We start from the raw sequence: 115,343 nt of genomic DNA on the forward strand, positions 1-115,343 counted from the left end.
CAAGCACGCCAAGAAGCGCAAAGAGCAGAGGCAGAACGATTAGCTGCTGAACGTGCAGAGCAGACTCGTTTAGCCGAAGAAGAAGCCCAACGTCAAGCACAGCAAGAAGCTGAACAAGCACGCCAAGAAGCTGAAGCTGAAGAAAAAGCGCGTATTGCACAAGCACAAGCCGAAGCGGAAGATATTGTCGCGTTACGCGAAGAGGTATTAGTCGATAAACCCGTAGAGCAAGAGAGACCGAAAAAAGAAGGCTTTTTCTCTCGCTTGAAAAAGGGATTATTAAAAACACGACAAAATTTAGGCTCCGGTTTTATGGGGCTATTCCGCGGTAAGAAAATTGATGACGAGCTTTTCGAAGAGTTAGAAGAGCAGTTGTTAATTGCCGATGTGGGAATGGATACCACTAGCAAGATCATTAACAGTTTGACTCAGCATGCTAGTCGTAAAGATCTCAAAGATGCTGAATCTCTTTATGGTAAGTTGCGTGAAGAGATGGGCGATATTTTAAATAAAGTGGATAAACCATTAAATATTGAAGGTAAAAAACCTTTTGTCATTTTAATGGTCGGAGTTAATGGGGTCGGTAAAACGACCACTATCGGTAAGTTAGCCCGCCAATACCAAGCTGAAGGTAAATCGGTGATGTTAGCTGCAGGAGATACCTTCCGTGCAGCGGCGGTTGAGCAACTACAAGTTTGGGGTGAGCGTAATCATATCCCTGTTATTGCTCAGCATACGGGGGCTGATCCAGCATCGGTTATTTTTGATGCTATTCAATCGGCGCAAGCAAAAGGTGTCGATGTTCTGATTGCGGATACCGCGGGACGATTGCAAAATAAATCTCATTTAATGGAAGAGCTGAAAAAAATCGTCCGTGTAATGAAAAAATTAGACGAGGAAGCACCACATGAAGTGATGCTGACACTCGATGCCAGTACAGGGCAAAATGCTGTTAGCCAAGCAAAACTGTTTAATGAAACGGTTGGGCTGACAGGATTAACCTTGACGAAACTGGATGGTACTGCAAAAGGGGGCGTTATCTTCTCTATCGCTGATCAGTTTGGTATTCCTATTCGCTATATCGGCGTCGGTGAAGGTATTGAGGATTTACGTCCGTTTAAGGCCGACGATTTTATTGAGGCTCTGTTTGCCCGCGAGGAGTAGTTGTAATGATCCGCTTCGAACACGTCAGCAAGGCTTATTTAGGTGGAAGACAAGCATTACAGGGGGTTGATTTTCATCTTCGCCCTGGTGAGATGGCTTTTTTAACCGGACATTCTGGTGCTGGTAAAAGTACATTGCTTAAATTAATTTGTGGCATAGAACGTCCAAGTGATGGCGCTATTTGGTTTGCTGGTCATGATATCAGTAGGCTAAAAAATAGTGAGATCCCTTTTCTACGTCGTCAAATAGGGATGATCTTCCAAGATCACCATTTGCTGATGGACAGAACGGTTTATGACAATGTCTCTCTACCTTTGATTATTGCAGGCGCAAGTGAAGAGGATATTCGACGCCGAGTTTCAGCCGCCTTGGATAAAGTCGGACTACTTGATAAAGCGAAAAATTACCCTATCCAGCTTTCAGGGGGGGAACAGCAACGAGTGGGAATAGCTCGTGCTGTTGTGAATAAACCCACGGTGTTATTGGCTGATGAGCCAACAGGGAATCTTGATGGTGAACTTTCAGAAGGCATTATGCGTCTGTTTGAAGAGTTTAATCGCGTGGGGGTTACCGTGTTAATGGCAACGCATGATATGACACTTGTAGAGCGCAGGAATTACCGTATTCTAACCTTAGGTCAAGGGCGTATGGTGGGAGGACAAAATGGCTAAAGGAAAACACTCCCGTAAGGCAATGCCAACACCAAAAGCGAAAACAAAAGCATTACGTGGTGGACGCCGTGAGCAGTGGCGTTATGCATGGCGTAATACCATGGCAGACTTTTTACGCCAACCCCTCTCTTCTTTCTTAACGGTGATGGTAGTAGCGATTTCATTAACACTACCTAGTATCTGTTACATTGTCTGGAAAAATGTATCAACAGCCGCAGAGCAGTGGTATCCCACTCCGCAACTGACGGTCTATCTTGATAAATCTCTAGATGACAGCTTAGCGCAGGCAACGATAAAAAATATCGAGGCATTAGATAAAGTTGAAGAGGTTAATTATCTTTCTCGTCAAGATTCATTAGTGGAGTTTCGCTCATGGTCTGGATTTAGTAGCGCATTAGATATGCTAGAAGAAAATCCATTACCCGCTGTCGCGATTGTGACTCCTGTTATGGTTCCTAATGACGAGCAATTAATGGTTAATTTGCGTGATGCAGTGGCAAATATTGCCGGTGTTGACGAAGTGAGAATGGACGATAGCTGGTTTACTCGGTTATCTACTTTAACCTCATTAGTTGGACAAATCGCAATGGTGATCGGTAGCTTAATGATTGTGGCACTGCTATTGGTTATTGGTAATAGTGTTCGTCTTAATATTTTCAGTCGTCGTGATACCATTAATGTGATGAAATTAATTGGTGCTACTGATGGCTTTATCATGCGTCCCTTTTTAAATTGGGGTTTAGTACTCGGCTTTATCGGGGCTATTTTTGCGATTATTTTCTCTGCATTATTGGTATGGAAGTTATCTGATGTCGTTACGCAAGCGGCGACCGTATTTGGAACGACTTTCTCAATATCTGGATTAGGTTTTGATGAATCGGTTATTTTGATCCTCGTTTCGATGACCATTGGCTGGTTTGCTGCTTGGTTGACCACCATGCAACATTTACGTCAATTCACACCAGAATAGCCATATTAGTCCCTTTTTTCCTTTTTATTATGGCGGGTTGCATTATTATGGCAACCTTGCCATTTTATCAAACCCCTATCTTTGGCATAATAATGTTCTACACTTAACCTAGATGAATTGAGTACTATTTTTAATAGATGAATTTGCGGTTTGCTTGGTAAAGTACAAAGATATGTAAACATAGATGCGATATGAACCTTTAGTCTTTATGCTGGTCAATAATGTTGTAAAAACATAATATCTACCACCAACGATGACCTGTTAAGTACTATTAGAAGGTTCTTCCTGCTCACCATACAGTATTAATATTAATTATCTATTTGATTTTCATGAGGATTTGAATGACAAAAGAAATGCAATCCTTAGCATTGGTTCCGCAAGGCAGCATTGAAGCGTATATCCGTGCAGCCAATTCCTATCCGATGTTAACGGCAGAGGAAGAAAAGGAACTGGCTGAACGGCTGCATTACGAGGGCGATTTGGAAGCAGCGAAAACGCTGATCCTTTCTCATTTACGCTTCGTTATTCATGTTGCTCGCAGTTATTCAGGATATGGTTTACCTCAGGCGGATCTTATCCAAGAAGGTAATATTGGTTTGATGAAAGCGGTGCGCCGCTTTAACCCTGAAGTTGGGGTTAGACTGGTTTCTTTCGCCGTGCATTGGATCAAAGCCGAAATTCATGAATATGTGTTACGTAATTGGCGTATCGTGAAAGTCGCGACAACGAAATCACAGCGTAAACTGTTCTTTAATTTAAGAAAAAACAAAAAACGCTTAGGGTGGTTTAACCAAGATGAAGTCGAGCTAGTCGCGAAAGAGCTTGGGGTCTCTGAGAGCGATGTGCGTGAAATGGAATCTCGCATGTCGGCACAAGATATGGCATTTGACATGAGTGCTGATGATAGTGATGACTCACATCCTGTAGCTCCGGTGCTGTTCTTAGAAGATAAATCTTCTGACTTTGCTGATGGTATTGAAGAAGATAACTGGGATAACCATGCGGCTGACCGACTGACTTTAGCGATAAAAACACTGGATGAACGTAGCCAAGACATTATCCGCGCTCGCTGGTTAGAAGATGATAATAAATCAACTTTACAGGAGCTTGCAGATAAATATGGTGTTTCTGCTGAGCGAGTTCGCCAGTTAGAAAAAAATGCGATGAAAAAATTGCGTTTAGCGATTGAAGATTAATCACATTTTAAAGCCAATCCAACCTCTCTGATTGTAGAGTATGATATAAAAGCGATATTGATATATCGCTTTTTTTATACGCGGAGAACATGACGTGAAAGAGATAAAAATAGTTATCGCCCCAGATCCTTTTAAAGAGAGCTTAAGTGCCAAAGAGGTGGCAGAGGCGATTAAACAAGGCTTTTCACGTTATTTACCTGATGCTGATTATTGTTGTATTCCTATGGCCGACGGCGGTGAAGGTACAGTAACGTCATTAGTTGATGCTACCCATGGTCGTTTTATCACAACGCCAGTTTGTGATCCATTAGGTAAACAGGTAACAGCCACTTGGGGAGTGTTAGGCGATAATACTACTGCCGTGATTGAAATGGCACAGGCATCAGGTCTTCATCTTATCCCTTCATCTCAACGCAATCCCAATTTAACGACGAGTTATGGTACCGGTGAGTTAATTTGTGCCGCACTAGATTTGGGGGTTAAAAAGATCATTTTAGGCTTAGGAGGAAGTGCCACAAATGACGGCGGTGCAGGTATGATGCAAGCGCTCGGTCTTGGTCTTAAAGATAAGTCTGGAACATCTCTGCCTTTTGGTGGACATGCATTAAGTCAACTTCATTCTATAGATATCAATCAACTACATCCAAAACTTGCCTCTGTTGATATAGAGATCGCCTGTGATGTAACTAATCCATTATGTGGCGAATTGGGGGCTTCAAAAGTCTTTGGCCCACAAAAAGGGGCGACAGAACAAGATATTGCGCAACTGGATAGCGCACTACACCATTTTGGTACTTATCTTGAGAAAATGACACAACGCACTCTTATCAATATTGCAGGAAGTGGTGCGGCAGGAGGATTGGCTCTGCCTTTGCTGGCATTTACGCAAGCAACACTTTCACCAGGTATTGATTTGGTTGCTAACGCTGTTGAATTAGAAAAACAGTTAATCGATGCAGATTTGGTCATAACTGGCGAAGGGCGAATGGACAGCCAATCGGCGCAAGGTAAAACCCCGATAGGTGTTGCTAAATTAGCTAAAAAATACCATCGCCCAGTGATTGCGTTAGTTGGTGGTTATTTACCGGATTATGATGTGGTTCATCAGCAGGGGATTGATGCGGTTTTCTCTATCCTGCCCGGTGTTGCCACTTTACAACAAGCCTTTGATAATGCTGAGCAAAACTTACAGGAAACCGCTTATAATGTAGCGAGGCTTTATGCTTTATCATTGCAGAAATAATCATAAGTATCAGCCTGTAATGAAGTAGTAAAATGATGATGCGCTAAAAAAGCCTGTGCTACAGGATCGTTGATTTGCCCTGTTTTCAATAAAGCTTGCCAATGTGTAATGGTTGGATTTTTTTTAAGGCATTGTGTTAGTAAGTAATGCCCAACACCACGGCGACGAGTCACTTCTCTTACCATAAAATCACTGATAAGCGCTGTTTTTGCTCGGTATTTTATACGACAAGCCGCTAGTAATCGCCCGTTAAAACGGGCGACAAAAAGAGCATGCTCTGTGGTGATTGGTGCAGTGAGTGCCATTTGGTACTCACTATCTTGCCAAATTTTCCCTAAATCTATTTTATCTTGTGCTGAAAGCTGCGGCAGATTTTCAATGGTTAGTTTCATCAAATGTCCTGTTAGTCGATGGTTTGTTGTTGTTGTTTTAATGTGGAAAGTAGCGTTTTGATGGCAAAACACAATGCCAAACTTGTTAAGATCACACAAGAATAAAAGACATATTGATAATGATTATCGGTGACAAAATAGCTTGCGACCATAGGCCCTGCTGCCATACCACAGTAGCGGATAAAATTATAAATACCCATTGCCGTTGCTCTTACTGAACTAAAGTGGCTGGTTAATAAGGTCGTGTGTGTAGGCATAGTTAATCCTAAAGAGAGACCATATAACACCGTTAATATTAACATTATTGGTAATGAGATTTGCCAAAATAGGGCAAATAACGACAACATGGCAAGGTTTATACATGAAGTTATGATCACACCATATTCAGCGCTAAATAAATGACAAACCTTACGGTAAAGATAACTGCCTAACACCAGTGCAATGGACATAGGAACATAAAGCCCACCAATTTCGCTGCTATTTAAGTGATAAAGATGAAAAGCAATTAAAGGTAAAAATACTAATAGACAGAAGTAGTTATAAAACACCATAAAACTTATCACAAAAACAGATTTACCCTCTGGGGCGGCGAGCACTTGTCGCATAGCAGATAAGCTTTTAACGGACTGTTTTTGTTCTGGGCGAGTTTCAGGTAAATAAAACAGATGGGCAATCAGCAAAACAAGTCCCACTATACTTAAGAAAACAAAAATACTCTGGTAGTGATAATGTTGTGCTAAATAGCCGCCCAATAAAGGACCACTCGCTGGAGCTAATGCTAGCAACATTTGATAACTTCCCATTGCTTTAGCACGCTCATTCCCTTGATAGAGATCACCTAAAATAGTTGCTGCAACAACAGGGATGGCAGCGATACCTATGGCTTGGATCACTCGTCCAAAAATTAATAGATTAATAGAATTAGCCCATATACAAATAAGTGCGCCGATAATTGAAATCGTTAACCCACTGAGCAAAATAGGTTTTCTGCCCCATTTATCAATCAATGAACCATAACATAACTGCATAACAGCCATAGCAAAAGTGAAAGCTGATACCGTAAGGTTAACCAGTGATAATGTGGTATTAAATTGCTGCTGGATCAATGGCAGTACAGGAGTATAAATATTTTGTGCTAGAGAGCCTAATAAAGCGCTAAAGCAAACAAGGTAAAACAGACTACGGATTGATAATTTCATTATATTGCCTCTTAATTTTGTTTCCATGGAAACAAAATAGATAATAGCGATATTTTGATTGTTGTAAATAGTTTTGGTATTATTTTTTAAAATATTTTTTCCAAGGAAACAAAATGACAAAACAGCAAGTAACCACACAGGAATTGCTTAATGGTTTAAGTGAATTGTTGCATTTAAAAGAAGCGAATAATGATGAAGGCCATAAGAAAGTATTAGCAGAGAAGGGGTTAGAAAATTATTCACTCACAGAGCTTCATGTGATCCATTGCATTGGTGAAGAGAGTATGCGCAACCTCACAACGATCAGTGATTATATGGCAATGACACGTGGGGCAGTCTCAAAAATTTGTCGTCGCTTACAGAGTAAAGGCGCTATTGAGAAAATAAAATTAGCGGATAACCAAAAAGAGATATTTTTTATTTTAACCACTGAAGGGGAAAAGCTGTTTCACGCTCATGAATTGTTACATCAACAATCTCAGGCAAAATGGATAACCTTATTTGAACAGTATGATCAAAATGAAAGGCTGGCAATTAAACGCTTTTTAGCTGATGTTGCAAATCGTTTTCGCCACAAGGAAAAAGCATAAAGAAAACCCCCATATGGTTAAATATAGGGGCGATAAAGTTTATTTTTTATCTTCGGCAATGCGGTTACGAATATTGTCAGCACGCTCTTTTGATGGTGGGTGAGAATCAAACATGCTTGAATCACTACCACCTAATTTAGCTAATTTTTCAAAGCCAGTCACTAAGCCTGAAGTATTGACACCGCGTTTTTTCAGCAGATCGTAAGAGAAGTTATCAGCTTGTGTTTCTTGGTGTTGAGAGAACTGGGCATTAACCAGTTTTTCCCCCATTTCTGCTAACTGGGAACGACTTAATTGTGCTGCTACTCCCCCCGCTGAAGAGGCCGCGGTACGTGCCGCAACGGTGGCATGTGCTACTTGGATTGCTTTACGTGTATGGCCTAATGCTACGTGTCCCATTTCATGACCCAATACACCTTCCACTTCGTTGTCAGTCATGATGTCCATTAAACCGCTATAAACACGCACACAGCCGTTAGCCATCGCCCATGCATTGACATCTTTAGTGAGATAAACTTTATAGTTTACTGGAGTACCATTAACTTCATTACCTAACGCTTTCGCGATATTATTTAAGCGTTTAGTGTAGTTACTATTTGCAGGTGCAATTTTGTTTTTAGCATCCATTTCTTTACATGCATCATTAGTTAGCGCTTTGACATCGTCATCACTTAATGTTGCCGCTTGGAAAAGTTGTGTACCTGATTGCGCTAACATAGAAGTATCAAGATTTTTACAGCCAGAGAGTAATGCCGTGGATACCATCACTGTCGCAAGTAGTTTTATTTTCATTATCAATTAAGTCCTTTTCTGCTTAGCAGTTTAATATTATTAGTTGCACATTAAATGCGAGCAAAAGAATAGCAGTGCTTATCTAGTGGTGCAATATGCGGATATTCCAATTATATTATTCTACTGCTATAAAAAATTATTTTTATTATTTTAAATGCGTATTTTTCTATTTTTAAACTTATTATATAAAATATTAAAATCCTTAATAAGTGTACTTTTATTAATGTAAGTAATCATAGTTTTTAAAATGGATTTGAAGGTGTTTATTGTAAAATTTTTATTAAATTTTAATATGTTGTAAATTTTTTATCATTTCTCTTTTAGCAAAGATTAATCGCAATGGATAGCATCAAAATAATCTACTTTATACATTTTCAGTGTTAAGTATATTGATGTTATGTGTGTTTTCTCATCAATGAAAAAATAATAGCAATGCTAAAAACATTGCTATTAAGATTAAACTGAAAATGAATCACAGTGAGAATAAATTAAGAGACTAATCGTTCACTTAACAACATGGTAGGACGTTCAATCCGTTTTTGGGTTTGTCGATCAAAAAAATGTAGATTTTCTGGATAAATAGCAACACCTATTCTATTACCCACATTAACACCATGATCGTTTGTGGCTCGAATAACAATAGATTGTTGGTCACAAGTGGTGGCGTAAATTAAAACATCAGCCCCTAAAGCTTCAATAAAATCGACATTAGCATGAAACAGTGGATTTTGTTGATTTATGAGCAAATGTTCAGGACGTAATCCTAGTTGGATCTCACCATTAGGTAATGAGTGGGCAGAAATAGCAAGATGACCATCCGCAATTTCAATAATACCGCGATTGATATGAGTGGTTAAAATATTCATCGCCGGTGATCCCATAAATGTTGCCACAAATACAGAAGCAGGGCTTTCATAAATCTCTAAGGGGGAGCCAACTTGTTCTATATGACCTTGGTTTAGTACCACTAATTTATCCGCCAAGGTCATGGCTTCCACTTGATCATGAGTGACATAAACAGAAGTAGTGGCTAATTTTTGCTGCAGCTTTTTGATTTCAAGACGCATTTGTACGCGTAGTTTGGCATCAAGGTTAGAGAGCGGTTCATCAAATAAGAAGACTTTGGGATCACGGACAATCGCTCTGCCCATGGCAACGCGTTGGCGTTGTCCACCAGAAAGCTCTTTAGGTTTTCTATCCAGTAAATGGCTTATTTCTAGCATGTGAGCAGCGCGATCGACTCGGGCTATGATTTCAGCTTTGGGGACTTTTCGATTACGCAAACCATACGCCATATTGTCATAGACAGACATATGCGGGTAGAGGGCATAATTTTGAAAAACCATCGCAATATCTCGCTCACTAGGCTCATGTTCATTTACGCGTCGATTATCAATCAGTAAATCGCCATCTGTGATGGTTTCTAATCCCGCTATCATGCGCAGTAGTGTTGATTTTCCACAACCACTAGGCCCTACTAAAACCACCATTTCGCCTTGCTCAATAGAGAGATTGAGCGTGGAAATTGCTTGATAACCATTAGGATAACGTTTTTCTAAATTAGTCAGTGTTACGGTAGTCATATTATTTCTCCGTATCAACAAAGCCTTTAACAAAGGCTCTTTGCATCAAAATGACGATAAAGACAGGTGGCAACATTGCAATTAAAGTGGTTGCCATAATTTTGTTCCACTCAATCACGCCATCAGATACGGCCACCATCTGTTTGATGCCCATGACAATGGTGTAGTACTGAGTATCTGTGGTGATAAGCATTGGCCAAAGATATTGATTCCAGCCATAGATAAAGGTGATAACAAAAAGTGCGGCAATATTGGTACGAGATAAAGGCAATAAAATAGTAAAGAAAAATTTTATTGGCCCTGCACCATCAATTTTGGCCGCTTCAATCAGCTCTGGGGTGATGGTAAGAAAAAATTGGCGAAATAAAAATGTAGCCGTTGCACTCGCAATCAGTGGAATGGTCAGTCCTGCATAGGAGTTCAACATATTAAGATTTGTCACTACCTCAAAGGTCGGCATGATCCGCACTTCGACGGGGAGCATCAAGGTAAAGAAGATTGTCCAAAAAGCCAGCATTCTGCCAGGAAAACGAAAGAACACCACGGCGTAAGCGGAGGCAATAGAGATAACCAATTTACCAATAGTGATCACTAACGCCATAACTAAAGAGTTCAATAGCATACCATTAATGGTAATTGCACTATTTTGAGTCGTTCCCGCTGATGAAAAGAGCGTTTTAAAAACCTCGATACCCTCCTGACCAAACCAAAGAGGCGAGCCTGTGGCAAATTCGGTATTTTGGTGGGTAGTCGCAACAACAGCGATCCATACCGGAAATGCTACAGAAAGAATGCCAACAATCAGAATAAGATGGCAAAAAGCGTGGAAGAGAGGTCTACGTTCAACCATTAGTAAGCCACCTTTTTCTCAACATAACGAAATTGAATAATGGTCAATATGGCAACAATCAACATTAAAATAACCGATTGTGCCGCTGATGAGCCTAAATCTAATCCAACAAATCCATCGTTATACACTTTATAAACTAATGTTGAGGTGCTATTACCGGGGCCACCTTGGGTCATAGCATGAATGATGGGAAAGGTGTCAAAAAAGGCGTAGGCAAAATTAACCACCAATAAGAAAAAAGTTGTCGGCGAAATTAATGGCAAACTAATGGTAATAAAACGTTTAATTGGACCACTGCCATCAATGGCTGCTGCTTCTAGCAACGATTTAGGCACAGATTGTAACGCGGCAAGAAAAAACAGAAAGTTATAGCTTATCTGTTTCCATGTGGCGGTTAAAATGACCATCCACATTGCATGAGATGTATTTAAGACCGGATCCCAATTGATACCGATTTTGTTTAATACTCGGCTTAATACACCAATGGTAGGATCGAGCATAAACAACCAGAGAAAACCTGCGATAACAGGAGCAATAGCATAAGGAGCGATAAGTATTGTGCGGTAAAACAATTTACCCCGTAATATTTGCTCAGCAATACCCGCTAAAATAACCGCAGATAACATTGAAAGTAATACAACACTGGTACTAAAAATAAGCGTGGTGATTAAGCTGTCAAAATAATAATTATCATTAAATAAGCGCTGAAAATTTTCTAAACCAACAAATTCACGACTAAGGCCAAAAGCATCTTCTAACTGAAAAGATTGCAACAATGCTTGTCCAGCCGGCCAAATAAAGAAAATTAAAGTAATGGCTAATTGAGGGAAGATCAGCGCGATAGGTAACCATTTTTGTTTAAAGTAAACGGATTGGGAAGCCATACTGTATCCAGAGATCTGACAAAATAACAGGCGAACACTTATTGATGTTCGCCGAATACCAAATACCTTACTGAGTGCGTTCAAATCGGCGTAGTTGTTCATTTCCCCGTTTAACCGCATTATCCAAGGCGGTTTGTGCGCTCTGTTTGCCTGACCACACTTTTTCTAATTCTTCATCGACGATTTCTCGCGTTTGTAAAAAGTTACCAAAGCGCAAGCCTTTTGAGTTTGCTGTAGAGTCAGAGGTGGTCATTTGTAAAATAGCCGTATCAGCACCAGGATTTTGCTGATAGAACCCCTGTTGTTGTGTTAATGCATAAGCGGCTTTCGTCACAGGTAAATAACCGGTTGCTTGATGCCAATCTGCTTGTACTTCAGGACTAGAAAGATAGGTAAAGAATTTAGCGACACCGTTATATTCAGCATCAGGACGACCTGCCATTACCCATAATGAGGCACCTCCGATAATGCTATTAGCTGGTTTATCAACTAAAGTATCGTCATAAGGCAATTGGCTAACACCAATATCAATGCCTTTCATATTCTCTTTAATACCCGCAAAGCCTGCAGATGACTCCATCACCATGGCGCATTCTTGAGTATAAAATAGCGGCATAGCATCAGATTGGCGGCCACCATATTTAAAAATACCGGATTTAGACCAATCCGCCATGCGTTGGATATGAGCAACAAACGGTGCCTGATTAAATAAAAATGAGGTATCAGCTCCATCAAAGCCGTTATTTTTGGTGGCGATAGGTAAGTTATTACGAGCGCCAAAATTCTCTATTTGGGTCCATGATTGCCAAGTGGTGGTAAAACCACATTTCACGCCAGCATCAAGTAGTTTCTGAGAGACTGCCCCCATCTCTTTCCATGTTTTAGGAGGTTGCTCTATGCCTGCTTGTTTAAAGAGTGCTTTGTTGTAATAAAGTACGGGCGTTGAGCTATTAAAAGGCAGAGATATCATCTTACCATCGCTGGTGGTGTAATAAGCGGTAACTGTCGAGAGGTAGCTATTAGGATCAAATGGCTCGTTGGTTTTTTCCATTAATTGGTAAACAGGAAAAACGGCTTTTTTAGCTCCCATCATACTTGCGGTTCCCACCTCAAACACTTGAACAATCGCAGGTTGGTTTTTGGCTCGAAACGCAGCAACAGCACTGGTCATCGTTTCTGGATAAGTTCCTTTATAGACAGGTTTTATCACATATTCTGATTGGCTGGCATTAAAGTCTGAGGCGATTTGATTGACTTTTTGGCCTAAGGCGCCCCCCATGGCATGCCACCACTCTATTTCGGTTTTTGCGTAGGTTGGTGAAGTAAATAATGCTATTGCTATGGCAAGCGTACTGAAGGATTTAATCGACATGTAAAATTTCCTTTTTATTTAAATACGAAAGGCGCAATCTAATTTAAGAAATACCCTAAGCGTTCTTTATGACAAATGGGTGACAATTAAATGAAGATATGTTGATGGTGTGACTGTCAAATTGCTGTCATAAATGGTTGTCATGATGGCGATATCAACGAATAAGGAGAGAAAAATGAAAATAGCCGCTCATAGAGGATTTTCTGGAAAGGCACCTGAAAACACATTAGCTGCATTTAAAATGGCAATTGATTTTGGGTGTGAATGGATTGAAACCGATGTGCAATTAACGGCAGATCATGTACCTGTACTGATCCATGACAAGACGGTTAATCGTTGCACGAATGGACAAGGTGCGGTGCGCTTTCATAGTTTGGATGATTTACACCGCCTTGATGCAGGCAGTTGGTTTAGTTCACTTTATCAAGGGGAAAAAATTCCCACACTAAGACAAGGTTTGCAGTTGATAAAGCGCTCAGGCACTAAGCTCAATATCGAACTTAAAACATGGCCTGATGATGATGTAGAGCGCTTATGTTTAGCGGTATCTGAAATGATAAAAAGCGCAGATATCCCTAACGAACAAATCCTGTTTTCCTCTTTCGATACTCACGCATTAATGGTGATGAAACGTTATCTGCCCGCCATTCGTCGAGGACAGCTATGGGATGATATTCCTGATAATGCACTAGAAACTTTACAAGCTATAGAGGGGTTTAGCGTGCATTGTAATTATCAATATTTAACGCAGCAACAAGCGGCTATGTTGAAACAAGCTGGCTATGAAATTTATTGTTACACCCCCAATGATCCTAAAGAAGTGAAAGATTTTGAAGCATGGGGAGTCGATATGTTGATCACTGATGTCCCAGATATTTATCAACAGAATTAATGTGCTTTTTATAAGGTATCTGAGTGAATGACACAGATGCCTTATAATGCTTATTTTTATCACTAATCTGTCAATATATGGCTAGTAGGATAGGCCTTATTATAATTATGAGGATTTAACCGTGCAAATAATCCCATAGTTAATATCACTAAGACAGCATGAAAAGCCCAAGCATAGGTAAAACTACCATCATCTTGTTGTAGCCATACTGCGATCAGCGGCCCAAAAGAGGCAATAATAAATCCGCCACCTTGCATCAAGGCTGATAGTGCTCCTGCGTGTAATGGATGAGGAACATGATCTAATGCGGCAATCATCATCATTGAGAAACAACCACCCAACCCACAGCCTAAAAAGATACTCCATAGATAAGGGGCACTCATTGGCATTGTCATCAGCGCTAAAAATCCAATAAGTTGGCTTGTCAGTGTTAAAAGTAGCCAAAAACGGCGATCATGATTTTTGGCAGCAAGAAATGGAATAATTAATGCTGCTGATGCTTGAAAAAGTGACAAAATAGCAACTAATGAGCCACTTTGTGCACTTGGCATACCTAATGATTGATAGAAGGGAGCTAACCATGCCACCATCGAAGCGTAGCCGGCATTAACAAATCCAAATCCAACAATTAATAAGGCTGTTCTTGGTCGCCAAATCAATGTATTAAGTGGCAGTTTATTGGTTTCGGAAATATTCTTTTTAATTGATAGCGTAATAGCAACTAATGCGACGCTCGCGGGTAACGCAAACCAAGCAAGAGCCTGTTGCCAATTGCCATCAGATGCCGTAAGAACAGGGGATAACTGAGCACCTAATGCACCTCCTCCCATTAGCATAGCTGAGTAGAGACCCATCATAATGGGAGTTTTCTGTCCAAACCACGCTTTGATGATGCCAGGGAAAACCGCTTGGATATAAGCGACACTTAAACCACAAAATAGAGCAGTAATAAGTAATTGATCACCATCAGAAACATAGGCACGAGAAAACGATGCTAATAATAAGATAAGCATCGCAACTTGTAGCCCTCTACGAGCTTGAATATAAGGTTGTAAAAAGGGCACAACCAAAGCACCGACTCCCATTAAAATCATGGGTAATAACGTGAGTAATGAGACTTGGCTATAGCTCATGCCTGTTGAAGCAATAATATTGTCAATAACAGGGCCAGGCCCGGTTAAAAAAGGGCGTAAATTTATTCCTACTAAAATGATAGTAAGGACAATCTGCCACATATTTTTTCGTGGTAAGGCTGTCATAGTAATTCCCTGATAAACATCAAATTTGTCTATTGTATAGACAAAGTTTGTCTAAAAAAATGCTAATAGTAAAGATAAAGTATCATTGTTTTCAGTTGAGGTTAGCATTATTGACAGAATATAGAACTCTAATCTGAAGATGATATTTTCCCGAATTTGCTCTATCAGTTGTTTCCTAAGTAAATTTATCTAAATGATATTTGGTTTCTTTTATATTAATATTAGCAGGAAGGTGTAAACTGGTTTATTATTTTATACCGAAAAATATAAATAACTAAGGTAAGTTAATGTTGAGTATGGAAAAAATTAAGCAACCCTATTGGCCAGCATTAAAATTGATATTAAGTTCACTTATTGTTTTTAGTTTCTATTTGAAACAAAGCCATACCCCTGACTTTTCATTACTGATTAATATATTTGATTTAACATTAATTCCTATGTTTGTTTTTATTATCGGGTTTATTACTAAAAATGGGACATGGAAAAGTTGGCGTGATAATTTATTGGCTGCCTTAGTGATTTATGCGACTTTCCAAACTATTGATATGATCCCTCTTTATTATTCAGGGCAATTTGACCTTAATACTTACCTTCTTTTTCCTCAAAATGGTGTTTGGTTTTTTCTTGCTACACCTATTTGGCAAGCTTTTTTCCTATTGTTACCTTCATACATCAGACATCATAAACCAATATTATTCTCTCTTCTGCTTGTCAGTATTTTGCTATCGTTGTTAACTAAAGGCTATGAATCTAAACTATCTACTTTCTTGGCTATAATACAATATTTTCCATTTTTTATTATCGCTTATTTAGTAGACCAACAAACAATTGCTAAATTGAGAAGTCAATCTTTTGTGGTTATTGCTTTAATAAGTTTATTATCAATATTTATACTTTATTATCAATCTAATATAAATTATATTATTCTAACAAAATTAGAAGGTAGTCTATTTTTTGCAAAATTAATTATATATATTATCTCTTTATTGATAAGTTTTATTTTAAGCGCAGGGATTATTTACCTTGCACCAACCACTCAAAAATACGCTTCTCTTGCCAATAATGCGTTAGGTGTTTATTTAATTCATCCAATCATTTGCTTTATCCTTTTACAAGGCATAATCTTTTTTCATTTATCCCTTACGTTACCGATGGTTTTTGCACTCACTGTTATCACCATTAGCCTAGCACTATTATTGGCATCAATTAAGCTTATTCATTGGTTTATTAGCCCAACTTTTAATATCCGATAGCTTAGTCAACATGAGTGGAGAAAAATGTCATTAATTTTTCTCCACTAAGAATAAAATCGTATGTTCACTATTAATTTGTTTTATTTGTATAAATAAATTGTCTTTACGCCAGGATTCATTTCCATCTGTATTCCAATATGCATTTATATCTTTTACATAACCTAGATTTTCAATATAATTTATCAATTCTATTTTACGGTTTGGATTTACATTTGAAAATAGAATTGAATTAGTCATTGGTGCTACACCATCAGGTGAGTCGTAAAATATAATGTAATTGCTTGAAATAATAGGAGCGTTTTTGATTTCATCAAAGGTAAATAAATTATACCTAATGAAATCATGTTTTGTGTATGAAAAATGATTATCTACAAATAAAATGGGTATATTTAGAATAGACCCTACAAGTAATAGAACAATAAAAATAAATTTAATAACTTTATTCAAATTTGATCTCCATATCTCTACGAAATTGATATTATATCTTGTTTTATCTTCAATGTGATGGCATTGTCAAGGGTGCTAAATTCTGTCTAATTTTTTCATTTGCTTATAAAGGATTGGAATAGGCATTTAAGGATCAATATCATTTAGCCGATTTTTTGGGAAATGTAACGGTTGATATGGCAAAAACAGCTTTGGCTGCTGCTGGAGCTTGGGCTGTAGGCACAGTATTATTATCAAGCGCTGTGGTAGGAGGCAGTGTAGTAGCTGTTGGGTTAATTGTCTTTCTTGTAGGGGTTGGTATCACGATGACTTTAGATTATATAGATAAGCAATATGGCTTAAGTGAAAAAGTCATTTAATACTTGAGAGAGGAGTCAAAAAGAAAACCAAGAACACCTGAGGTTGATGTTAATAAAATATTTCACTCATGGCCAAGGTTTGATTATGCCAAGATGGGATAAAATAATAGTTTCCATATTCTTTCTTATTTTATTTATCGTAATTGGAATACTTGTTTATGGTTACACTATTTCGTTATTTCTGATGGAAGATATTATTATATTTTCAGAGCCTATTGTTATGTTAACACTGGGGGTACCACTTGTCATATCTACTTGTTTCGCAATGACAATTTAGTTTTTTCTTGGTGTAAAATCAATTGTTTTTATGTCTTTAATAACATTTAATAAATTAATAATGCGATATTTAGTCTATTTAGGACTTGCCGGTGTATTGCTCAGTTTTCCTATCTCATTTGTAGTAAATATCTTTCTTCTTGATGAAGGATATAAAACGTGTGATAAAATTTCGTGGCTATCACCCACTACATATGTAAAAGAATTATCGTTTTGCAATAACAAAAAAGCCCTTAACAAATAATGAAAAGGGCTTTTTAATTCAATGTATTATACGACTTCTATTAATTCATGCCGTATTTTCATTTTTTTAGTTTTGATGCTATCTGATGTTATTTTAATATTCAATAAAATCAAATAGATAATTAAAACAAATACTGTATATTGTTCCAGTGTTTATTGACGTTTTCGTATTTGTGCATCAAACTGTGGGGTACACGGTGGGGTACTCAAAATGATGACTGGTGTATGAACTAACTTTTTTAATTATCTTATAACCAATTGATATTATTTAATTAAGTACTCAAAATGATATGAACTAACTTTTTGGTGCGTTATGGTGGCTTTAAACAAATTAACAGATAGAAAACTCAAAGCTCTTTACGGACAGGAACAGGATAAGCCTATTAAGTTGGCGGACGGTGCAGGGTTGATGATCCGTGTTACCAAAAAAGGCGCTATTAGTTGGATTTTTAAATATAGGATTGGTGGTAGAGAGACGGAGGCTAAAGTAATTACTTTGGGTCGATACCCTGATATGAGTTTAAAAGAAGCTAGAGAACTCCGTGATAAGTGTCGTAACTGGCTGGCATTAGGCAAAGATCCAAAGCTACAACTAAATATAGAAGTTCAATCCTCATTAAAGCCTGTCACTGTGAGAGATGCTTTGGAGTATTGGGTTGAAAATTACGGGAAAGATAACCGAGTTAATATAGTTAGGCATGTGGCTCAATTAGAAAAGCATATTTACCCTTATATTGGTGAAATGGCTTTAAGTGATTGTGAAACCCGCTATTGGTTAAATTGCTTTGATAGAGCACGACAAGAATCACCCGTTGCGACTGGCTATGTATTTCAGATGTGCAAACAAGCTTTAAAATTTTGTAGAGTTAGGCGATATGCTGTTAGTAGTGCTCTTGATGATTTAACTATTCCTGATGTTGGTAAGAAACAAAATAAAAAGGATCGGGTACTTACTGATAAAGAATTAGGGGAATTATGGCAATCACTTAATGAGAATAAACATATTCCTTATTATAAGCATTTAATTAAAATTCTTATTATTTTTGGGTGTCGTTCACATGAAGCTAGATTATCAGAGTGGAAAGAATGGGACTTTGATAATTGGATTTGGACTGTACCTAAAGAACATACAAAAACAAATGAGAAAATTATTCGTCCAATACCTATTTATATAAGAGATTTCATTAAAGAATTATATTCAATAAATAAAAAGACAGGTTATTTATTGGGTGAATTAAAAAAATCTGAGGCAGTTTCTCAATACGGTCGTAAATTATGGGAAAGATTTAATCATTCTGAGCCTTGGACATTACATGATTTAAGGAGGACATTTGCGACAAAGTTAAATGACATGGGAATTCTCCCTCATATTGTAGAGCAATTACTAGGTCATGCTTTGCCAGGAGTAATGGCTATTTATAATCGTAGCCAATACTTACCTGAGAAATTAGATACATTTAATAAATGGTATGAACGATTAGATTTATTGGCAGAGAATAATAGAAATGTGGTTATTTTAAAGGCAAGGTTAAAATGAAAATTAGTAATAAAAAAGACCTCCCTAAGTGGTTTAATTTATCTGATTATGATTGTTATAACATAATGCCAGATGATGAAATTATATATCAATTATCTTGTAGGTATAATGCATTGATTACAGAGGAATATAAAGAAAATGATGTTTTCTTTGCTAAAAAAATTAATAAAGGTGTATATATTTATAATGATAATGTAACTCCATTATGGAAAAAAAATGATTTTGATAGGAAACTATATCTTAGCAAAGGTAAATCTATTTCTCCAATGACTATAAGAGATGCCAAATTTATGTTTGGAGACATAAAAGAAAAAATAGGAATAAGTATATCAGATAAAGTAGATGAAGATTTTAATGATATGTATATAAGCATATCTGCAATTAATAAATTATCAGTTATTTTTGATGGAGTTTTTTGTAAAATTGATTTAATGAAATCAGACGAGGTTATTTTATATGAAATGAGTCATTTACTAAAAACATGGAGGAATGAATTAGATATACCTGATGACGATGATACCATAAAAAATGGCTGGTATGTTGTTAAAGATAAGATATTATCTTATCGTATGTTTCCATTGATTGACTTAATTTTATGGGAAAAGGCAATGTCAAATAAAATTACAAATGGCGTATTGGCTGTATCTTTATTTCCTAATGGAGAATACGACTCTATAAATATAGCACAAACTATTAGACCATTTGCTATGTCTCTTCTTAACTATAAAACTTTAGAAAAATTTGAGCACGAAATATCTAATAAATAACTTTGATGTAAATTCCTTAGAAATAATTTATTTTTTGCTTATAGTGCTAATGATTTTTTAAATCGACAGAATACCCTCACGAAAACACAAATACAGTGAGGGTTTCATGAAAAATCAATTTTCAACACCAACACCAGAATTGCGCCGTTCTATCCTTGCCGAGTATGGCGAACAGTATGATCGCCTCGTTCGCGAGAAAGAACGCCGACGCATCACATCAATTTCACGCACAACAGCTTACACACTCGAAAAAGAAGGGCGTTTCCCTACGCGTAAAGCATTAGGGCGTAATTCTTGCGCGTGGCTATTAAGTGATTTATTGCTATGGGTTCGTAACCCGCCAGCCGTGGAAAACATTAATAATCCATATAGCCGTAAAGTGAACTAATAGAAGTAAATCGCAATTGCAAGCAATTAACCAAAATACGAATTTGCGAGCTTTTGCAACTTATTTCATTCAAGCTAAATGTGTTGTCGCGACAACTCTTATTAATTAAATAAAAAGAGTAGAAATATATGAAATTGGAAAAAAACAGCTTAATTGCTGATGGATTCGCTCACCCTGAAAAACATGAGACTAATACTTTTGATAATTTAATTCCTGTTATTAATGGCAATATTAACGGTAAAGAAATTCAAACAGTCAGTAGTCGTAAATTACATTCATTCTTGAAAGTTGGTCGTGATTATACAAGTTGGATTAAAGGACGAATTAAACAATATGACTTTGAGGAGAATGTCGATTATATCATTGTTGAAAATTTGAGCACCCCAAAACGGGGGAGCGCAAAATTTAGACAGCAAATTGAACACGATTACATTGTCAGCCTCAACATGGGTAAAGAACTATCTATGGTTGAGCGTAATGAACAAGGAAAATTAGCCCGTCAGTATTTCATTGAGTGTGAAGAACGATTACGCAAAATTGCGCCAGAAGAACACAAGGCAGCTATACAGAATTGGCGTAAAAACCGTGTTACGGCATGTGAAGACCATAAAAGCATGGCAGAAGCGATGAAAGGTTATATTGAGCGCACTGGCGATAACCAGAAAGGTTTTGCATATAGCAATGAATCGCGCTTTATCAACAAGCTAGTGCTAGGAATTGACCCGATTAAATGGGCTAAGAATAAAGGTATTAAATCTAAAGAAGTCAGGGATAACATGAGTACAGAGCAATTAAAATTACTGGCTTACTTAGAGGCTCGTAATTGTACTTTTCTTGACCTTGATACACCCACAGTACAGAGAAAGGCTCAATTAACTGAGTTAGCTCAACGTTGGTTAGTTCAGCGTTTGGAGGCTAACTAATGAACACTACTCAAACAACAAATCCGTCCAGTTTGCGATCATCATTTAGTGAAATGCAAAAGAAAAAAGACAGCGTGCAGGCTGTCTTAATTCAACTTCATTCACTGGAGCAAGCTACTAACTACCCTAATTATATCGGGTTGGTTAAATATTGCCAATCCTCCATTGGAGGGTGGGATTTGAACCTAGTGAATGATGTTCACTCAGTTGATTGTTTGGCTTTACGTTGTCTACGTTTAATTTCTGCTTTTACAGCAGTGACTATAAATTGCGCCTTACTTTCACCATCTTCTAGATTCCTCTCCAAATCTGCTACTACATCATGCGGGAAACGAGCATTTAGTTGTTGTGATTTGTTATTGATTGAACTTGTTGCCATTTCTGAATCTCCATATAGTTGGTGCGATTCAGTATACGCAAAAATAAATGTAATAAAAGGGTTGAAGTGCGATTCACTTAGAGGTAACTTTATAAGTGTTGGTGCGATTCACCAAATAGCAACGCCCCGAAGTGCTAGGAACACTATCGAGGCGTTTAACCACAATGTTATACGAGGTAACACTATGGCTATGTATAAGTCTACCCAAACTCACCCTAAATTCCTATGGCGTTTCTTCTCATGCCAGCAATCTAAATATTTTTCCGTTGAAGCCAGTAACGAGAAAGAAGCTCGTTCTTTACTTCCCGACTCACCTTGTCTCTTTTCTGCTCGTATTCGTCAGGAGGGAGATCATGCTTAATACCATTTGTATTGATACAGCAAAATATAAAGCAGGTTTAGCCAGCTCTCTATATAGCGTCATTCTTGAAAAAGCATCGGATGAATGCTCTCAAGAGTTATTAGACTTGATTTCAATTGCTTGTGATTTAAACCAACAAATTAGCCAATCATTACGTGATAACAACGGGGTATCAGCATGAAAAACAATGAATTAGCATTATTACTCGATAGCCCGATTATGGATATTTGCAAGTTAGAGTCTCTCTTAACGATATGGCTCGAAGCTGAGGACAATCAAGAGGTTGCTAACATGATTAGCATCTCACTCGACTATACAAAAAATGTTCGTGATGCTTTAAGTCATGCAGTGGGGAGTGAAAACAATGTCTGATATCTATGACTACCTTGTAAAGGCTGATTTGGACTCCATGAGCACAGCAGAACTACGAAAATTTAGAAGTGTTTCCTCTGACACTTGTGACGGGTTGCTATCGACATTACGAGTCATGGGAGAGTGTGCTTTTTGGGCTTGTGCAAATAAAGATTACCATGAAAGCCAAGCTAAAAATGATTTACGGCGTATCGGTGAGTCATTGATGTATTTACCTCGTTTGATTGATGCGATGCGTTTTAATGAGCATGAAGCGGAATTTAAAATCTATCAACGTGAGGGGTTTCCTTATACGGAGGTAGGCAATGACTAATATTGAGTTGATCCGTGAAGTAAAGCGTAATGCAGTAAATCACTGGAGCGGTATCCTGCCTGCCTGTGGTGTTGATGTACCGGAACGGGGAAAACATGGTGCCTGTCCTGTCTGTGGGGGAACTGACCGTTTTCACTTTATTGATGATCACCATAACGGCAATTGGTTTTGTCGCCAATGTGATGAGCCTAATCACGGTGATGGATTAGATTTAATTGCCAAAGTAAAAGGTATCTCTATTTATGAGGCAGCTAAAGAAGTCTCACGAGCTTTGTCATTACCTTTACCTGAACCTGCCAGAAAGGAGGCTCCAAAATCAGAGTCTCAACCTATTGCAGAAAAGGTACAAAAGCTAGTGGCTCAAACGACGGTAGGTAAATCAGCGTACCTGACTCAAAAGGGGCACGATTGCCCCGTAAAATTACTTGCTGATGGTTCGATGTTATTAATTATTCAGCGCGGTAATGAGGTCACAGGGGCGCAAATTATCAAGCCTAACGGTGAAAAGCGTCTGATATCAGGGACAAAGAAAAAGGGCAGTTTTATGCCCTTATCTGAATTAATAGAAACGACTGAGACAGTATTGATTGCCGAGGGATACGCAACCGCCTTAACAGTGAGTCAACTGCATAGTGGTTTGGTGTTGGCTGCGATTGATGAGGGGAATTTATTACCTGTTGCTGAATGGGCTAGAAAGCATTATCCCGAAGCAAAGATAATTATAGTTGCGGATAATGATATTAAGATCGGTCAGCCGAATGTGGGTAAAATTTCAGCAGAAAAAGCCGCTAAAATGGTTAATGGTTGGGTAACTTTACCGCCGACAGAAGATAAAGCCGATTGGGATGATTACCGTCAGCAATTTGGGATTAAGAAAGCTAAACAGGCATTTAATGAGGGAATGTACCAAATGGATAATTTAGCCACAGTAACCGTTATTCATGCGGATAAAAAAGGGGCGAACACCAATCTCTCACAAATGGCGGCTAGTCAACGAGGCGCATTACTCGCAGAACGTTACGGAAAACTCGCTATTATTCCAGATAGCGAGATGGTTTATCACTATGTCGATGGGGTATGGAATAAAGTATCTGATAGTGATTTACAACGGGCAATGGTAGCGATCTTTGATGAATATGAAACACCTTATAGCCCAACGGGGGTTAAAAATGCGATTGGTGCGTTGAAATTACAAATTCCAGTTTTAGGCGAGCAAAAGCGAGAGTTAATTGGTTTTAGTAATGGCGTGTATGATTTATCAACTCAACAATTTAAGCCTCATGCACCCGAAAACTGGTTACTTAATCATAATGGGATCGTATTCACTGCGCCTGAACCTAATGAGAATTTAAAACAACATGCCCCTAGTTTTTATAAGTGGTTATCTCATTCGGCGGGCAACGATGAAGAAAAGATGGACCGTATTAATGCGGGCTTATTTATGATTTTAGCTAATCGGTATGATTGGCAATTATTTATCGAGGTGACGGGTGAGGGAGGGAGTGGTAAAAGTGTTTTTACCTCTATCGCGACTTTACTTGCAGGGGCACACAATACCGCCAGTGGCAATATGAAAGCGTTAGACGAGGCGAGAGGGCGTTATCAATTTGTGGGTAAAAGTCTCATTACCTTACCTGACCAAGTAAAATACGTTGGAGAAGGGGCGGGTATTAAAGCCATTACAGGCGGTGATTTAATCGAGGTTGACGGTAAGTATGAGAAACAATTCTCAACTATTATTAAAGCGGTTGTTTTGGCGACGAATAACGAACCAATGAGCTTTACTGAACGTAACGGAGGGATAGCACGTAGACGGGTTATTTTCTCTTTTAATACTCCCGTTAAAGAGAGTGATAAAGATCCCTTGTTACCTGAGAAGATAAGCAAAGAGTTACCCGTTATTATTCGCCATTTATTGAAATTATTTACCTGCCAAGATAAGGCTAAATTATTACTGCAAGAACAGAGAGATTCAGGCGAAGCTTTAGCCGTCAAAAGTAACTCAGATCCATTGTATAGCTTTTGTGCTTATTTGGTTTCATTGGGCGAAGAGTTAGGGATGAAGATGGGGAATAAGAATATTTATCCTCGTGCGCCGAGGATCTATCTCTACCATGCTTATTTATCATTTATGGAAGCCTACGGGTTTGATAGACCGTTAACATTAACCAAGTTTGGGGACTCATTACCTAAGGTGATGCAAGAGTATAAAAAGGATTATCGAAAGTTTAAAACGAAACGGGGTTATTACTATAACGTTGATTTAACTGATGAAGCTAATGAGTGGCTTCCTGCAGTACCTGAATTAAGAAAAAGTTAGCCCCCTAGTTATAAAGTTTTATGTTCAACTGTGCACCCTGTTCACCAATCTTTATATTTGATTGATTTATAATATAAAAATAGGGTGCATAGTTATTTCTCAACTGTGCACCAACTGTTCACCCTGTGCACCTTTTATATTGCTGTTAAAATAAGCATATAGATTTTAAAAAGGCTTCTTTTGGCAGGTAATATTGTATTAAATTAGGAGGAGATATGCCGATCACGCGAGAAGATATACAGGCACATTATGATTATCACAACATTACACAACTCGATGATTTACATACAACTGATTATCGTGAGTTGGTTAGCGGACATTCTTTTTTCTTTCAAGATACTGGCGGAAATTTAAGACACACATTATCAGAGGAAATTTTAGCAACGAATAAAGAACAATTAGATGTATTAATTGAACAACTGCAAGCGTTTAGAAAAATAATGAATGATGTACCCGAATGGTTGAGTGATAAATAAATCTGATAAGGAGCCGAGAGAATAAATATGCTCGGCTTCAGGTAAGATATTATAATAAACTTATTAGCCCGGAAATACCTGCCCCTATTACACTTGCAACGGTACTATTTTCTAGTAATTTAATGAGAGATCTTTTTGCCTCAACATCATTAGATTTTGCAATCTTTTCAACTAATTCCTGAATAGTTACATTTGTAATTTGAGTGTTATTATTCCCAACTTGTATTTGATCTCCAGAAATATTACCTATATTAACGACAGAATTAATATCTTTCGTTTTATGCTCACTGGCAGTCATATTTTCAACTTGTAGAGTTAACATGTGTGGGTGGTGAGTACCTATATTCAATGATCCTCCAGCAAGGAATGAAGCATCTAATACTTTTAATTCAATAAGTCTTTTTCCTGATTTTTGTGTAATAACATCACCAATTCCAATATCGGGTTCATCGGTGTAGGGGATTCGTACAGTACTGCTTTCTCGGCTACCTTTGTACTCATCTCCATTAATAATAATTAATTCTGGATATGCAAGCTGATTGAAATTCATACTACCTCCATTGTTAAAATGAACGCCCTCAGACCACAACATCAAAATATTAGCATAAAGAATTGTAAATTAATTGTTCTGATGCTTTCTTATGTTTATTGTATGATTTTTAAGGCTTTTTATTGGCTTTTTGAGGTATATATTAATAAGTGGCACTCAGACGTGAGCCGCCACTTGACCGTTTAATCCTTGCTTTTTCTGACAGGCATCTCCAGTTAAACGGTCTTCTTCTTTTTGTGTTGGTTTCACGTCTTAACATTTTATTGATTACGGAAACCACTTCATGAAAAGACTTCTCGAATTACGCCAACAAAAGGCAACTCTCACCGAGCAAATGCGTTCACTGCTCACTAAAGCTGAAACTGAAAAACGCTCACTCACCGACGATGAAGCGAAAAACTTTGATGAATTGCGTAGTCAGTCGGAGTCTCTGAATACTGAAATTACCCGCTATGAAGCGATGGCAGAAGAAGAACGCAGTCAAGCAGGCAAACAGGTATTAGGTGATAAAGCCGTCAGTAATGATGAATTACGTCATTATATCCTGACAGGGGAAACTCGCACTTTATCGACAGGGGTTCCGGCTGATGGTGGCTATACCGTTATTCCTGAACTGAATAAGCAAATTATGCAGCAATTAACCGATGATTCGGTGATGCGTAAAATTTGTACCATCAAAACGACTCACAGCAACGAATATAAACAACTGGTTTCTGTGGGTGGGGCAAAGGTCAATCACGGTGAAGAAGGTCAAGCCCGCACAGAAACTGGCACACCGAAGTTAGAAGAAGTCAGCATCAAATTATTCCCTATCTACGCCTATCCCAAAACCACGCAAGAAATTATTGACTTTAGTGATGTGGATATTCTTAGCTGGTTAACCACTGAAATTGGCGACACGTTTGTTGATACCGAAGAAACCGATCTTGTGACGGGTGATGGTACGAAAAAAGCAAAAGGATTCTTAGCTTATCCTCGTGAAGCCAAAGCCGATAAAGCGCGCGCGTTCGGTACATTGGAAAAACTTGACGTTGCCAGCATTGAAGCCGATAGCCTGATTGACCTGAAATTTAAATTGCGTGCGAAATATCGCAAAAATGCCGTTTGGGTGATGAATTCCAATACTGCAGCTAAAGTACAGAAGCTGAAAAATGGCAATGGGGATTATATCTGGCGTGACCGTTTACAGTCTGGCGATCCTGATACCTTATTAGGCTTACCGGTTCATTATCTCGAAAACATGGATGATGATGTGATTGCATTAGGTGACTTTAAACGCGGTTACTTCATTGTGGATCATGAAACGGGTACACGTACTCGCCCTGACAACATTACTGAACCCAGCTTTATCAAAGTTCACACCGATAAATATTTAGGCGGTGGGCTGGTGGATTCTAACGCCATTAAAGTGTTGGAAGTTAAAGTCGCGGGTAAATAACTCAAGGGGCGTTCCTGTGATCTCAGGAGCGCTCTTTTTTGTCAGGGGGTAGACAGTGAAATTAATTACAAAAAGGTATCTTAATGAATGCCTTAATTACGATGAGAAAAGTGGTGAGCTACGATGGAAGGTGAGACCTCAGAGTCATTTTTCTTCATTGAAAGGTTGGCGGATATTCAATAAAAAATTTTCAGGTCAAAAAGTAAGTTTAGCCAAAAATATTAGTGGCTACTTAGAAATAACTCTTGATGGGAAAAAATATAAACAACATAGAATCGTTTGGATGCTTCATTTCGGAGTAATAGATGTAGGTTTGCAGGTTGATCATATCAATCATGATAGAACCGACAATCGAATAAATAACCTACGATTAGTTACTCATCAAGAAAATATTAAAAACCTGAAATTGAAAAATACAAATACTTCTGGTTACACAGGTGTAACTCGTCACGGGAAACGGTGGAAAGCGCAAATCCAATCACCGCAAGGAAGAAAACATATCGGTTGTTATGACACTCCTCATGATGCACACAAAGCCTATGAAATTGAGAAAAGAAAGTATGGTTTTCATGAGAATCATGGGGTAATGCAATGAATGATATTGAATTAAGAACGGCTGATTTCTCAATCAATGAGAAAAAAATTACTGGCTACGCTGTTCGTTGGATGGATAACTCACAACTGTTATTTGGTGAGTTTGTCGAACGCTTTGATAAATCAGCTTTTTCAGAATGTTTAAAAAGTAGTCCTGATATTCGCTTCTTGTGGGAGCATGATCATGCCTCCCTATTAGGGCGTACATCATCTAATACGTTAATAGTTAGTGATGATGGTATTGGCTTACGGTTTGAATTGTTATTACCTGATACCCAGCTAGGGCGTGATGCTTTGACTATGATTGACCGTGGTGATATCGAGGGGGTTAGTTTTGGATTCAGAGCGATTAAAGATCAATGGGATATCGGTCAAGAACCGTATGTTCGCACCGTCTTAGAAGCTGAATTAAGAGAAATTAGTCTTACGAGTATTCCAGCCTATCCAACAAGTAGCGTAGAAATTGCCAAACGCTCCTTAACACTCAGTAAACCGCAAGCGGTAAAAGATTTTGACCGCTGGTTACAATTGGTTGAGGTGGAATAATGTGGCCATTCAAACGTAAAGCCTCCGAATCCCGCAGTCTAAGTATTGATGAGTTTCTTTCTCTGGCGGGGATATCTAACACAAACTCAGGGGAACACGTTAGCTCATCAACGGCGGAGGGCTTACCTGCCGTGATGAATGCGGTGACGGTCATTAGTGAAGCTATTGCCTCCATGCCCTGTTTTCTGTATCGGGTACACAATGATAAGGGGCGAGAATCAAGAGAGTGGTTAAGTGATCATCCTGTTGATTATCTTCTCAATGAAAACCCGAATGACTGTCAGACCGCTTTTCAATTTAAGCGCACGTTAATGCGTCATTGTTTACTCAATGGTAACGCCTATGCGGTGATTGCGTGGGGCAAAGATGGACAGCCTAAATCAATACATCCTTATCCTCCTAGTGCGGTGGTAATTAATCGACTAGGGGATCACCGATACAGTTATACCGTGACGGAACCGTATAGCGGTAAAGTGAAAACCTATCTACAAGAAGAAATCTTGCATTTACGTTATGCGACTGATGACGGTTTTTTAGGTCGCTCACCCGTCACGATTTGCCGTGAAACATTGGGCTTAGGATTAGCTCAACAACGACACGGCGCGAGTATCATGAAAGACGGCATGATGGCATCTGGCATTATTAAATCGGGTGAATGGCTCGATAGCCTCAAAGGAACTAAGGCATTAGAAGCCCTAGAACGCTACAAAGGGGCTCGTAATGCAGGGAAAACCCCCATTCTTGAGGGGGGCATGGAATATGAACAATTAGGCATGAGTAACCAAGATGCGGAGTGGTTAGCCTCAAGGCGTTTTACCATTGAAGATATTGCCCGTATGTTCAACATTAGCCCCATCTTTTTACAAGAATATTCCAACAGTACCTACAGTAACTTTAGTGAGGCAAGTCGTGCCTTACTGACCATCACTATGCGCCCATGGTTAGCCAACTTTGAGCAACAAATTAAATCAGCGCTGTTATTGACTTCACCCACACCGAATATTCGTTATCAAGTGGAATTTGATACGGCAGATTTACTCCGCGCTAATCCTACCGAACGTTTTCGCAGTTATGAAACCGCGATTAAGTCGGGAGTCATGTGTCCGAATGAAGCCCGTGAGCGTGAGGGATTGCCACCGCGTGAGGGTGGGGATGAATTTAGTCAGGCATGGAAACAGACCGTTGAAGTTAAAAAAGAGTCTGACAAGGTGGATGAATGAAAGCAGGGAGGCTCAGACATCAAATAACCATACAGAAATCGGAAATTATTCGTGATGATTTTGGCTCAGTAACCACTCGATGGGTTGATATTGCGACTGTTGCTGCAGAGGTAAAAGCTATTAGTGGTCGTGAGTTAATGGCTTCGGGGATGATTATGAGTGAAGCAACTATACGTATTTGGTTACGGTATCGCACAGATATCACTACTTCTCACCGTATCGTTTATCACAAGTTAAATACGGTTGGCGATAAATTCGGCATTGTGGCGGTTATTCCTGATGCAAAACACACCCTGTTAGAACTGCTTTGTAAGGGAGGCGTATTTAATGACTAAGCCCGAAATCACGTTAGATGAAGTGAAGTTGCATTGCCGTATTGATGATGATTATGACGATGCCATATTAGCTATTTATATTGATGCCGCATTAGAAGTGTGCCAACAACATATCGGTAAACGATTTGATGATGGATTGTCGTTCACTCCGGCGATCAAGGTGGGCTGTTTAATGTATATCAGTTTGCTTTATGAGAACCGAGAGATGGTAGGCAGTGATGGATTAAAAGAAGTTCCGCTGACTATTCATTCTCTGTGGTCAACCTATCGAGATGTGGGAGTGTACTAGATGCCATGGCAACCCCTAAAGCGTTGTAGTTATCAAGGCTGTAATAAGCGGGTGAAGTCTGGACGGTGTGATGAACATAAACGAGAAGCCAGACGACAACAGGATAGCCAGCGAGGAACACGGACCGAACGAGGTTATAGCAATCAGTGGGGCAAGTACCGTTTACAGTATCTCAAGTTAAATCCGTTATGTGTGCATTGCCTCAATAAAGGGATATACACCCCTGCAACCATTGTTGACCACATTATTCCTATTAACGGCGATAGTGATGTGTTGTTTTGGGTGGATTTTAACCATCAAGCGTTATGTCACAGTTGTCATAACACCAAAACCTTTAAGCATGATCCACTCACTAAGCAAAAGCGTAAAAATGGGGAGTATCGAGAGTTAGAGGCAAAAGCAGCACGACATAATGATTGGCGAGATGAGTATAACCGCAATGCGTGAAAATGAAATAAATCAGTTGGTTAAAGGACTCTTAAAGCACAGTGAATCGTATAGACAACGACAATTAAAAGCGCCTACAAAGCCCATTGCAGGACGCAATATTCAACGTGATAGGGAGCTAATGGAATGTTTCCGAAATCGTTAGAGAAGCATATAGAGGGGGGTAGGGGGATCAAAAATGACAAACACCCTCGTCTCAGGAACCGCCCCCCTCCTCGAATTTTTACGCACGGTAATTTTTTTGAAAATAATTTACTAGGAAATAGAAATAGTTATGGCAAGAGCACCTAAACCCCCCGTTTATATTAATGAGATAGCGACGAAAGAGTGGAAAACAAAAGCCAAAATATTGGCAGAACGTGACGATCTGACGTTAGCCGATTGGAACAATTTAGAATTGTATTGCGTCAATTATGCGATGTACCGTAAAGCGGTTGAAGACTTAGATAATCGAGGGTTTAGCATTATCAATAGTCAAGGCAGTGAGAGCCGTAATCCCTCATTGAGTGCCAAGGCTGATGCTGAAAAAATCATGATTAAAATGTCTTCCTTACTGGGGTTCGATCCCGTTTCTCGTCGTAAAAATCCAATTGAAACCGAGGAAGAGGACGAATTAGATCGCCTATGAACGCATGGGAGCAGTACGCAAGCGACATCAAAACAGGTAAAATCCCCGCCTGTCAGCGGTTAAAGCAAGCGGTTGAACGTTACTATAATGACTTAAATAATCCGCTTTATACCTTTGATAATGAGGTCGTAGAGCGTTTTATCGGGTTCTCCCGTGTTTGCCCACATGTTAAAGGGCACTTGCGAGGTAAGCCGATAGAGCTTGAGCCGTGGCAACAATTTGCCTTTGCGAATCTCCTTGGTTTCAAGGTGATCTCAACGGGGCGAAGAAAATACCGCAGTGCTTATATTCAGGTTCCCCGCAAAAATGCAAAATCCACCGTTGCAGCAATACTGGCTAATTGGTTCTTGGTGATGGAAAACGGGCAGCAAGATATTTATACCGCTGCAGTAAGCCGAGATCAGGCGCGTATTGTTTTTGATGATGCCCGTCAAATGTGTGTGCTATCTAAACCGCTTAAAAAACGGGTGGCCATACAGCAACATAAAGTCATTAATCCGAAACGTAATAGCTTATTGAAACCTCTTGCCGCTAAAGCCGCCACGATTGAGGGAACCAACCCCAGTTTAGCCATTGTTGATGAATATCACTTACACCCTGATAATGCGGTTTATTCTGCTCTTGAGTTAGGGATGGGGGCACGTCCTGAGGGCATTTTATTTGCGATCACAACGTCAGGCAGCAATGTCATTTCAGCATGTAAACAACATTATGATTATTGTTGTCAAATCCTCGCCGGTGAAGAACAAAATGAATCGTTATTTGCTTTGATTTATGAACTTGATGACGAAAAAGAAATTGACGATGAACGCCTGTGGATAAAGGCGAACCCCAATCTTAATGTGTCGGTTGATGGTGATGCTTTGTATGACACGATACAAAAGGCGCGAGGCATTCCCTCACAATGGACAGAAATGTTAACTAAGCGTTTTAATATCTGGTGTCAGGGGGAAACGCCTTGGATGGGTGAGGGCGCATGGTTAGCGTGTGAAATGGACTATACCGAGACTGACCTTAAAGGCTTAGCGTGTTATGCAGGAATGGATTTATCTTCTACGGGGGATATTACCAGTGTCTGCTATACCTTTCCCGTTGATAATGAATTGTTGTTATTGACTCGCCACTATATCCCCGAAGCGCAGTTACAGAACCCCGCCAATAAGAACAGGGCGATTTACCGTCAATGGGTTAAATCAGGTTGGCTCCGAACCACTCCTGGTGATTGTATTGATTATGATCGCATTCGTGATGATGTGCTTAGAGACAGCCAACAATTTAATATCAAATTGACAGGATTTGATACATGGAACGCTACCCATTTAAGGACACAGCTACAAGGTGCGGGGTTAGATGTTGAGCCATTCCCTCAAACTTACATGAAGTTTAGCCCTGTGGCGAAATCAGCCGAGGTATTTGTTAATCGTAAAATCATTCGTCACAATGGCGATCCGGTGCTTGCGTGGGCGATGGCTAATGTCGTCATGGAAACGGACGCAAACGCGAATATCAAGCCCAATAAAAAGAAATCAGCCAACAAAATTGACCCTGCTATTGCTTTCCTTATGAGCTTTGGTACATGGCAAATTGAGCATGAAGACTTTGCTTTCAACTTAACGGGGGAGCAAAAAGAACGTTTAGCCTCATTTGATGGGGTGTAGCTGACTTTGTTAGTTGCAAATTTTCGTCATCAACCATGGTGGAAATCACCACAGTATAGGTATGGTGAAAATCGCCATGCCTTTACAGTCACACCACAGCTTAAACCTGAGCCAAAGCATTTATTGTTGCTTTGATATTCCAGAGGACAAATATGTCCCCAAGGCATTAAGAAAAAACATATTTGTGAAATTATCAATAGGTTGGAACGTTAAACGTACTTACCTCGATTAGGACGCCTTAATATCAAGGAGTTGTCTCACCTAGTGTAATTGCCAAATGAGTAAATTATCAGCAAAAAGGTGCACAGTATGCACAGTTGGTGCACACCGTGCTCACCCTAATTTATTATTTAATATCAATGGATTAAGTTGATGGTGCATAGGGTGCACAGTTGAGGGCTTCAAAAAGATTTATAGGGGGGGTAGGGAACAAATCTCAGGATAATAAAGTTTATTTGTACATAATTTAAACTACGAAAATTTTGTAGTTTACCTATCTTTCCCTCTTCACATTAATAAATCAGTCTGGCAAAACAGGTATCACCATTTTGATCATGCCTTTTATAACTAAATACTTATATGTATGTACTGGAGCTAATTATTGTTAATAGATGCTGTGAGCTTTAATGTGGGGTACACGGTGGGGTAATAATAACAAAAAAGCCCTTAACAAATAATGGAAAGGGCTTTTTAATTCAATGTGTTATTCGACTTCTATTAATTCATGCCGTATTTTTTCAGTTTCTTACGCAGTGTGCCACGGTTAATGCCCATCATTTGCGCAGCACGTGTTTGGTTACCACGGGTGTATTGCATCACCATGTCCAACAATGGCTGTTCAACTTCAGCCAATACCAGCTCATATAAGTCATTAACATCTTGACCGTTTAATTGAGCAAAATAGTTCTTCAGTGCTTGTTTAACTGAGTCACGTAAAGGTTTTTGGGTTACCTGATCTTGTGAATTTACAGTGGCAACGGTTAGTACGTCTGAATTTACGCGTTGTTCGAACATAGTTCTGTCAGCTCTTTTATTTATTTACGCAAAAAATTTTCGAAATATGCTTCCAACGCCTCCAGCTGTTCGCTGGCATCCTCTATGGCGTTGAAGGAGCGCCGAAACTGGTCATCAGGGGCATGTTCCTTGAGATACCAAGAGACATGCTTGCGTGCAATGCGAGTTCCTTTGCCTTGACCGTAAAAGTCGTGCAATTCACGCACATGCTTTTGCATTATTTGTTGCACCTTTGCAATCGGCAAAGGAGGCAACAGTTCACCTGTGTCCAGATAGTGCTGGATTTCCCGAAAGATCCAGGGTCTTCCCTGAGCAGCGCGACCGATCATTAAAGCATCGGCTCCAGTGTAGTCAAGCACTGCTCTGGCTTTTAGCGGGTCAGTTATGTCTCCATTCGCAATAATGGGAATAGAGACACTCTGCTTAACTGTCCGAATACTGTCGTATTCAGCTTCACCTTTGAACAAACACTCGCGCGTACGTCCATGAATGGTGAGAGCCGCAATACCACAATCTTCAGCCAATTTGGCAATCTCTACACAGTTTCGTTCATCAGGTGACCATCCTGTACGGATCTTGAGTGTAACAGGTACATCAACCGCATTGACTACCGCAGAAAGGATCTCTGCGACTAAATCCGGATAACGCAGCAATGCCGAGCCTGCTAACTTTTTATTCACCTTTTTTGCCGGACAACCCATATTAATGTCGATAATCTGAGCGCCACTTTCTACGTTTATTTTCGCAGCTGTAGCCATATCAACAGGGTCACTTCCCGCAATTTGTACGGAGCGGATCCCCAATTCATCGCTATGTACCATCCGTAACCGAGACTTGTCTGTCTTCCAAACCTGAGGATTAGAAGAAAGCATTTCAGAAACTGTCATCCCCGCACCCATGTCATAGCAAAGTGACCGAAAAGGTCGGTCTGTAACGCCAGCCATTGGAGCTGCAATGAGGCAATTTTTTAACTGATACTGTCCGATTCGCATAGATGAAAAGAGGGCCAAACTGTGACTGCAAGGGCGCGTATATTACGCATTTTTTACCAGATATGAAAGGACAAAGTTTAACCAAATCGCGAAAAAAAGTTACTTTTTTATACTTGATTTTTTATAAATAGATTATTTAGTCAATAAAAACAACATCTTACTGTTTTTCTAAAATTTTAAATTTAAATATAGAGAAGTAACAAACTCAAGCAACAAGGTGATATTTATCAGGCAAAATTGTGATTAATGCCTGATAAATAATCATTAAGTGAAACTTTAACTGTTTAATATTATCGCAAATTGTTTAATATTTAACCTGTGTTATTTTTTCACTCCGGTAATACGACACCATTCTTCTTTTTCAGCCACAGGATCTAAAGTAAATTGTTCTTGATAAGCTTGTGCAACACTGTCAGCTTGTGTGGCAAGAACACCGGAAAGACCTAAATGACCCCCTTGACGTGGCAGTGTGCTGATAATAGGAGCTAATTCACGTAATGGACCAGCTAAGATATTTGCTACCACTACATCGGCACTGAGATTGTCTGGTTGGTCTTTAGCAAGGTATAGCGTCAGTGCATTAGCGACACCGTTACGTTGTGCATTGTCGCGACTTGCTTGGATAGCTTGTGGGTCGATATCGATACCTATCGCTTTCGCAGCCCCCAGTTTTAATGCTGCAATGGCTAAAATACCAGAGCCACAACCAAAGTCGATAACGGTTTTACCTGCGAGATCTAAACCATCGAGCCATTGTAGACATAAAGAGGTGGTTGGGTGAGTACCAGTACCAAATGCCAGACCTGGATCGAGCATGACATTTACCGCGTTAGGATCAGGAACTTCACGCCAGCTTGGGCAAATCCATAAACGTTCGCCAAAGCGAATAGGGTGGAAGTTATCCATCCATTCGCGCTCCCAATCTTTATCTTCTAACTGTTCGATTTTATGTACAAATCCTTTACCCAGCACCGCCGTGTTTTCTAACATAGCCACGATGATACTCATATCGGTTTCTGCATCATATAAGCCAATAACATCGGTATCACCCCAGAGGCGAGTTTCTCCCGGTAATGGCTCAAAAATAGGGGTATCGTGGCTATCTTGAAAGGTTACTGATACCGCGCCACTTTCAACCAACTCATCACCAATGGCTTCGGCGTTTTCTGAGGTGGCATTTAGTCTTAATTGTATCCAAGGCATAATTAATCTCTTTTAAAAACAAGTTCACTGTAATGGAGCAGATTGAGGCAAGGTTTGTTCTCCAAACTTATTTGCGACAAGAAAGGCCACTAAGCTCAATAACAGCGCAGGAATAATAGGATGAAATCCAGCAATCTGGATATTAAATGTTGCCAGTGTAGCATAGAGTGTGGCACCGGTTATCATGCCCGCAATCGCGCCATAACGGTTTGCTTTGTTCCAGTAAAGGCCAAGTACTAGAGGCCATAAGAAAACCGCTTGTAGTCCACCAAAGGCAAGTAAATTGAGCCAAATTATCATTGATGGCGGGTTCCATGCAGCAAATAGCAATAAGATCCCTAAAATCAAAGTAGATAGGCTAGATAAACGCGCAATGCGTTTTTCATTGTTTATGGCATGAGGCGCGAGATTGAGATAGAGATCTTTGACCAATGTCGCTGATGATTGTAGCAGTTGTGCGTTAATCGTTGACATGATGGCTGCCATCGGTGCCGCTAAAAATATACCGGCAGCAAAAGGCGGTAATACATCAACCATTAAGGTTGGAATAACTTGATCTGGCACGGTGAGATCAGGAATGATTGCCCGACCTAATGCGCCCGCAAAGTGCATACCAAACATTAATAACGCCATCACGATGGTGCCGATGATGATCCCTCTGTGCATGGCTTTGCTGTCTTTATAAGAGATACAGCGCACTGCAGTATGGGGAAGGCCGATAACCCCAAAACAGACCAATACCCAAAATGACGCCATAAAGGGGCCAGTTAAAATGCCGTCAGCACCATGAGGAGAGGTAAGGGCAGGATCGATAGCATTTAGTTTTTGTATTGCAATATCTAAGCCACCCGCCTTGTAGATAATGGCAAAAAGCAAAATAAAGGTGCCCAATAACATCACAAGGCCTTGTAAGGCATCATTTAATACACTAGCTCTAAATCCACCTATCGCTGTATATAATGCGATTGAGATACCAAATATCAGCAAACCAAATTCATAGGGAATACCCGCCGCGGTTTCTAATAAGCGAGCACCACCAATAAATTGTACGGTCATGGCACCGACAAAAGCTACCAGTAGACTTAAGCTGGCAAACCAGACTAAAAAGCGACTTTGGTAGCGAGCATAGAGCATATCATTTAGGGTGACGGCGTTATAACGACGCGCCAAAATAGCAAATTTTTTACCTAGTACCCCGAGGGAGAGCCAAATCGCGGGGAGCTGGATCATCGAAAGAAGTACCCAACCAATGCCGTATTTGTAAGCCGCGCCTGGTCCCCCAATAAAAGAGCTAGCACTGACATAGGTTGCCGTGATGGTCATTGCAAGGACAAATCCACCCATAGAGCGGTTACCAAGAAAATACTCGTTAAGAAATTGCCCTTTTTCACGTTTACGATATGCGTATGCGGATAATAGGAAGACCAATAAGAGATAGCCAACCAGTGGCACGATAACCTCAGTTTGCATTGTCATGCTCATCTCCTAACGGCATATCTTTGAAAAAATAGCGTACCATCAGATAACACAGTAAAAAAAATAGCACAGGCAAAAATAGGCATGAAAGCTCAAACCAAACCGGTAGGCCAGTTAGTCCCACACTATTATCGGGTAAATAGGCAGTAAGTAACCAACCCAATAAGTAGATAAAAGTAAGCACTAAGGCCAAGAGGGCTTCTTTGTGGGCCTGAACAAAACGCTTGTCCATCTGTTCTCCCAATCTTTATAGGATTAAAACGAATGGGAAGGATTGTACGGGAAAGTGAGAGGTGATTCAGTGAAAATTGATCATAAACTTATTGGTGGCATCAAATGATGAGGAATTGATTGGCGGTTAAGTGTGCTGCAGGAACTTATTTGGGTTATTTAATAGACTATTTAGTCGAATAAAAAAGGCATAGTCGATAAACTATGCCTTTTACTGATAAGCTAAAAAGATTAATTTTCAGTTAAACCTAGGCGTTTTTCTAGGTAGTGAATATTAGTACCACCTTTTTGGAATTGCTCATCATTCATAATGAATTGGTGTAGCTCAATATTGGTTTTAATGCCGTCAATAATAAGTTCTGCCAACGCATTTTTCATACGAGAAATCGCAATTTCACGTGTTTCACCGTAAGTGATCAATTTACCAATCATTGAATCATAGTGTGGTGGAACGGTGTAACCTGCGTAAATATGTGATTCCCAACGTACACCAAATCCGCCTGGTGAGTGGAAACGAGTGATGGTTCCCGGGCTTGGCAAGAAGGTTTTTGGATCTTCTGCGTTGATACGGCACTCAATAGCATGTCCATGAACGTGAATTTGATCTTGCGTGACCGATAATGGTAAGCCTGATGCAATACGCAGTTGCTCTTTGATAAGGTCAACACCGGTGATCATCTCAGTAACAGGGTGCTCAACCTGAATACGGGTATTCATTTCGATAAAGTAGAATTCGCCATTTTCATAGAGGAATTCAAACGTACCCGCACCGCGGTAGCCAATTTCAATACAGGCATTTGCACAGCGTTCACCGATATTTTTACGGATCTCAGGGGTAATACCCGGTGCTGGTGCTTCTTCAACCACTTTTTGGTGGCGACGTTGCATTGAGCAGTCACGTTCAGCTAAATAGATAGCATTACCTTGTCCATCGGCCATCACCTGAATTTCGACGTGGCGTGGATTTTCAAGGTATTTTTCCATATAGACCATATCGTTGCTAAATGCCGCTTTGGCTTCCGCACGGGTCATGGAGATTGCTTGCGCTAAGTCTTTTTCTGAGCGAACAACACGCATACCGCGACCACCGCCACCACCTGATGCTTTGATGATAACAGGGTAACCAATGCGTTTGGCGATTTCGATATTTTTGGCTGTATCGTTACCTAATGGGCCATCTGAGCCTGGTACACAAGGAACACCGGCTTTTTTCATCGCTTCAATAGCGGAAACTTTATCACCCATTAGGCGAATGGTTTCCGCTTTAGGGCCAATAAAAATAAAGCCTGAGCGTTCAACTTGTTCGGCAAAATCGGCATTTTCAGACAGGAAGCCATATCCTGGGTGAATGGCTTGCGCGCCACTTATCTCTGCCGCGGCAATAATTGCCGGAATATTTAAGTAACTTTTTGCTGAAGCAGCGGGACCAATACAGATAGTCTCGTCTGCCAGCAGAACGTGTTTTAAATCACGGTCTGCCGTGGAGTGAACGGCGACTGCTTTGATCCCAAGTTCCTTACAAGCTCTTAGGATACGCAGTGCAATTTCACCACGGTTGGCAATGAGGATTTTTTCTAGCATGGGCCTGCCTCGTTATTCGATGACAAAGAGTGGATCGTCAAACTCAATAGTATCGCCATCTTGGCAAAGGATAGATTTAACAACGCCCGCTTTATCAGATTCGATTTGGTTCATCATTTTCATTGCTTCAACGATACACAGTGTATCGCCAACATTGACTTGCTGACCCACTTCAACAAAGACTTTTGCTTCTGGGCTTGGTGAACGATAGAAGGTACCTACCATTGGTGAGCGAACAACATGGCCGCTAATTTCTTGCGTTGCTGTAGCCGCTGGTGTTTCTGGTGCTACAGGTGCAACAGCAGCTGCTAATGCAGGTTGAGGTGCTGCTGGTGCCGCAAAATATTGCTGAGGAGCCATTTGACCCTGAACGCCAGAGTTGCGACTGATGCGTACTGACTCTTCACCTTCAGAAATTTCCAGTTCAGAAATGCCAGACTCTTCGACTAGCTCGATCAGTTTTTTAATTTTACGAATATCCATGAGTTGATTCCGTACTCTTTTGATGTTTTTTATTAAGACAAGCGGTTGACCGCTGCCTGTAAAGCAAATCGATACCCTTCAGCACCTAATCCACAGATTACGCCAGTTGCGATATCAGAAAGATAAGAGTGGTGACGGAAAGGTTCCCGACTGTAGACATTGGATAGGTGAATTTCAATAAATGGAATATTCACCCCTAATAATGCATCACGCAGTGCAACACTGGTGTGCGTAAATGCTGCAGGGTTGATAAGAATATAATCAACATTTCCCCGCGCCGCATGAATTTTATTTATTAGCTCATGTTCAGCATTTGATTGAAAATGAGTCAGTTTCACATTTAATGCTTGAGCATCCGCTGACAAACTTTGAACAATATCATTCAGAGTTAGGTGTCCGTAAGTTTCCGGCTCTCTAGTGCCAAGCAGGTTTAAGTTCGGACCATTCAGGAGCAAAATATGAAAATTTTCCGACATTATGCTTCTATCTCCGTCAATTCGTCAACGAAATGACAAAATAACCTGTGCTTTTCGTTTTGTCATCTTTTATTGTATCGAATGTTACGATACAAATCACAAAGTCCGACATTATAGACATTTCACAGAAGATAACAGCAAAATACTGGTCTAATCAGGGAAAGATGGGATTATTTTGATGAAAAGTTAAAAGTTTTTACAAGATTGTAAAACCAAGAAAGTAAAATAAACAGAAGTTTAAAAAATAATCATAACATGACGTTATTTATTGATGTGACAGGAAATCTACGCTTCTTTGAGCTAGATCGATAATATATGTTATAAATGTGATCTAGATCACATTACTAACCAGACTTAATATTAAAAACGCAATAATCTGGCATTAAATTAATCTGTTTAATGCCAGAAATTAGCTCAAAATTATGATAAATAATTACAACTTAACTAAGGTTCTACCTGTTACTTGATTATCCATTATCATCTGAGCATAGCGTGGCACCTCATCGAGTGTAATTTCGGTTACTGTTTGCTGATAAAATGTATCAGGCAATAGCTGTAGTAAACGTTGCCATACTTGAGCGCGTTTTTCTGCTGGATAATAGACGGAATCGATACCTTGCAGACGAACATTGCGTAAAATAAATGGCATGACTGTAGTAGGTAACGTATATCCTCCTGCTAATCCACAGGCGGCAACGGTGCCATTGTAATGTGTTTGTGACAAGATATTGGCAAGGATTTGTCCACCTACGGTATCAATAGCGCCTGCCCAACGCTGTTTATCTAACGCTTTACCCGCAGCCTCAAATGCTTCACGGGTGATAATATGCTCGGCACCTAGTTTACGTAAATAATCGTGATTGCTGGCTCTGCCACTGAGAGCGGTAACCTGATAGCCAAGTGCGGTTAATAAACTAATTGCGGTGCTACCGACACCACCGCTGGCACCTGTAACCAAAATCTCACCACTATCGGGTGTTATGCCACCTTGTTCTAACGCCATCACACAAAGCATGGCAGTAAAACCAGCTGTACCAATGATCATGGCATTTTTTAACGACAGTCCTTCAGGCAGCGCCGTTAACCAATCACCTTTAACGCCCGCTTTTTGTGCTAAACCGCCCCAGTGGTTTTCACCTACACCCCAACCGGTTAGTAACACATGTTGTCCAATATGAAAACGGGGATCTTCTGTATGGTGAACCACCCCTGAAAAATCGATACCGGGGACCATCGGAAATTGGCGTAGAATTTTTCCTTTACCTGTTATGGCTAAGCCATCTTTGTAGTTTAGTGTCGAGTAGTGGACATCAACAATGACCTCATGAATAGGAAGTTGTGATTCATCGATATGTTGGACGCCGGCGCTAAGTTTATCGCTGTGTTGTTCGACTAATAATGCTTTCATGATGACCTCTTATTGCTATCCGTTTCTGTCATGATAGGTGATTTTTTAGCAAGCGTTGTGATTGTGCACAATATCTCGTGTAATAATGAGACAAATTAACGCTTTTTAGTGTATAAACGATGGGTTCTATGTTCATTTAAGCAGAGATTATTCTGAGTTTTACATTTTTGTTGTGAGTTGATACTTAAAATATTTTACGATTGGGCCAAAAATAACATTTATCTTCGTTTATTGAAATTAAGCTAATAGGTTGTTTTGGCCACCATCAAGATGAGTATGATGATCGCTATCTTCATCAAATGATGGGGTAAATGCTATCGAAAATAGATATTGCTGATGTGAATAATTAAATGAATAAATTTTATTTGAACTTGAACCCTTACTTTTGTGTCACAGTGTGGCAACCAAGTAAGATTTTTCTTTGTCGATATCTATGTGATTTGTATTGTGATTAAGTCAAATAAATCTTACGTAGGATCGAATTTATGCGTTAATCGTTTTAATTAGCCCATTTTTATGCAGTTTTTTTCTGCTCCAATTGGGAAAAGTAACGTAGAATATTGTGCCTTTATGATTATTCACGTGTCCACTTTTAACTAAGTAGCGGATCGCGCCTTGTCGCTGCTTATTGTGGTTGGTAGAGTAGACGGATTTTTCCGTCCCGGCTTGCAGGATTATCCTTTCGTATGTTTAAAAAATTTCGTGGCATGTTTTCCAACGATCTGTCTATTGACTTGGGTACCGCCAATACCCTGATTTATGTCAAAGGACAAGGTATTGTTCTCGATGAACCTTCTGTAGTTGCGATCCGCCAAGATCGCGCAGGTACATCAAAAAGTGTTGCAGCCGTCGGGCATGAAGCCAAACAGATGCTAGGGCGTACACCTGGAAATATCGCAGCTATTCGTCCAATGAAAGACGGTGTTATCGCTGATTTTTATGTAACCGAAAAAATGCTTCAACACTTCATAAAACAGGTTCATAACAACAGCTTTATGCGTCCAAGCCCTCGTGTATTAGTGTGTGTACCTGTTGGTGCGACACAAGTTGAGCGTAGGGCTATCCGCGAGTCGGCACTTAGTGCGGGTGCTCGTGAGGTCTTTTTAATTGAAGAACCTATGTCTGCTGCAATTGGTGCAGGTTTACCAGTATCTGAAGCGACGGGTTCAATGGTCGTTGATATTGGTGGTGGGACTACAGAAGTTGCGGTTATTTCATTAAATGGTGTGGTTTATTCCTCTTCTGTACGTATTGGGGGAGACCGTTTTGATGAAGCTATCATTAACTATGTACGTCGTAACTACGGTTCGTTGATCGGTGAAGCAACCGCTGAGCGTATTAAGCATGATATTGGCTCGGCTTATCCTTCAGATGAATTAAATGAGATTGAAGTACGTGGACGTAATTTAGCGGAAGGGGTACCACGTAGCTTTACTTTAAATTCCAATGAGATCCTCGAAGCCTTACAAGAGCCATTAACAGGAATTGTAAGTGCTGTGATGGTTGCCTTAGAACAGTGTCCGCCAGAGCTTGCTTCTGATATTTCAGAACGAGGTATGGTCTTAACGGGTGGTGGGGCACTGTTACGTAACCTAGACCGTTTATTAATGGAAGAAACAGGTATTCCTGTTATTGTGGCTGAAGATCCGCTTACCTGTGTGGCTCGTGGTGGTGGTAAAGCATTAGAAATGATCGATATGCACGGTGGCGATCTATTTAGCGAAGATTAATATTATTGTGCGAGTAAGGGAGAAAGGATTCCCCCTTAATCACAATATAACAATATTAACACCTGTTCTTTTACTTCTCCGTGTGAGTGATCTTAGAGTTTATGAAGCCTATTTTTAGTCGGGGGCCTTCCCTGCAACTAAGATTAATAATCGCTGTGATTATCGCGATATCGTTGTTAATTGCTGATAATCGCATAGGTGCTTTTTCAAAAGTCCGTCAGTATTTGGATACTGCTGTGAGTCCTTTCTATTTTCTTGCAAATGGGCCTCGTCGTTTCCTTGATCAACTCTCTGAAACCTTTGCAACTCGCGAACGTTTACAATTTGAAAATCAAGCGCTAAGAAAAGAGCTTCTTGTTCGCAGTGGTGAAAGTCAGCTACTGGAACAATTTAAACAAGAAAATGCCCGCTTACGAGAATTACTTGGTTCACCTTTACGTCAAAATGAGCAAATGACGGTAACACAAGTGTTGTCTGGTAATAGTACGCCTTATCGAGATCAAGTGGTGATAGACAAAGGCACTAATGATGGGGTGTATGAAGGTCAGCCTGTTATTAGTGATAAAGGCGTTGTTGGACAAGTTATTGCCGTAAGTGAGTTAACCAGCCGAGTACTGTTAATTTGTGATACCTCTCATGCATTACCGGTACAAGTATTACGTAATGATATTCGCGTTATTGCCTCAGGGGCTGGGTGTGCGGATGATCTACTGTTAGAAGCACTACCTGCGAATATCGATATTCGTGTAGGGGATGTGTTAGTCACCTCAGGATTAGGGGGACGCTTTCCTGAAGGTTATCCTGTTGGGGTTGTTTCTTCGGTAAAAGTCGATAATCAACGTGCTTATTCGGTGATTAATGTGCGACCTTCTGCTGAATTACAACGTTTACGTTATCTGTTGCTATTATGGAACGCCTCAGAGAAGAAACAAGCGCCACCGTTACCTTCAGAGGTTTACCGTGCTGCCAATGAACGTTTGATGCAATTAATGCCACAGGTACTGCCTAACTATGAACAAGCAGGGCCACCACTGCCTCGTTCTATGTCACAAGAGCCAACGGAAAATAGCGCCACCCCAAGTGATATAGCACCAGTACCACCAACGGAAAACAATAAACCTCAACCTAATACGAATCGAGGTAGATAGTGACAATCAATCCTTATCGTAGCCGTGGGCGTTGGATTATTTGGCTCTCGTTTCTAATAGCTTTGGTGTTACAAATTATGCCTTGGCCTGAGCAACTAGAAGTTTATCGCCCTATTTGGCCGGTGTTGTTTCTGATTTATTGGATAACGTCATTACCTCATCGTATTAGCGTTGGAACAGCATTTGTTCTTGGGATGAGCATGGATTTAGTGCAAGGGACAACATTAGGCGTAAATGCGTTGGCTTATACCCTAGTAAGTTATGTTATTGCCTTTAAATATCAATTATTTTGTAACTTAGCGTTATGGCAACAGGCATTAGTGGTAATGTTAGCGATTGGTGTGGTTGATCTTACTGTATTTTGGGCAGAATTTTTGCTTTCTCCCGTGACTTTTCACCCACAAGTATTCTGGAATAGTCCAGTCAGTGGTATTCTTTGGCCATGGCTTTATTTTTTGCTTCGCAAAGTCCGTCACCAGTTTTCAGTTCATTAACCTCTCTGGATCATGACGGTATTTTTGTGTCACCGTCATGAGGATATTATTGTGATCACTCTTTACCTTGCATCGAGTTCCCCCAGAAGGCGAGAGCTTCTGTCACTGTTGGATGTTCAATTTAGCACCATTACACCGGCAATTGATGAAATTTGGCAACAAGGTGAAGCACCAGAAGATTATGTTATCCGTTTGGCGAGAGAGAAATCTCAAGAGGGGGTACGTCAAGCGACAAATGACTATCCGGTATTAGGCTCTGATACTATCGTAGTTCAAGCAGGTCGTATTCTGGAAAAACCTCGAGATAAAGCACATGCAGCACAAATGCTAAGTAATCTTTCAGGTGCAACCCACCAAGTGATGACGGCGATTGCTATTTCAGATAAAACCCGAACAATAAGCCAATTAGTTGTCACGGATGTGACTTTTAGAAAGATGACAGAAAGTGAAATTAGTGCGTATATTGAAACGGGAGAGCCAATGGATAAAGCTGGCGCTTACGGTATTCAGGGAAAAGGAGGCCGTTTTGTACAACGGATTGAGGGTAGCTATCATGCTGTTGTCGGCTTACCGCTTGTTGAAACCGAAGCATTGATAGCTCAATTTTTGTCTCTAGCGAATGATAAGGAGATTTCATGACAGCAGAGCTATTAGTGAATGTGACTCCCTCTGAAACCCGAGTGGCCTATATCAGCGGGGGCATACTACAAGAGATCCACGTTGAAAGAGAAGCCAAACGAGGTCTTGTCGGAAACATCTACAAAGGTCGGGTAAGTCGTGTATTACCTGGGATGCAAGCTGCATTTATTGACATTGGGCTTGAGAAAGCCGCTTTTTTACATGCTTCTGATATTATGCCTCACACGGAATGTATCGCGGGTGAAGAGCAGAAAAAATTTAATGTTCGTGATATTGCGCAACTTGTACATCAAGGTCAGGACTTGATTGTACAAGTGGTGAAAGATCCTCTAGGTACAAAAGGGGCACGTCTTACAACAGATATCACATTACCATCACGTTACTTGGTGTTTATGCCGGGGGCTTCTCATGTGGGTGTTTCACAACGTATTGAAAGTGAAGAAGAACGTGAGCGCTTAAAACACTTGGTAGAAGAGTATTGTGATGAAAATGGCGGGTTTATTATTCGCACCGCCGCTGAAGGTGTCGGCGAACATGAAATAAAACAAGATGCTGCTTTTTTAAAGCGCCTATGGAATAAAATCATTGAGCGTAAAAAAAGAAATAAAACGCGCATTCAAATTTATGGTGAGCTCGCTTTAGCACAACGTATTCTACGTGATTTTGCAGGGGCTGAATTAGATAGCATTCGGGTTGACTCTAAATTAACTTATCATCAATTACAGGAGTTTATTGGTGAATATATTCCTGAATTAACCGCTAAACTTGAATTACACCAAGGTAATCAACCTATTTTCGATCTTTACGGGGTTGAAAGTGAAATTCAGCGCGCGTTAGAGCGAAAGGTCGAGTTAAAATCAGGAGGCTATCTGATTATCGACCAAACCGAAGCAATGACAACGATTGATATCAATACGGGCGCTTTTGTTGGTCATCGTAATTTAGAAGAGACGATTTTTAATACCAATGTTGAGGCGAGTCAAGCGATAGCGCGACAACTGAGATTACGTAATTTAGGCGGCATTATCATTATTGATTTTATTGATATGAGTAATGAAGATCATCGCCGTAGAGTATTAGCTTCCTTAGAACAAGCATTGAGCAAAGATCGCGTGAAAACGACCATCAATGGTTTTTCACAATTAGGTTTGGTTGAGATGACACGTAAACGAACCCGTGAAAGTCTCGAGCATGTACTTTGTGATGACTGTCCTACTTGCCAAGGCCGTGGTACAGTAAAATCAGTTGAAACGGTATGTTATGAAATATTACGAGAAATTGTTCGTGTTCATAAAACCATAGACGCAGATCGCTTTTTGGTTTATGCCGCCCCCGCTGTTGTGGAAGCACTAAAAGGTGATGAATCACATGCTTTAGCCGAAGTGGAAATTTTTGTTGGGAAGCAAGTCAAAGTGCAAACTGAGCTACTCTATAGTCAGGAGCAGTTTGATGTGGTGATGATGTAATGGATTCGCCTTGCTAATAAATATGATGGCAGAAAGGAGACTAAATGAAGCGGCTGTCTAAATCTTTATTGTTGATAACCCTTTTTTGCCTGATTATTTTCGCCGTAGTATTAAGTGGATTTCGTTATTTTCTGCCTCGTTTAGATAATTATCGCCCTGAAATTGAAACCTATTTATCTAAACAGTTCAATAGCCCAGTCACCATGACACAGGTGAAAGGGGAATGGCAAAACTTTGGCCCTGATATCCAAATTACCGGGCTGTATATTGATAATAACAGTGTTGAAGTGAGTGCTGAACAGATCACTTTCTCTTTTGATGTTTGGCGTTCACTGCTTCATTTTCAACTCTATTTTCGTGAATTAACCTTTGAACAGTTAGCTGTAAATTATAAAAAGCCTATTTTTACTGGGCAAAATGGTGATATTACCTTCACTGAACCCGATGATATCTCTTCCATTTTCTTACAACAATTTGACCGCTTTAAATTGGTTGATAGCCGTTTCGTGTTTTTATCACCTTCTGGAGATACTAGCACGCTCCATATTCCCGAATTAATGTGGCTTAATCAGAAAAACCGCCATCGTGCGCAAGGGGAAGTTACTTTAGATACTCCAATAAATCACTATGGTGGACTAAAAGTACGTCTTGATCTCTATACGAAAAAGCAGGGGGCACTCGATAAAGGACAGGTGTTTGTCACCGCTGATGAGGTTGATATTTCCCCTTGGTTAAGCCAATGGGTTAAAAGTAACAGTGGCCTTGGTGAAGCGAAAGCCAGCCTATCTAATTGGATAGAGATCAGCAATGGGCGGATCACGGGTAGCCAGTTACAAATCCATCAAGGTGAAATGGATTGGCGTAATGAAGGGCGCACACATGTATTAAAGGTAGAAGATTTAATTCTACGTATGAGACGCCAAGAAAATGGCTGGCTTGCTGATATCCCTTATACCCGAAAAATAACGATGGATGGTGATGAATGGCCAGATGGTTATTTAGCGGTACTTTATCAACCTAAAGAAAAACAACAAGATGAAGCTTGGCGTATCCGTGCTAAAAATATTGAATTAGAACGGTTATCTGCGTTATTGCCTTTGTTCTCTTTTTTAACGCCTGATGTCGTGCGCCAATGGCAGTATCGTAAATTTTCTGGCATGGTCGACTCATTTGCTCTTGATTTAACTCCCGATGATTTTAAACGTAGTGCCATTGATATCAGTTGGCAAAATGTTGCTTGGAAACGCTGGCAAGAAATCCCTTCTGTGGCACATTTTAATGGTCATTTAAAAGGCACATTACAGCAAGGCGCGCTTAACTTTGCACTTAATAACAGTGAAATTGATACTGCTGGGCTTTTTAAAGTGCCACTTAATATAGAAAAAGGCACTGGTACGGTTTACTGGCAGCATCAGGGAGATTCTCTGTCGTTATGGAGTCAAGGGATTGATATAAAAGCCACCTCCGCTTGGGTTGCTGGTGATTTTCGTTATCAAAAACAAGGAGAGCATCAACAACTGTCTATTCTTTCGGGAGTGAATGTGACCGATGCCGGTGAGACATGGCGCTATTTACCTGAAAAATATGTCGGTAAAGATTTAACACAATATCTCTCTGATGCGATTATTGCCGGAAACGTTAAAAACGGTACGTTTATTTTTCATGGTGATCCGCGGGATTTCCCTTTTGAACAACATAATGGTTGGTTTCAAGTCTATGCACCAGTAAAACAGGCGACCTTCAAATATGATAGTGAATGGCCGGCACTGTTTGATCTTAATGTTAATCTTAATTTTAAGAATAACGGCTTATGGATGTCCTCTGATAATGTTCAGGTTGGTAAAGCCACCGCTAAAAATTTGACGGCGATTATTGAGGACTATAACAAAGAAAAAATTGTTATTGATGCAGATATTGAAGCCACGGGCGATGATTTAAAAGAGTATTTTCTAGCTTCGCAAATGGCAACGATTGGCCATACACTTGAAATACTAAAAGTGGCTGGAAAAATTAACGGGAGTTTGCATCTTGATATTCCTTTTGATGGTGAGCAGGTGGTCGCTTCTGGTCAGGTAAACTTAAACAATAATGATGTCACATTAGCCTTTATGGATACCACCCTAGAAGGTGTTACGGGACAATTTCGTTACCATAATGATAAATTAGAGAGCGATACTTTAACCGCGAATTGGTTTGGTCAACCTCTGACATTTTCTTTTGCTGGTGGTGATCAACGGGATGCTTATCAAGTTGGTGTTGATCTAAAAGGACAATGGGATATCGCGAAAATTAAGGGATTACCTAATGATATACAACATAAATTAAGCGGTTTTTTACCTTGGCATGGCGCGGTAAGTGTTAATATTCCAGAAACAGCGGATGTCAATTATCAAGTGGATCTGACCGGACAAGTGAATGCGCTACAAAGTCAGTTAGCTGCGCCAAGTACCGATGATTTTAAAAACGCTTCCCCCATTGTGATTTCAGCAAAAGGGAATAGTGAAAAACTTAGCGTTAGTGCTGATGCACAAGATCAGTGGTCATTAAATAGTGAATGGGCGTTAGGTGAACCATTACGTCTATTACAAGGTAATTTAGTCTCTTCTTCGCTCACACTACCTCAATTAAATGATCAATCACGATTGACTATTGCTTTGCAGGGATTGCAAGGCGATAAATGGCTACCTACGTTAATGGCTTTTTCATCATTAGCCCCTTCTGAAAACGCGATACGTTTCCCTACCAATATTCATATTAGTCTGCCTGAACTTAATTTTGCTGGTCAGCAATGGATTGCGCCACAAACAGAAATTATGCGTGCTGATGATGGTGTAAAATTATCCTTCTCAGGGAGTGATTTACGAGGTGACTTATTTGTACCCAATACGGCACAACCTTGGCAGGTGAATATTACCTATCTCTATTTTAATGGCACTAGCCCAACGGAAGAAAATAAATCCTTAAAAATGGCAAATGTGCCTGACGCCAAAAAAGCAGTTCAATTTTCACTTAAAGATATTCCTGCTATCAATTTCGCCTGCCAAGAGTGTTGGGTGAATGGATTATTACTAGGGAATATTGAAGGTGCAATACAGCCTCGTGACGGAGCATTATTGTTAACTGCAGGTAAGCTTAAAAATAGCAGTGGCGAGCTATCTGTGAGTGGTGTGTGGTCAGAAGATAGTTTAGGCAACAGTATCACTAAGTTGGCAGGTAAACTAACGGCACCGGAAGTCGATGAAATGGCGGCTTACTTTGGTTATATCATTCCGATTGTTCAGTCACCACTTACGGCAGATTTCTCACTGCAGTGGCACAATACCCCTTGGAATTTTGATCTAAAAACACTCAATGGTGAAGTGAATGCTTCTCTTGGAAAAGGGCGTATTGAAAAGGTGGATGTTGGGCAAGCGGGAAAATTATTACGTCTAGTCAGTTTTGATGCCCTGTTACGTAAGTTGCAATTCGACTTTAGAGATACTTTTAGTGATAATTTTGAGTATGATTCCATTAAAGGTGATTTGACGGTTAAACAAGGTGTTTTAAACGCGAAAAGCGTTGCTGTAGATGGTGTTATTGCCGATATTGCTATAAAAGGTCAAGTGGATCTGTTGGCGCGTAAAATGGATTTACAAGTAGTGGTAACTCCTGAAATATCAGCTACAGTAGGCGTTGCTACCGCATTTGCTATTAACCCCATCGCTGGTGCTGCTGTATTTGCAGCTTCAAAAGTACTGGGGCCACTTTGGAGTAAGATTTCAGTTATACGTTATCATGTTACCGGAACGGTAGAACAACCCAAGATTGACGAAGTACTGCGTCAACTTAAGGAGGATCAGGCGTTATGAAAAAAGTTAATGTCGCACTTTTGCAGCTTTGTAGCGGAAAAAATATAAAAAATAATCTGGCGCAAATAGAGCAACAGATTAAGCAACTCCCCGATTCAGTCAAGCTTGTATTAACGCCTGAAAATGCATTACTTTTCTCCAGCGCAAAAGATTATCATAAACATGCTGAAATTCAGGGGAAAGGGCCATTACAAGATGCGATTGCTAATATGGCGCAGCGCTATAAGGTGTGGATCTTAGTGGGTTCAATGCCATTGATTAGCCGAGATTCTCCTGAGCAGATCACCAGTAGTAGTTTAGTTTTTGATGATGAAGGGGTGATCCGCGCTCGTTATGACAAAATTCATATGTTTGATGTGAATATTGATGATGAACAAGGCGAATATAATGAATCAGCCATTTATCAACGTGGTGAACGCTTGACTGTAGTGGATACACCTGTGGGTAAATTAGGTTTAACGATTTGTTATGATTTACGTTTTCCCGGTCTTTTCCAAGCATTAAGAGAAAAAGGTGCTGAAATTATTTCTGTACCAGCAGCCTTTACTCGTTTAACGGGTAAAGCGCACTGGGAGCCATTGTTACGCGCGCGGGCTATTGAAAATCAGTGTATTATTTTGGCACCGGCTCAAGTCGGTACCCATGATGCTCGTCGCACATGGGGTCATACAATGGCAGTGGATGGTTGGGGGAAAGTATTGAAAAAGAACCCTGATGCGGTCAGTGCCCTAACGCTCAATATTCGAGTCGATAGTTTAGAAGGTATGCGTGAACAGATACGGGTTGTGAAACATAATCGCTTTCGCCCGAAACTGACACACTTAATAAAAAAAGTTAAGGATAAAAAAGAATTATGAGTTTAGCTGTTGTCAGCGAAAGTCTGTTGGAAGCGAACAACCTGAGTTTAGATGATTTAGCATCGACACTAGAGCAGCTTGCACAGCGTCAAATTGATTATGGTGATCTTTATTTTCAATCAAGCTACCACGAAGCATGGATATTAGATGATCAGATAATTAAAGATGGCTCTTACAATATTGACCAAGGGGTTGGCGTTAGAGCGATTTATGGTGAAAAAACAGGTTTTGCTTATGCAGACCAATTAACACTCAACGCACTTAACCAAAGTGCTCATGCTGCGCGTAGTATTGTGCAAGCACAAGGCAATGGGCAGATCCATACACTGGGTGCTATTCAACATACTCCGTTATACAACCTAAATGATCCATTACAAAGTTTGTCTCGTGAAGAAAAAATAGCACTATTACATGACGTTGATCGTGTGGCACGGGCTGAAGATAAACGTGTTAAACAAGTCAATGCCTCATTAACGGGAGTGTATGAGCATGTGCTAGTTGCTGCAACGGATGGTACTTTAGCGGCGGATGTGCGTCCTCTTGTACGTCTTTCAGTAAGCGTACTGGTCGAAGATGACGGTAAACGTGAACGTGGTTCAAGTGGTGGCGGTGGTCGTTTTGGTTATGATTATTTTCTGACTAAAGAAAATGGCGAAACCCATGCAGCGACTTATGCCCGTGAAGCGGTACGCATGGCATTAGTTAATTTATCGGCTATTGCTGCACCGGCAGGTACAATGCCTGTGGTTTTAGGCGCCGGATGGCCCGGTGTTTTATTACATGAAGCTGTTGGACATGGTTTAGAAGGTGATTTTAATCGTCGTCAAACATCGGTATTCTCTGGGCGTATTGGCGATAAGGTCACTTCTGAGTTATGTACTATCGTGGATGATGGTTCAATTGAAGGCCGACGAGGCTCCGTGGCGATTGATGATGAAGGCGTACCAGGTCAATACAACGTATTAATCGAAAATGGCATCTTAAAAGGCTATATGCAAGATAAGATGAATGCGCGTTTAATGGGGGTAAAACCGACGGGCAATGGGCGTCGTGAATCCTATGCTCATTTGCCAATGCCACGTATGACCAACACCTATATGCTTGCGGGTAAATCTTCTCCTGAAGAGATCATCGCCAGTGTCGATCGCGGTATTTATGCGCCAAACTTTGGCGGTGGGCAAGTTGATATTACCTCGGGTAAATTTGTTTTCTCAACTTCAGAAGCCTATTTAATTGAAAAGGGTAAAATTACTAAACCAATTAAAGGCGCAACCTTGATTGGTTCAGGTATTGAAGCGATGCAACAAGTTTCTATGGTGGGTAATGATCTCGCATTAGATAAAGGTGTCGGGGTGTGCGGCAAAGAGGGGCAAAGCTTGCCGGTAGGGGTTGGGCAACCGACACTGAAATTGGATAAGTTAACCGTTGGTGGTACTGCTTAACAGTTGTTATTGTTATCTATTTATACAAATTACCCCAATAAAACTCCATCGCTATGATGGAGTTTCTATTTAAGTGAGTAAATGGAGCTATTTATGGGCAAACGTCTATTCCCTGTTCTTATTGTTGTGGCTGTTTTATTTTTTGTTCTTTATAAAGGATTAGTACCTGAAACGCAGATACCAGCAACAGCACCTCCTACATCGACAACATCTACATCGTCAAAGAGTTCAATCAGTCAGCCTGAGTCTCAACGTCCTTTAGCAATTGATGAAAAGACACAAGCCAATAAAGTGGCTGATTATTTGCAACAACACGCTCGCTTACCTGATTTTTATATCAGCAAAAAAGAGGCTCGAGCTAAAGGTTGGAATGCGAAAGCGGGCAATTTATGTGAAGTTTTACCAGGACGGGCGATTGGTGGTGATCGCTTTATGAACCGTGAAAAACAGTTACCTGAAGAAGCGGGGCGCCAATGGTTTGAAGCAGATGTCAATTATCAATGTGGACATCGTGGTAGCGATCGCCTGCTATATTCTAATGACGGATTAATTTATTTAACCACCGATCATTACCGTACCATGCAAAGAGTTGCACCTTAATGAAACAGATTATTTTTGATTTCAGCACATTGGCGGATCGAGATGCTTTTTATCATCAGTTTGCTCAGCAATTTCAATTAGATGAAGCATTCGGTAATAATCTTGATGCGTTATGGGATGTATTAACAGGAGAAATTGAATTGCCTGTTAATATTGTTTTCAGACATGCACCGCATCATTCCCGCACCTTCCAGCCCATTATTGAGATAATGCAAGAAGCGCAAGAGACGCTGGGTAAAGAGCTATTTCGCTTTCATTGTGAACATAAAAAAGCCAAGTAGAGCTAGCTGAAAGCCCATAAGTATTACAAGGTATCCTGAAAACCGCAGTGGTATCATGATTTAGCACTGCGTTTTCAGGAGCATCAGTCGTTAAGCTGACTCTGAGAGATCTTTTAGATATTGAAACAATAAGCGGAATGATTTTGGCGGTTTATTGGCTTCTTTCTCTTTTTTAGCATTACGAATAAGTGTGCGTAATTGCTGGCGATCGGCCATAGGATAAAGCGCTACCACTTCCTCAATCACTTCATTACCACCGTCAATCAGACGTGTACGCAGATCTTCTAGTTTATGTAACACTAAAATTTGCTGATTATGGCGATTTTTTAGTTTATCTAGTGCTTGGCGGATCGGCTCTTCATCAACATTACGGAGTAACTTACCGATATATTGAATTTGGCGACGACGCGCTTCGCGTTGTACCTTTTGCGCCAATTTAATTGAAGCGAGTAGTTTTTCATCAAGAGGAACACGTTCAAGCTCTTGAGCACTTAACTCAACAAGTTCGGTGCCTAATTTCTTTAACGCTTCAGCATCACGTTTAATTTCACTTTTGCTGACCCAAATGATCTCTTCCTCTTCTTCCTCTTCTAACGGTGTATTGTCAAATTCAGGATTGAGGTAGTGCCACTCTTCTGGCTGCTTTGCCATAATAAAAATTCCTGTTGCAGAGTAAGCCGGGAGTGTGATTTGGTGAATGACCAAAAGCCCGACGGGTGATAACATTCATATATCTTCTATTGTAACTGGGAAAATCGCTTGTTGACCACCTGTCAATTGATTTACTTTAGCAAAAATAAGTAAAAAGTGATGTTCTCCTTAGGAAAATGGTTCTCAATGAATAATACAGATCAGGTAAAACAGCTGGAAGAGGCAGTTTCTCTTGCACTGGAGATCGCCGCAAAACAGTGTGACGGTGCAGAAGTTGCAATTAATAAATCAACAGGCATAAGCGTTAGTACACGCTATGGTGAAGTAGAAAATGTTGAATTTAATAGTGATGGTGCATTAGGGATCACCGTCTATCAGCAACAACGTAAAGGGAGTGCATCTTCTACAGATTTAAGTCCTGATGCGATTAAACGTGCAGTACAAGCGGCTGTAGATATTGCGCGCTACACTTCTGTTGATCCTTATGCAGGGCCTGCTGATAAAGCCCTGTTAGCCTTCGATGCCCCTTTTCTTGATCTCTACCACCCAACCGACATAACAGCAGATAAAGCGATTGAGCTGGCGTCTCGAGCGGAGCAAGCTGCATTAGACAGTGATAGCCGTATCGTCAATACCGAAGGGGGAAGCTTTAATAGTCATAGTGGAACTCGCGTCTTTGGTAACAGCCTTGGTTTATTAAAAAGCTACTCTTCATCTCGTTATTCAATGTCGAGTTGCGTTATCGCTCGTGAGGGTGAGGATATGGAGCGCGATTATGCCTATACCATTAGTCGCCGTTTTGAGGCGTTACAATCTCCTGAATGGGTAGGACAAGAGTGTGCACGCCGTACCTTATCTCGTCTAGCTCCCCGTAAATTATCCACCATGAAAGCGCCTGTTCTTTTCTCAGCGGAAGTAGCCACGGGGATCTTCGGGCATTTAGTGGCAGCCATCAGTGGTAGCATGATATACCGTGAGTCATCTTGTTTGTTAGATAGTTTAGGAAAACAGATTTTCCCTCAATGGTTAAATATTCAAGAGCGTCCACATATTGTGGGGGGATTAGCATCAACGCCTTTTGATAGTGAAGGGGTACGCACATCAGATGCAGATATTATTAAAGATGGGGTACTGCAAGAGTGGCTCCTTACTAGCTATTCTGCAAGAAAATTAGGGTTAAAAAGCAATGGACATGCGGGGGGCATTCATAACTGGCGTATCCCAGGGCAAGGCCTCTCCTTTGATGAATTGTTAAAAGAGATGGGCACAGGGCTTGTGGTCACTGAATTAATGGGACAAGGGGTTAGCACGGTGACAGGGGATTATTCCCGTGGTGCGAGCGGTTTCTGGGTCGAAAATGGTGAAATTCAGTATCCAGTGAGTGAAGTGACTATTGCCGGTAACTTGAAAGAGATGTGGGCGAATATTGCCACAATAGGTGATGATATTGAAACACGCAGTAATATTCAGTGTGGATCACTACTATTACCAGAAATGAGTATCGCAGGTCAGTAGCACCTTACCTTTAATCTCAGCCCATGAGTGGGCTGAGATATCGCGCTTACTTGTATTTTATTGCGTTAATAAGATAAAAAATAACACGCGAACCTTCAGCATTGCTTAACGGTGTAATTCACCAGCAGCTTCAGGTTGGTAGAGAATTTCTAATACTTTGACCTTAGTTTCAAGGCCATTAGGAAGCTGCCAACTGATCTCATCATTGATAGCTAAACCTAATAGTGCAGCCCCCATTGGCGCCATGACTGATAATTCAGTCGCACTATCTTTTAATGAAGCAGGGTAAACTAAAGTACGAATACGCTCTTCATTATTTTTTAAGTCCATAAAACGGACTTTGCTGTTCATGGTGACGATGTTAGCAGGGATATCAGCTGGTGTAACAATGTCAGCACGATCTAACTCTTCATTTAAAGCTTCTGCAATTGGGCTGTCTGCAAAGGCAGGTTGCTCTAGTAATGAATCTAAACGTTCTGCATCAAGTTCATTGATGATAATTGTTGGCTTTGTCATACCACACTCCAATTTGTTCCAATGCAAAACAACACCCCCACGGATTAGGTGGGGGTGTTGTTAAACTCTATGTAAGATAATAGGCGGTTCTGTAGCAAAAAGAAAGAGGCAGTGATCACAGTCTCTTTCTGGGATTTTTGTTAAGAAATGCTAATCTATTGTTTTTAATTAGAATTAATCTTCATCAAACCCTGATTCAAATAATGCAATAATCGCATCAATCGCTTCTTTTTCATCACAGCCACTGGCTTCTATATCGATGTGACTGCCTTGTTCGGAATCTAACATCAACATCGCAATCACACTATCTGCTTGCGCCTCAACGCCCTCATGGTTACGTAACGTCACCGTTGATTGAAATGTATTGACCAAATCAAACAATTTCATGGCAGGCCTTGCATGCATGCCTAAACGGTTTTTTATCGCTACGCGTCGATATTGGGTCATTTGCGCTTTTCAAGTGTTCTATGGCGTGATTGTACGTTTTTCCCTCTAGAGCGGAAATAGTCAGCCAGTTGTTCAGCCACATAAACAGAACGATGTTTGCCGCCAGTACAACCAATAGCAACAGTTAGGTAACTACGATTATTCGTCTCTAACATCGGTAGCCAAAGTTCTAGATAACTTCTTGTTTGATAAATAAAGTTATGCACTTCGGTATGGCGATCGAGGAAGGCTGCGACTGGACGATCTAACCCCGTCATTGGGCGTAATTTGGGATCCCAGTGGGGATTAGGTAAAAATCGTACATCAAAGACATAATCAGCATCGATAGGAATACCATGTTTAAAACCGAAAGACTCAAATACCATGGTCAATTCGCGTTCACGTTTACCGAGTAAGCGAGTACGTAGCATTTCGGCTAATTCATGCACTGACATCTCTGAGGTATCAATAATCAGATCAGCCCGTGATCGTAAAGGTTCGAGCAGATCACTCTCTGTATCAATCGCCATTTCTAGCGAGAGGTTTTTTGTTGAAAGAGGGTGTAGGCGTCGAGTATCACTATAACGGCGGATCAGCGTATTTCTATCAGCATCTAAAAATAACAGTTGTGGAGAATATTCCGCGGGTAAACTTTCCAGCGCCTTTTCGAAAATCTCCGGTGATTCTGGCATATTACGTACGTCAATACTGACTGCGGCAGCGGCAGCATCACGCTCAGCCAGTGTTTTCGCAAGCTCCGGTAACAGATCGACAGGTAAGTTATCAACACAATAAAATCCCATGTCCTCAAGCGCACGCAAAGCGACTGACTTACCTGAACCAGAGCGTCCGCTGACTATCATCAGCACCATGAGGTAGCTCCCCTTAATTTCCCAGTGATGAATATCATTCCACTGTATGCTATTCGCGTCCTGATAAACCCAAACCCATTAGGTTTATTCTGTGATAATCTGATAAAGCTCTTCATCACTTTGTGCGGAGCGTAGTCGGCGACATAAATTTTTGTCAGCCAACTGTTTTGCAATCAAAGACAGTGTGTGTAAATGTTCCTTACATTGTGTTGCAGGAACGAGTAATGCAAACAACAAATCGACAGGTTGATTATCAATAGCGTCGAAGGCAATAGGCTCGCTTAGGTGAAGAAACACACCAACAACTTTTTCAGTTTCATCACTTTCAATACGCCCATGAGGGATAGCCAATCCACCCCCAATCCCTGTTGTACCGACTTTTTCACGCGTTAATAAAGCCTCAAAAATCAGTGTTTCTGGTAAATTCAGTGCTTGAGCTGCATTCTCACTGATAATTTCTAACGCGCGTTTTTTACTTGTGCAATGCACATTGTTATGTGTACATGCCAGAGTAAGTACGTCGCTAATATTCATCTTTGTATCGTTGTTCATTGTCTTATTCACTTAGACCAGCAAACCAGATGCCACAGAGTGACATCTGGTTTTTGTTAGCGGATTATTTAGGCGCTGTTTTTAATTGAACAAACGCGACATCAATAACACTCTAACATCGCCGATTGTATTCCCATTTTACAATGGGAAATGAATTAATGTTGTCTCAGTTTATCTTTGTGTTTGGTTAATTGACGAGCCAGTTTATCCATTAATCCATCAATTGCTGCGTACATATCTTCTGCTTCCGCAGAGGCATGTAATTCACCGCCATTTACTTGAATCGTCGCTTCCGCAATTTTAGTCACTTTTTCGACTTTGAGGATAACTTGGACGTTATTAATTTTGTCAAAGAACTGAGGTAATTTAGCGCTTTTTGCTTTGACGGTATCACGCAGAGCATCAGTTAATTCAATATTATGACCAGTGATTTGAAGTTCCATAGTGTCTTCCTTCTCAATTATGCTCAAACCAACTCTTTACGTTGATTTGAAGGCGGGATGGATAATGACTCTCTATATTTCGCAACAGTTCGTCGAGCAACCTGTATACCAAGCTCGGCGAGCATATTTGCCAGTTTACTATCACTTAGTGGTTTCGCTGGGTTTTCTGCTGCGATTAGTTTCTTCACTAAAGCCCGAATTGCTGTTGAAGAGGCTTCACCTCCGTTATCAGTATTTACGTGGCTTGAGAAAAAATACTTCAATTCGAAAATTCCCCGAGGACAATGCAAATATTTTTGCGTTGTAACGCGAGAAATGGTGGACTCGTGCATCTCAACCTGTTCTGCAATATCGGCCAAAACAAGGGGTTTCATATGCTCTTCACCGAATTCGAAAAACGCCTGCTGTGTGTCAACAATGCAATGAGCGACTTTTAATAATGTCTCATTACGGCTTTCTAAGCTTTTTATCAGCCATTTAGCCTCTTGTAAATTGTCACGAATAAATTTCCCATCGCTTTCGTTTTGAGCTGATTGCCCAAGCGCTGCATAAGTCTCATTTATGCGTAGGCGGGGAATGCTATCCGTATTTAACTCAACTTGCCAGTGTTCTCCTGATTTTTTTACCAGTACATCAGGAATAACATACTGTGATTCCTCTGTATCAATACTTAAACCCGGTTTTGGATCAAGAGATTGAATGGTCTCAATCACTACTTTTAATGTCTCTTCACGTAGCTTAGTGTGACGCATTAATTGGCGAAAATCACGATTACCTAATAACGCTAAATAGTGCTCAATAACAAGTTGAGTCTCTTTCAAATAAGGTGTATTAGTTGGAAATGTCGACAATTGAATTAACAGACACTCTTTTAAGTCTCTGGCAGCGACACCTACGGGATCAAAGCGTTGAATACGCTTTAATACCGCTTCAATCTCATCAAGCTCTAACTCATCATTACCCATTCCGGCAAGAATGTCATCTGTTGAAACTGTTAAATATCCTGTTTCATCGACAGCATCAATAATGCTTGTCGCGATAGCACGATCAGTATCAGTAAAAGGTGTTAGGTCAGCTTGCCAAGTTAGGTAATCTTGCAGTGAAGCCGTGGTTTCACCTTGATAGAGTGGTAATTCATCAGCCGCATAATCATTACTGGTGCCTGAAGGGGTGCCTGCGGTGTAAATTTCTTCCCATTGGGTATCGAGAGGAAGATCGTCAGGCATCTCCTTTTGCTCTAGTGCATCTAGGGTATCTAATACCTCATTATCACGCTCATTGTCTGGTGTACTATCATCACTCTCTTGTGTTGATGAGCTATCAGGATGCGTTACATCAGCTTGATCGTCTTCTTGTTCAAGCAATGGGTTAGATTCAAGGGCTTGTTGAATTTCTTGTTGTAATTCAAGCGTAGAAAGTTGCAACAAACGAATAGCCTGTTGGAGCTGTGGCGTCATGGCCAATTGCTGACTAAGACGAAGTTGCAGACTTTGTTTCATAGTGATGCGATGGATCCTCTTATGTTGTCATCCGTGACGAAATAAAAGTGTCACTCAGATCACAGGCGGAAGCCTTCACCTAAGTAAACACGTTTAACTTGCTCATTTGCCAAAATTTCTTCTGGTGAACCATGGGCAATAAGGTGTCCTTGACTGACGATATAAGCACGTTCACACACATCTAAGGTTTCGCGTACATTATGGTCGGTAATTAATACGCCCAAGCCATAATCGCGTAGATGTTGGATAATTTTCTTAATATCTAAAACGGAAATAGGGTCAACACCGGCAAAAGGCTCATCCAATAAAATAAATTTAGGATTTGCCGCTAGCGCCCGTGCTATCTCTACACGACGGCGTTCACCCCCTGATAAAGATTGCCCTAAACTATTACGTAAGTGACTGACATTAAACTCTTCAAGTAGCTCTTCTGCACGATCTTTTCGTTGTTCGGCCGTTAAATCATGGCGTATTTCTAAAATTCCCATGATATTGTCATAAACGCTTAAGCGTCTAAAAATAGAGGCTTCTTGTGGCAAATAACCAATACCCTTACGCGCACGTTCATGTAACGGGAGTAAGGTAATATCTTCATCGTCGATAGTAATGCTACCCGCATCACGGGCGACAATACCTACCACCATATAAAAGGTGGTGGTTTTTCCCGCACCGTTAGGGCCAAGTAAGCCAACAATCTCACCGGAGTTAACATTGAGGCTCACATCACCGACAACGGTGCGCCCTTTGTATGCTTTTGCTAAATTTTCAGCTTTTAACAGCGCCATAAAGTGTTACTTACCTTTGTTGTTAACACCGGGACCTTTCTCTTGTAACTGAGAAGGGAGTAAAACGGTGGTGACTTGTTTTCCCTTACCGCTAAATGCTTCCATTTGTTGTGTCGGTACGAGATAAGTGATTTTATCACCGGTGATATTACTGTCTAATTGTTCAAGATAAGCTTTACCTGTTAAGGTCACCAGCTCTTTGTCCATCTCATAGGTCATTTTATCACCACGACCTTTGATTGGTTTACCATCATCTTGTAACTGATAGAATGTCACAGGGTTACCAAAAGCTTCAATCACGATTTTTTTAGAATCGCCACCAGGACGTGTAACCACTACTTTATCAGCTCTTATATCAATAGAGCCTTGTTTTACCACAACATTTTGTGTGAAAGTGGTAATATTTTTTTCTAAATTAAGTGACTGTTTCTCGGAATTAACAACAATAGGTTGTTGTGTATCATCTTTAAGTGCCATAACTGGGACACTTATTGAGAATAACGTACTGATAATTAGTGTATTACGGATTTTTCGATTCATTAGGGATCTCATAATAGGTGTTCACCTGTTCAATCAGCTCTGCACGTTTTTCACGCAGATTGCCTCGCATTTTTAAGCCGACTGATTTCAGTCCGACGCCGATAATAGTCACTTCATCATCAGAGGAAACATCTTGTGTATCCAGATCTGCGATAGCATTTTCTGTGCTGATCCGCTGAAGTTGGGAGTCATCAGTTAAACTATCAATTTGAACGTCGCCATAAAGATAGAGCATTTTACTGTTTGTCAGTTTGGCTTTATTTGCACGCACGGTCCATGTTGCATCTCCTGTCGGCGAATAAGTCGTTAAGACAGGATTAGTAAACCATGTAAACTTTTGCTGAGCATAGTTTTTGACATCATCAGCAACTAGTTTATATCCCAGTATACCTGTTGGTTCATAAACAAAGGATATTGATGATTTAGATTGGTAGGTGGGTTGACCATCTTCAACAATCTTTCCATCATCAAGCTCAGTATTGTTAGTATAGTTCCAGCCAATCAGCCCAAGAGCAATAATGGCTAAAATCAGGGTAAACCAGGATTTTAATTTATTCATTCTGTGTCGTTATACGTTTAAATCGATAAACCTTTAGCTTCTTCAAGTCGACCTTGGGCTAATAGGATCAAATCACATAATTCTCGTACTGCACCGCGTCCACCTAAAATATGGGTAACATAGTCGGCACGAGGTGTGAGTAATGGATGGGCATCAGCAACGGCAACTGACAGTCCTACTTTTTCCATTACCGGTAAATCAATCAGATCATCGCCAATATAGGCTGTCTGTTCTGGTTTAAGGTTTAGTGTATCTAACAGTTGTTGATACGCCAAAAGCTTATTATGCTGTCCTTGGTAAAGATATGTAATGCCAAGTGTTTTGGCTCTATCTTCTAAAAGCTTAGATTGACGACCCGTAATGATAGCGACCTCAATACCCGATGTAAGTAAACAACGGATGCCATAGCCATCACGGACATTAAACGCTTTCAACTCTTCACCGTTATTGCCCATATAAATAAGTCCGTCAGACATCACACCATCAACATCGCAAATCAGCAATTGGACTTTTTCTGCTTTTTGCATTATTTGCTTGCTTACTGCACCGTAGCAGGTCTCTATCATTGTATTCATCTTTATCCTTATGAACGCATAACAAGCTTAAACAACCCCAGCTTGCAATAAATCGTGCATATGTAAAACACCTAATAAAATATCACTATCTGGTTCAGTGACTAACAGTGAAGTGATATGTTTTGCTTGCATTAAATTAAGCGCTTCTACCGCTAAGCTATCTGGGGAAATGCGAATTCCGCCTTTCGTCATTACATCTGATATTTTGGCATTATTAAGGTCAATACCTAAATCAAAGATACGACGCAAATCACCATCAGTAAAAATACCGTTAATCAACATATTATCATCACAGATAACGGTCATACCTAATTTTTTACGGGTGATCTCTACCAGTGCTTCGCGTAATGTCGCTTCTTTGCTGACGCGTGGAATATCATCATCTTTATTCATTAAATCACTGACATGAAGCAATAATTTGCGCCCCAATGCACCACCGGGATGCGATAGTGCAAAGTCTTCCGCCGTAAAACCTCGAGCGCGCAATAAAGCGATAGCTAAGGCATCTCCCATCACCAGTGTTGCCGTCGTGCTGGTGGTAGGGGCTAAGCCTAACGGACAAGCTTCTTTAGGGACTTTTATACAAAGATGAATATCAGCAGCTTTCCCCATTGTACTTTGAGGTGAGCGTGTCATACAAATTAAAAGGATCTGTTTACGCTTGAGGACAGGGATAAGGGCGAGAATTTCACTGGCTTCACCTGAATTTGAAATTGCCAGCACAATGTCTTTTTCTGTCACCATACCTAAATCGCCATGACTGGCTTCACCGGGGTGAACAAAAAAAGAGGGGGTGCCGGTACTGGCAAAGGTGGCGGCAATTTTATGCCCAATATGACCTGATTTTCCCATGCCCATAACAATCACTCTTCCCTGACAGTGAAAGATTTTTTCACAGGCAAGAGAAAAATCGTCATTGATATATTGTGCTAACTCAGCTAATCCTTCTTGTTCAATTTGAAGAACCTTTTTACCTGCTTGCTGAAAATCAAATCCGGTCATTTTTTGTACCATTTATTTTAGGTTAAGAGAGAATGTGCAACGCACAACACCGTAATATAAACAATAAAACAAACTAATAAGAAAATCCCCTTTCCACGGTTTAGCCGCTGTTTGCGCCCCAATGAAAAGAGTGAGAAAAGTAGGCCCGCGACCACCAGTACAGTAAAACTAAAATAGAATGCTTGCATATTAAATGTGCTAGGAGAGAGTAATGCGGGCATGCCTAGCACAAAGGTGAGATTAAAAATATTAGCGCCAATAATATTGCCTAGAGCCAGTTCATTTTCACGTCTTAAGGCTGCCACAACGGTCGTTGCTAATTCAGGTAAACTGGTGCCAATAGATAGCAAGGTTAGTCCAACTAAAAAACCGCTGAGATGATACTGTTGCATGATGATAAAAACATTATCAATGATCATTCTTGTTGCAACAGGGATTATCAGTAATGCAATAACCACCCAAAATAGGGCAACAGAATTACGTGGATTAGTTTGTAATTCAAAACGTGAAAGTGTCTCTAGCGGTAACACATGGCGCACTTGTGTTAAGGTTTTATGGAGCATTTTTATCATTAGAAAAAGAGAGGCGAAGCCGATGAAAAAAAGTAAACAGCCTTCTCTCAACCCTAGATGACCATTAGAAACCACCAGTCCTGCTAATAAGATGACTATAATCATCAAAGGAAGTTCTTTTTTTAGTACCGCAGATTGGATATTCATGGGATAAATCATCGCTCCAATCCCAGCAATCAGTAGCAGATTCGTTAATGAAGATCCTATTGCTGTACCTATCGCTATCTCGGGTAAATTGTGGATGGCCGCGTCGGTTGCAACAAAAAGTTCCGGCAATGAAGTACCCATTCCCACAATAACAATACCGATAACGGCAGGAGGGAGCTTTAATGATTGAGCAAACACACTTGCACCATACACCAGTCGGTCTGATGCATAGACTAATAACATCAACCCAACAATGAGAAGAGACAAAGTAATCAACATGCCATCAGTTTTCCAACAATGAGTGAAAAATAAAGAAAAAACCAATAAGACAGGGCTGATAAAAAACATTATTGTCAAAAGGTTTTGCTAATTCACCATATTTTGACTAGCCAAGCACGAAAAGTAAAATCAACCGTGCAATAAATTGCTAAATAGTGGTGATTTCTTTGTAACATTGACAATGACCTGCCAAAATAGCGTATAAATTTTGTTTATGCAGACAGGCTTAAGGACGTTTTATTCATGAACGCACAACCAGACAATTTAATTGAAGTGCGCAATATGAACTTTACTCGCGGTAGCAGAAAGATTTTTTCGCAAATCAATCTGGATGTGCCTAGAGGAAAAGTGACTGCAATAATGGGGCCTTCAGGGATAGGTAAAACCACCTTATTACGCTTGATGGGGGGACAAATTCTGCCTGATAGTGGTGATATTTGGTTTGATGGTGACAATATTCCTAAGTTATCACGCTCTGCTTTATATCAGTCAAGAAAAAAAATGAGTATGCTTTTTCAATCAGGCGCCCTTTTTACTGATATGAATGTATTTGAAAATGTCGCCTTCCCATTAAGAGAGCATACTAATTTACCCGAGGCGTTAATTCACACTACCGTGATGATGAAGTTAGAAGCGGTAGGGTTAAGAGGGGCAGCTAATTTAATGCCATCTGAATTATCGGGGGGAATGGCGCGCAGAGCCGCTTTAGCAAGAGCGATAGCCCTTGATCCAGATTTAATCATGTTTGACGAGCCATTCGTTGGACAAGATCCCATTACCATGGGGGTATTAGTAAAACTGATTGATGAATTAAACCATGCATTAGGGGTCACTTGTGTGGTGGTGTCTCATGATGTCCCTGAAGTACTGAGTATTGCCGATTATGCATATATTATTGCAGAACAGAAAATCATTGCTCAGGGAAGTGCAAAAGAGCTACAGGAAAATCCAGACAGACAAGTAAGACAGTTTTTAGATGGTATTGCTGATGGACCTGTACCTTTCCGTTTTCCTGCGGGGAACTATCAGGATGATCTATTAGGACGAGGTAATTAGTACGTGGTTAATTTACTAGCGCGGATAGGCGCGCGATCACTGTCGATTTTTGCGACTTTTGGTAGAGCCGGCATTATGCTATTTCGAGCATTGATCGGTAAGCCTGAGTTTCGTAAGCAGTGGCCATTATTAATGAAGCAACTGTACAGTGTTGGTGTTCAGTCGCTACTGATCATTATGGTTTCTGGACTTTTTATTGGCATGGTTCTTGGTTTACAGGGCTATCTAGTACTGACGACATTTAGTGCGGAAGCGAGCCTAGGTATGATGGTGGCGCTTTCTTTGTTACGAGAGTTAGGCCCTGTAGTGACGGCACTATTATTTGCTGGACGTGCAGGCTCAGCACTGACCGCAGAAATAGGTTTAATGAAAGCAACAGAGCAGATATCCAGTTTAGAAATGATGGCTGTCGACCCTCTTAGAAGAGTGGTTGCGCCACGTTTTTGGGCCGGGTTTATTAGTATGCCATTGCTTTCACTGATCTTTGTTGCGGTGGGGATCTGGGGTGGTGCTATTGTCGGCGTGGATTGGAAAGGCATTGATGAAGGCTTTTTCTGGGCATCAATGCAAGGTGCGGTTGAGTGGCAAAAAGACTTAGTGAATTGTTTTATTAAGAGTGTCGTGTTTGCCATTACCGTGACTTGGATAGCGCTGTTTAACGGATATGACGCAATCCCAACATCGGAAGGGATTAGCAGAGCAACAACGCGTACCGTTGTTCATTCATCGTTAGCCGTATTAGGTTTAGATTTTGTGCTAACTGCACTGATGTTTGGGAATTAAGTCATGCAAAGTAAAAAAATTGAAGTTTGGGTTGGTTTATTTGTTGTTATTGCACTGATAGCGGTTGTCTTTTTAAGCTTAAAAGTGGCTGATATTAAAGAAGTGGGTAATCAACCTACTTATCGTGTCTACGCAAGTTTTGGTAATATTGGTGGTTTAAAAGAGCGTTCACCGGTTAAAATCGGTGGGGTGGTTATTGGTCGCGTTGCCTCTATTACCTTAAAAGAAGAGATGGAAGGTAACTATCGTCCTGAAGTTGCTCTCGATATTTTAAACATTTATGACCATATTCCTGACAGCAGTTCTCTTTCTATTCGCACATCAGGTTTATTAGGTGAACAATTTTTGGCCTTAAATCTCGGCTTTTATGATGAAGATTTAGGTTCTGATTTTCTAAAGGATGGTGGCAGAATTACCAATACCCATTCAGCCATGGTGCTTGAAGATTTGATTGGTCAGTTCCTTTATAAAACCGGTGACGGAGATGGAAAAACAACCTCTGACTCAAAAACGCAAACCGAACAACCAGCATTACCTTAATGATCATTCGCTTACGGTGTGGCTTATTTAGTGCACCGTATTTACTGAAATATAATCCCAAGAGGAAGCGAGTATGTTTAAACGCTTATTAATGGTCGCATTATTGGTGATAACACCTTTTGCGATGGCGGTCGATAAAACCAATCCTTATGCTTTGATGGAAGATGCCGCGCAAAAAACCTTTGATAAATTAAAAACTGAGCAACCAGAAATCCGTAAAAATCCAGAACTGTTACGTGAGATTGTTCAACAAGAGTTGTTACCTTATGTACATATCAAATATGCTGGAGCATTAGTGTTAGGGCCTTATTATCGTAATGCAACGCCGGCTCAGCGTGATGCTTACTTTGCCGCTTTTAAAGATTATCTTGCACAAGTATATGGTCAAGCATTAGCAATGTATGAAGGGCAAGAATATCGCATAGAACCTGCCAAACCTTTTGCGGATAAATCAAACCTGACTATTCGTGTCACTATTATTGATAAAAATGGTCGACCACCAGTACGCCTTGATTTTCAATGGCGCAAGAACAGTAAAACGGGTGAATGGCAAGCCTATGATATGATTGCCGAAGGCGTTAGCATGATCACCACCAAACAAAATGAGTGGTCTGATATTTTAAGTGCGAAAGGGGTTGATGGTTTAACTAAGCAATTAGAAATTAGTGCCAAAACACCGATTACATTAGATGAGAAAAAATAGTATGTCAGCTTCGTTAAATTGGCAAAAAGAGGGTGAAATACTCTCTTTCCAAGGAACGCTAGATAGAGAAACGTTATTGCCTGTTTGGCAACAACGTAAAGCGTTATTAGCTGATATTAATATTATCGATATTTCTCAACTTGATCATATTGACTCAACCGGATTAGCACTTTTTGTCCATCTAAAGGCCGAAATGGAAGCACTTAATCGTCAATGTGTTATTCAAGGTGTTAGTGAGCGCTTTCAAACGCTAATCACACTCTATGATCTTGATGAAATTATGAATATTGCTTAATGCTTTTCCCAATAAAGCAATAAAAAAATCCCCCTTATTGATACTTTTATCATTAAGGGGGTTTTTCATGGTTTAAGAGTAGGCCGGATTCTATTAGGATAGGCAACTGATTATTATTTTAACGTTGAGATTGAGCAATTATGGATACAAATGAAATCAAACAAGTATTAATGGATACCCTATCTTTAGATGAAGTCATTGTTAATGGTGATGGCAGTCATTTTCAGGTTGTGGTTGTTGGCGCGATGTTTGAAGGAATGAGCAGAGTGAAACAACAACAAACCATTTATGCCCCTTTGATGGAATATATCGCAGATAATCGTATTCACGCTTTATCTATTAAAGCCTACACACCTGAAGAGTGGAAAAGGGATCGTAAACTCAGCGGGCTTTAATTCAGTAGGTATACAGCGTACAGCAAAATAAAAAAGAGAGTTCTACAGATGGATAAATTTAGAGTACAAGGGCCTACCTGCTTATCCGGTGAGGTCACTATTTCAGGCGCAAAAAATGCTGCACTACCAATTCTGTTCGCTGCTATCCTTGCCGAAGAGCCAGTAGAATTAACCAATGTTCCTAAGCTAAAAGATATTGATACCACCATTAAGTTACTTAATCGTTTAGGTACTAAAGTCGAACGCAACGGCTCTGTTTTTGTTGATGCTCGTCATATCAACGAATTTTGTGCCCCCTATGAATTAGTTAAAACGATGCGTGCCTCTATTTGGGCATTAGGACCATTAGTTGCCCGTTTCGGACGTGGTCAGGTTTCTTTGCCGGGTGGTTGTGCGATTGGTGCGCGTCCAGTTGATCTGCATATTACAGGTTTAGAGCAGCTTGGTGCGGAAATTACGCTGGATGAAGGTTATGTGAAAGCGCGTGTTGATGGTCGCTTAAAAGGGGCACATATTGTAATGGATAAAGTGAGCGTAGGTGCCACTATTACCATTATGACTGCCGCTGTTTTAGCGGAAGGTAAAACCATTATTGAAAACGCGGCGAGAGAGCCAGAAATTGAAGATACCGCGAATTTTCTTAATACCTTAGGCGCAAAAATCAGTGGTGCAGGCACCGATAGCATTACTATTGAAGGGGTCGAACGCCTTGGTGGGGGAACCTATCAAATTTTACCAGACCGTATTGAAACGGGGACATTCTTAGTCGCGGCGGCGGTTTCTCGTGGTCGTGTTGTTTGTCGCAATGCTAAACCAGATACGCTTGATGCAGTATTAGCTAAATTACGTGAAGCGGGTGCTGATATTGAAACGGGCGAAGACTGGATAAGCCTTGATATGCATGGTAAACGTCCTAAAGCGGTCACTCTGCGTACGGCACCACATCCTGGTTTTCCAACCGATATGCAAGCTCAGTTTAGTCTTTTAAATCTTGTGGCTGATGGGGCAGGAATGATCACTGAAACGATTTTTGAAAATCGTTTTATGCATATTCCTGAACTTATCCGTATGGGAGCTCATGCTGAAATCGAAAGCAATACTGTACTTTGTCATGGTGTTGATAAGCTTTCTGGCGCTCAAGTGATGGCTACCGATTTACGTGCTTCTGCCAGCTTAGTATTAGCCGGTTGCATTGCGGAAGGTACGACGATTGTTGATCGTATCTATCATATCGACCGTGGCTATGAAAATATCGAAGCCAAATTACAGGGTTTAGGGGCTAAAATCGAACGTCTACATTCTAATGACTAATTAAGTTTAGTTACCCTGTTATCGTGATTAAAAACCATAGCACTTTATTGGTGCTATGGTTTTTTTGTATTTCTTCTGTTTAATAATGCAACAGAATAAGATAATTCATAAGGTAATTCTTTGATAGCAGGATACAGTAAAGAAAATCAGCCTGTGTTAGATAACTCTTTATTAACCTCTTATCAATAAAAAAGGAAAAAATGCTATGCAGGTCACAAGGAAACAAGAGCGTGTTATTCGTCAAGCACTTGATCATTGGCAACAATCTGGTGAGCTATCAGCACAACAGCATCAACAACTAGAAAGTACATTACAACGCCTTCCCTTTGATTGGAAAAGATTGAGTCGCTATGCTTTTTGGATAGCTATTGCCTGCTTAATTATTGCTGCCGTTAACCTTTTTAGTGATACTGCGTTAATTCATTATTTTATCGAATTATTTAGTGTCTCTGAGATTATGCGTGTGGTATTTCCTGCACTTATTGCTGGTATGTTTTATTTTTGGGGATTTAAACGCCAACGCAAAGAAATACTATGGCATTACAGTACTGAGTTTATTCTCTTTTTAGGGATATTATTTACGGCGGTTTTTCTTTGGCAACTCGGTGAGTTGTTAGATGATGGTAGTGGTAATATTGCGCCACTTCTTTTAATGGGTTGCATTATTTATGCGGTGATTGGCTTTATCAGTCGCTCTTCATTAGTGTGGTTATTTTTCTTATTAATGTTGGGCAATTGGTTTGGTGCTAAAACGGGTTATATGTCCGGTTGGGGCGCTTATTGGCTAGGCATGAATTATCCTATTCGTTTTGTGTTATTTGGCTCTGCATTATTAGCGGGATGCTATTTCTTGCAAAATATTTTAATGCGCCGTCGCTTATTTTTTATGACAAAGATAATGGGACTGTCTTATCTCTTTATTGCGTTGTGGATCATGTCTATTTTTGGTAATTACGATCCGGATACGTGGTATTACATTTCAAGTGTGCAGTTATTACCTTGGGCTTTATTATTTGCTGTTGTTGCTGTCATTTGTATTTATATCAGCTTAAAAACCGATGATGGTATGTTGAGAGGCTTTGGACTAACATTCCTTGGTATCAATCTTTATACCCGCTTTTTTGAATATTTCTGGAATAGCTTACATAGTGCAATTTTCTTTTTTATTTTGGCTATTTCACTGATTTTTATTGGACGTAAAGCAGAAAAAATTTGGCATGCCATTGAAAATAGCCGCATGGTAAATAAGCAATAATGTCGTGAATAACAAGGTAACTCGCTAAAGTTAGCTATGGCTATGACTCTGGCTGATATTCTGAAATTGTGACATCAACATTTATTTCATTACCATCACGTAATAAGGTTACCGGTAAAACGGTACCAGGACGTGTTTCTGCAATATAGTCCATCATCTCCATAGCTGATTTAGCCGGAGCATGGTCGATACTTAAAATGATATCGCCTGTTTTCATTCCCGCTTTATCAGCAGGACTATTGGGCGTAATGCGGAAGATACGTAATCCTTGGATCTGTTTAATATCGGTATTTGAAGAGCGAATTTTAGGTAGCTCTTTCGCGGTAATACCAATAAAACCACGAATAACTCGCCCATCACGGATAAGCTTATTCATAATTTTTACGGCTAATTGTGTTGGAATAGCAAAACCAAGTCCTTCCGCACTGGGGCGATAGCCATTGTAGGTGCCTGAATCAAAGGTCATGGTATTAATACCCACTAACTCACCTTCAGTATTAATCAGTGCCCCCCCTGAATTACCTTCATTAATTGACGCATCGGTTTGAAGGAAGTTTTGGTAACGTGTTGGGCTTAAGCCGACACGTCCTGTGGCACTAATAATACCTTGTGTGATAGTTTGCCCAATATTAAATGGGTTACCAATGGCTAAAACGACGTCACCCACATGAGAAATACGCTTACTATTGATGGGGATGGTAGGTAATTTTTCTGCATCAACTTTTAATACTGCAAGATCGGTTAAGGGATCTGAGCCAATCAATAACCCTTCGTAGAGATCACCATTTTGCAAAGCCACAATAATTTGATCTGCATTATTAATAACGTGCTGATTGGTAAGAATATAGCCCCGCGGATCCATAATCACCCCCGCACCTAGCGAGGTAAGCTCGCGCCCTTCTTGAGAAAAGCTTCCCATTGTGCTGCTGTAGACATTAACTACCGCAGGTGCTGCACGGCGCACGGCTTTGTTATAGCTAAATGGGGCATTAAGAAAATCACCATTAATCAGGTGTTCAATAAAGATAGGGCGGATAGAAGGTACCGCAACCAAAAGAATGGCAGCTGTTAAAATACCAATCAAGGTAGATCGCAGTAGCTTGCTTAACATAAAAATCCTGTATTTATGTTTGAATAAGAGGATAGCGTCGTAAGTGTCATGAGAATAGCACAGTTTCGCTTTTGAAAGGATATGTCAGCGTAGAAAATCGTTTTTTAGTGATATGAAATCAAGAAAAAAACCCTATTACCGAAGTAATAGGGCAGAAAGGAACAAATAAATTAGATACTAGTAAGTGGGGTTTAACGCGAGCTGTTACGTAACAGAAGATAAATTTCTTCGTTGCCACGTTTAATGTTTAATGCAAGAACCGGTGGTTTAGCATCAATGGTTTTACGTAAGTCACCTAAGGAGCCAATTGGCATATTGTTGATACCAATAATAAGGTCGCCTTTTTGTAAGCCCGATGCTGCTGCCGCTGAGCCTTTCTCCACAGAATCTACAGCAACCGCTTTAACTTGTTTGTTAACATAGTTACTGAGCGTTGCCCCTTGAAGTGCGGGAGAGAAGTTATCCGCTCGCGTTGCATCTGCTGATTGTTTCTCTAGTGTAACTTTGACATCCATTGGTTTTCCTTGGCGGATCAAACCAATAAGGATCTCTTTACCTGGTGGTGTTGTACCAACTTTTGCTCTTAATTCAGCAAAGCTATTAATGCGTTTACCATCAATAGAAATAAGGACATCACCTGGTTTTATACCGGCTTTAGCTGCGGAAGAGTCCGCCAATACTTCACTGACAAAAGCACCGCGTTGGGCATCAATTTTAAAGGATTTTGCTAAATCAGCATTCATTTCAGTGCCGCGAATACCTAAAATACCGCGTTTCACTTCACCATGTGTAATCAGTTGTTGGCTGAGATCACGCGCCATATTACTTGGGATCGCGAAACCAATACCAATATTGCCACCACCTGGTGCTAAAATTGCGGTATTAATACCGATAAGTTCACCATTGAGATTAACTAAAGCACCACCAGAGTTACCACGGTTAATTGATGCATCAGTTTGAATAAAGTTTTCTAACCCTTCCAGATTTAAACCACTACGACCTAAGGCTGAAATAATACCGGAAGTCGCGGTTTGACCTAAACCAAATGGATTACCCACAGCAACCGCAAAGTCACCAACACGTAATTTATCTGAGTCAGTCATTTTAATGGCGGTTAAGTTATTGGGTTTCTCAATTTGTAGTAGGGCGATATCTGTTTGTGGATCGCTACCAATTAATTTGGCGTCAAATTCACGGCCATCATTAATTTGGAGTTGAATTTTATCGGCTCCATCAACAACGTGATTATTGGTTAATACATAACCTTTTTCAGCATCAATAATAACCCCTGAACCTAAGCCTTCAAAAGGGCGGATGCTTTGTTGTTGTGAAGGAAAATTTGGACCAAAGAAAAATTTAAACTCTTCTGGAACCTGCTGGCTTTGTACTCGAGTTCCAGAAACATGCACACTGACCACAGCGGGCAAGACTTTTTCTAGCATTGGAGCCAAGCTAGGTAGTTGTTCTCCAGATGGCATTACCGAAGGCAGGGCAGCCATACTGGTTGCCGGGAGAGTAGAGAGTGATAAACCAACACTCATCGCTAATGCGCTAAGTAGTAATTTTCTTTTTTTAGTCAACATGAATATGAGTCTCTTGATCTTGATATTGTTATCAAAAATATTTATTGCTCAATATGAGCTCGATGTTACTAAGACATATAGAAATAAAGGAAAGTTCATTGGTAAGCTATCAGCAGGGCTTTCTTTTACATGGATTTACAAGACAATAGCTATCTTTAAACCTTCCCATTGAATCATTAACTTTTTACAAAATAATATAAAATAAACGCCACAATAGTTGTGGCGTTTGTGTGTTAATCATCTTTTTTATCGGTAGGTCTAAATAATCCAGATGCCCCTTCGGAATAATCCCGTGGCGGCATTTTGATCGGGGATTGATCATTGGCTGCCTCTGATTCACTTAACCGATAATTAAATGGGTTATCTTGAACAGGCATGTCTGGCATTAACTCATTGGAGCTTTTTGCCATGTGTTGATAAAGTTGGCGGTAGTCTTTCGCCATATTGTCCAGTAGTTCAGCACTTCGAGCAAAGTGGCTGACAAGCTCGTTGCGATATGTATCAAGTTCTTCTTTTTTAGTATCTAATTCTGCTTTTATAGCATCTTGTTGGCGCATGGTTTTATTACCATAACGCATTGCCAGTGCGCCGATAATAAGACCAACAACTAATCCAATCAGTGCATAAACCCAAACCATGGCAACTCCTTTTCATCTAATAGTGAGGACGATGGATTCTTATAACATCATAACCGCTAAAAGGCATGGGTGGAATAATATCCTTAAGCTTAATATGAAAATTCCTGTGTTACATCGATGTTAAAACAATTCTTACTGCTTATAATAGAGGCATTCGCAAGGTATTTACTTATGTCAAAATTTTAAGGATAAGAGAGCATCCATGACCGTTAGCACGCCATTATCACTTTATGAAACCGCGTTACAGCAGGGGGATTATCAACCTGATGAGGTTCAGCGACAAACCGTTCTCCATCTGCAACAGTTATACCATGCATTATTAAACCGGACATCACCAGAAAAAAGTTCTATTACTCAGCGGTTGTTAGGAAAGTTTCGTGCGAAAAAAAGCACAATTGTCCCTGAGCGTGGTGTTTATATGTGGGGAGGGGTTGGGCGAGGTAAAACCTGGTTGATGGATATGTTCTATCAAAGCTTACCCACAGAACGAAAACTGCGTCTGCACTTTCACCGCTTTATGTTACGGGTGCAAGATGAATTAAAAGGCTTACAAGGGCAAGAAAATCCACTGGATATCATTGCTGACGGCTTTAAAGCGCAAACCGATGTGCTCTGTTTTGATGAGTTCTTTGTTTCAGATATTACTGATGCGATGATTTTAGGAACATTACTTGAAGCGTTATTTGCCAGAGGTATTACTTTAGTGGCGACATCTAATATTCCCCCTGATGATCTCTATCGCAATGGACTACAACGCGCACGTTTTTTACCTGCTATAGAACAAATAAAAAGCCATTGTGAAATTTTGAATGTTGATGCGGGGATTGATTATCGCTTAAGAACATTAACTCAAGCCCATCTATTTTTATCTCCATTAACAGAGTATAACCGCCAGCAGATGGATAAAATTTTTACTCAGCTTGCTAGCAGTAGTGAAGTTGTATTCGCGCCCACATTAACCATTAATCATCGTCCAATGGTAATGAGAAAAGTGGCTAATGGTGTCCTGGCGGTTAACTTTGATACGTTATGTGTACAAGCGCGGAGTCAACTTGATTATATTGAATTATCAAAGCACTATCACACTGTGTTGCTTTATGAAATGGTGCAGATGGGGAGTAGAAATGAAGATGTTGCCCGTCGTTTCTTAGCATTGGTTGATGAGTTCTATGAGCGTAAGGTGAAACTAATTATTAATGCTGATGTTGAGATGAGCGAGATTTATCAAGGGCAATTTTTACGTTTTGAATACCAACGTTGTTTATCGCGTTTGCAAGAAATGCAAAGTGAAGAGTATCTTTCACAGCCTCATCTCGCTTAATTGTTAAAGAAACTCTGTTTTGATTATGGTAGGATGGCGCTCATTGTAACGCTTGATGCTATTGATTGTTATAAAAATGGCAAAACGGTACTTATTAAGTGATTACAATCGCTTTGGCAAGGGAGAATGCTTCTCTTCAGGTGGTAATAGTTGATGACAGAGATGGCGAGTAGGCTAACAAAAATAGCGCCATAAGGTATTTTTTGCTGAAATATTGAAAAAGAATCCAATTGTTTTTCAATTATGACTCGATTTTTTTTTCTGACTTCTCTATAATCTTGCGACCCCACGTTGCAGCAAGTTTTTTATTTCCCAAAAAACTCGCATTTTAGAGTCAGCAGTGCTACTCGAAGGGGTAGGTTTGCTGGACACAAGAGTCGTGTGAACCTCAATAGCATTTGAACCGAGTGTTCACCAACGTGTAACTAAACATTGGGTAATTTTCAATAATGAAAACTTTTACAGCTAAACCAGAAACCGTAAAACGCGACTGGTATGTTGTTGATGCAGACGGCAAAACTTTAGGTCGTTTAGCAACTGAAATCGCACGCCGTTTACGCGGTAAACATAAAGCGGAATACACTCCGCACGTTGATACTGGTGACTACATCATCGTTTTAAACGCTGAGAAAGTAGCGGTAACTGGTCATAAACGTACTGACAAAGTTTACTACCGTCATACTGGTCACGTAGGTGGTATCAAGCAAGCGACTTTCGAAGAGATGATCGCCCGTAGTCCTGAGCGTGTAATCGAAATCGCGGTAAAAGGCATGCTGCCAAAAGGGCCTCTGGGTCGTGCTATGTACCGTAAACTGAAAGTTTACGCAGGCGCTGAGCACAACCACGCGGCACAACAACCGCAAGTTCTGGACATTTAATCGGGATAATAGGCAATGGCTGATAATCAATACTACGGCACAGGTCGCCGCAAAAGTTCTTCCGCACGTGTCTTCATTAAGCCAGGTAGCGGTAATATCGTAATCAACAAACGTAGCCTTGAAGTTTACTTCGGCCGCGAAACAGCACGTATGGTTGTTCGTCAACCGCTGGAATTAGTTGATATGCTTGGTAAACTGGATTTATATATCACTGTTAAAGGTGGTGGTATCTCTGGTCAAGCAGGTGCGATTCGTCACGGTATCACTCGTGCACTGATGGAGTACGATGAGACTCTACGTTCTGATCTGCGTAAAGCTGGTTTCGTTACCCGTGATGCGCGTTCTGTTGAACGTAAAAAAGTGGGTCTGCGCAAAGCACGTCGTCGTCCACAGTTCTCAAAACGTTAATTTGTTATCTTTTAGATATCAATTTGATGTTGAAAAACCCGTCTTTACAGGCGGGTTTTTTTATTTTTAAAATTGTTTTGAAAATGTGGGGTTGTGGCCAAAAAAAGCATGGATTAAAAGCAGATCAAAAATACGTTTTTTTAGAGTTTAATCCTTAGTATCTCTTTTTTATGATATTATAAACTTAGTTTTTGTGTATATTAGCAGATTGAATTGAATTATTCGCATTGTTCACCCTAAGTGACATGAAATCTGATAGAATAGCCTGCTTTAGTGTCTTTCTTTCGACGATTTCTTAATGCTGCATGCTGCCTATGGCCATTTTACTGAGGTTAATGTCCATAAAGAATTTGACAGTCATACCAAAACTATTATGACAAATTGATATTGTGATTGTTTTGGTATTGCTTGATTATGATATGTGCCGCAAAGACAAACGGTTTTTTGAACCTGTAAAATACAATTATCTTAGGATAAGACTATTATGCAGGTGCTACTCAATGTCGTACTCAATGAAGTTAAGTTATTTATAACTTTTTAAGTTAACGGCATGAGTCTGTTTGTCTTGTAGGAATGGGGGAATGGAAGATGCATAAGCATGTTTGTTCCTTTAATTGATTAACTTGGAGGTTTTCATGGCTGTCGCTGCCAACAAACGTTCGGTAATGACTTTGTTTTCCGGTCCGACTGATATTTTCAGCCATCAGGTCAGAATTGTCCTTGCGGAGAAAGGTGTCAGTGTTGAAATTGAACAGGTTGAAGCTGGTAATCTTCCACAAGATCTTATCGATCTTAACCCGTACCAGAGTGTGCCGACTTTGGTCGATCGTGAACTGACTTTATATGATTCACGTATTATTATGGAATATCTTGATGAACGCTTCCCTCATCCTCCTTTGATGCCAGTGTATCCTGTTGCTCGTGGTAGTAGCCGTTTAATGATGCATCGCATTGAACAAGATTGGTACTCTTTAATGAATGTTATTGAAAAGGGTAACGATCAACAAGCTAATGCAGCACGTAAACAACTCGCCGAAGAGCTATTGGCGGTATCTCCGGTATTTAAAGAATACCCTTATTTTATGAGTGAAGAGTTTAGCTTAGTGGATTGCTACCTAGCTCCTCTCTTATGGCGTTTACCTGTATTAGGCGTGGATTTAAGCGGTGCAGGTGCGAAAGATGTACAAATTTATATGCAACGTGTTTTTGAGCGGGATTCTTTCCTTGCGTCATTAACCGAAGCAGAGCGCGAAATGCGTTTACCTTCAAGAGGATAATAGAGCATGGAGATTAAGGATATGTCTCCGCGCCGTCCGCATTTATTGCGTGCGCATTATGATTGGATCCTTGAAAACGAGTTAACCCCCCACTTAGTGGTAGATGTTAATGTCGTGGGTGTTCAAGTCCCTATGGAATATGCGCACGATGGTCAAATCGTACTAAATATTTCTCCTTTTGCGGTAAGTCATCTTGAATTGATGCCGCATCAGGTACTATTTAGTGCAAGCTTTGGTGGTGTACCTCGTAAAGTGCGCGTACCTATGGCGGCTGTAATAGCAATATATGCGCGAGAAAATGGTGCGGGTATGATGTTTGAGCCAGAGCCAGCCTATGAGGAAGGTTATACACCATCATTGATGGATGATGAGCAGCAAGACGGCAGTTCAGCTTCGGCCACTGAAGGACTGTCTTTAGTGAAAGATGAGACACAGGCTGAAAACCCATCTTCTCCAGATGATGATCCTGAGCCTCCTCGTCCAACAGGTCGCCCATCATTGCGTGTAGTGAAATAAATAACGTTTTTATTTTCATCGCATAAAGCCCAGTTAAATACTGGGCTTTTTTATATCTATTTGATTTTTCAATTAACGCTATTTTTGCACTAGCAAATTAATAGCCGTAAATAAATATTGACCAATCTCAGGTGTCATCCATGTACCTTTAGCGATTTCATGATCAGTTTGATAAATGGTACGGATCTTGGCCTGAATATCGCTATCACCCTGTGTAAACTGATTGAACATATTTAGCCACATCTTAGCGAGGTTTTGCACCTGCTCTGAATCTGCTTTTTCTCCGCAAGTGAGTGCATTATATAATCCAGAAATAAGCTCAGGCCAGACACTGCCAGCATCAAAATAGTGCTGATGTACTACGGCAAATTGTTCTGGAGTCAGATGAGGTTTAAAAACAGATAATTGATATTCGCTAAAGCCTTTAGCAACAAAATCTATCATCTGTTTAGTAATACCGGTAGCCGTCGCAAACTTATCATCAGAAATATGCATTTTATTTAAACGGACAAAAAAGTCGGGATTTCCCCCAGTATCTTGCTCTAAAGCTATCATCCACTCTCTTGAAACTTGCATCGCTTCATTTGAATCGGCTGATTTACCTTGTTTAATCAAATTATTGACAGTTGAAATACGCTGTTGCCATGCTTGGCTTTTTAATGTGTGCGCAGTATAGAGGGGTAACTGCGCTAACTCAGAATAAGTAAAATATTTATCGTACATAGACATCATCTCCAATAAAGAAAACCAGTCATGTTGCGTAAATGGAGTGCCTGTTTGTATTTGTTGTTGAACATGCTCTAGCTGATAACGCAATTTGGCAATTTGTTGCATTTGCGTGGTTAATTGGCTAATGCGCTCTTCAATTAAACAAGCTATCTCTGCACTATGACCATTAAGAATATGACCGATGTCTTTCAGTTTGACGCCAATTTGACGTAGCATTTGAATTTGCGTTAATCGCTCTATGCTTTTCATATCATAGAGTCGATAACCTGCATCGGTTCTTGCAGTCGGTTGCAATAAACCTATCTCTTCATAATGATGGAGAGTACGGACCGTTAATCCCGTCTTTTTAGCGATCTCTCCTACTTGAAATAGCATATCTTCACCTCCTGTATGTCATGCAGGTTAAAACCTCACGTAACGTAAGGGTCAATAGGTTAATTTAAATTTTTTTGTACGATAAAACAGCATAAAAAAACGCCCTATAGTGATATAGAGCGTTTTAATGAGTCAATTAAATAAAAGAGATTATTTCAGTAATTCTTCTAAACAACCCGTGTAAAGATTTACCGCAGTCATCAGTTGTTGTTCATCAAAATCAAAGCCTGCTTGGTGATGTCCGGCAGTTCTATCGGCACCAACAATAAAGTAAAGAGATTTACCACCACAGCGTTGTACTCGTTTTGCTAACACCGTTGCATCTTCACTTCCGCCGAATGGACGGGTTGGGATCGCAGTGAGTTCTGGGTGTTTACCCACCACTTTGGCCATTACATCAATCAGTTCTTGATCATTGGTTAAATCAACCGCTTCCCCCATCACTTCGCTTTCCATTTCTAATTGGAAGCTATGTGCGGCACCTTCTGCCATACGTACAGCATTGGCAGTCATAAAGCTATTGATCTCTTCATTCTCACCACGCACTTCGATTTGCATTTCGGCATTGGCAGGAGTGACGTTACGACCTTCACCAGCTTTTAATACCCCAATATTAATACGAGACATCCCCTTACCATGGCGAGAGATCCCCAGCATTTGTGTTGCGGCATGGCAAGCGCCTGCTAATGCGTTACGACCTAGCTCTGGCTCTGCCCCCGCATGAGAAGGAGTACCTTTAAAACGGAAATCATATTTAGTGGTACATAAAAAATGTGTTGGGTTAAGAACGATTTCACCACTATTGGCGATAAAGCCTAAGTGTGAGCCTAAGAAGTAATTTGCATCATCAGCAATGCCACTTTCCGCCATTGCTCTTGCACCACGAACGCCTTCTTCAGCGGGTTGGAATAAAATTTTTACTTTACCGCTCACTTTATCTTTATTGTCGACTAACCAGTGAGCAACCCCTAAACCAATAGTAATATGACCATCATGACCACAAGCATGCATTTCGCCAGGATGACAAGAGGCGAAATTTTCTACCTGTGGACGATGTTGAGCCTCTGTTGTTTCTGTTACCCCAACACAGTCAATATCAAAACGCAGTGCAACAGTAGGCCCTGGTTTGCCACTATCGAAAATAGCGACACAACCCGTAAGCTCTTGCATTTCATCAAGCAGTGCTTCGTCAACATGGTGTTTTCTTGCTACCGCCAATCCTTTTTCAACCACCTGACGACGGCGTCCAAAAGCAAAGTCTTGGTTAATAACTTCAGGGCCGACTTTAACTTCTAATCCTAAGCCACGTAGCACTTTGACGATTTTGGCAGTGGTTAAAAATTCAGACCAGCCAATTTCAGGGTATTGGTGAAATTCGCGACGCCATTTAATTAATTGTTCTAGTGAAACTGACATAATCATTTCTCCACTTATAACATGAATAACGCAACAGCGATGACGCCGATAATCATACCCGGTGCAGTACGTTTTGCGATTTCCATAGGGTTGATATTGGCAAGACCAGCACAAACAATGGCTGCCCCCGCTAATGGTGACATTGTACGACCTAATGCGCCTGATAATGCTGCTGCCATACCCATGTCAGGAATTTCATAACCAAATTGTGCAGCGTGTGGTGTGACGGTTTCGTTGAAAGCAAATGCTGCAGCATCACCAGAGCCAGTAATAATCCCCATTAAGAATGGCCCTAATGTACCACCCCAACGAGCAAATTCAGGTGAGTGAGTTAAGAAGTTGATAAAGGCATCAATCAGACCTGATGCTTTTAGACCGGCTGCAAATACGGCTGCTGCGATAATGATCCCCAGCACATCCCCATAAGCATTACCCATCCCTTTAAAGAACTCTTTAGTAATTTGAGCCGGATTGGTTAATGTGATGATCAGTGCATAAATGGCACCAATTAACATTGCTGCTGGCACAGATAGTTTAAAAGTACTAAATGTTTCGAAGAAAGGCAGTATTAATAGAATTAATGGGATAAAAGGCGCAGTTGCATATAAATAATTAGGGCGTACTGCTTCTGGTGTTGCTTGAGAAGATGAGTTGGCGACATCTGTGGCTACAGAAGAGACTTTAAACTCTTTTTTCACTAAAGCGACAACAGCGAGTGAAACAGCTGCTATTGCTCCTGCCATTAAACTATATGGGCTATGGCGAGCGATTAAATCGACGACTTCCATATTGGCCATATTCGCCACAAAAGCGTTATGTGACATACCAGGGCTTAACATGGAACCGATAGTACCACATAACACCGCACCACCTGCGATTGCGGGGTGAATACGTGCCGCGATTAATAACGGAATAAGTGTTGCACCAACGGCCGCTGCACATCCGGCTGCTGATGGGATCGCAATATTAATAAAATAAGTGACGATCACTGTTGCTGGAATAAGAAAGAAACCAAGACGAGTCAGGACTTTTGATAAAACATGGACTAAGTGCATATCGCACTTGGTGTATTTCATCACGTAGGCAAAACCCATACTTGAACAGATAGCTTGAATTAATGATGATGAAACCATGCGATCACTAAATGCAGTGAAAGCATCGAGCGGTGTCAGACTTAAAATACATAACAATAAGCCGGCACCGATCAATACCATACGGGTTTCATATTTTTTTATTAGCAAATAGACCGTTACGATAATAACGGCTACGGCTATAAGTTGCATCACCATGGTGATCCCCTAGTTAATTATGACAATGTGCTTAATGAATAAAATAACCCAATATCAATAAGTTATATTTTTCGGTAAAGTTATCAGGTAATTCCATTATGAAGTTGCTAGGCTGACAATATTTGATTGTTATCAAGTTTGCGCACTGAAATAAAATCTATTTTTTTAGACTGTGATGTTATTAACAATTGCAGTCAAATAATGATGGACAAAAATTAGCGTAAAAGTTAAATAAAAACAGATAAAGTAAAAATTAGGAAAATAAATTAAATTAACTATAGAGCATAGATGTTATTTTTATACAAAATAAAACAACTATTTTTTGTAGAAAGGTGTTGGAGGAAATTATTATTAAACAATAATGAGAATAATTATTAAAATAGTTGTTTTTAGGAGGGGGTAATTAATATTTATAATAGTTAAAAATAAATTACCCCATTTTAATAAAACAGGGTAATTTATAAATAAAATTGTATTGTTACTATTTTAGTATTAAAGATAAGTAATATTGAATATTGCTATCTTTAACAAGATAAATAACGCAAGATCCCTTCCGCTGCTTCTCTTCCTTGTGCTATCGCGGTGACCACCAGATCGGAGCCTCTTACAATATCACCTCCAGCAAACACCTTAGGATTGGTCGTTTGCAAAGGTAATAGTGGATCATCATTAATAATAATTCTACCCGATGATGCGTATTGAATATTATTTTCATCTAACCACGGATAGTGTGCAGGTTTAAAACCAAATGCAAGAATAACCGCATCTGCGGATAATATATGTTCGCTGCCTTCTATATATTTTAATTCCCCGTTGGTTTGTGTTTTTATTACACGAACACCGATGACGTTATTATTAGCATCTACTTCAATATCAAGGGGTTGGCGATTAAATAAAAATTCGCCACCTTCTTCTTTGGCATTTTTTACTTCACGTTTAGAGCCGGGCATATTATTTTCATCGCGACGATAAACACAAGTTACTTTAGTGGCACCTTGGCGAATAGCGGTTCGTACACAATCCATCGCCGTATCCCCACCCCCTAACACCACCACGTGCTTTTTATTGAGGTCGATATAAGGTGATTGGGGATCTTCTGCATAACCCATTAAATGGCGTGTATTACCAATTAAATAAGGTAAGGCATTATAAACACCCATTGCGTTCTCATGGGCAAAATGACCACTCAAACTTTGATAAGTACCCAAGCCAAGGAAAACAGCATCATATTGCTCCGTCAGTGTTTTTAGTGAGATATCTTTGCCTATTTCTGTATTAAGACAAAAGGTTATTCCCATTTCGCTAAATAACTCGCGTCGTCTTACCATCAGCGATTTTTCAAGTTTAAAAGAGGGAATACCGAAAGTGAGTAATCCACCGATTTCAGGGTGTTTATCATAGACTACGGGTTTTACTCCTTGGCGGATCAGCACATCAGCACAAGCCAATCCCGCAGGGCCTGCACCAATAATGGCGACTTTTTTATCTGTCATGGTGACTTGAGACAGGGAAGGGCGCCAGCCCAGCGCAAAGGCGGTATCATTGATATAGCGTTCTATATTACCAATAGTGACCGCCCCAAATTCATCATTTAACGTACAAGCGCCTTCGCATAATCGGTCTTGTGGACAAACACGACCACAGATTTCTGGTAAGCTATTGGTTTGATGAGAAAGCTCTGCTGCTTCTATTATTCGTCCTTCATTGGCTAATTTTAGCCAATTAGGGATATAGTTATGCACCGGGCATTTCCATTCACAATAAGGATTACCACAGTCTAAACAGCGATCGGCTTGTGCAGAGGCTTGCTCAGCAGAAAATGCCTCATAAATCTCGACAAACTCAATTTTACGCACAGCTAACGGTTTTTTAGTCGGTTCAACGCGATTTAAGTCGATAAATTGATACACATTCTGACCCATCATTTTTCTCCTATTGTGCCTGAACGCGTAATTCAGCGACTGAACGGCGAGGATGACCTAATAAGGCATGAACATCACTCGATTTAGGTTTGACTAATTTAAAGTGTTGTGACCAATATTCCCATTGAGAAAGTAGTCTTTCTCCTTGTTGGGAGCCTGTTAGCCGTACATGCTCAGCGATCATACCGCGAAGATGCTCTGCCAAAATCGCATAATTAGCCACAGGAAGAAGCTCAATAGAGGCGTTATTGATCCGTTGTGATAGTGTGGTATCTTCATCTAACAGATAGGCAAAGCCCCCCGTCATCCCTGCACCAAAGTTAATCCCTGTTTTACCAAGAATACAGACAATACCGCCGGTCATATATTCGCAGCCATTATCCCCAACCCCTTCAATCACCGCAATGGCGCCAGAGTTTCTGACTGCAAAACGTTCACCCGCTAATCCAGATGCATACAGTTTTCCACCTGTTGCGCCATATAAACAGGTATTTCCCATAATCGTGGTCTGATGGGCTTTAAAGGCAGAACCGACTGGCGGTGAAATAACAATGCGTCCACCCGCCATGCCTTTCCCGACATAATCATTGGCATCACCCACTAAGGTTAATTCCACCCCTTGCGCATTCCAAACGCCAAAACTTTGACCAGCAGTACCCGTAAAGTGAAGTTTTATTGGTGTAGCAGATAAACCACTTTCACCATAGGTTTTGGCAATGAGCCCGGATAACGTGGCTCCCACTGAACGGTCTGTGTTTCGAATGGCGAAATAGTGGGTTTGGCTTATCTTTTGTTCGACGCCTGTGATGGTTTGCGCAACAATACGTTGATTTAATTCTCCTTTATCATAAGTATCATTGTGCTCCTGACAATAGAGCGCTTTACCTGTAGGAGAGGTCGCAGTTTCTAATAATCCTGTGAGCGATAATTTTTGCTGCTTACTGGTTATTCCCTCTAAGCAAGAAAGCAAATCCGTTCTGCCGATTAAATCGGTTATTTTCCTTACGCCAAGTTGTGCCATAAGTTCACGGGTTTCTTGGGCAATAAAACGGAAATAGTTGATAACGCGCTCAGGTAAACCATGAAAATGTTGGCGGCGTAGGGTTTCATCTTGGGTCGCAACCCCCATAGCGCAATTATTTAAATGGCAAATTCGCAGATATTTACAGCCTAACGCCACCATTGGCCCGGTACCGAAACCAAAACTTTCAGCCCCTAAAATGGCCGCTTTGATAATATCAACCCCCGTTTTTAATCCACCATCAACTTGTAAGCGCACTTTATGACGCAGATTGTTGGCAACTAATGCTTGTTGCGCTTCTACTAGCCCTAATTCCCAAGGGCTACCTGCATATTTAACTGACGTTAATGGGCTGGCACCAGTACCGCCGTCATAACCTGCAATAGTAATTAAGTCTGCATAAGCTTTAGCGACTCCGGTGGCGATTGTACCAACGCCCGGCTCAGAGACCAGTTTGACAGAAATAAGCGCACGGGGATTAATCTGTTTTAAATCGAAAATCAGTTGTGCTAAATCTTCAATAGAGTAGATATCATGATGGGGAGGCGGGGAAATCAGTGTGACTCCCGGTACGGCATAACGCAGTTGCGCAATATAAGGCGTGACTTTATCACCGGGTAACTGGCCACCTTCACCGGGTTTTGCCCCTTGTGCCACTTTGATTTGTAATACATCGGCACTCATTAGATAAGACGGTGTGACACCGAAACGACCTGAAGCTATCTGTTTGATACGCGAAACTTTGTTGGTGTTGTAGCGTGCCGGATCTTCACCACCTTCTCCAGAGTTTGAAAATCCGCCTAAGGTATTCATTGCTTGCGCAAGGGCTTCATGGGCTTCTTTACTTAATGCACCAATTGACATCGCCGCAGTATCAAAGCGTTTAAACAGTTCACTTTCTGCTTCGACATCTTCAATTGCAATAGGGGTTGTGTCATTGAGAGCTAATAGATCACGTAAGGTGGTAATAGGGCGTTGTTGCACTAATTGGGAATAATGTTGGTAATCAGCATAGTCACCACTATTTACCGCTTTCTGCAACGCTTGAACCACATCAGGATTATAGGCGTGATATTCACCTTGATGGGTATATTTTAATAACCCACCAGCGTCTAGAGGATAGCGAGTTAGCCAAGCACGTTTGGATAGATTAAATAAGTCTTGTTCAAAATCGCTAAAATCTGCACCGTTAATACGATTATCAACCCCATCGAAGCAACGTTTAACGACATTATCATGCAACCCTACGGCTTCAAATAGCTGTGAGCAACGGTAAGAGGCAACGGTGGAGATCCCCATTTTGGACATTATCTTATACAGACCTTTGTTGATCCCATTGCGATAATTGAGCATGACTTGCGCATAAGTACCCGACAATATTTTTTTATCGACTCGTTGCGCTAAGGATTCATAAGCCAGGTAAGGGTAAATAGCGGTTGCGCCAAAACCTAATAGTACAGCAAAGTGGTGGGGATCACGGGCGCTTGCAGTTTCAACAATAATATTGGCATCACAGCGTAAATTATTATCTACCAAGGCTTTTTGTACCGCACCTACCGCCATAGGCGCAGGAATAGGTAATCGCGCTTGAGTGATATTTCTGTCGGATAAAACCAGTAATACTGCACCACGATTAACCGCTTGTTGCGCCGTTTCACATAAGATGTGTAGTGCGGTTTCTAAATTATTTTCAGTCGGTTGATAGGTGATATCTAGCGTGATGGATGAATAATAAGGGCTTTCTTGATTGAGTAATTGTTGAAAATCACTATAAAGCAAAATGGGTGATTTAAAACTGAGGCGATGGGCTTGTCCTTCCGCTTCACTAAAGACATTCATTTCGCGACCAATACAGGTTGCTAAAGACATCACATGCGCTTCTCTTAATGGATCAATCGGCGGATTGGTCACTTGCGCAAATTTTTGTCTAAAATAGTCATAAATTAAGCGCGGGCGCTGAGAAAGCACGGCAAAAGGCGTGTCATCTCCCATCGAACCGGTGGCTTCCTGCCCATTTTCAGCCAGTACATGCAAAATCGTTTCCAGCTCTTCTTGGCTATAAGCGAACTGTTTTTGGTATGTCGCCAGTAAGCTATCATCAAAAGCGCGCTCTCCTGTCGCTTGTGGCTCAGGCAATTGCTCAAAAGGGATCAGACGTTTAACGTTACGCTCCAACCAAAGTTTATACGGGTGTCGCCTTTTTAAATCTTCGTCAGTTTCAGCAGAATGTAAAATGCGACCTTGATAAGTATCTATTACCATTAGTTCGCCAGGGCCGACTCGCCCTTTTTCTAGAACTTCATCAGGTTGATAATCCCAAATGCCAATTTCAGAAGCACAGGTAATAATATTATCGGTCGTGATAACATAGCGAGCTGGACGCAGGCCATTTCTATCGAGTGTACAGGCTGCATAGCGACCGTCAGATAACACGATCCCCGCAGGTCCATCCCAAGGCTCCATATGCATAGAGTTAAAATCAAAAAAAGCACGTAGATCATCATCCATTTGTGGATTATTTTGCCATGCGGGCGGCACTAATAGGCGCATAGCGCGGACAATATCCATCCCCCCATTAAGAAAGAGTTCGAGCATATTATCCAGTGAGCTTGAGTCTGAGCCACTCTCATTTACAAAAGGCGCTGCAGTTTGTAAATCGGGGATCAGCGGCGTATGAAATTTATAGGCTCTTGCTCTTGCCCATTGACGATTTCCGGTAATGGTATTGATTTCACCATTATGGGCAAGATAGCGAAAAGGTTGCGCAAGCGGCCATTTTGGGGTGGTATTGGTGGAAAAACGTTGATGAAAAAGACAGATGGACGATTCCATCCGTAAATCCGCTAAGTCAGTAAAAAAGCGAGGCAAATCAATTGCCATGCACAGCCCTTTATAGACAGTCACTAAATTAGAGAGGCTACAAATATAAAAATCATTATCGGTAATACGTTTTTCAATTCGGCGACGAGCGATAAATAAGCGGCGCTCAATATCATTAATACGCCATCCGGCAGGCGCATTGACAAAAATTTGTTCTATTGACGGTAAAGAAGAGAGGGCGATACTGCCTAAAATATCTGTGTTAGTTGGTACTTTACGCCAGCCAACGATAGAGAGTGTTTCTCGTTGCAATTCTTCTTCAACAATTTGACGACACTGTGCAGCAATAGCATTATCTTGGCTTAGAAACAGCATGCCTACTGCGTAATTGTTCGCTAAATGCCAGCCATTTTCTTCGGCAATTAACTGAAAAAAACGCGTTGGTTTTTGTAATAATAACCCACAACCATCGCCGGTTTTTCCATCAGCAAGGATCGCGCCACGATGCTGCATACGGGCAAGACCATGGATCGCATTTCTGACAATTTTATGGCTGGCTTTCCCCTCAATATGGGCTATTAACCCAAAACCACAATTCTCTTTTTCCGCTGTTTTTTGATAGAGCATAGTTTGCTTCCTACTCAGTTTATGGGCACCTCAAGAACGAGCGCAAAAGGAACGATTTTGTCTCAAGGGTGTAGGTAAATTTATGGGTGCTCATCGGGTGATGGTGTCTTTAGCTTTGCTATCTCGGTTTTTTATTTTGCTAAGCTACTAGTCAAATTATCGATAAATAAAAAACAGGTCAATCAGCAAGGATATTTGACTATAGCCAGCGTGATGAGCGTTTTTTTTCTTTAATTATTTGATAAATAAAAATATTATTTGAAAATTATTTCATTGGTTATGGGATAGTGAGTGTGAGCTATCTCACTTTTTTTATGGGGTTCTGCTTTATTGCATTCTTTGATGTTAGGTAATGCCAGTGAATTTATCTTAATTATTAATCTATTTTAGTATTTTATTGTTTTTATACTTTTTATCTAAAAAAAGACAAATTGCATTTTTTAATTTCTCTCTTTGGTAAGGAATATAACTATTATTTATGTAATACCTCTATAAATTGTTTTTATAAATACCTGCGGGAAAAGGAGGATCACTGATACAAAATAATGCAAAGGCAAGATACAAGGTGAAAAATCGTGTTTTGGCTACAATTTTCTGAATGTTCACCACTTCGTCAATGTATTTTTAAGGTATCATTCTCTAGATTCAATCTATTGGAGTTTTCAATGAAATTGCTCAAAGGGCTTGCCCAATATTATGTAGATTTAATGATGAGGCTTGGGTTAATCCGCTTCTCATTACTGTTAGCATCCGCATTGGTTGTATTAGCGATGGTCGTACAGATGGCCGTGACATTCCTACTTGCCGGTGATGTCACTAGTATCGATCTGGTACGCTCTATCTTCTTTGGTTTGATTATTACCCCTTGGGCTGTCTATTTTCTTTCCGTGGTGGTAGAGCAACTTGAAGAATCACGACGTCGTTTATCGCGGATGGTCGATAAATTAGGTGTAATGCGACAGCGAGACTTAGAGCTGAATTCACAATTAAAAGAGAATATTGAGCAATTAAATTTAGAGATCCAAGAGCGTGAAAAAGTAGAAAAAGCCCACCTTGAACTATTGGAAAAACTCAAAAGTGAAATGAAGCGTCGTGAATTGACGCAAATTGAACTAGAGCAACAATCTTCCTTGTTACGCTCCTTCTTAGATGCCTCGCCAGATCTGGTCTACTATCGCAACGAAGATAATGAGTTTTCTGGTTGTAACCGTGCTACAGAGCTATTGACCGGTAAAAGTGAAAAGCAATTAATTGGCTTAACACCACTGGATGTGTATGACGAAGATATCGCCGTCAAAGTGATGGAAACCGATGAGAAAGTCTTTCGCCATAATGTGTCACTCACTTATGAGCAGTGGTTGGTGTATCCGGATGGGCGTAAAGCGTGTTTTGAGTTACGCAAAGTGCCCTTTTATGACCGAATTGGTAAGCGTCACGGCTTAATGGGCTTTGGACGTGACATTACAGAGCGTAAGCGCTATCAAGACGCGTTAGAAAATGCTAGCCGTGATAAGACCACCTTTATTTCTACAATCAGCCATGAGCTACGTACACCGCTTAATGGGATTGTGGGGTTAAGTCGTATTTTATTGGATACCGAATTATCACCAGAACAGCTCAACTACTTAAAAACTATCCATGTCAGTGCCATAACGTTAGGTAATATTTTTAACGATGTGATTGAAATGGATAAAATTGAGCGCAGAAAGATCCAGCTTGATAACCAACCTATCGACTTTACTGAATTTATCTCTGATTTAGAAAACCTATCGGGATTATTAGTCCAACCTAAAGGGTTAAAATTCACCTTAGAAGCGCAAGAAACGTTACCGCATAAAATTACCACCGATGGGACTCGTTTGCGTCAAATCTTATGGAACTTAATTGGTAATGCGGTGAAATTTACCCAAGAAGGGGAAATTAAAGTACGCATTTGGCAAGAAGCGCCTGATAAGTTGTTCTTTGAGGTGAAAGATAGTGGTATTGGTATCCCTCAAGGTGAACTTGAGAAAATCTTTGCCATGTACTATCAGGTCAACGACAGTCAAGGTGGACGTTCTGCAACGGGAACAGGTATTGGTCTTGCTGTCTCAAAACGCTTAGCACAGCATATGGGAGGCGATATTCATGTGGAGAGTGAGTTAGGACATGGTTCTATCTTTACGCTTTCCATTGTCGCTCCTGCGATTAAAGAGCAAAGTGATTTTGAAGAGGATGATGAATTATTGCTTCCTGCCCTTAATATCTTACTGGTTGAGGATATTGAGCTAAATGTTATCGTAGCATGTTCAGTATTAGAGAAATTAGGCAACACGGTAGATGTGGCGATGACTGGGCAAGAGGCTTTGCAAATGTTTAAGCCGGGTGAATATGACTTAGTGCTGTTAGACATTCAATTACCTGATATGACCGGATTTGATATTTCAAGAAAATTACGTCAAGAGTTTGATAGCAGTGAACTGCCGCCATTGATTGCCTTAACCGCCAATGTCTTAAAAGACAAAAAAGAGTATTTAGACGCTGGAATGAATGATGTGCTCAGTAAACCGCTTTCTGTGGATGCGTTGACAGCCATTATTAATAAATTCTGGGGAGATGAAGCGGTTTCCGTGACATCTAGTGAGTCACCTCAATTGTTGAGTAAAAATGAAGAGTTACTCGATATCGACATGCTGAATCAATACATCGAACTTGTCGGACCTCAATTAATCACGGATGGTTTAGATGTTTTTGAAAAGATGATGCCAAGTTACCTGTCTGTCCTTGAATCTAATCTGACGGCACGTGATCAAAAGGGCATCACTGAGGAAGGACATAAAATCAAAGGCGCGGCAGGCTCTATAGGTTTAAAACATTTACAGCAACTGGCAAAACAGATCCAATCTCCAGAATTACCTGCATGGTGGGATAATGTTCAGGAATGGGTAGACGAGTTAGAAAGAGATTGGAGAAAGGATGTAGAAAGTTTAAGAAACTGGTTGGCAGACGCTAGAAAAAAATAACCCCAACCGAAGGTTGGGGTGCGCGAATACTGCGCCAACACCAGGGAAACTTTTCTACTCGCTTTTTTGATTATCATTACATAGGCGAATAGGATGAAGCTATTCCATACATCATACAAGCAACAAAATAGCAAATATAAGTTTTTTTGTTACAAGAAACATTTAAATATGTGATGGCGATTGGTGTTTACACCTATAAATGGGTAACTAGTAATCTACTACAAATGGAGAAAGATATGAAATCAATTGCGGTAATTTTAAGTGGTTGTGGTGTCTTTGATGGCAGTGAAATTCACGAATCAGTGCTCACAATGCTTGCTTTAAGCCAAAATAAAGCTGAGGTTCATTATTTTTCACCTAATGATTTTCAACCTACTGTAATTAATCATATTACTGGAGAAGAAAAAGCAGAAAAAAGGAATATGATGGAGGAGGCTTCGCGTATTTCTCGTGGGAAAATATCGCCTTTATCAGATGCTAAGGCTGAAAACTTTGATGCGGTAATTATCCCCGGAGGTTTTGGTGCAGCAAAGAACTTATGTAATTTCGCCACGAAAGGTGTTCAGTGTGAAATTAACCAACAGCTCTTAACTTTTGTTCAAAAGATGCATCAACAGAAAAAACCACTAGGTTTAATGTGTATTGCCCCCGTTATGTTACCAAAGATGTTAAATGCCCCAGTAAAACTAACCATTGGTAATGATGCAAAAACGGCAGAAATGATCACCGAAATGGGAGGGATACATATTAATTGTCCTGTCGACGAAATAGTGGTTGATGATGAGTATCGGGTGGTGACCACCCCTGCATATATGCTGGCAGAATCGATAGCTCAAGCGCAGGTGGGGATTGAGAAGCTGGTTAAAAAAGTACTGGAAATGGCATAACAATAGAGTGAATACAGCAGATGGTACTAGTGAGAAAGTTAAAGAAACTATTAATTATTCTAATTGCTTTATGGTTAGGGATAGTTGTCCTGTTTTCTTTTTTACCGGTGCCTTTTTCTGCTGTAATGCTACAAAGACAAATTTCTTCGTGGAGTAAGTTTGATTTTTCTTATGTATCCCATTCTACATGGGTTAATGAAAATGAGATATCCCCACAGATCTATTTAGCGGTAATAGCCTCTGAAGATCAAAATTTTCCAAAACATTGGGGATTTGATTTCGATGCGATTGAAAAAGTTTTCCAAAATAGCCTGCAAAGCTCAAAAACGATACGAGGTGCCTCTACTATTTCACAACAAACGGTCAAAAACTTATTTTTGTGGGATGGGCGCAGTTGGATAAGAAAAGGACTTGAAGCCGGAATGACGCCAGTGGTGGAGCTGATTTGGTCTAAAAAACGTATTTTAACCGTTTATCTGAATATCGTAGAGTTTGGCGACGGTATTTTTGGGGTTGAGCAGGCTTCTCAGCACTATTTTCGCAAGCCTGCTAAACAACTCACCGCCCATGAGGCGGCTTTATTAGCCGCTGTTTTACCTAATCCACATATTCTTCATGTTAATAAGCCTTCCGCGTATTTGCTAAAACGTCAGCAGTGGATCTTAAATCAAATGCGGTTAATGGGAGGAACTTCGTTTTTAAGCAAAAATGCGTTGTTATAACCCTTAAAATACTTTTTTTATTGATTCGTCATTTTGTGACGCCATTGTTGCTATTGCATTCGGATCGTTTGCTTGGCGGGATTGAGTGCGAAATTGCGATGGTGTCATACCATATTTACGTTTAAATGCGTCACAAAAATAAGCATTACTACCAAAACCACAGCGATGACTAATTTGAAATACAGAATAGTTAGAAAAGGTGAGGTAATTTAATGCGATCCCCATTCTGACATCCAACAGTAATTGACAAAACGAAACGCCCTCTTTACTTAAATGGCGACGTAATGTTGATGGCGTAGTATAGAGCGTTTTTGCTACATCCTCTAAATGCCATTTACGTTGCGGATCTTGTGTTATTAGATGAGTAATCGCCTGATTTTTTGGCTCATCATAATTAAAACGAAAAATATTAAGAATATCGACCCCTTCGTGATAAACCGCCAGCAAAATAAAAAAGAGGCTCTGTTGCATAAACAGGGTCTCTTGAGAGGGGGTGCCATGTTCAAGCGGTAGACATTGCTGAAGTAACGTAAAATTAGTTTTAACCACCTCAGGTGTTGATAGATGATAATCAGGAAGATGACGAGTAATCGGTGCCCCTGATTTTATTAATGGTTTAAGTAAAGAGAACACAGATTGTAATTCAGTTTCAGACAGTACTAAGGTATGTAATTCAATCGGTTTGGTCGGGAAAAAATTTGTCACATCACAAGAAACTTGACTATATTTAGGAATAATCAACGTGAGATTAGTGGTGACTGTGATAGTTTGCCCATTAATACAAATCTCACCTTTTGCACCATATACCATCGCGATCATCGGGTTTTCGATGTAAAACGTTTTTAAGGATATTTGGTTAGAAGAAAGTATGTGTTTGTATTCCATTGTCTTAGATATACCACAGGCAAGTTCAAAATGAACATGGGTTAAAATAAACAAAGCTTAAAGTTAACCACTTAATTTGTGAACTTATAAGCAGTAAGCATGGGTTTTATTATCACAATATTCCTATTGCGAAACCGCGTCGTTATACCGAATAGTATAAGAGTGGCTCAGAATATAATCTTGTTGCTGAGCAATAACAATATCGATATCTGTTCATTTTTTACTTTTATTTTTACCATTGTTATTTTTTCTAAACAAATTGCTGTTTATTTAAAACGCATTTTTTGAAACTCGGTGTAAAATCGCGCGGCATTGATGGAGCGCTTTATCCTGTTTGAGGAAAATGCAATTTATCTTTATTCACACCCTACCCAACATTCATTTCATTATTTTCTCGGTGATTTTGAATGACATAATCTGATGGGTAGTGCGGTATATATTCGTCTATTTCCTGATTTATTTGATCAATTTTGCCAAGTTGGCAGGAGTGGGTATGCCTGACTTTTCTGAGAAGGGTTGGCTTGCTGACATCGCTTTACGATATGAGTTAAAGCGAGGAAAGACATGTCTTACTGAAAAACGTCATCTCGGCCCCTTAATGGTTCAGCGACCTTTTTATCCAGAGCAAGGTGTTGCACATACCTATTTGTTGCATCCTCCTGGTGGGGTGGTCGGTGGTGATACGTTATCCATTAATATTAATGTGCAACCTTACGCACATGCCCTATTAACAACGCCGGGGGCGACAAAATTTTATCGTAGTGCAGGAGGCACTGCATCGCAAACGCAGACATTGACGGTTGCACAAGAGGGCTTTTTAGAGTGGTTACCCCAAGAGAATATCTTTTTTCCTGATGCTCAAGTGTGTTTAACCACACATATTCATTTAGCCTCATCAGCGAAATTTATCGGCTGGGAAATGCAGTGTTTGGGACGCCCAGTTTTAAATGAGTGGTTTGAAACTGGCAAGGTAAAAGGGCGCTTAAATTTTTATGTTGATGAGAGATTAATTTTAACAGAGTCAATGCGGGTTGAAGGCTTACAAAAACAAGCTGCCGCAATGCGTGAATTTCCTATGTTTGGCTCGCTTTATATTTATCCTGCAACCGATGCATTAAAAGAGATTATTCAACACCATTTAGAGAAGGTAAATCCCCTAGTTGAATATGGTTTAACGGATGTTGATGGCATTTTAGTTTTACGTGTATTAGGGACGCAAACCGAGCCGATGATGGCGTGTTTTGCGCAAGTATGGCAAATCGTCAGACAGCACTGGCTAGGTTATTGCCCTGAGCCACCGCGGATCTGGGCGACATAATCGTTTATTTTAGGAGCAGAAATGGAATTAACACCAAGAGAAAAAGATAAATTACTGCTTTTTACTGCAGGCCTTGTTGCAGAAAGACGTTTAGCTAAGGGATTAAAACTTAATTACCCTGAAGCTGTCGCCTTGATTAGCTGCGCCATTATGGAAGGCGCACGAGAGGGGAAAACAGTTGCTCAATTAATGAGTGAAGGACGTACTGTTTTAACCGCAGAGCAAGTAATGGAAGGGGTGCCAGAGATGATAAAAGATGTTCAAGTAGAGTGCACTTTCCCCGATGGCACCAAATTGGTTTCAATTCACTCACCTATTGTGTAGGTAATAACATGATCCCCGGTGAAATTAGAGTTAATGCAGCATTAGGCGATATTGAACTGAATGCTGGTCGCGAGACAAAAACCATACAGGTGGCTAATCATGGCGATAGACCTGTACAAGTCGGCTCTCATTACCACTTTTATGAAGTGAATGAGGCTCTCAGGTTTACACGAGAAGAGACATTAGGTTTTCGTTTAAATATTCCTGCTGGTATGGCTGTGCGCTTCGAGCCAGGTCAAAGTCGCACTGTTGAGTTAGTGGCTTTTGCAGGAAAACGTGAAATTTATGGTTTTCATGGCAAAGTGATGGGTAAATTGGAGAGTGAGAAAAAATGAAAACTATCTCACGTCAAGCTTATGCGGATATGTTTGGCCCAACAACAGGCGATCGTTTGCGATTAGCAGATACCGAGCTGTTTCTTGAAATTGAAAAAGATTTCACCACTTATGGCGAAGAGGTCAAATTTGGTGGTGGTAAAGTTATTCGTGATGGTATGGGGCAAAGCCAAGTTGTTAGTGCTGAGTGTGTCGATGTTCTGATCACCAATGCCATTATTTTAGATTATTGGGGCATTGTAAAAGCAGATATTGGCATTAAAGATGGCCGTATTGTTGGTATTGGCAAGGCAGGTAATCCAGATGTTCAGCCCAATGTGGATATTGTCATTGGCCCCGGAACAGAAGTTGTCGCGGGAGAAGGTAAAATAGTCACTGCTGGTGGTATTGATACCCATATCCACTTTATTTGTCCACAACAAGCCCAAGAAGGTCTCGTTTCTGGCGTAACCACCTTTATTGGTGGAGGAACAGGCCCTGTGGCGGGTACTAATGCAACCACAGTTACCCCCGGTATTTGGAATATGTACCGCATGTTAGAGGCGGTGGATGAATTACCTATTAATGTGGGTTTATTTGGTAAAGGTTGTGTCAGTCAGCCCGAAGCAATCCGCGAACAAATAACAGCGGGTGCTATAGGTCTTAAAATACATGAAGACTGGGGGGCAACGCCAATGGCAATTCACAATTGCCTTAATGTCGCCGATGAAATGGATGTACAGGTGGCTATTCATTCTGACACCTTAAATGAAGGTGGTTTTTATGAAGAGACAGTAAAAGCCATTGCCGGTCGAGTGATCCATGTATTCCATACCGAAGGCGCAGGTGGCGGTCATGCCCCTGATGTTATCAAGTCGGTAGGAGAGCCCAATATTTTACCTGCATCAACCAACCCAACGATGCCTTATACCATTAATACCGTGGACGAGCATCTTGATATGTTGATGGTCTGTCATCATCTCGATCCCTCTATTCCTGAAGATGTGGCATTTGCTGAATCTCGTATTCGTCGCGAAACCATTGCTGCAGAAGATATCTTACATGATATGGGGGCAATTTCGGTGATGTCGTCAGACTCACAAGCCATGGGTCGAGTCGGAGAAGTTATCTTACGCACTTGGCAGTGTGCACATAAAATGAAATTGCAACGAGGCACATTAGCGGGTGATAGCGCAGATAATGATAATAATCGTATTAAACGTTATATCGCTAAATACACGATTAACCCGGCACTGGCACATGGTATTGCTCATACGGTGGGATCAATAGAAAAAGGTAAACTTGCGGATATCGTGCTATGGGATCCCGCTTTCTTTGGCGTCAAACCAGCACTTATCATAAAAGGTGGTATGGTCGCTTATGCGCCAATGGGGGATATTAATGCGGCTATTCCAACCCCGCAACCGGTTCATTATCGTCCAATGTATGCCTGTCTAGGAAAAGCAAAATATCAAACGTCGATGATCTTTATGTCAAAAGCGGGTATTGAGGCGGGAGTGCCAGAAAAATTAGGCTTAAAAAGCTTAATTGGTCGTGTGGAGGGCTGTCGTCATATCACAAAAGCTTCGATGATCCACAATAACTATGTTCCTCATATCGAATTAGATCCACAAACTTACATTGTTAAAGCGGATGGTGTACCACTGGTTTGTGAGCCAGCGACTGAATTACCGATGGCTCAACGCTATTTCTTATTTTAACCAGCGTTTTTATTGAGAATTTATTGAATGAAAAAATTTACTCAGATTATTGATCAACAAAAAGCGCTTGAACTAACCTCTACAGAAAAGCCAAAGTTAACCCTTTGTCTTACCATGGATGAGCGCACCAAAAGTCGCTTAAAAGTGGCTTTAAGTGACGGGCAAGAAGCCGGGCTATTTTTGCCTCGAGGCACCGTACTTAAAGAGGGGGATATTCTGCTGTCAGAAGAGGGCGATGTTGTCACCATTGAAGCGGCTAAAGAGCAAGTATCAACGGTTTATAGTGACGATCCATTATTGCTTGCTCGTGTTTGTTATCACTTAGGTAACCGACATGTACCATTGCAAATAGAAGCGGGTTGGTGTCGTTATTTTCACGATCATGTATTAGATGATATGGCTCGCGGCTTAGGGGCTACGGTGGTGGTTGGCTTAGAAAAATACCAACCTGAGCCGGGGGCTTATGGTGGATCATCCGGTGGTCATCACCACCACCATGATCACCATCATTAATGGCACTGCGATCATCAAAGGAGGTGCATGATGCTAGCTGATCTGCGCTTATATCAATTAGTTAGCCCCTCTCTTCCGGTAGGTGCCTTTACTTATTCTCAAGGGTTAGAGTGGGCCATTGAAAAAGGTTGGGTATGCTCAGCAGAAACCTTGTCAGATTGGTTAAGCGCACAAATGACCGGAACATTAGCCACTCTCGAGCTTCCTATATTGCGGCAATTACAAACGAGTTTGGCAAAGGGTGATAGCGATACAGTGAAATATTGGTGTGACTTTATGGTCGCAAGTCGCGAAACCAAAGAGTTAAGGCAGGAAGAGCGTCAACGGGGGATTGCTTTTGCCCGTTTACTCCCTCAATTAGGCATTGAATTAGACGATACGTTACAACAGCGGGTTAAACAGACGCAATTAATGGCGTTTGCGTTAGCTGCCGTGCATTGGCATATCGATAGTGAAAAGCTCTGTTGTGCCTATGTTTGGGGCTGGTTAGAAAATACGGTGATGTCTGGGGTAAAACTGGTGCCATTAGGGCAAAGCGCAGGGCAAAAAATATTGTTTGCTCTAGCTGAGCAGATCCCCGCTATTGTTGAGTTATCGGCACATTGGCCACAAGAGGATATTGGCAGTTTTACGCCAGCTCAAGTGATCGCCAGTAGTCGCCATGAAACTCAATATACTCGACTTTTTCGTTCATGAGATAAAGAGATGCAAGAATATAATCAACCACTGCGTATTGGTGTTGGTGGCCCTGTTGGTTCAGGAAAAACAGCACTATTAGAAGTTCTTTGTAAAGCTATGCGCGATAGTTACCAAATCGCCGTTGTTACCAATGATATATATACACAAGAAGATGCAAAAATTTTAACTCGTGCGCAGGCTCTTGATGCGGATCGGATCATTGGTGTTGAAACAGGAGGATGTCCTCATACGGCTATTCGTGAAGATGCTTCAATGAATTTGGCTGCCGTAGAAGAGTTGGCGATGCGCCATAAAAACTTAGATATTGTTTTTGTCGAAAGTGGCGGAGATAACTTAAGTGCGACCTTTAGCCCTGAATTGGCTGATCTTACTATTTATGTTATTGATGTTGCAGAAGGTGAGAAGATCCCTCGCAAGGGGGGGCCGGGGATCACACATTCTGATCTGCTGGTGATCAACAAGATCGATCTTGCGCCTTATGTGGGAGCGTCATTAGAAGTGATGGAAGCGGATACAGCAAAAATGCGTCCTGTGAAACCTTATGTTTTTACTAACTTAAAAGAGAAAGTAGGTTTAGAGACGATTATCGATTTTATTATTGATAAAGGTATGTTGAGACGTTAATCACTATGAGTACCAGTATCGGTTATCGCTGTTACAATGACCGATACTGGTAAAATAATACGCTATCACCACGTGATACCCATCAGCGATACATTTAGTTTAGATAGGTAAATGCCGTTGTTACTTTAACAACACCTTTGGTTTCACTGGCAATTTTAGCGGCTGCAGCCCCTTCTTGACGGGTCAATATCCCTAATAAGAATACTTCGCCATTTTCGGTGATCACTTTTACGGAAGATGATTTGACGGCATCGCTAGCTAAAATTTGTGAACGTACTTTAGTGGTTAACCATGTATCTGAAGAAGCAGTGCCTAATGTCACAGGCTCACCTTGGCGAATTTCATTATAAACATTGTTTACTCCTTCCACTTTGCTGGCAACTTGTTTAGCCGTCTCAGCCACTGACATATCTGGACTTTGTCCAGTTAACAATACATTACCTTGATAAGCGGTGGCGACAATGCGCGCATTACTGTTCTTGATCTGTTGGTTTTTATTTAGAGCACCAGAAACTCGGGCTTCCAATGTGCCATCATCAACTTGTTGTCCTAATGAACGAGGATCGGTTGCGGTTTTGCCAGCAACGGCAGCAGTACCCACAACAGCGGCACCAATACAGCCTTGTAGCAATAGCGCGGAACAAAGTACTGCGGTAATCGGAAGCAATTTCATAGTAACTCCTTAGTCATCCTGATGTGGGAATAATGTATTATCAATTAAGTCGCAGAGACAATTGACCGTTAACATCTGCACTTCCTGTATTCTGACTGTACGCTGAGAGGGGATCCTGATCTCCACATCTTGAGGGCCTAATAATCCAGCAAGCTCACCGCCATCATAGCCAGTCAGTGCAACAATGGTCATATCTCGAGTAACAGCGGCTTCAACAGCTTTAATAATGCTTCTGCTATTACCATGAGTGGAAATAGCTAACAGTACATCACCTGCTTGCCCTAATGCCCGTACTTGTTTGGCATAAATTTCATCATGTTGCTGATTTCCCATAATGGCGGTCATCACAACACTGTCGGTATTTAAAGATAATGCCGGTAAACTTGGGCGCTCTGTTTCAAAACGATGGATCATACTCGCGGCAAAACGTTGAGCCGTTGCTGCTGAGCTACCGTTGCCACAGCTTAATATTTTATGTCCGTTTAACAAAGATTGAACCATCATCATGGCAGCTCTGGAAATGGCATCGGGTAACGCTTCTGCTGCTGCAATTTGAGTTTGAATACTCTCTGTAAAGCAGACTTTTATTCTATCAAGCACGTTAAGACCTATATAATCTAATTTAACGAATAAATTCCGTATGATCGAGAATGTTTTTTAGCCATATTAACTGGCGTTGATCAAATGCACAAATATCAAAGCGACAGTTAACCGTCTCGATACTTTGTTGGCGCTGAGCTAACCAACAATTGGCGGCGTACCATAAGCGGCGCCGTTTACTGTAGGTCACTGAGCTGATTGCATCACCAAATTGTGCACTACGCCGAAAGCGGACTTCAACAAATATCCATGTTCTATTACCCTGCATAATAAGATCAATTTCTCCACAGGGATATCGGACATTACGCTCAATTAACTTTAACCCTTGTTGGCGCAAGTAATTTAACGCTTTTCTCTCATAATATTGTCCGACTAGATAAGTACTTTTAGGAATAATCATCCATGATTTCCTGATGTTATCTCTTATAAATAAACCGCCTCAAGGTAAAGTCAACTCCTTATCCGGAGACTTCAAAGAGGCGGTTTATGGGGTAAATTGCTTACTTATTGTCCCACAGGTTCAATTTTACCTTGTTTAAATTGCATCCATGGGAGTTGTCGATAAATAGTGCAATTATCTTCCACACGTAAAGAGCCAGAAACACCATTGAACTGTAAGGTTCCTTTGGTGAGTTCATTGTAATTGTTTGCTAATGACCATGCATCAATACCCATAGCGTAAAGGCGCATTAATGAGTAATCGTTCGCAAATTTACTGGATGCTTTTTGCATTAACGGTAAATTTGCTCCCGTCATAAGAGGAATATCACTAAATTGGATACCGTCCATTTCCATACGAAAATCTGGCCCCATTCCCCCTTGATTACTGCGTGAGCTGACATAAATCGGTGGGCGTTTTTTGGTACTGATTGCCATATCAATCATTGGTTTAATCAATGTTAACTCATCGCTAGTGGCAATGATATACACAGAATCAATAGCACCGTTTGTTGTTGGCATTGAAGCGGTATCTAATGGCAGTGGTGCATTGTCTGTTGGCAATACCGGGGTTCCTGTCATTCGAATACCCACGCCACGATTAATTGAACTTTTTAGACTATCAAGAGAGCCAAAAGTTTGTTGTAAGACGGTTCCACCCCCGCTACGCTGCCACTCATCCGCAAAAGTTTGTGCCATTCTTTGACCGAATTTATTGTCAGGAACGATAATGAGTGGGTTAGATTTTTGTTGCTGGCGTAAGTGTTGAGCCGCATTACGAGTTTCATCTTCTGGGGAAAGTGAAAAGAAACACACTGTAGTAGCAAGAGGAATATTATCAACTTCATTTAGCGCTAAAACAGGTAAACCACTTTTTAATTCAATGGTTTTGATCACTTCGGGTTTTAATAGTGGCCCCACAATTAAATCAGCACCCTCTTGTTGCACTTTTTTTAGTAACAGATCAATGGGTTGGCTATTGGTATCATACATAATCACTTGGCGATTATTTTGGACAATAGGATCTAATTGCACGCGGCTATTACCCGCAAAGGCTTCGGTTTCTTTTGCTGAAATAGCGTCACTATTTTCAGCGCCTTCCGCTGTATTATCATCTGTTGAATTATCGTTTTCCGTTGTCGCAGTGTCTGCATTCGGAGATGAAATACCTAATTCTGCTAAAATGGAAGCTAAACTATCTTGTTGGGGGGCTTCTGGCGCTGCATTAGCTTGAGGTTGAGGTAAACCTTCTTTAGCATCGGTAAAGCCTTGCATAATAGCATTACCAAACACTTTAGCTTGTCCTGTTAACGGTAATAATAATGCGATTTTTCCGCTGTTACTGACGGCAGATTGTGATTGGCGCAATAACAGCGTCGGTAATGTTAGCGCTCCTGGATTGCGTGGATAGCGTGTTTGCCATTCGCGTATTGCTTGGGATAATTTATCCGCATCATCTTGGTTATATTCATAAGTGTTGAGTAAATCTAACCAGCCTTGTAATGTATTTTCATCAGCTTTGATCACTACACTACGACGTTGTTCAGGTGTAAGCTTCGTGAGTGTTAACCAAGTATCATCAATATTTTGCTGATGTAATACAGGATCAGTGATAAGGGGTTCTAGGCCAATATAGGCACGGATCACATCTAAAGAGGCTTGTCCGTTCGCATCATCAATGACTTTCTGAAATTGTTTCATTTCCACTTGCGCTTTTTCAGCAGGTGTCAGTGGCTGTTGTTGTTGCCCCGTCAGGGTACAACCTGACATAATCAAGGCAGAAAGTATTGCAGTATAGGATAAACCTGTTTTAAAACGCACAAAAATTGAGGAAAGCATACTGTACCCAGTGATGTTTTATAATTATGCTCAATTTTAAATCGGTCATTCGGAATAAACAATGAATCAACCTAATCGAGCAGCGGTAACGACATCCACACTGTACATAGTACCCACACCCATTGGTAATCTGGGCGATATCACCCAGCGGGCACTTGATGTGCTGTCTCATGTCGATTTAATAGCTGCAGAAGATACCCGTCATACAGGGCTTCTATTACAGCATTTTGCCATTAACGCACGTTTGTTTGCGTTACATGATCATAATGAACAGCAAAAAGCAGATCAATTAATTAGCAAATTACAACAAGGGCTAAGTATCGCATTAGTCTCTGATGCAGGTACACCATTAATTAATGATCCCGGCTATCATTTAGTCAATCAGTGTCGCAAAAACGGCATAAAAGTGGTGCCATTACCTGGGGCATGTGCGGCAATTACCGCGCTATCAGCCGCCGGATTACCTTCTGACCGTTTTTGTTATGAAGGTTTTTTACCAGCAAAAACAAAAAGTCGTCAAGATTGTTTGCGTGATTTAGCACAAGAGCCCCGTACTTTAATCTTTTATGAGTCCACCCACCGTTTATTAGATAGTTTAGCGGATATGGTGACGGTTTGGGGGGAAGCGCGCTATATTGTATTGGCAAGAGAATTAACCAAAACGTGGGAAACCATTCAAGGAATGCCTGTTGGGGAATTACTTAACTGGGTTCGTGAAGATGAAAATCGCCGTAAAGGGGAAATGGTATTAATTGTTGAAGGGTATCAAAAGCCACAAGAAGACCATTTTGCCCCAGAAGTATTACGCACATTGGCGATTTTACAAAAAGAGTTACCTTTGAAAAAGGCGGCAGCAGTTACCGCTGAGATTTATGGCGTGAAGAAAAATGCGTTGTACAAACACGTCATTGCGCAAAATGAAGCGGAACAAGATCAGTAAAACGATTTTTTGTTTCTTTCGCTATACATTAACGCGGAAAATCCTTATAATCCGCCCCCTGAGTTGACTAGACAACCGCTGCTTTATCGTTGTCCCTTCGGGGAGACGGATAGAGGGGAGGAAAGTCCGGGCTCCACAGGGCAGGGTGCCAGATAACGTCTGGGAGGCGCGAGCCTACGACAAGTGCAGCAGAGAGTAAACCGCCGATGGCCTGTTTACAGGATCAGGTAAGGGTGAAAGGGTGCGGTAAGAGCGCACCGCGCAACTGGTAACAGTTTGTGGCATGGTAAACTCCACCCGGAGCAAGACCAAATAGGGGTTCTTATGGTGCGGCCCGCATTGAACCCGGGTAGGTTGCTGGAGCCAGCGCGCAAGTTCTGGCCTAGATGAATGGTTGTCCACGACAGAACCCGGCTTAACGGTCAACTCACCTTATATAAAACCCTCGATTCACTCTGTGGCTCGAGGGTTTTCTGCTTTATTGCTATTGCTAGTGTGATGATAAATGATTGTTCGCTGATATCGCTAGCTGATTAAGAAACGATATCAATAAAAAGACCACGAAAAGCCTTTTGACATCTTAGCGCTAGCATATTGCTATCTTGAATAAAAGCACCATCACCACAACGGATTTCCCCAAGCTCTTGCTCTGAGGTTTGGAAATGGACACCGCCTTTGATAGATTGCAAATAGCCTTTCTGACCCTGTATCGGCAAGGTTATTTCATCCCCTTGCGCTAAATTAATATGATAGAGCCAGATATTTTGCCTTAGCATCAAACTGCCATTATCCCCTGATGGGGAAGCCAATAATTGATATTTTAAATCTTCATTTAAAGCTAATTTTTGTGAAGCGATGCTCTCTTGTTGTGGGCACGCGTTTAGCCATAATTGAATACGAGTTAATGGGGTATCTGGACTACTATTTCTTTCAATGTAAGTTTCTGTATTATGAGGCGAAATTAATAAACACTCGTTTTGTTTGGCAGTAAGTGTTCGCCCCATATTATCAAGATAAGTCGCTTCACCTCTTAAGATCAGGTTGACGACATCCACATGAGGATAGGTTTTTGCTTTAAACTCAGAATTTGGTGCGAGCACTTCTTGGTTCAGTACTCTTAATGTGCCATAGTCTAAAAAATGAGGATCGAAATAGTGGCCAAAGGAGAATGTGTAGCGAGCTTGTAGCCAGCCATAGTCCGCTTTGCCACACTGTTGTGCTGTTCTGTATTTTATCATCGCGGTACTTTTCGAGTCGATTAATCAATATATTCATCATAGAGATATGGACTGTAGATTGTTAGCAAGTTAATCTGGTGCCAATAATCAAATTATTTGATAGAGATAAGTATAATGAGTAAAGATAAAGCCATTACATTGGAATCTCTACGAGTGATGGATGCCATTGATCGTAGAGGAAGTTTTGCTGCCGCCGCTGATGAGCTAAATCGCGTCCCATCAGCACTCAGTTATACCATGCAGAAATTAGAAGAAGATTTGGATGTTGTGCTATTTGACCGTTCAGGACATCGAACTAAATTTACTAATGTGGGAAGAATGTTACTTGAAAGAGGGCGTATTCTTCTTGAAGCTGCAGATAAATTAACTTCTGATGCTGAAGCGCTAGCTCGCGGTTGGGAGCCACATATTACGATTGTGTGTGAAGCATTAACACCCGCCTCTCGCTTATTCCCGTTAGTTGAGAAATTAGCTGAAAAATCAAATACACAACTCTCTTTAGTCACCGAAGTGCTTGCTGGAGCATGGGAGAGCTTAGAAAGTGGTAAATGTGATATTGTTATTTCACCGGATATGCATTTTCGTTCTTCATCAGAAATCAATTTCCGCCCTTTATATAATACCACCAGTGTCTATGTTGCCAGCCCTGATCACCCTATCCATAATGAACCTGAACCACTTGCAGAAGAAACTCGCTTAAAATATCGCGGTATTGCTATCGCCGATACCGCAAGAGAACGACCTGTTTTAACTGTACTGTTATTAGATAAACAGCGTCGTTTAACGGTGAGTTCGATTGAAGATAAACGTCGAGCATTAATTGCCGGTTTAGGGGTTGCTACTATGCCTATTGATTTAATTGAAGATGATTTAAAAGAGGGGCGTTTACGTGTGGTTGGCCCTGAATATCATCATGAAAATAATATTATTATGGCGTGGCGCAGAGACAGTATGGGAGAAGCTAAATCCTGGTGTTTACGCGAAATTCCTAAATTGTTTGCTGCGGATAAAAAATAGTTTGTTCGCTAGAGTTTGAGAATACAATTAAAAAAGATCCCCTAGAGGATCTTTTTATTATTAAATCTATTATTACCAATTTTTCTTAAATAGGCGATCTAAGCTCCATTTACCCGGACCTGTGATAACCAGTAATAAATAGCCGCCGGCAATAGTCATATTTTTCATAAACATTAACTGATTTGCCCCTTCTGCAAAGTTAGTGTGGAACAGTAGTGCGGTTAACAGCGTAAATACACTGGTAAAGATAGCCGTTGTGCGAGTTAAGAAACCGAATAATATAGCTAATCCACCCCCTAACTCTAATAAAATGGTTAAAGGTAATAAGGCTCCCGGAACACCCATTGATTGCATATATTGTTGAGTACCTTCATAGGCTTCAATTTTTCCATACCCTGCGCTGATAAATAAAATTGGCATGAGAATACGTGCGATTAATAAGGCAATGTTTTCAAAATTCTTCATGATGTTTATTCCTGATAAAATTTTATATTATTTAATATATCTGTATTTTATTTGTTTAATTGCCAGTTTTTAGTGTAAATAACCACTGTTTGGCTTGAGATATACAATAAAGAAAAAATAATATGGAGGATATTAAGAAGAATTAACATTCTTACACAAAAAAATTGATGTTTAGTCAGCGGTTTTTTTGACAGACTTCTGTAATGTGCGTATTAAACCAACAGCGCCTATCGCCCGTCGTCCCCAACGAACCAGTTTTTTAGGGTGCTTAATGCTATAAAGAGATACCACGCTTGCCCCTATTAACAAGATAGGTTTTAACGAGGTTAAGATATTCCATGCTTTATCATAAGGCGCAGTGACCTCTAACCATGTTTGCCTCTCTTGCGCTAATTGAGTGCGCTGTTGTTGAATTTCATCCAACAACAGCTTTTTGCGTCTTGCTAATGCTAGGGTGCGTCTATTTTGTTTGCTCATCGCGATATTGCTCCAAAAGACGCTTATCTAATTCTAGTTGTTGGCGAGTATCACCTAACAGCGTTGAATTGCGGGCTTTTCTCAATGTCATGATAGCACCTATTAAGGCACCAACTAGCAAAATAGCCGTTGTAATCGCTAAAGCATGAATACGATATTCAGGTGGGATCACCCAAAAGAGGAGAATAAGTAGACTCATTAAGCCAAAGGCGGTGAGTAATAAGGTGATCCCCGCCATTAAAATAAGCTGAATAAGTGTAATTTTTTCTTCTTCTAGTTCGATGGCGATTAATTTTAGGCGGGTTTCAACCATGCCAACGATAACAGCGCCAATACGACTAAGAGAATTCAGAACCCCGGATGCGGGGCCCTGTGGTCTTTGAGTATCACTCATTATGGATTAACGTTTCGAAAGTAGAACACCGAGTACGACACCTACTGCCGCGCCAATACCAACACCTGTCCATGGGTTTTCACGCACATAGTTGTCCGCTTTACCCGCCATTTCTTTAGTGTTATCGACGATTTCTCTACCTGCATCACTGAGTTTTGCACGAGAGCCACGTAGCGCATATTCAGCTTTTTCTCGTAAACTTTGTAATTCCTCTTTTGATTTATCTGCCGAGGAGTTCAGAACTTCTTCTAGAGTATCAGCCAGAGATTTTAATTCACTACGCAGATCTTCATTTGAACGTTGGTGTGACATGAGTAACTCCTTTAATCAAGATATGAGGTTATACCTATAACAATAGACTAGATTTACCATATAATAAAATTAAATAATGACTTAATTCCCTAAAAAAGAGAAAAGTCTTATTCTTGCCAAGGGTGATATTAAAAAAATAATCAGTAATAGCTTGAAATAAAAAACAAAAGCCTGTTTTAATCATAAAACAGGCTTTAAGATGCTAAATATTAACGCTATAAAAAATAATAGAAATAGCGATAGATTACGGTTGATTACTCTGTTTACTTTTCTTCTTAATGACGACCCATACACTCCCGATTAGGCCAATCACTAATAAACAAACAGGCAGTAGCATCAGAAAATTCATTAAATGATGCTCATATTGGCGGAATAACGGACTATTTCCTAATAAATAGCCTAAGGTGGTTAAAATACCAACCCATAACAGACCACTTAGCCAATTAAAAACTTGAAAACGACCGTTTTGTAAGCCAGCAAGGCCGGCAATAGTCGGCAATAATGTTCTAACAAAAGCGAGAAAACGACCAATAAGTAACGCCGCCAAGCCATGTCGATGGAAAAGTCCATGGGCTCGTTGGTGGTAGTGTTCTGGTAAATGTGATAACCAACTTCGTACAAGTCGGGTGTTACCAAGCCACTTCCCTTGCAGATAACCCAGCCAACAACCTAAGCTAGCACCTGCCGTTAGAATAAGTAAGGTTAATGGAAAATCCATGGTTCCTTTAGCAATTAACACACCCACTAAAATTAATAAGCTGTCTCCTGGTAAGAAAGCTGCGGGTAGTACTCCGTTTTCTAGGAATAGTATGCTGAATAATAAAATGTAAATAATCCAAAGCAGTGAGGGATTCGCTAAGGTTTCGTAATCTTGATGCCAAAGCGCCAAGAACAGCTCTCTTACGATTTCCATATAAAAGGCTTCCTAAAACTGAGTCATTCGGGGGTAAATACAAAAACATTCTCTCTTGTTATCTATTTACCCGTAATACATATCATAGGGTTTATTTTTCATTGTTTAAAACAGCAACACTCTAACAAAATCAATAAAAACTAGACAGAAAATTTTTTCACTTAAATACCCTACAAGCGCTTCATTGAGCAAGAATATTTGAAAAAAGACATTCACTTTTGTTTTCCAGTTTAGGATACGTTGTTTTAAAGAAAAAACCTTAAGAAAACGTAATAATAGAATTACTATGGTGATGTTTTACTGAGATAAAAAAGCATTATTTTTCCTTGCTGATTGAAGCTAATATCATGGTTATTTATTCATCAAAAAAAGTGTTTTAAAGTTGCCAATTGGCTAGTTAAACCAATTAAAATGTTATTAAAAAGTTAAAATTAAACTCATCAAGTGATTAAGAAAAATCAAGGTAAATAGTATAAGAGTTAGTTTTTTATTTAACGATTAAATCTAACCTCATGATAATAATAATTTCTTTCATTTGTGGTCTGTACGTTAAAAAGAACAAAACCCTATTATGATCACAATTGTGTTATTTTGTTGTTAACAAAAATAGCTAATGATGTATATTTTGCAAAATAAGCTTTTCAGCAAGATTCATTTCCTTATACTGGCAAAAGCAAGCACACAATTGCTTTTTTAAATATTATTTTAAGTAATGGAATAACTATGGATAAACAACAATCCAGAGTACTTAACCTGCTTTTTCAGGGAAGTCTCGTTAAACAAATACTTGCTGGTTTAATTGCGGGTATTTTACTGGCTTGGTTAGCACCAGAAGTGGCTAAAATGATGAGCTTATTAGGTAACTTATTTATTAGTGCCTTAAAAGCCGTTGCGCCTGTTTTAGTCTGGGTATTGGTTATGGCTTCGATTGCCAACCACCGTCAAGGACAAAAAACCAGTATACGTCCCATATTAGTGCTTTATCTGCTCGCGACTTTCTTTGCTGCACTGACAGCAGTAGTGGCAAGCTTTGTGTTTCCCTCAGTATTAACGCTAGTTGTCAACGATTCACAGCTATCGCCACCTGAAAATATTGCTGAAGTCTTAAAAGGTGTATTAATTAATGTGGTGGCTAACCCTGTAGATGCACTGATTAACGGCAATTATATGGGGATTTTAGCTTGGGCTATTGGCTTAGGTTTAGCGTTACGCCATGCAAGTGATACGACTAAAGCATTAACACAAGATTTTGCAGATGCGGTAACTAACCTTGTGCGTGTGGTGATCCGTTTAGCGCCAATCGGGATTTTTGGCTTGGTGTCATCAACCATTGCTACGACTGGCTTTAAAGCTTTAGCTGGCTACTTGCATGTCTTACTTGTTTTAATTGGTTGTATGCTGTTTGTTGCGCTCGTTGTCAACCCATTGATTGTATTTTGGAAAATTCGCCGTAATCCTTATCCATTAGTATGGGCTTGCTTACGTGAAAGTGGTGTTACTGCCTTTTTTACGCGTAGTTCAGCGGCTAATATTCCGGTGAATATGGCAATGTGTCGTCGTATGAATTTAAATGAAGATACCTATTCTGTCTCGATCCCATTAGGTGCGACCATTAATATGGGGGGAGCGGCAATCACTATTACTATTTTAACACTTGCTGCGGTAAATACCTTGGGTATGCCTGTGGATATTCCAACAGCCTTATTGCTAAGCCTTGTTGCTGCTATTTGTGCTTGTGGTGCATCAGGGGTTGCTGGTGGCTCGTTACTGTTAATTCCGCTTGCTTGTAGCATGTTCGGTATTAGTAATGATCTTGCGATGCAAGTAGTTGCGGTAGGTGTGATGATTGGTGTCTTACAAGATTCAGCAGAGACTGCATTAAACTCATCAACTGATGTGCTATTTACCGCAACGGTCTGCATAGCCGAAGATGAGCGTTTAGTTGCCAATCCATTAACTGAAAAAAATAATGGCTAAAGAGTATAAGTAGTAAATAGATATAAAGAGTAGTAAGACAGGAAGGGTAGTAAGTAACAACAAAAATTAATAATAAAAACAGAACCCCATATAGGAAACTATATGGGGTTTCTGGTTATTGATATGATAAATCGAGTGTTAAATAGTAAGTGCTAATTCTGTTCCCTGCTTAATGGCTCGTTTGGCATCTAATGCTTTAGCCTCTTTTGCCCCGCCAATAAGATGGACGGTTTTATTTTCTTGTTGTAACGCTTGCAGTAGCGGACGATAAGATTGTTGCCCGGTACATAAAATCACGCTATCAGCTGCGAGCAGTTGCTGTTGTTCGTTATGTTCAATTATTACTCCTTGCTCGGTAATTTTTTGATAATGGCAGCCAGTTAGCCATTTGACCCCTTTTTTCTGCAATGTTAAGCGATGTATCCAGCCTGTTGTTTTACCTAAACTTAAGCCAAATTTCCCACTTTTACGTTGCGTCATAACAATCTGTTTGTCTTTTTTAATAAAAGGATCGGCTGAGGTGATCCCTCCGCGATGCGTAAGTGTTGGGTCAATTCCCCACTCTTTATTAAATGCACAAGGGCTTAAACTACTGCATTGGCCAGTTTGGGTAAGATAAAGGCCAGTGTCAAAACCAATACCACCACTGCCAATAATCACCACTTTTTCGCCGGTTGGCTGATGGTATTTAAGGACATCAAGATAGGTTTTTACTATCGGATTATCATGGCCATCAATCTCTGGAATATGAGGGATAACACCACTGGCTAAAATAATTTCATCAAAATATTGCAGATGGGAAAGTGTCGCTTCCGTATTATTTTTTACGATCACCCCTGTGATTTGCAATTGCCGCTTAAAGTAGCGCAATGTCTCTTTAAATTCTTCTTTACCCGGAATTTGACTGGCAATATTGAGTTGTCCACCAATACGGTCTTCTTTTTCAAATAAAGTAATATGATGACCACGTTTAGCTGCTGTAATGGCAAATGCTAATCCTGCGGGGCCTGCGCCAACGACAGCAATTTTTTTAGGGGCTTGAGTCGGGGTTAAAATAAGCTCTGTTTCTCGACAGGCAAAAGGGTTTACAAGACAAGATGCCGGGTGACCACTGAATATTTCATCTAAGCAGGCTTGGTTGCAGGCAATACAGGTGTTTATCTCATCCTCGCGACCAAGTTGCGCTTTCAATACGAATTGCGGATCGGCAAGAAAAGGACGCGCCATAGACACCATATCTGCACAGCCTTCCGCTAAAATAGCTTCAGCCACTTGAGGTGTATTGATACGATTAGAAGTGATAAGAGGAATGTTGATTTTTCCCATCAATTGGCGAGTGACATAAGCAAATTGCCCTCTTGGCACCATAGTGGCAATAGTGGGGATACGGGCTTCATGCCAACCAATACCACTGTTGATTAGGGTTGCTCCGGCTTTTTCTACTGCTTGAGCAAGATAAAATACCTCTGAGGCATTAGCTCCCTCGGTAATTAAATCTAACATTGATAAACGATAGATAATGATAAAGTGTTCACCCACAGCTTCTCTTATGCCAGCTAAAATACGTAATGCAAAACGACAGCGATTTTCAATAGAGCCACCCCATTGATCATCGCGTTGATTCGTATGACTTACTAAAAACTGGTTAATTAAATAGCCTTCAGATCCCATGATCTCAACACCATCATAGCCTGCTTTCTGAGCCAACTTAGCGCAATGAATATAATCTTCAATAGTTTGTTCTATCTGCTCATGACTCATTGCTTGGGGCATAAAAGGGGTGATAGGCGATTGGATCGCTGAAGGGGCGACTAAATTAGGCTGATAACTATAACGACCAGTATGTAAAATCTGTAAAGCGATTTTCCCATCCTGTTTATGTACCGCATCAGTGACTAATTGATGAGAAGCGAGTTGATCTTCTGACATTAGCGTTGCTGCATGTGGCAACAATACACCTTGCTTATTAGGGGAGATCCCACCGGTGACAATAAGTGCCACCCCTGCCGCAGCTCTTTGAGCATAAAATTCAGCAAGCTTAGGTGCATCATGTGGATCTTCTTCTAGTCCGGTATGCATCGAGCCCATCAAAATACGATTTTTAAGCGTAGTAAACCCTAAATCAAGGGGAGAAAATAAATAAGAATAGTGTGCCATCAGATACCTTTTTTATACTGGTCAGATGAGATATCTATAGCATAACGAGAAGTTGCTGATTAAGAGTTGATTATGTTAATAAGTTGTGATCTTAATCATGGAAAAGGTGAATAGCTCCTAATTAAACGATAATAATCTAAATGCCTCATCAACCATAACAAATAATGATAATAAAAATTGCACTCATTCATATTTTTTAATCATATAATAATAAATACCCATTAATACGTATTAAAAATGCCCATCACATTGTTGATTTTGGAGACGTTATGATTAATAAATTTAATCAGCTTACAAACCACCCCGATTTAGGTAAGTTTGTTTTACGTGTTTCGCTAGGTGTCTTAATGTTATTACACGGATTACACAAAATGGAGCCAGGAGGACTTGCCGGTATACAGGGAATGTTGGCAAATATTAACTTACCTGCATTTATTGCTTATGGCACATTACTGGGTGAAGTTCTATGTCCTATCTTACTGATTATCGGTTTATTTACTCGATTTTCAGCATTTGTTGTGGCGGCAACCATGGGGGTTGCGGTGCTGATGGTACATTCCGGTGATCTTTTAGCCTTAGATCCCAAAACGGGGGGATGGGCACCTGAAAGTGCTGGCTTCTATATGTTTGCTGCGATTGCGGTGATGTTTTTGGGTAGTGGTCGTTGGGCGCTCAAAAAAGATTAATAAATTTAATAGACAATAATATTGAATGAAACATTGCTAAGTTATTCAGGTTAGATGAATAAACGCCCAGAATAAAGATACGCTGGGCGTTTATTATTAAAGTGATAAATAGAAATTTATTGCTTTGTTGGTGGTGTTAGTTTGAAGATTTTTTCATTTTCACCCAACCACTGACGAGCAACTTGATTAACATCACTGACACTTATTCCGTTGACAATAGCAGTCTCAGTTAATAGTCGTTGATATTGTTGGTCATCTGTTGCCACTTGGGCAAGTGCATCAGTCCAATAGCTAGCACTCTCTTTGGCTTGCCCATATTCAGTTAACCAAATATTTTTTGCCTCTTGTAATTCTTTATCGGCAATACCCGCTTGTTTTACGTCATTGACCACTTTACGCGCAAGTGCAATTAATTCATCTGCCCGCTGTGGTGATGCGGTAAAGTTTAAACGTCCGGTATA

The 115,343-nt window shown here is 40.4% G+C and carries 121 protein-coding genes and 1 other RNA gene (1 of these 122 running past the window's edge); 68 read left to right on the forward strand and 54 right to left on the reverse strand.

The genetic code is table 11. From position 1 onward, the window contains the following. The 5 genes from ftsY to GWI58_RS06195 all read left to right on the forward strand — a co-directional run. Positions 1–1,164, forward strand: a 1,164-nt coding sequence (gene ftsY / locus GWI58_RS06175; protein ID WP_161769002.1) for a signal recognition particle-docking protein FtsY, incomplete at its 5' end; no start/stop codon positions are given. A gap of 5 nt (positions 1,165–1,169) precedes the next feature. Then, positions 1,170–1,835 carry a cell division ATP-binding protein FtsE gene (ftsE, locus tag GWI58_RS06180; RefSeq protein ID WP_004245385.1) on the forward strand — a complete coding sequence of 222 codons (666 nt, stop codon included), beginning with the start codon at positions 1,170–1,172 and terminating at the stop codon, positions 1,833–1,835. Further along, positions 1,828–2,805, forward strand: a complete 978-nt coding sequence (gene ftsX / locus GWI58_RS06185; protein ID WP_161769003.1) for a permease-like cell division protein FtsX — start codon at positions 1,828–1,830, stop codon at positions 2,803–2,805. Before ftsE ends, ftsX begins: the two co-directional genes overlap by 8 nt. Before the next feature lie 341 nt (positions 2,806–3,146). Further along, positions 3,147–4,001 carry an RNA polymerase sigma factor RpoH gene (gene rpoH, locus GWI58_RS06190; protein ID WP_004245383.1) on the forward strand — a complete coding sequence of 285 codons (855 nt, stop codon included), beginning with the start codon at positions 3,147–3,149 and terminating at the stop codon, positions 3,999–4,001. 94 nt (positions 4,002–4,095) lie between these two features. Beyond that, positions 4,096–5,244 carry a glycerate kinase gene (locus GWI58_RS06195; protein WP_036919694.1) on the forward strand — a complete coding sequence of 383 codons (1,149 nt, stop codon included), beginning with the start codon at positions 4,096–4,098 and terminating at the stop codon, positions 5,242–5,244. Here the strand turns inward: GWI58_RS06195 and panM are convergent. Continuing rightward, positions 5,220–5,636, reverse strand: coding sequence for an aspartate 1-decarboxylase autocleavage activator PanM (gene panM / locus GWI58_RS06200; RefSeq protein WP_094959951.1), 417 nt, complete (start codon positions 5,634–5,636; stop codon positions 5,220–5,222). The two genes, GWI58_RS06195 and panM, sit on opposite strands and share 25 nt — an antisense overlap. Before the next feature lie 11 nt (positions 5,637–5,647). Continuing rightward, complete coding sequence (locus tag GWI58_RS06205) at positions 5,648–6,835, reverse strand: MFS transporter (RefSeq protein WP_110229726.1); 1,188 nt, start codon at positions 6,833–6,835, stop codon at positions 5,648–5,650. A 113-nt stretch (positions 6,836–6,948) separates the two neighbouring features. On the opposite strand from GWI58_RS06205, the gene GWI58_RS06210 reads away from it, so the two are divergent. Next, positions 6,949–7,425 (forward strand): MarR family transcriptional regulator, encoded by a 477-nt coding sequence (locus tag GWI58_RS06210; protein ID WP_110229727.1) that lies wholly within the window; start codon positions 6,949–6,951, stop codon positions 7,423–7,425. Between the two features lie 39 nt (positions 7,426–7,464). Here the strand turns inward: GWI58_RS06210 and GWI58_RS06215 are convergent, their stop codons facing one another. The 5 genes from GWI58_RS06215 to ugpB form a co-directional block, all read right to left on the reverse strand. Further along, positions 7,465–8,217, reverse strand: coding sequence for a M48 family metallopeptidase (locus tag GWI58_RS06215; protein WP_094959953.1), 753 nt, complete (start codon positions 8,215–8,217; stop codon positions 7,465–7,467). A gap of 488 nt (positions 8,218–8,705) precedes the next feature. Further along, the gene (gene ugpC / locus GWI58_RS06220) at positions 8,706–9,800 is read right to left on the reverse strand and encodes a sn-glycerol-3-phosphate ABC transporter ATP-binding protein UgpC (protein ID WP_020945134.1); all 1,095 of its coding nucleotides are present in this window, start codon (positions 9,798–9,800) and stop codon (positions 8,706–8,708) included. Between the two features lies 1 nt (position 9,801). After that, positions 9,802–10,650, reverse strand: a complete 849-nt coding sequence (gene ugpE, locus GWI58_RS06225) for a sn-glycerol-3-phosphate ABC transporter permease UgpE (protein ID WP_012368825.1) — start codon at positions 10,648–10,650, stop codon at positions 9,802–9,804. After that, positions 10,650–11,534 carry a sn-glycerol-3-phosphate ABC transporter permease UgpA gene (gene ugpA, locus GWI58_RS06230; protein ID WP_004252723.1) on the reverse strand — a complete coding sequence of 295 codons (885 nt, stop codon included), beginning with the start codon at positions 11,532–11,534 and terminating at the stop codon, positions 10,650–10,652. The genes ugpE and ugpA overlap by 1 nt, the downstream gene beginning before the upstream one ends. 67 nt (positions 11,535–11,601) lie before the next feature. Next, positions 11,602–12,906 carry a sn-glycerol-3-phosphate ABC transporter substrate-binding protein UgpB gene (ugpB, locus tag GWI58_RS06235; RefSeq protein ID WP_161769004.1) on the reverse strand — a complete coding sequence of 435 codons (1,305 nt, stop codon included), beginning with the start codon at positions 12,904–12,906 and terminating at the stop codon, positions 11,602–11,604. A gap of 175 nt (positions 12,907–13,081) precedes the next feature. Here ugpB and GWI58_RS06240 point away from each other — a divergent pair, with 175 nt between their 5' ends. After that, positions 13,082–13,798, forward strand: coding sequence for a glycerophosphoryl diester phosphodiesterase (locus tag GWI58_RS06240; protein WP_004248889.1), 717 nt, complete (start codon positions 13,082–13,084; stop codon positions 13,796–13,798). A 62-nt stretch (positions 13,799–13,860) separates the two neighbouring features. Here GWI58_RS06240 and GWI58_RS06245 read toward each other — a convergent pair whose 3' ends face one another. Next, positions 13,861–15,057: a cyanate transporter gene (locus tag GWI58_RS06245; RefSeq protein WP_004248890.1), complete on the reverse strand. Its 1,197-nt coding sequence runs from the start codon at positions 15,055–15,057 to the stop codon at positions 13,861–13,863. A gap of 296 nt (positions 15,058–15,353) precedes the next feature. On the opposite strand from GWI58_RS06245, the gene GWI58_RS06250 reads away from it, so the two are divergent. Next, positions 15,354–16,310, forward strand: a complete 957-nt coding sequence (locus tag GWI58_RS06250) for an acetyltransferase (protein ID WP_237611670.1) — start codon at positions 15,354–15,356, stop codon at positions 16,308–16,310. Between the two features lie 30 nt (positions 16,311–16,340). Here GWI58_RS06250 and GWI58_RS06255 read toward each other — a convergent pair whose 3' ends face one another. After that, positions 16,341–16,757, reverse strand: coding sequence for a hypothetical protein (locus tag GWI58_RS06255; protein WP_004248892.1), 417 nt, complete (start codon positions 16,755–16,757; stop codon positions 16,341–16,343). Between the two features lie 176 nt (positions 16,758–16,933). Between GWI58_RS06255 and GWI58_RS17820 the strand changes: the two genes are divergently transcribed. The 6 genes from GWI58_RS17820 to GWI58_RS06285 all read left to right on the forward strand — a co-directional run bounded on the left by GWI58_RS17820 (position 16,934) and on the right by GWI58_RS06285 (position 21,250). Then, on the forward strand, positions 16,934–17,116 hold the full coding sequence (locus GWI58_RS17820) for a hypothetical protein (protein WP_001966501.1): 183 nt from the start codon (positions 16,934–16,936) through the stop codon (positions 17,114–17,116). Positions 17,117–17,414: 298 nt separating this feature from the next. Further along, complete coding sequence (locus GWI58_RS06265) at positions 17,415–17,636, forward strand: DUF1240 domain-containing protein (protein WP_262346781.1); 222 nt, start codon at positions 17,415–17,417, stop codon at positions 17,634–17,636. Positions 17,637–17,948: 312 nt separating this feature from the next. Further along, positions 17,949–19,172, forward strand: a complete 1,224-nt coding sequence (locus tag GWI58_RS06270) for a tyrosine-type recombinase/integrase (protein WP_161769006.1) — start codon at positions 17,949–17,951, stop codon at positions 19,170–19,172. After that, positions 19,169–19,939: a DUF6387 family protein gene (locus GWI58_RS06275; protein WP_161769007.1), complete on the forward strand. Its 771-nt coding sequence runs from the start codon at positions 19,169–19,171 to the stop codon at positions 19,937–19,939. Before GWI58_RS06270 ends, GWI58_RS06275 begins: the two co-directional genes overlap by 4 nt. A gap of 106 nt (positions 19,940–20,045) precedes the next feature. Continuing rightward, positions 20,046–20,327, forward strand: a complete 282-nt coding sequence (locus GWI58_RS06280) for a helix-turn-helix transcriptional regulator (protein WP_161769008.1) — start codon at positions 20,046–20,048, stop codon at positions 20,325–20,327. Positions 20,328–20,455: 128 nt separating this feature from the next. Further along, entirely contained in the window at positions 20,456–21,250 is a 795-nt protein-coding gene (locus GWI58_RS06285; RefSeq protein ID WP_193388765.1) for an antA/AntB antirepressor family protein, read from the forward strand. Positions 21,251–21,449: 199 nt separating this feature from the next. Here the strand turns inward: GWI58_RS06285 and GWI58_RS06290 are convergent, their stop codons facing one another. Then, complete coding sequence (locus GWI58_RS06290) at positions 21,450–21,629, reverse strand: YlcI/YnfO family protein (protein ID WP_161738288.1); 180 nt, start codon at positions 21,627–21,629, stop codon at positions 21,450–21,452. A gap of 184 nt (positions 21,630–21,813) precedes the next feature. On the opposite strand from GWI58_RS06290, the gene GWI58_RS06295 reads away from it, so the two are divergent. From GWI58_RS06295 to GWI58_RS06320, 6 genes are all read left to right on the forward strand, one after another. Beyond that, a complete protein-coding gene (locus GWI58_RS06295) occupies positions 21,814–21,990 on the forward strand; it encodes a host cell division inhibitor Icd-like protein (RefSeq protein ID WP_161769009.1) in 177 nt (58 codons plus the stop codon). Then, positions 21,983–22,171, forward strand: coding sequence for a hypothetical protein (locus tag GWI58_RS06300; RefSeq protein ID WP_004245361.1), 189 nt, complete (start codon positions 21,983–21,985; stop codon positions 22,169–22,171). The genes GWI58_RS06295 and GWI58_RS06300 overlap by 8 nt, the downstream gene beginning before the upstream one ends. Next, positions 22,168–22,362 (forward strand): hypothetical protein, encoded by a 195-nt coding sequence (locus GWI58_RS06305; RefSeq protein ID WP_161769010.1) that lies wholly within the window; start codon positions 22,168–22,170, stop codon positions 22,360–22,362. Before GWI58_RS06300 ends, GWI58_RS06305 begins: the two co-directional genes overlap by 4 nt. Further along, positions 22,355–22,675 carry a hypothetical protein gene (locus tag GWI58_RS06310; RefSeq protein ID WP_161769011.1) on the forward strand — a complete coding sequence of 107 codons (321 nt, stop codon included), beginning with the start codon at positions 22,355–22,357 and terminating at the stop codon, positions 22,673–22,675. The genes GWI58_RS06305 and GWI58_RS06310 overlap by 8 nt, the downstream gene beginning before the upstream one ends. Beyond that, positions 22,668–24,995, forward strand: a complete 2,328-nt coding sequence (locus tag GWI58_RS06315; RefSeq protein WP_161769012.1) for a primase-like DNA-binding domain-containing protein — start codon at positions 22,668–22,670, stop codon at positions 24,993–24,995. The genes GWI58_RS06310 and GWI58_RS06315 overlap by 8 nt, the downstream gene beginning before the upstream one ends. Before the next feature lie 215 nt (positions 24,996–25,210). Next, on the forward strand, positions 25,211–25,471 hold the full coding sequence (locus tag GWI58_RS06320) for a hypothetical protein (RefSeq protein ID WP_004245355.1): 261 nt from the start codon (positions 25,211–25,213) through the stop codon (positions 25,469–25,471). Positions 25,472–25,520: 49 nt separating this feature from the next. Here GWI58_RS06320 and GWI58_RS06325 read toward each other — a convergent pair whose 3' ends face one another. Then, a complete protein-coding gene (locus GWI58_RS06325; RefSeq protein WP_202608524.1) occupies positions 25,521–26,021 on the reverse strand; it encodes a hypothetical protein in 501 nt (166 codons plus the stop codon). Between the two features lie 283 nt (positions 26,022–26,304). Here GWI58_RS06325 and GWI58_RS06330 point away from each other — a divergent pair, with 283 nt between their 5' ends. The 9 genes from GWI58_RS06330 (at position 26,305) to GWI58_RS06370 (ending at position 33,176) form a co-directional block, all read left to right on the forward strand. Beyond that, positions 26,305–27,459 carry a phage major capsid protein gene (locus GWI58_RS06330; RefSeq protein ID WP_161769014.1) on the forward strand — a complete coding sequence of 385 codons (1,155 nt, stop codon included), beginning with the start codon at positions 26,305–26,307 and terminating at the stop codon, positions 27,457–27,459. 55 nt (positions 27,460–27,514) lie between these two features. Beyond that, positions 27,515–28,054: an HNH endonuclease gene (locus GWI58_RS17825; RefSeq protein ID WP_161769015.1), complete on the forward strand. Its 540-nt coding sequence runs from the start codon at positions 27,515–27,517 to the stop codon at positions 28,052–28,054. Beyond that, a complete protein-coding gene (locus GWI58_RS06340) occupies positions 28,051–28,599 on the forward strand; it encodes an HK97 family phage prohead protease (RefSeq protein ID WP_161769016.1) in 549 nt (182 codons plus the stop codon). Before GWI58_RS17825 ends, GWI58_RS06340 begins: the two co-directional genes overlap by 4 nt. After that, positions 28,599–29,819: a phage portal protein gene (locus GWI58_RS06345; RefSeq protein WP_049194563.1), complete on the forward strand. Its 1,221-nt coding sequence runs from the start codon at positions 28,599–28,601 to the stop codon at positions 29,817–29,819. Before GWI58_RS06340 ends, GWI58_RS06345 begins: the two co-directional genes overlap by 1 nt. Then, positions 29,816–30,154 (forward strand): phage head closure protein, encoded by a 339-nt coding sequence (locus GWI58_RS06350; RefSeq protein WP_094960329.1) that lies wholly within the window; start codon positions 29,816–29,818, stop codon positions 30,152–30,154. The genes GWI58_RS06345 and GWI58_RS06350 overlap by 4 nt, the downstream gene beginning before the upstream one ends. After that, a complete protein-coding gene (locus GWI58_RS06355; RefSeq protein WP_100159952.1) occupies positions 30,147–30,443 on the forward strand; it encodes a head-tail connector protein in 297 nt (98 codons plus the stop codon). The genes GWI58_RS06350 and GWI58_RS06355 overlap by 8 nt, the downstream gene beginning before the upstream one ends. Next, the gene (locus tag GWI58_RS06360) at positions 30,444–30,890 is read left to right on the forward strand and encodes an HNH endonuclease (protein ID WP_161769017.1); all 447 of its coding nucleotides are present in this window, start codon (positions 30,444–30,446) and stop codon (positions 30,888–30,890) included. A gap of 274 nt (positions 30,891–31,164) precedes the next feature. After that, positions 31,165–31,518, forward strand: a complete 354-nt coding sequence (locus GWI58_RS06365) for a phage terminase small subunit P27 family (RefSeq protein ID WP_161769018.1) — start codon at positions 31,165–31,167, stop codon at positions 31,516–31,518. Further along, positions 31,515–33,176, forward strand: coding sequence for a terminase large subunit (locus tag GWI58_RS06370; RefSeq protein WP_004245343.1), 1,662 nt, complete (start codon positions 31,515–31,517; stop codon positions 33,174–33,176). The genes GWI58_RS06365 and GWI58_RS06370 overlap by 4 nt, the downstream gene beginning before the upstream one ends. 717 nt (positions 33,177–33,893) lie before the next feature. Here GWI58_RS06370 and fis read toward each other — a convergent pair. The 9 genes from fis to acuI form a co-directional block, all read right to left on the reverse strand. Beyond that, on the reverse strand, positions 33,894–34,190 hold the full coding sequence (gene fis, locus GWI58_RS06375; RefSeq protein WP_004245342.1) for a DNA-binding transcriptional regulator Fis: 297 nt from the start codon (positions 34,188–34,190) through the stop codon (positions 33,894–33,896). Between the two features lie 20 nt (positions 34,191–34,210). After that, positions 34,211–35,182 (reverse strand): tRNA dihydrouridine synthase DusB, encoded by a 972-nt coding sequence (dusB, locus tag GWI58_RS06380; protein WP_004248899.1) that lies wholly within the window; start codon positions 35,180–35,182, stop codon positions 34,211–34,213. Between the two features lie 321 nt (positions 35,183–35,503). Further along, entirely contained in the window at positions 35,504–36,385 is an 882-nt protein-coding gene (gene prmA, locus GWI58_RS06385) for a 50S ribosomal protein L11 methyltransferase (RefSeq protein ID WP_161769019.1), read from the reverse strand. 24 nt (positions 36,386–36,409) lie between these two features. After that, entirely contained in the window at positions 36,410–37,855 is a 1,446-nt protein-coding gene (gene panF / locus GWI58_RS06390; RefSeq protein WP_036920156.1) for a sodium/pantothenate symporter, read from the reverse strand. Then, a complete protein-coding gene (locus tag GWI58_RS06395; RefSeq protein WP_004252713.1) occupies positions 37,845–38,093 on the reverse strand; it encodes a YhdT family protein in 249 nt (82 codons plus the stop codon). Before GWI58_RS06395 ends, panF begins: the two co-directional genes overlap by 11 nt. 230 nt (positions 38,094–38,323) lie before the next feature. Then, a complete protein-coding gene (gene accC / locus GWI58_RS06400; RefSeq protein WP_004245336.1) occupies positions 38,324–39,673 on the reverse strand; it encodes an acetyl-CoA carboxylase biotin carboxylase subunit in 1,350 nt (449 codons plus the stop codon). A 12-nt stretch (positions 39,674–39,685) separates the two neighbouring features. After that, positions 39,686–40,156, reverse strand: a complete 471-nt coding sequence (gene accB, locus GWI58_RS06405; protein ID WP_004245333.1) for an acetyl-CoA carboxylase biotin carboxyl carrier protein — start codon at positions 40,154–40,156, stop codon at positions 39,686–39,688. Positions 40,157–40,188: 32 nt separating this feature from the next. Further along, entirely contained in the window at positions 40,189–40,632 is a 444-nt protein-coding gene (aroQ, locus tag GWI58_RS06410) for a type II 3-dehydroquinate dehydratase (RefSeq protein ID WP_004245332.1), read from the reverse strand. A gap of 433 nt (positions 40,633–41,065) precedes the next feature. Continuing rightward, positions 41,066–42,040, reverse strand: a complete 975-nt coding sequence (gene acuI, locus GWI58_RS06415; protein ID WP_012368829.1) for an acrylyl-CoA reductase (NADPH) — start codon at positions 42,038–42,040, stop codon at positions 41,066–41,068. A gap of 686 nt (positions 42,041–42,726) precedes the next feature. Here acuI and mreB point away from each other — a divergent pair. The 10 genes from mreB (at position 42,727) to GWI58_RS06465 (ending at position 54,545) form a co-directional block, all read left to right on the forward strand. Next, entirely contained in the window at positions 42,727–43,770 is a 1,044-nt protein-coding gene (gene mreB / locus GWI58_RS06420) for a rod shape-determining protein MreB (protein WP_004245330.1), read from the forward strand. 101 nt (positions 43,771–43,871) lie between these two features. Next, entirely contained in the window at positions 43,872–44,918 is a 1,047-nt protein-coding gene (gene mreC / locus GWI58_RS06425; protein WP_004245329.1) for a rod shape-determining protein MreC, read from the forward strand. A 5-nt stretch (positions 44,919–44,923) separates the two neighbouring features. Beyond that, positions 44,924–45,412 (forward strand): rod shape-determining protein MreD, encoded by a 489-nt coding sequence (gene mreD, locus GWI58_RS06430; protein WP_026164602.1) that lies wholly within the window; start codon positions 44,924–44,926, stop codon positions 45,410–45,412. Positions 45,413–45,463: 51 nt separating this feature from the next. Then, positions 45,464–46,051, forward strand: coding sequence for a Maf family protein (locus GWI58_RS06435; RefSeq protein ID WP_004248907.1), 588 nt, complete (start codon positions 45,464–45,466; stop codon positions 46,049–46,051). Next, positions 46,048–47,517, forward strand: coding sequence for a ribonuclease G (gene rng / locus GWI58_RS06440; RefSeq protein ID WP_046335258.1), 1,470 nt, complete (start codon positions 46,048–46,050; stop codon positions 47,515–47,517). Before GWI58_RS06435 ends, rng begins: the two co-directional genes overlap by 4 nt. 44 nt (positions 47,518–47,561) lie before the next feature. Further along, positions 47,562–51,365 (forward strand): AsmA2 domain-containing protein YhdP, encoded by a 3,804-nt coding sequence (gene yhdP, locus GWI58_RS06445; RefSeq protein WP_094959449.1) that lies wholly within the window; start codon positions 47,562–47,564, stop codon positions 51,363–51,365. After that, positions 51,362–52,222: a deaminated glutathione amidase gene (gene nit1, locus GWI58_RS06450; RefSeq protein WP_004245324.1), complete on the forward strand. Its 861-nt coding sequence runs from the start codon at positions 51,362–51,364 to the stop codon at positions 52,220–52,222. Before yhdP ends, nit1 begins: the two co-directional genes overlap by 4 nt. Then, the gene (tldD, locus tag GWI58_RS06455; RefSeq protein WP_004245322.1) at positions 52,219–53,664 is read left to right on the forward strand and encodes a metalloprotease TldD; all 1,446 of its coding nucleotides are present in this window, start codon (positions 52,219–52,221) and stop codon (positions 53,662–53,664) included. Before nit1 ends, tldD begins: the two co-directional genes overlap by 4 nt. 93 nt (positions 53,665–53,757) lie before the next feature. Further along, the gene (locus tag GWI58_RS06460) at positions 53,758–54,264 is read left to right on the forward strand and encodes a ribonuclease (protein WP_036932390.1); all 507 of its coding nucleotides are present in this window, start codon (positions 53,758–53,760) and stop codon (positions 54,262–54,264) included. Then, positions 54,264–54,545: a barstar family protein gene (locus tag GWI58_RS06465; RefSeq protein ID WP_004245317.1), complete on the forward strand. Its 282-nt coding sequence runs from the start codon at positions 54,264–54,266 to the stop codon at positions 54,543–54,545. The genes GWI58_RS06460 and GWI58_RS06465 overlap by 1 nt, the downstream gene beginning before the upstream one ends. A 90-nt stretch (positions 54,546–54,635) precedes the next feature. On the opposite strand, the gene yjgA is transcribed toward GWI58_RS06465, so the two are convergent. Then, complete coding sequence (gene yjgA / locus GWI58_RS06470) at positions 54,636–55,196, reverse strand: ribosome biogenesis factor YjgA (RefSeq protein WP_004248913.1); 561 nt, start codon at positions 55,194–55,196, stop codon at positions 54,636–54,638. A gap of 186 nt (positions 55,197–55,382) precedes the next feature. On the opposite strand from yjgA, the gene pmbA reads away from it, so the two are divergent. Further along, positions 55,383–56,711, forward strand: coding sequence for a metalloprotease PmbA (gene pmbA, locus GWI58_RS06475; RefSeq protein WP_004248914.1), 1,329 nt, complete (start codon positions 55,383–55,385; stop codon positions 56,709–56,711). 105 nt (positions 56,712–56,816) lie between these two features. Here the strand turns inward: pmbA and rnk are convergent, their stop codons facing one another. The 12 genes from rnk to GWI58_RS06535 all read right to left on the reverse strand — a co-directional run bounded on the left by rnk (position 56,817) and on the right by GWI58_RS06535 (position 65,478). Beyond that, a complete protein-coding gene (rnk, locus tag GWI58_RS06480) occupies positions 56,817–57,227 on the reverse strand; it encodes a nucleoside diphosphate kinase regulator (protein WP_004245312.1) in 411 nt (136 codons plus the stop codon). A gap of 174 nt (positions 57,228–57,401) precedes the next feature. Further along, complete coding sequence (gene npr, locus GWI58_RS06485; RefSeq protein WP_004245309.1) at positions 57,402–57,674, reverse strand: PTS phosphocarrier protein NPr; 273 nt, start codon at positions 57,672–57,674, stop codon at positions 57,402–57,404. Next, positions 57,671–58,525 (reverse strand): RNase adapter RapZ, encoded by an 855-nt coding sequence (rapZ, locus tag GWI58_RS06490; protein WP_004245308.1) that lies wholly within the window; start codon positions 58,523–58,525, stop codon positions 57,671–57,673. The genes npr and rapZ overlap by 4 nt, the downstream gene beginning before the upstream one ends. Positions 58,526–58,609: 84 nt before the next feature. After that, a complete protein-coding gene (gene ptsN, locus GWI58_RS06495; protein ID WP_004245307.1) occupies positions 58,610–59,077 on the reverse strand; it encodes a PTS IIA-like nitrogen regulatory protein PtsN in 468 nt (155 codons plus the stop codon). A gap of 155 nt (positions 59,078–59,232) precedes the next feature. Beyond that, a complete protein-coding gene (hpf, locus tag GWI58_RS06500; protein ID WP_004248916.1) occupies positions 59,233–59,520 on the reverse strand; it encodes a ribosome hibernation promoting factor in 288 nt (95 codons plus the stop codon). A gap of 23 nt (positions 59,521–59,543) precedes the next feature. After that, positions 59,544–61,019, reverse strand: coding sequence for an RNA polymerase factor sigma-54 (rpoN, locus tag GWI58_RS06505; protein ID WP_094959447.1), 1,476 nt, complete (start codon positions 61,017–61,019; stop codon positions 59,544–59,546). 59 nt (positions 61,020–61,078) lie between these two features. After that, positions 61,079–61,804, reverse strand: coding sequence for an LPS export ABC transporter ATP-binding protein (gene lptB / locus GWI58_RS06510; RefSeq protein WP_004245304.1), 726 nt, complete (start codon positions 61,802–61,804; stop codon positions 61,079–61,081). 6 nt (positions 61,805–61,810) lie between these two features. Beyond that, positions 61,811–62,344 (reverse strand): lipopolysaccharide ABC transporter substrate-binding protein LptA, encoded by a 534-nt coding sequence (gene lptA / locus GWI58_RS06515; protein WP_004245303.1) that lies wholly within the window; start codon positions 62,342–62,344, stop codon positions 61,811–61,813. Continuing rightward, on the reverse strand, positions 62,325–62,903 hold the full coding sequence (gene lptC, locus GWI58_RS06520; RefSeq protein WP_004245302.1) for an LPS export ABC transporter periplasmic protein LptC: 579 nt from the start codon (positions 62,901–62,903) through the stop codon (positions 62,325–62,327). The genes lptA and lptC overlap by 20 nt, the downstream gene beginning before the upstream one ends. Before the next feature lie 17 nt (positions 62,904–62,920). Then, complete coding sequence (gene kdsC, locus GWI58_RS06525; protein WP_004245301.1) at positions 62,921–63,478, reverse strand: 3-deoxy-manno-octulosonate-8-phosphatase KdsC; 558 nt, start codon at positions 63,476–63,478, stop codon at positions 62,921–62,923. Positions 63,479–63,505: 27 nt separating this feature from the next. Beyond that, positions 63,506–64,480: an arabinose-5-phosphate isomerase KdsD gene (gene kdsD, locus GWI58_RS06530; RefSeq protein ID WP_017628220.1), complete on the reverse strand. Its 975-nt coding sequence runs from the start codon at positions 64,478–64,480 to the stop codon at positions 63,506–63,508. 17 nt (positions 64,481–64,497) lie between these two features. Further along, a complete protein-coding gene (locus GWI58_RS06535) occupies positions 64,498–65,478 on the reverse strand; it encodes a calcium/sodium antiporter (RefSeq protein ID WP_004252691.1) in 981 nt (326 codons plus the stop codon). Between the two features lie 243 nt (positions 65,479–65,721). Here GWI58_RS06535 and mlaF point away from each other — a divergent pair, with 243 nt between their 5' ends. The 8 genes from mlaF (at position 65,722) to GWI58_RS06575 (ending at position 71,816) form a co-directional block, all read left to right on the forward strand. Next, positions 65,722–66,534, forward strand: a complete 813-nt coding sequence (gene mlaF, locus GWI58_RS06540) for a phospholipid ABC transporter ATP-binding protein MlaF (protein ID WP_004245298.1) — start codon at positions 65,722–65,724, stop codon at positions 66,532–66,534. Positions 66,535–66,537: 3 nt separating this feature from the next. Next, entirely contained in the window at positions 66,538–67,317 is a 780-nt protein-coding gene (gene mlaE / locus GWI58_RS06545) for a lipid asymmetry maintenance ABC transporter permease subunit MlaE (RefSeq protein WP_060555953.1), read from the forward strand. A gap of 3 nt (positions 67,318–67,320) precedes the next feature. Continuing rightward, the gene (mlaD, locus tag GWI58_RS06550; protein ID WP_004252690.1) at positions 67,321–67,857 is read left to right on the forward strand and encodes an outer membrane lipid asymmetry maintenance protein MlaD; all 537 of its coding nucleotides are present in this window, start codon (positions 67,321–67,323) and stop codon (positions 67,855–67,857) included. A 73-nt stretch (positions 67,858–67,930) separates the two neighbouring features. Next, entirely contained in the window at positions 67,931–68,560 is a 630-nt protein-coding gene (gene mlaC / locus GWI58_RS06555; RefSeq protein ID WP_004245295.1) for a phospholipid-binding protein MlaC, read from the forward strand. Position 68,561: 1 nt separating this feature from the next. Continuing rightward, positions 68,562–68,855, forward strand: a complete 294-nt coding sequence (gene mlaB, locus GWI58_RS06560) for a lipid asymmetry maintenance protein MlaB (protein WP_094959446.1) — start codon at positions 68,562–68,564, stop codon at positions 68,853–68,855. Positions 68,856–68,995: 140 nt separating this feature from the next. Then, positions 68,996–69,250 (forward strand): BolA family iron metabolism protein IbaG, encoded by a 255-nt coding sequence (gene ibaG, locus GWI58_RS06565; protein ID WP_004245293.1) that lies wholly within the window; start codon positions 68,996–68,998, stop codon positions 69,248–69,250. Between the two features lie 48 nt (positions 69,251–69,298). Continuing rightward, the gene (murA, locus tag GWI58_RS06570) at positions 69,299–70,561 is read left to right on the forward strand and encodes a UDP-N-acetylglucosamine 1-carboxyvinyltransferase (protein ID WP_004245292.1); all 1,263 of its coding nucleotides are present in this window, start codon (positions 69,299–69,301) and stop codon (positions 70,559–70,561) included. Positions 70,562–70,766: 205 nt separating this feature from the next. Continuing rightward, the gene (locus GWI58_RS06575) at positions 70,767–71,816 is read left to right on the forward strand and encodes a DUF2157 domain-containing protein (protein ID WP_094959445.1); all 1,050 of its coding nucleotides are present in this window, start codon (positions 70,767–70,769) and stop codon (positions 71,814–71,816) included. Between the two features lie 40 nt (positions 71,817–71,856). Here GWI58_RS06575 and degS read toward each other — a convergent pair whose 3' ends face one another. The 3 genes from degS to zapG form a co-directional block, all read right to left on the reverse strand. Continuing rightward, positions 71,857–72,927: an outer membrane-stress sensor serine endopeptidase DegS gene (gene degS / locus GWI58_RS06580; RefSeq protein WP_094959444.1), complete on the reverse strand. Its 1,071-nt coding sequence runs from the start codon at positions 72,925–72,927 to the stop codon at positions 71,857–71,859. 191 nt (positions 72,928–73,118) lie between these two features. Next, complete coding sequence (gene degQ, locus GWI58_RS06585; RefSeq protein WP_004248924.1) at positions 73,119–74,510, reverse strand: serine endoprotease DegQ; 1,392 nt, start codon at positions 74,508–74,510, stop codon at positions 73,119–73,121. Between the two features lie 233 nt (positions 74,511–74,743). Then, on the reverse strand, positions 74,744–75,148 hold the full coding sequence (gene zapG, locus GWI58_RS06590) for a Z-ring associated protein ZapG (protein WP_004245287.1): 405 nt from the start codon (positions 75,146–75,148) through the stop codon (positions 74,744–74,746). A 202-nt stretch (positions 75,149–75,350) separates the two neighbouring features. Between zapG and zapE the strand changes: the two genes are divergently transcribed. The 5 genes from zapE to sspB all read left to right on the forward strand — a co-directional run bounded on the left by zapE (position 75,351) and on the right by sspB (position 79,548). Next, positions 75,351–76,469 (forward strand): cell division protein ZapE, encoded by a 1,119-nt coding sequence (zapE, locus tag GWI58_RS06595; protein WP_049219493.1) that lies wholly within the window; start codon positions 75,351–75,353, stop codon positions 76,467–76,469. A 449-nt stretch (positions 76,470–76,918) separates the two neighbouring features. Beyond that, entirely contained in the window at positions 76,919–77,347 is a 429-nt protein-coding gene (gene rplM / locus GWI58_RS06600) for a 50S ribosomal protein L13 (RefSeq protein WP_004245285.1), read from the forward strand. Between the two features lie 15 nt (positions 77,348–77,362). Next, complete coding sequence (rpsI, locus tag GWI58_RS06605; RefSeq protein ID WP_004245284.1) at positions 77,363–77,755, forward strand: 30S ribosomal protein S9; 393 nt, start codon at positions 77,363–77,365, stop codon at positions 77,753–77,755. Between the two features lie 635 nt (positions 77,756–78,390). Next, a complete protein-coding gene (gene sspA, locus GWI58_RS06610; protein WP_004245282.1) occupies positions 78,391–79,032 on the forward strand; it encodes a stringent starvation protein SspA in 642 nt (213 codons plus the stop codon). A gap of 6 nt (positions 79,033–79,038) precedes the next feature. Next, a complete protein-coding gene (gene sspB, locus GWI58_RS06615) occupies positions 79,039–79,548 on the forward strand; it encodes a ClpXP protease specificity-enhancing factor (RefSeq protein ID WP_012368841.1) in 510 nt (169 codons plus the stop codon). A gap of 78 nt (positions 79,549–79,626) precedes the next feature. Here the strand turns inward: sspB and GWI58_RS06620 are convergent, their stop codons facing one another. The 5 genes from GWI58_RS06620 to gltB form a co-directional block, all read right to left on the reverse strand. Then, entirely contained in the window at positions 79,627–80,652 is a 1,026-nt protein-coding gene (locus GWI58_RS06620; RefSeq protein WP_049203193.1) for a MerR family transcriptional regulator, read from the reverse strand. Positions 80,653–80,802: 150 nt separating this feature from the next. Beyond that, complete coding sequence (locus GWI58_RS06625) at positions 80,803–82,068, reverse strand: amidohydrolase (protein ID WP_161769020.1); 1,266 nt, start codon at positions 82,066–82,068, stop codon at positions 80,803–80,805. 14 nt (positions 82,069–82,082) lie between these two features. Continuing rightward, a complete protein-coding gene (gene dcuC / locus GWI58_RS06630) occupies positions 82,083–83,357 on the reverse strand; it encodes a C4-dicarboxylate transporter DcuC (protein WP_004245277.1) in 1,275 nt (424 codons plus the stop codon). Between the two features lie 524 nt (positions 83,358–83,881). Further along, positions 83,882–85,279 carry an FAD-dependent oxidoreductase gene (locus GWI58_RS06635; RefSeq protein ID WP_026090455.1) on the reverse strand — a complete coding sequence of 466 codons (1,398 nt, stop codon included), beginning with the start codon at positions 85,277–85,279 and terminating at the stop codon, positions 83,882–83,884. Between the two features lie 10 nt (positions 85,280–85,289). Beyond that, entirely contained in the window at positions 85,290–89,747 is a 4,458-nt protein-coding gene (gene gltB / locus GWI58_RS06640; RefSeq protein ID WP_110229735.1) for a glutamate synthase large subunit, read from the reverse strand. A 665-nt stretch (positions 89,748–90,412) separates the two neighbouring features. Between gltB and arcB the strand changes: the two genes are divergently transcribed. From arcB to mtgA, 3 genes are all read left to right on the forward strand, one after another. Further along, entirely contained in the window at positions 90,413–92,749 is a 2,337-nt protein-coding gene (gene arcB / locus GWI58_RS06645) for an aerobic respiration two-component sensor histidine kinase ArcB (protein ID WP_004245272.1), read from the forward strand. A 236-nt stretch (positions 92,750–92,985) separates the two neighbouring features. Further along, positions 92,986–93,636, forward strand: coding sequence for an isoprenoid biosynthesis glyoxalase ElbB (gene elbB / locus GWI58_RS06650; RefSeq protein ID WP_012368845.1), 651 nt, complete (start codon positions 92,986–92,988; stop codon positions 93,634–93,636). 20 nt (positions 93,637–93,656) lie between these two features. Further along, positions 93,657–94,358: a monofunctional biosynthetic peptidoglycan transglycosylase gene (mtgA, locus tag GWI58_RS06655; RefSeq protein ID WP_004252674.1), complete on the forward strand. Its 702-nt coding sequence runs from the start codon at positions 93,657–93,659 to the stop codon at positions 94,356–94,358. 3 nt (positions 94,359–94,361) lie between these two features. Here the strand turns inward: mtgA and GWI58_RS06660 are convergent, their stop codons facing one another. Further along, positions 94,362–95,243 carry a helix-turn-helix transcriptional regulator gene (locus tag GWI58_RS06660; RefSeq protein ID WP_004245268.1) on the reverse strand — a complete coding sequence of 294 codons (882 nt, stop codon included), beginning with the start codon at positions 95,241–95,243 and terminating at the stop codon, positions 94,362–94,364. Positions 95,244–95,736: 493 nt separating this feature from the next. On the opposite strand from GWI58_RS06660, the gene GWI58_RS06665 reads away from it, so the two are divergent. From GWI58_RS06665 to ureG, 7 genes are read left to right on the forward strand one after another with little or no spacing between them, the layout of a single operon-like run. Then, the gene (locus GWI58_RS06665) at positions 95,737–96,561 is read left to right on the forward strand and encodes an urease accessory protein UreD (protein WP_161769021.1); all 825 of its coding nucleotides are present in this window, start codon (positions 95,737–95,739) and stop codon (positions 96,559–96,561) included. Between the two features lie 21 nt (positions 96,562–96,582). Continuing rightward, complete coding sequence (gene ureA, locus GWI58_RS06670) at positions 96,583–96,885, forward strand: urease subunit gamma (protein ID WP_004245265.1); 303 nt, start codon at positions 96,583–96,585, stop codon at positions 96,883–96,885. 8 nt (positions 96,886–96,893) lie between these two features. After that, the gene (locus tag GWI58_RS06675; RefSeq protein ID WP_036971283.1) at positions 96,894–97,220 is read left to right on the forward strand and encodes an urease subunit beta; all 327 of its coding nucleotides are present in this window, start codon (positions 96,894–96,896) and stop codon (positions 97,218–97,220) included. Beyond that, positions 97,217–98,920, forward strand: coding sequence for an urease subunit alpha (gene ureC / locus GWI58_RS06680; protein ID WP_004245262.1), 1,704 nt, complete (start codon positions 97,217–97,219; stop codon positions 98,918–98,920). The genes GWI58_RS06675 and ureC overlap by 4 nt, the downstream gene beginning before the upstream one ends. Before the next feature lie 27 nt (positions 98,921–98,947). Beyond that, entirely contained in the window at positions 98,948–99,433 is a 486-nt protein-coding gene (gene ureE, locus GWI58_RS06685; RefSeq protein WP_004245261.1) for an urease accessory protein UreE, read from the forward strand. Between the two features lie 27 nt (positions 99,434–99,460). Further along, positions 99,461–100,129: an urease accessory protein UreF gene (locus GWI58_RS06690; protein WP_017628230.1), complete on the forward strand. Its 669-nt coding sequence runs from the start codon at positions 99,461–99,463 to the stop codon at positions 100,127–100,129. A gap of 9 nt (positions 100,130–100,138) precedes the next feature. Continuing rightward, positions 100,139–100,756: an urease accessory protein UreG gene (gene ureG / locus GWI58_RS06695; RefSeq protein ID WP_004245259.1), complete on the forward strand. Its 618-nt coding sequence runs from the start codon at positions 100,139–100,141 to the stop codon at positions 100,754–100,756. 94 nt (positions 100,757–100,850) lie between these two features. Here the strand turns inward: ureG and dolP are convergent, their stop codons facing one another. The 4 genes from dolP to GWI58_RS06715 all read right to left on the reverse strand — a co-directional run bounded on the left by dolP (position 100,851) and on the right by GWI58_RS06715 (position 104,306). Further along, a complete protein-coding gene (gene dolP, locus GWI58_RS06700) occupies positions 100,851–101,429 on the reverse strand; it encodes a division/outer membrane stress-associated lipid-binding lipoprotein (protein ID WP_020945161.1) in 579 nt (192 codons plus the stop codon). 9 nt (positions 101,430–101,438) lie between these two features. After that, entirely contained in the window at positions 101,439–102,029 is a 591-nt protein-coding gene (gene diaA, locus GWI58_RS06705) for a DnaA initiator-associating protein DiaA (protein WP_004245257.1), read from the reverse strand. 22 nt (positions 102,030–102,051) lie between these two features. Next, on the reverse strand, positions 102,052–102,429 hold the full coding sequence (locus tag GWI58_RS06710) for a YraN family protein (protein WP_004245256.1): 378 nt from the start codon (positions 102,427–102,429) through the stop codon (positions 102,052–102,054). A gap of 104 nt (positions 102,430–102,533) precedes the next feature. Continuing rightward, complete coding sequence (locus tag GWI58_RS06715) at positions 102,534–104,306, reverse strand: penicillin-binding protein activator (RefSeq protein ID WP_071425589.1); 1,773 nt, start codon at positions 104,304–104,306, stop codon at positions 102,534–102,536. Positions 104,307–104,367: 61 nt separating this feature from the next. Here GWI58_RS06715 and rsmI point away from each other — a divergent pair, with 61 nt between their 5' ends. After that, entirely contained in the window at positions 104,368–105,246 is an 879-nt protein-coding gene (gene rsmI, locus GWI58_RS06720; protein WP_094959439.1) for a 16S rRNA (cytidine(1402)-2'-O)-methyltransferase, read from the forward strand. A 59-nt stretch (positions 105,247–105,305) separates the two neighbouring features. Next, positions 105,306–105,680, forward strand: an RNA gene (gene rnpB / locus GWI58_RS06725) — RNase P RNA component class A. Positions 105,681–105,779: 99 nt separating this feature from the next. Here the strand turns inward: rnpB and GWI58_RS06730 are convergent. After that, entirely contained in the window at positions 105,780–106,484 is a 705-nt protein-coding gene (locus tag GWI58_RS06730; RefSeq protein WP_004245251.1) for a pirin family protein, read from the reverse strand. A 114-nt stretch (positions 106,485–106,598) separates the two neighbouring features. Here GWI58_RS06730 and GWI58_RS06735 point away from each other — a divergent pair, with 114 nt between their 5' ends. Further along, positions 106,599–107,501, forward strand: coding sequence for a LysR family transcriptional regulator (locus tag GWI58_RS06735; protein ID WP_004245250.1), 903 nt, complete (start codon positions 106,599–106,601; stop codon positions 107,499–107,501). A 72-nt stretch (positions 107,502–107,573) separates the two neighbouring features. Here GWI58_RS06735 and GWI58_RS06740 read toward each other — a convergent pair whose 3' ends face one another. The 5 genes from GWI58_RS06740 to GWI58_RS06760 all read right to left on the reverse strand — a co-directional run bounded on the left by GWI58_RS06740 (position 107,574) and on the right by GWI58_RS06760 (position 110,062). Further along, on the reverse strand, positions 107,574–107,966 hold the full coding sequence (locus tag GWI58_RS06740; protein ID WP_004245249.1) for a DoxX family protein: 393 nt from the start codon (positions 107,964–107,966) through the stop codon (positions 107,574–107,576). A gap of 171 nt (positions 107,967–108,137) precedes the next feature. Further along, entirely contained in the window at positions 108,138–108,443 is a 306-nt protein-coding gene (locus GWI58_RS06745; RefSeq protein WP_161769022.1) for a YqjK-like family protein, read from the reverse strand. Further along, positions 108,427–108,837, reverse strand: a complete 411-nt coding sequence (locus GWI58_RS06750) for a phage holin family protein (protein ID WP_004248939.1) — start codon at positions 108,835–108,837, stop codon at positions 108,427–108,429. The genes GWI58_RS06745 and GWI58_RS06750 overlap by 17 nt, the downstream gene beginning before the upstream one ends. Positions 108,838–108,843: 6 nt before the next feature. Continuing rightward, positions 108,844–109,149: a DUF883 family protein gene (locus GWI58_RS06755; protein WP_004245246.1), complete on the reverse strand. Its 306-nt coding sequence runs from the start codon at positions 109,147–109,149 to the stop codon at positions 108,844–108,846. Between the two features lie 244 nt (positions 109,150–109,393). Next, complete coding sequence (locus GWI58_RS06760) at positions 109,394–110,062, reverse strand: DedA family protein (RefSeq protein WP_004245245.1); 669 nt, start codon at positions 110,060–110,062, stop codon at positions 109,394–109,396. Between the two features lie 723 nt (positions 110,063–110,785). On the opposite strand from GWI58_RS06760, the gene sstT reads away from it, so the two are divergent. Beyond that, complete coding sequence (sstT, locus tag GWI58_RS06765) at positions 110,786–112,039, forward strand: serine/threonine transporter SstT (protein WP_012368852.1); 1,254 nt, start codon at positions 110,786–110,788, stop codon at positions 112,037–112,039. Between the two features lie 138 nt (positions 112,040–112,177). Here sstT and GWI58_RS06770 read toward each other — a convergent pair whose 3' ends face one another. Further along, the gene (locus tag GWI58_RS06770; RefSeq protein WP_161769023.1) at positions 112,178–114,196 is read right to left on the reverse strand and encodes an oxidoreductase; all 2,019 of its coding nucleotides are present in this window, start codon (positions 114,194–114,196) and stop codon (positions 112,178–112,180) included. Between the two features lie 269 nt (positions 114,197–114,465). Here GWI58_RS06770 and GWI58_RS06775 point away from each other — a divergent pair, with 269 nt between their 5' ends. Then, positions 114,466–114,882 carry a DoxX family protein gene (locus GWI58_RS06775; RefSeq protein WP_004245241.1) on the forward strand — a complete coding sequence of 139 codons (417 nt, stop codon included), beginning with the start codon at positions 114,466–114,468 and terminating at the stop codon, positions 114,880–114,882. 116 nt (positions 114,883–114,998) lie between these two features. Here GWI58_RS06775 and GWI58_RS06780 read toward each other — a convergent pair whose 3' ends face one another. Further along, on the reverse strand, positions 114,999–115,343 hold the end of the coding sequence (locus GWI58_RS06780; RefSeq protein ID WP_161769024.1) for a M16 family metallopeptidase. The gene runs 2,454 nt beyond the window's last position; only the last 345 of its 2,799 coding nucleotides appear in the window; its start codon lies off the right edge, out of view; the stop codon is at positions 114,999–115,001.

Origin of the sequence: Proteus sp. G2674 (assembly GCF_009915195.1) — a bacterium.
Taxonomy (GTDB): Bacteria; Pseudomonadota; Gammaproteobacteria; order Enterobacterales; family Enterobacteriaceae; genus Proteus; species Proteus mirabilis.

What these genes read in the sequence shown, in the direction of transcription:
- GWI58_RS06770 (WP_161769023.1), bottom strand. Translation starts at nt 114,196, where the DNA reads ATGGCACACTATTCTTATTTATTTTCTCCCCTTGATTTAGGGTTTACT.
- ibaG (WP_004245293.1), top strand. Translation starts at nt 68,996, where the DNA reads ATGGATACAAATGAAATCAAACAAGTATTAATGGATACCCTATCTTTA.
- GWI58_RS06325 (WP_202608524.1), bottom strand. Translation starts at nt 26,021, where the DNA reads ATGAATTTCAATCAGCTTGCATATCCAGAATTAATTATTATTAATGGA.
- GWI58_RS06305 (WP_161769010.1), top strand. Translation starts at nt 22,168, where the DNA reads ATGAAAAACAATGAATTAGCATTATTACTCGATAGCCCGATTATGGAT.
- GWI58_RS06715 (WP_071425589.1), bottom strand. Translation starts at nt 104,306, where the DNA reads ATGCTTTCCTCAATTTTTGTGCGTTTTAAAACAGGTTTATCCTATACT.
- GWI58_RS06350 (WP_094960329.1), top strand. Translation starts at nt 29,816, where the DNA reads ATGAAAGCAGGGAGGCTCAGACATCAAATAACCATACAGAAATCGGAA.
- gltB (WP_110229735.1), bottom strand. Translation starts at nt 89,747, where the DNA reads ATGCTCTATCAAAAAACAGCGGAAAAAGAGAATTGTGGTTTTGGGTTA.
- hpf (WP_004248916.1), bottom strand. Translation starts at nt 59,520, where the DNA reads ATGGAACTTCAAATCACTGGTCATAATATTGAATTAACTGATGCTCTG.
- GWI58_RS06665 (WP_161769021.1), top strand. Translation starts at nt 95,737, where the DNA reads ATGCCTGACTTTTCTGAGAAGGGTTGGCTTGCTGACATCGCTTTACGA.
- GWI58_RS06295 (WP_161769009.1), top strand. Translation starts at nt 21,814, where the DNA reads ATGGCTATGTATAAGTCTACCCAAACTCACCCTAAATTCCTATGGCGT.
- zapE (WP_049219493.1), top strand. Translation starts at nt 75,351, where the DNA reads ATGACCGTTAGCACGCCATTATCACTTTATGAAACCGCGTTACAGCAG.
- sspB (WP_012368841.1), top strand. Translation starts at nt 79,039, where the DNA reads ATGGAGATTAAGGATATGTCTCCGCGCCGTCCGCATTTATTGCGTGCG.
- ugpA (WP_004252723.1), bottom strand. Translation starts at nt 11,534, where the DNA reads ATGGCTTCCCAATCCGTTTACTTTAAACAAAAATGGTTACCTATCGCG.
- mlaC (WP_004245295.1), top strand. Translation starts at nt 67,931, where the DNA reads ATGTTTAAACGCTTATTAATGGTCGCATTATTGGTGATAACACCTTTT.
- rpoH (WP_004245383.1), top strand. Translation starts at nt 3,147, where the DNA reads ATGACAAAAGAAATGCAATCCTTAGCATTGGTTCCGCAAGGCAGCATT.
- GWI58_RS06330 (WP_161769014.1), top strand. Translation starts at nt 26,305, where the DNA reads ATGAAAAGACTTCTCGAATTACGCCAACAAAAGGCAACTCTCACCGAG.
- lptC (WP_004245302.1), bottom strand. Translation starts at nt 62,903, where the DNA reads ATGAATAAATTAAAATCCTGGTTTACCCTGATTTTAGCCATTATTGCT.
- dcuC (WP_004245277.1), bottom strand. Translation starts at nt 83,357, where the DNA reads ATGGTGATGCAACTTATAGCCGTAGCCGTTATTATCGTAACGGTCTAT.
- accB (WP_004245333.1), bottom strand. Translation starts at nt 40,156, where the DNA reads ATGGATATTCGTAAAATTAAAAAACTGATCGAGCTAGTCGAAGAGTCT.
- ureE (WP_004245261.1), top strand. Translation starts at nt 98,948, where the DNA reads ATGAAAAAATTTACTCAGATTATTGATCAACAAAAAGCGCTTGAACTA.
- prmA (WP_161769019.1), bottom strand. Translation starts at nt 36,385, where the DNA reads ATGCCTTGGATACAATTAAGACTAAATGCCACCTCAGAAAACGCCGAA.
- kdsD (WP_017628220.1), bottom strand. Translation starts at nt 64,480, where the DNA reads ATGACCGGATTTGATTTTCAGCAAGCAGGTAAAAAGGTTCTTCAAATT.
- mtgA (WP_004252674.1), top strand. Translation starts at nt 93,657, where the DNA reads ATGGTACTAGTGAGAAAGTTAAAGAAACTATTAATTATTCTAATTGCT.
- panF (WP_036920156.1), bottom strand. Translation starts at nt 37,855, where the DNA reads ATGCAAACTGAGGTTATCGTGCCACTGGTTGGCTATCTCTTATTGGTC.
- mreB (WP_004245330.1), top strand. Translation starts at nt 42,727, where the DNA reads ATGTTTAAAAAATTTCGTGGCATGTTTTCCAACGATCTGTCTATTGAC.
- mlaB (WP_094959446.1), top strand. Translation starts at nt 68,562, where the DNA reads ATGTCAGCTTCGTTAAATTGGCAAAAAGAGGGTGAAATACTCTCTTTC.
- aroQ (WP_004245332.1), bottom strand. Translation starts at nt 40,632, where the DNA reads ATGTCGGAAAATTTTCATATTTTGCTCCTGAATGGTCCGAACTTAAAC.
- rnk (WP_004245312.1), bottom strand. Translation starts at nt 57,227, where the DNA reads ATGACAAAGCCAACAATTATCATCAATGAACTTGATGCAGAACGTTTA.
- degS (WP_094959444.1), bottom strand. Translation starts at nt 72,927, where the DNA reads ATGTTAAGCAAGCTACTGCGATCTACCTTGATTGGTATTTTAACAGCT.
- mlaF (WP_004245298.1), top strand. Translation starts at nt 65,722, where the DNA reads ATGAACGCACAACCAGACAATTTAATTGAAGTGCGCAATATGAACTTT.
- ftsE (WP_004245385.1), top strand. Translation starts at nt 1,170, where the DNA reads ATGATCCGCTTCGAACACGTCAGCAAGGCTTATTTAGGTGGAAGACAA.
- GWI58_RS06240 (WP_004248889.1), top strand. Translation starts at nt 13,082, where the DNA reads ATGAAAATAGCCGCTCATAGAGGATTTTCTGGAAAGGCACCTGAAAAC.
- GWI58_RS06310 (WP_161769011.1), top strand. Translation starts at nt 22,355, where the DNA reads ATGTCTGATATCTATGACTACCTTGTAAAGGCTGATTTGGACTCCATG.
- dolP (WP_020945161.1), bottom strand. Translation starts at nt 101,429, where the DNA reads ATGAAATTGCTTCCGATTACCGCAGTACTTTGTTCCGCGCTATTGCTA.
- GWI58_RS06340 (WP_161769016.1), top strand. Translation starts at nt 28,051, where the DNA reads ATGAATGATATTGAATTAAGAACGGCTGATTTCTCAATCAATGAGAAA.
- rng (WP_046335258.1), top strand. Translation starts at nt 46,048, where the DNA reads ATGACAGCAGAGCTATTAGTGAATGTGACTCCCTCTGAAACCCGAGTG.
- GWI58_RS06345 (WP_049194563.1), top strand. Translation starts at nt 28,599, where the DNA reads ATGTGGCCATTCAAACGTAAAGCCTCCGAATCCCGCAGTCTAAGTATT.
- ptsN (WP_004245307.1), bottom strand. Translation starts at nt 59,077, where the DNA reads ATGAACAACGATACAAAGATGAATATTAGCGACGTACTTACTCTGGCA.
- fis (WP_004245342.1), bottom strand. Translation starts at nt 34,190, where the DNA reads ATGTTCGAACAACGCGTAAATTCAGACGTACTAACCGTTGCCACTGTA.
- pmbA (WP_004248914.1), top strand. Translation starts at nt 55,383, where the DNA reads ATGAATAATACAGATCAGGTAAAACAGCTGGAAGAGGCAGTTTCTCTT.
- mreC (WP_004245329.1), top strand. Translation starts at nt 43,872, where the DNA reads ATGAAGCCTATTTTTAGTCGGGGGCCTTCCCTGCAACTAAGATTAATA.
- GWI58_RS17820 (WP_001966501.1), top strand. Translation starts at nt 16,934, where the DNA reads ATGGCAAAAACAGCTTTGGCTGCTGCTGGAGCTTGGGCTGTAGGCACA.
- GWI58_RS06210 (WP_110229727.1), top strand. Translation starts at nt 6,949, where the DNA reads ATGACAAAACAGCAAGTAACCACACAGGAATTGCTTAATGGTTTAAGT.
- ureG (WP_004245259.1), top strand. Translation starts at nt 100,139, where the DNA reads ATGCAAGAATATAATCAACCACTGCGTATTGGTGTTGGTGGCCCTGTT.
- ureA (WP_004245265.1), top strand. Translation starts at nt 96,583, where the DNA reads ATGGAATTAACACCAAGAGAAAAAGATAAATTACTGCTTTTTACTGCA.
- kdsC (WP_004245301.1), bottom strand. Translation starts at nt 63,478, where the DNA reads ATGAATACAATGATAGAGACCTGCTACGGTGCAGTAAGCAAGCAAATA.
- zapG (WP_004245287.1), bottom strand. Translation starts at nt 75,148, where the DNA reads ATGGTTTGGGTTTATGCACTGATTGGATTAGTTGTTGGTCTTATTATC.
- GWI58_RS06620 (WP_049203193.1), bottom strand. Translation starts at nt 80,652, where the DNA reads ATGCTATTTCAAGTAGGAGAGATCGCTAAAAAGACGGGATTAACGGTC.
- GWI58_RS06760 (WP_004245245.1), bottom strand. Translation starts at nt 110,062, where the DNA reads ATGGAAATCGTAAGAGAGCTGTTCTTGGCGCTTTGGCATCAAGATTAC.
- acuI (WP_012368829.1), bottom strand. Translation starts at nt 42,040, where the DNA reads ATGAAAGCATTATTAGTCGAACAACACAGCGATAAACTTAGCGCCGGC.
- rplM (WP_004245285.1), top strand. Translation starts at nt 76,919, where the DNA reads ATGAAAACTTTTACAGCTAAACCAGAAACCGTAAAACGCGACTGGTAT.
- GWI58_RS06315 (WP_161769012.1), top strand. Translation starts at nt 22,668, where the DNA reads ATGACTAATATTGAGTTGATCCGTGAAGTAAAGCGTAATGCAGTAAAT.
- GWI58_RS06300 (WP_004245361.1), top strand. Translation starts at nt 21,983, where the DNA reads ATGCTTAATACCATTTGTATTGATACAGCAAAATATAAAGCAGGTTTA.
- GWI58_RS06290 (WP_161738288.1), bottom strand. Translation starts at nt 21,629, where the DNA reads ATGGCAACAAGTTCAATCAATAACAAATCACAACAACTAAATGCTCGT.
- yjgA (WP_004248913.1), bottom strand. Translation starts at nt 55,196, where the DNA reads ATGGCAAAGCAGCCAGAAGAGTGGCACTACCTCAATCCTGAATTTGAC.
- GWI58_RS06535 (WP_004252691.1), bottom strand. Translation starts at nt 65,478, where the DNA reads ATGTTGATTACTTTGTCTCTTCTCATTGTTGGGTTGATGTTATTAGTC.
- GWI58_RS06320 (WP_004245355.1), top strand. Translation starts at nt 25,211, where the DNA reads ATGCCGATCACGCGAGAAGATATACAGGCACATTATGATTATCACAAC.
- GWI58_RS06730 (WP_004245251.1), bottom strand. Translation starts at nt 106,484, where the DNA reads ATGATAAAATACAGAACAGCACAACAGTGTGGCAAAGCGGACTATGGC.
- elbB (WP_012368845.1), top strand. Translation starts at nt 92,986, where the DNA reads ATGAAATCAATTGCGGTAATTTTAAGTGGTTGTGGTGTCTTTGATGGC.
- GWI58_RS06625 (WP_161769020.1), bottom strand. Translation starts at nt 82,068, where the DNA reads ATGTCAGTTTCACTAGAACAATTAATTAAATGGCGTCGCGAATTTCAC.
- GWI58_RS06575 (WP_094959445.1), top strand. Translation starts at nt 70,767, where the DNA reads ATGCAGGTCACAAGGAAACAAGAGCGTGTTATTCGTCAAGCACTTGAT.
- rpsI (WP_004245284.1), top strand. Translation starts at nt 77,363, where the DNA reads ATGGCTGATAATCAATACTACGGCACAGGTCGCCGCAAAAGTTCTTCC.
- GWI58_RS06710 (WP_004245256.1), bottom strand. Translation starts at nt 102,429, where the DNA reads ATGATTATTCCTAAAAGTACTTATCTAGTCGGACAATATTATGAGAGA.
- yhdP (WP_094959449.1), top strand. Translation starts at nt 47,562, where the DNA reads ATGAAGCGGCTGTCTAAATCTTTATTGTTGATAACCCTTTTTTGCCTG.
- rsmI (WP_094959439.1), top strand. Translation starts at nt 104,368, where the DNA reads ATGAATCAACCTAATCGAGCAGCGGTAACGACATCCACACTGTACATA.
- GWI58_RS06355 (WP_100159952.1), top strand. Translation starts at nt 30,147, where the DNA reads ATGACTAAGCCCGAAATCACGTTAGATGAAGTGAAGTTGCATTGCCGT.
- ugpE (WP_012368825.1), bottom strand. Translation starts at nt 10,650, where the DNA reads ATGGTTGAACGTAGACCTCTCTTCCACGCTTTTTGCCATCTTATTCTG.
- ugpB (WP_161769004.1), bottom strand. Translation starts at nt 12,906, where the DNA reads ATGTCGATTAAATCCTTCAGTACGCTTGCCATAGCAATAGCATTATTT.
- GWI58_RS06205 (WP_110229726.1), bottom strand. Translation starts at nt 6,835, where the DNA reads ATGAAATTATCAATCCGTAGTCTGTTTTACCTTGTTTGCTTTAGCGCT.
- lptA (WP_004245303.1), bottom strand. Translation starts at nt 62,344, where the DNA reads ATGAATCGAAAAATCCGTAATACACTAATTATCAGTACGTTATTCTCA.
- GWI58_RS06275 (WP_161769007.1), top strand. Translation starts at nt 19,169, where the DNA reads ATGAAAATTAGTAATAAAAAAGACCTCCCTAAGTGGTTTAATTTATCT.
- arcB (WP_004245272.1), top strand. Translation starts at nt 90,413, where the DNA reads ATGAAATTGCTCAAAGGGCTTGCCCAATATTATGTAGATTTAATGATG.
- GWI58_RS06660 (WP_004245268.1), bottom strand. Translation starts at nt 95,243, where the DNA reads ATGGAATACAAACACATACTTTCTTCTAACCAAATATCCTTAAAAACG.
- GWI58_RS06280 (WP_161769008.1), top strand. Translation starts at nt 20,046, where the DNA reads ATGAAAAATCAATTTTCAACACCAACACCAGAATTGCGCCGTTCTATC.
- GWI58_RS06465 (WP_004245317.1), top strand. Translation starts at nt 54,264, where the DNA reads ATGAAACAGATTATTTTTGATTTCAGCACATTGGCGGATCGAGATGCT.
- degQ (WP_004248924.1), bottom strand. Translation starts at nt 74,510, where the DNA reads ATGTTGACTAAAAAAAGAAAATTACTACTTAGCGCATTAGCGATGAGT.
- nit1 (WP_004245324.1), top strand. Translation starts at nt 51,362, where the DNA reads ATGAAAAAAGTTAATGTCGCACTTTTGCAGCTTTGTAGCGGAAAAAAT.
- GWI58_RS06370 (WP_004245343.1), top strand. Translation starts at nt 31,515, where the DNA reads ATGAACGCATGGGAGCAGTACGCAAGCGACATCAAAACAGGTAAAATC.
- npr (WP_004245309.1), bottom strand. Translation starts at nt 57,674, where the DNA reads ATGACCCAATATCGACGCGTAGCGATAAAAAACCGTTTAGGCATGCAT.
- ureC (WP_004245262.1), top strand. Translation starts at nt 97,217, where the DNA reads ATGAAAACTATCTCACGTCAAGCTTATGCGGATATGTTTGGCCCAACA.
- panM (WP_094959951.1), bottom strand. Translation starts at nt 5,636, where the DNA reads ATGAAACTAACCATTGAAAATCTGCCGCAGCTTTCAGCACAAGATAAA.
- GWI58_RS06755 (WP_004245246.1), bottom strand. Translation starts at nt 109,149, where the DNA reads ATGTCACACCAACGTTCAAATGAAGATCTGCGTAGTGAATTAAAATCT.
- GWI58_RS06750 (WP_004248939.1), bottom strand. Translation starts at nt 108,837, where the DNA reads ATGAGTGATACTCAAAGACCACAGGGCCCCGCATCCGGGGTTCTGAAT.
- sspA (WP_004245282.1), top strand. Translation starts at nt 78,391, where the DNA reads ATGGCTGTCGCTGCCAACAAACGTTCGGTAATGACTTTGTTTTCCGGT.
- GWI58_RS06460 (WP_036932390.1), top strand. Translation starts at nt 53,758, where the DNA reads ATGGGCAAACGTCTATTCCCTGTTCTTATTGTTGTGGCTGTTTTATTT.
- GWI58_RS06740 (WP_004245249.1), bottom strand. Translation starts at nt 107,966, where the DNA reads ATGAAGAATTTTGAAAACATTGCCTTATTAATCGCACGTATTCTCATG.
- murA (WP_004245292.1), top strand. Translation starts at nt 69,299, where the DNA reads ATGGATAAATTTAGAGTACAAGGGCCTACCTGCTTATCCGGTGAGGTC.
- tldD (WP_004245322.1), top strand. Translation starts at nt 52,219, where the DNA reads ATGAGTTTAGCTGTTGTCAGCGAAAGTCTGTTGGAAGCGAACAACCTG.
- GWI58_RS06690 (WP_017628230.1), top strand. Translation starts at nt 99,461, where the DNA reads ATGATGCTAGCTGATCTGCGCTTATATCAATTAGTTAGCCCCTCTCTT.
- GWI58_RS06635 (WP_026090455.1), bottom strand. Translation starts at nt 85,279, where the DNA reads ATGGGTCAGAATGTGTATCAATTTATCGACTTAAATCGCGTTGAACCG.
- GWI58_RS06245 (WP_004248890.1), bottom strand. Translation starts at nt 15,057, where the DNA reads ATGACAGCCTTACCACGAAAAAATATGTGGCAGATTGTCCTTACTATC.
- dusB (WP_004248899.1), bottom strand. Translation starts at nt 35,182, where the DNA reads ATGCGAATCGGACAGTATCAGTTAAAAAATTGCCTCATTGCAGCTCCA.
- GWI58_RS06250 (WP_237611670.1), top strand. Translation starts at nt 15,354, where the DNA reads ATGGAAAAAATTAAGCAACCCTATTGGCCAGCATTAAAATTGATATTA.
- GWI58_RS06365 (WP_161769018.1), top strand. Translation starts at nt 31,165, where the DNA reads ATGGCAAGAGCACCTAAACCCCCCGTTTATATTAATGAGATAGCGACG.
- ugpC (WP_020945134.1), bottom strand. Translation starts at nt 9,800, where the DNA reads ATGACTACCGTAACACTGACTAATTTAGAAAAACGTTATCCTAATGGT.
- GWI58_RS06360 (WP_161769017.1), top strand. Translation starts at nt 30,444, where the DNA reads ATGCCATGGCAACCCCTAAAGCGTTGTAGTTATCAAGGCTGTAATAAG.
- rpoN (WP_094959447.1), bottom strand. Translation starts at nt 61,019, where the DNA reads ATGAAACAAAGTCTGCAACTTCGTCTTAGTCAGCAATTGGCCATGACG.
- GWI58_RS06215 (WP_094959953.1), bottom strand. Translation starts at nt 8,217, where the DNA reads ATGAAAATAAAACTACTTGCGACAGTGATGGTATCCACGGCATTACTC.
- GWI58_RS06775 (WP_004245241.1), top strand. Translation starts at nt 114,466, where the DNA reads ATGATTAATAAATTTAATCAGCTTACAAACCACCCCGATTTAGGTAAG.
- GWI58_RS06675 (WP_036971283.1), top strand. Translation starts at nt 96,894, where the DNA reads ATGATCCCCGGTGAAATTAGAGTTAATGCAGCATTAGGCGATATTGAA.
- accC (WP_004245336.1), bottom strand. Translation starts at nt 39,673, where the DNA reads ATGCTAGAAAAAATCCTCATTGCCAACCGTGGTGAAATTGCACTGCGT.
- GWI58_RS06735 (WP_004245250.1), top strand. Translation starts at nt 106,599, where the DNA reads ATGAGTAAAGATAAAGCCATTACATTGGAATCTCTACGAGTGATGGAT.
- GWI58_RS06270 (WP_161769006.1), top strand. Translation starts at nt 17,949, where the DNA reads ATGGTGGCTTTAAACAAATTAACAGATAGAAAACTCAAAGCTCTTTAC.
- GWI58_RS06745 (WP_161769022.1), bottom strand. Translation starts at nt 108,443, where the DNA reads ATGAGCAAACAAAATAGACGCACCCTAGCATTAGCAAGACGCAAAAAG.
- ftsX (WP_161769003.1), top strand. Translation starts at nt 1,828, where the DNA reads ATGGCTAAAGGAAAACACTCCCGTAAGGCAATGCCAACACCAAAAGCG.
- sstT (WP_012368852.1), top strand. Translation starts at nt 110,786, where the DNA reads ATGGATAAACAACAATCCAGAGTACTTAACCTGCTTTTTCAGGGAAGT.
- rapZ (WP_004245308.1), bottom strand. Translation starts at nt 58,525, where the DNA reads ATGGTGCTGATGATAGTCAGCGGACGCTCTGGTTCAGGTAAGTCAGTC.
- GWI58_RS06395 (WP_004252713.1), bottom strand. Translation starts at nt 38,093, where the DNA reads ATGGACAAGCGTTTTGTTCAGGCCCACAAAGAAGCCCTCTTGGCCTTA.
- lptB (WP_004245304.1), bottom strand. Translation starts at nt 61,804, where the DNA reads ATGGCGCTGTTAAAAGCTGAAAATTTAGCAAAAGCATACAAAGGGCGC.
- GWI58_RS06285 (WP_193388765.1), top strand. Translation starts at nt 20,456, where the DNA reads ATGAAATTGGAAAAAAACAGCTTAATTGCTGATGGATTCGCTCACCCT.
- mlaD (WP_004252690.1), top strand. Translation starts at nt 67,321, where the DNA reads ATGCAAAGTAAAAAAATTGAAGTTTGGGTTGGTTTATTTGTTGTTATT.